This is a genomic window from Pseudoalteromonas sp. Ld19 (assembly GCF_045064135.1).
Taxonomy (GTDB): domain Bacteria; phylum Pseudomonadota; class Gammaproteobacteria; order Enterobacterales; family Alteromonadaceae; genus Pseudoalteromonas; species Pseudoalteromonas aliena.
The window spans coordinates 922744-1038086 of record NZ_JBISHA010000021.1 but is presented as its reverse complement, the minus strand read 5'-3'; the positions used below and the strand labels follow the sequence as shown (position 1 = coordinate 1038086).

Below are 115343 nucleotides of genomic sequence, written 5' to 3'. Positions count from 1 at the left end.
CCGTACCTTCTTGAGGTTGATGCATCGGCTTGATGAAATTCTTGAAACAAATTACGCTGTGCGGTTTTGCTAATGCCAATTCCTGTATCAATAACTTCAAATAAAATATCTTGTGTATTTATTGAGTTTTTTTTCACACAAACTTTTAAATTTACCAAACCTTGTTTGGTAAATTTAATTGCATTTGAGCATAGATTATTTAAAATTTGAGAGATCCGAATAGGATCACCTTTTAAGGTAACAGCGACATTTTCATCTACAGTTAAAACAAACTTAATACCTTTATCACTTGCTTGTTTTTTCAGAGGTTGAACCGCATCGTTAATAATTTCATGGAGGTTAAAATTAATATTTTCAATATCTAATTTGCCAGCTTCAATTTTTGAAAAGTCTAAAATATCATTAACAATGCTTGATAATAAATTTGCAGAATTTAATATACTTTTTAAAGCGTTGTCTTTCTCTATGTTGGTTAGCTCAGTTAGTCCAAATTCAGCTAAATTCAAAATTCCATGTAGGGGAGTTCTGAGCTCGTGTGACATATTAGCCAAAAATTGGCCTTTTAAAGTATTCGCTATATCGGCTTCTTTTTTTAGTTCTTCTAGCTTTTTATTATATAATTTTTGTTTTTCAAGTGAGGCAGTAAGTTTTTTATTGTTTGCTCTTAGTTCAAGTTGTGCAATTACTTCTTTGCCAAGTATAGTTAAGGCATTAACTTGTCTGGCGTTTAGTTTTTTTGGCTTGTCACTGATAACACACAAGGTCCCAATTGTGCTGCCTTTTGGAGTAACCAGTGGCGTTCCTGCATAAAATCGTATGTTTGGCTCACCCATAACGAGAGGATTATCGTGAAAACGCTCGTCAAGTAGTGCGTCTTGAATTTCGAATACTTGATCTTGAAGTATTGTATGAGAGCAAAATGCAATATCCCTCTCAGTCTCATCTACCTCTATGCCATATTTTGATTTAAACCACTGCCTTTCTGGATCGACTAAACTAATAAGCGATATGGGCGTTTCACAAATATCAGAAGCAAGTTGAGTTAAATCATCAAATACTTTTTCGGCTTCAGTATCTAATATCTCATACTCATACAAGTCTCGTAGTCTTGATTCTTCATTTTGAGGGATTTGTGCCTTTATCATCGTTTCTTCCCATGTTTATACATCTAATATAGGAGTTATTACATAAGAATAGCAACTTTGTTACTTAAATTAGGCTAAAAGTTATAGGTATTAAATTGCTCACTTTATACTTTTATAATCACTTATTTTTGCTTCTTTTCTCATTAATTTTTTCTTAAATTAATTGTGCGTAATTTAGTTATAGAACGTAGTAAGAAATGTTTATTAATGGGTATCGTATTGTTCGAGGAAGAGTTCAAAAATATATCTACAGATAAGTTTATTAATACGTTGGACAGTCATTATTATTTGCAGCAGTAGGATTTAAACAGGTTCGTGGATATTAGCTTTTTATTACTTACGCGGTTTTTACATGTTTGAAGGGCTGAAATGAAGTTAATTTACGTTGATGATAACTTGCCGGGAATAACCCGAAAGCGAGATGATAAAAGCTGGATTTATTATGATCCAGCAGGTAAAAAAATAACGATAAAACAAGAAATCACTAGGTTAAATACCTTGGCATTTCCACCTGCTTATAAAAATGTATGGCTTTGCCCTGAGGAAAATGGGCATATTCTAGCAACAGGGTACGACACAAAAGGAAGAAAACAGTACCTATACCATCCCGAGTTTAGGGAGCAACAAGAGCTTAAAAAGTTTGAAGCATGCGCATTATTTGGTAATAAGCTTACGTTATTAAGAGCAAAGCTGGCGGAGTGCCTACAGGGAAATGAACTCGATTACGAACGTACTTTAGCCGCTGTTATTAGATTAATGGATCTAGGGGCTCTGCGCATTGGTTCGAAAAAAAATGCCAACAAGAATAATAGCTTTGGTGCAACAACATTACGTAATCGACATGTAAAGCTAACGGGAAAAAGCATTCGCTTAAAGTATAAAGCGAAGTCAGGAAAGGTCAGAGAGGTAAATATAACCGACAAAATATTAAGTTCTATTATCGAAGATCTACAAGATTTACCTGGACAGATCTTATTTCAGTATGTTGATGGCTCTCAACGCACGGATGTGACATCACGAGAGGTAAATAATTTTATTCAGCGTGTTATGGGGGAGCAATTTAGTGCAAAGCACTTTAGAACTTGGCGAGCCAGTGTATTAGCGTTTGAGACGCTGTACAAAGCAAATGATAAGGTTGCTCTTAAAGAGTTGCTAGATGTTGTTTCGAGTAATTTAGGAAATACCCCAGCAATTGCGCGTAATTCATATATTCATCCAAACCTCATTGAGTTATGTAAAGAAGATAACGAAACTCAGCAGCAGTTTAGAGAAAGCTTAAAATTACCGCGAAAAACAAAGTACTTGAGCCGCTATGAACGAGGCTTTTTAGCTTTTCTTAAATAAATATTTTAATTTTTAAAAATATTGTAGAGCTGTAATAGCCATTAAGGCTAGTTACAGCTTATAAAGCAGCATGTCTTAAATCACTCTTTCATTGAACGCCATGCAAATGTGGAGGCTGCAATAACAATTGCAATAGCTGCACCTAAATAAAGGGTTTCTATTGTACCGCCAAATTCAACCGCGTGTTCTAAGAATAGTATTACTAATACAACAGAAGTGACTTGTACTAAGGTTATTTTTAAGTCATGGAAATCTTTAATATTAAAAGCTGCTAAAAACTTACTTTCGTGAGAATTAGATGGCGTTATAAACAATCGATATAAGCTAATAGCAATCACCTGCAAGGTAATCCCAATTAGCAGTAAATCAAGAATTTTAAGCAATTCTACAATCAGCGCTTTACCTCCTTTTGCTGAATCAGGCAGATTTAATAGCGTTGCCTTTACTGTGTAAAACACAATATTAATACACGAAACATAAACTAATAAAGAGGATACTGCGGCAGTTATAACGGCTATTACGACTAAAAAACGACTTGTTTGAAATATATTTTCCATTTTACTCAAATTTATAAGGTTATATCGACTACGAGTAGCATAGTTTAAATTAGATTTTCTTTATAGAGTTTTAATTTTAGATTTTAATAAGTAACCTGAACTCTGGATAATAAATCTATCTCGAGCAGCTATTTTCAGCGCTAACTGCGTTGAATTTACTTGCAATAGATCCGCTATTGACGCGTAAATTCGCCTTGTTTTCACTAAAAATCTCTGGCTAGAGAAAATAAATTTAAATATCACCATGATTCAACACGTTAATAAATCTCTTAACCAGAGTTCAGGTTAAGTAAGCTTATTATTCGGTAATTTCATGAGTTGAGAGTAAAGTGAATTTTTTACAAAACTATAGCAATATTTACTTATACAAATCTTACAGCTCTATATTTTTTGTTTTAAGGTTTTGTTTTATAAGGGTTTTGTTTTTGGTTTGTAATTTGCTTATATTCCTATGTAATCAATTAAATTAATAAAGGAGTTATTATGAGTACTGTTATTACTGGGTTATTTGAAAATGCATCTCAAGCAACATTAGCTATTTATAGATTAGAAGCATTAGGGATAAATGAAGCGGATATTAGTATCGTGGCTAACAACTCGTATGCTAAGGACGATTTTGCAGTAGATGAAGGTACTAAAGCTGCTGAAGGTGGTTTGATTGGCTCTGCATCCGGCGGTGTTTTGGCTGCAATAATTGGTGGTTTCACTGCTGTTGGCTCTGTAGCTACAGGCGGTGCAGGATTGTTAGTAGCAGGACCATTAGTTGCCGCATTTGCAGCCGGTGGCGCAGGGGCTGCTATCGGTGGTACATTCGGTGCCGCAATTGGTGCTCTTATCCCTGAACATGAAATCAAATTCTATGAGGATGCAATTGAAAAAGGCTCTATACTAATTGGTGTCAAATACAACAGCGATAACAAAAACAGTATTGAAGAAGTGCTTGAAAGCGCAGGTGCTAGTAATGTCTCTAAAGCGTAATTTTTAGCCTTATAAACACTTGCTAAATAAAAGGTGAACAGCATACACCAGAGTTCAAAGCGATTAACTCAAACGCTAAAGACTTACTATTGTTGATGGGGAAAATCGTGTGTTCGATTCGAATGCGATGTTAATGTGCCTTTCTGAAAACTATGCAAAGCTAAAATGTAAGGCAGAAGGGCGCATTGAAATGCTGTCATAGTTAATGTTTACGCATCAGGTTTAGGTCAATATTCTGGTCGTTATTTTCGTCTGATTCGAACAAACTAACTTCTTGTGTATGCTGGTTTACGCTATTTCTTTTTAGGGCGATATATAAGTCTGAATGAATATAGATGCCTGCTGTTCCCGATGTCATTCCTGCAATTTCAAACCATGAAAGTAATTGACGTTTCCTGCCTGCAAGTTCAAGCCTTATATCGCGCTTTTTAAATATAACGTCTAGGTCGGCAAGCATAGCCATTACACTTAAATCTAAGTGAGTAAAGCAGGGCACGGCATCAATTATTACACATTGAATGTCGTCTTTTTGTCTTGCGTATTGCTCTAGTAACCTGCGTTTAAAGTAGTTGGCATTAAAATAAGTTAAAGGCGAATTAAAGCGATAGATAAATACGCCTTGCACCGATTTTGCTTTATCTGTGGCGTCTAAGCTTCTTACTACGCCGTTAATATCTACGCCGAGTATGTTGTCGGTTGGGCGCATTACGGTGCGAATAAACTGAAATAACCCCAATAATACAGCGAGTGTGATCCCTGGTATCACGCCAATAAATAACACGGCAAGCAATGTAGCTGAGGCGAGATAAAATGCTTGCTTGTCTTTGCGTTTTAGTTGCCAAACGGCTTTTAAATCGAGTAAGTGAACTGAAGCAATAATGAGCACAACGCCCAGTGCAGCACTGGGAATAAACTCAAGTGGGGCTGTTAAAAATATCGCTATTATAGCAATAATAGCGGCTGCGATTATTGATACTAACTGCGTTTTACCACCTGTTGCATCGTTAACTGCTGTACGTGAATCGGCACCACTTACAGCAAATCCTTGCGAAAGAGCTGAGGCTATATTGGCAATGCCTAACGCTCTAAATTCTTTATCTGCGTCTATGTCGTAGCCGTTTTTAGCTGCAAAGCTGCGCGCAGTTAGCATCATACTTACAAAACTAACGATAGCTAAGTTAAGTGCGGGTACAACTAATTCACGAATAATTCCTAAATCGAATGCTGGCGTGTTAAAAACCGGTAGCCCGCCTGTAACTGTACCAATGGTTTTTATATCAAGCTGTTTTAAATTAAAAACCCACACGAGTAGTGCGCCAAAAGCGATAGCAAACATAGAAGAAGGCCATGTTGGTTTTAGTCGCTTCATAGCAAAATAAACGCCGAAGGTGATAAGTGCCATTAATAATGTTGGAACATGTGTTTGCGATAAATAAGTTGGCACACCACCTAGGCGCTCAAGTAAGTAGCGTTCATCAAACGTAAAGCCAAATACTTTTGAGAATTGACCGACAATAATAGTGATGGCCACACCGTTTAATAAGCCGATTAAGATAGGTTTAGATAAAAAGTCGGCGAGTACGCCGAGCTTAAATTTACTGGCTATAAAACACCAAAAACCGGTCATAGCGGTCATGGTTACTACAAGTTGCCAATGTTTAAAGCTGTCGCCCGCAGCAAGTGGTGTCACTACGGCCGCTATAACGGCACAGGTTGCAGCATCAGGGCCTACTATTAATTGTTTTGAGGTGCCGAAAAGGGCATAGAACATCATAGGTAATATGCAAGAATATAATCCGACAGCAGCGTTAACACCGGTTAGTTGTGCGTAAGCAATTGCAACAGGTAAAGCGACTGCAGCTACCGATAGCGCAGCTCTTACATCATCAGCAAACCATTGACGTTCGTAGTTAAGTAATGTGTTTAAACCGGGCATGAAATTATATAAACGCGACAGCACTTCAGTTTTTCCTACTAATAGTCATAAGGTTTTGATAGTAAATTTAATATTAAAATAAGTATAGTTAGAAAAAAGAAAATTTTACGCAATATAAATTCACTTTTTGGCATTTAAAGTGGGCGTAGTTCAAAGAAGTAGTCGTGAATCAAAATCACATCCATTGTTGAATAACAATTACTTTGTGAATAGGTTATTTTATAGCAGAAAAAGCCCAACATATTAGATATTGGGCTTAGAGTTTATTGTTTATAGAGGTTAATTTGCTTTGGAGTGTCTAGATTAGCTATTTAGCTCACCGGTTGATGACTCTAAATGTGCACGTATAAACCATTGAAACTGCTCTAATTCAGCAAGTTGGCTGGTGATCATGTCTTCTGAAACAGGATCTAACTCAGAAAGCGTCTCAATGGCTTTTCTGTGATCGGCGTTAATGCCATTATAGACTTCATTGAGTGCACCTAAATGTTCTGTCACTAAGCCTTTACCCATTGAGTATTCATTCCATGTGCGACGATCGACAATTGATTTTGGGGTGCCTACTGGTACGCCGCCAAGTGTTGCGATGCGCTCTGCTATGGTATCAGTCATTTCGCGCACAACATCCACCTGAGGGTCTAGCATTTCGTGTACGCCAATAAAGTTGGGACCAACTACATTCCAGTGAATATGCTTTAAAGTAAGTTGTAAATCTATTAATGCGACCATGCGGTTATCGAGAGTCGCTATTGTTTTTTCAGCTGATTCATTACTCATACCCGGTGCGGTAAATTTAGCTATTTTGCTTGATTCGTTACTGTTACTCATAATTCCTCCTGCTTAAATATTTAATATTACTATGTGTATTCGCTACATAATAAATATCACTAGTCTTAGTAATGCAAAGACTACGCCGAAACATCAAATCTTTAAAAGTTATTTATATTCAATGTCTTATTTTTTCTTTGCGGGAGTTTGGTTGGTATGAATGGCTTTTATTTTTGAAAAGTCTGCATACATTTGTAAAACTTGCAGACTTTATTTTGATTACGCTTTAGGTGTATTTTAAATTTGAGTTATATATTCATGTGCTTTTAAAACATCGAGTGAGATTATTTCTAATGCTTTTTTATTTGTTGCTTCAAGCACCACAGGCGGTGCAACATTAGCAGCAATAGCATGGAGCCATCGCACCGCACATAGACACCATTTATCACCCGCTTTTAAGCCATCAAAATCGTAAAGAGGGTTAGGGCTAACCAAATCATTACCTTGCGATTTAGAGAACTGCAAAAATTCGTCGGTCATAATTGCGCATACACTGTGATTGCCAAAATCTGAATCAGGTACATAGCAAAAGCCTTCGCGCGTGTAACCGCCATTTCCGCAACATAACTTTAAACGAGTACCGAGTACATTAAATTGATTCGCCATAAGGACGCCTTAGTTTGTTGTATTTTAATAAATTTAAACCCGTATATTCTACGGGCTTAGCGCCTAATTATTTGATACGCAGTGCCATACAGTCGCTATGACCGTTGATGATCATACTTTTATCAACGCGCACGCCACCGCCTGAGTATTTACCTGCAGCTGTGAAGCTACATATTTGTACAAAGTAGTCATCAACTTTAGGCAGTGCAAATAGCTGTTGGTATATTTGATCTTGCGATGCAAAGTGCCCAACCGTTTTTTCTATAATTTGCTGCTGTTCGTCAACAAGCTGAATATTAGCACCGCATCGGCCAACAATAGGTTTAACTACGTAACCGGATTGTAGTAGCTCTTCGTTAAGTTCAAACGCGGTATTTAGTAAATACTTATGATTTGGAAATAGACTCCACAGTATTGGCAAAATTGCTTTATTACTGGGTATCAATGTCCACAGTGGTTCAAACACCATAACATTTTTACGCAGTAATACATCGGCTAAACGCGGAGTTTCACCTGCTTGAAGTTGTGGTTCAAAATTATCAGCTAATGACTGGTCGGCCTCGCACTCCTCACGAATTTGATCAAGCGCGGTTTCCCACGACCACGTTTTCCACACATAACTCAATTGTGCACCATCGGCATCTACTATGTTTCCTGATTCATTCCAGCGAAGTGTGCTTAAGCCAATAACTAATTTGCATTCAAAGCCAGCGGCTTCAATGGCTTCTTTCATAAATAATGCATGGTAATGCTCTTCTGGCTCGTCGTCTTGTAGGATATGAACAAGGCCTTTTACCTCACTTTTACGCCATGCTTTTACTAAGTCTTTAAATAAACTTTGGCCTGCATCTACACCGGTTTTAACACCAAAATGTTTTCCCCATTTGCCCTGAATTTTACCACTTTCCATATAGCATGATGCCGAATCACAATTGTATTCGTAAACTTTTAAACCCGCAGTGGTCAAAGCAAAGTCAAATCGACTGGTAATTAACTGATTTAAGCGGTTATCCCACGATTGGCGAATTTTACTAAGCACTACATCGGGTAAATTAAACTTTTTTAATAGTTCAGGGTGCTGCAATACATAATCAGTAGCGTGCATAAACAAGCCGTGGAGTTCATTTGTTGCATGCTCTATGGTTTGTTGGGCCGTTTGTGATATTGCAAAGTAATTATGTTGCTCCTCATCTACCGAGGTTAATTTATGACCTTGCATCATGTCTACATAAGCGGCTTCATCGTCATTCGCAATATTTAACCATGACTTGTTTGCTTGCCCTATATCGGCTGCTTTATGAGCTTCTATTGTAAATAAATCTTTGTTTAGCTCAGATGTCGGTTCAGCGTATTCTGTTTTATCCGTTTGTGTCATCCAACCTAAAATAGTGGCATCGCTGTACGAGCATTCAATCCAGTAGTCGCCATCTTTGGTTACTTTTGCTTTTAGCTCGCGGCACCAGCTTTGATCTTTTGGCCATATTTGATGTCCGACATTTTGCTCAGCAAGACGTATTTTATCTTCATGAACTTCAACAACGACTGCCACATGGCCTGTTTCTTCAAACTCACCGCCTTCTTCCCAAATCAGTAAACTACCTATTTGAGGATGATATTTAGCACCATTTTTAAATGCGTTTAGCGGTAGCCTATTTTGGCTACTTACATCGCGCACAGAACGAAGCTCAAAAATATCGTAAGCCATGGCAATATCGTCAAAAATATAACCGTGATTGAGATACATCCAGCGGCGTGCAAACTCAACACATTGCCATTTATAGCCCATGTAAATACCATCAAGATAACTGCGATAGGCACTACGGTTAGGGTAAGTGCTTTCGTCAGCGGTATCGTAATCAGATGAGTAAACAGCCACGTTACCGGGCGCATAACCGAGCAAAGTGCCAAAAACGCTAGCAGGGGCAGAAGTTTTCATAGATAAATGGGTTCAAAATAAGGGAGTGATAATTTGCTGACTATAGGAGCGAAGCTGGTTTTTAGCAAGATATAAAATATGCATTATTATTTGCTAGTTTATAAATTTTGGCATGGTCAAATTAGGCGTTTTAACTAGCATCGACTCTAAAAGCCAGTAGCACTGAATAAATTGAAGATAGCTAACGATTTAATTTAGTTATCTTTTTCCAGTTTCAGTTTTTCTTCCATTAATATGAGTAATTGGCCATTTAGTTCAACGAGTTGATTTTGAAGTGCCTTTTTCTGTTCAGCAACTTGTTCAGAACCATCATCAACTAGCTCATCTAATTGGAGTTCTAAGGCTTCTATTTCCTTTTTCTTTTGTTCAATAAGCTCATCAATAGGTGTTTTTGGCTCAGTGCTTTCACCTTCGCTCACAGCTTCTGCGTCTTTGTCGTTAAGTTGCTTAATTATATTTCCACCTAACTTATCTTTATCATTTTCAATTGATTCTTGAGCACTTAACGAACTTACCTGTTTTTCATCAGCCGACGTTTCTTGTCTGAGCTTATCTTGCCCCTCTGCTGATATATTAACTTGGGAACTTGCGGTTACTGATTTTTGTGCCAGTAATTGCTGGGGTGACTTGTTCGATGATGCGAGCCCTTTAGTGTATAAATCGATATTAGGCGCTGTATTTGAAATCCGCATATTTTCCATAATATTTACCATGTTAAAAAATAAAATAAGTGTCGATAGATGCTTGTTATGTTTCGTGCATCTATTTTTACATAATTGTACCTTTATTATCGGCAAACCTTATTTATTCTTTAGCTGCTATTTATTTTATAGGCTAAATACAAGGAGCGATAAATTAATATCGTAACAAAAGGCTACTGGTTTTTATTAGGGTCTGTTGACCTTTTAAGGTTGAATTTGCAGCAGTCTGTTTGGTTTTTAGGCAAGGTAGAGCCTATGGTGTGTGGTTATTCCCCATAAATAGGCGATAAGGCAACATTAATGCCATACAGACGCTTCTCCTAGGAAGAACAAATTTTAATCCACAAAGGTCAACACGCTCTAGGGCGTGTTGACCTTTCGTGATTGATTTTGCAGCAGTACGTTTGATATTTAGGCAAGACAGAGCCTGTGATGTGTGGTTGTTCCCCATAAATAGGCGATAACGCAGCATAAATGCCAAACATGCGCTGCCCTTTGGGTTCTTTCTAGGGGCTATTAACTCTTTGTTGCTCGGTTTTTACTTAGCCCACTAGGTTACAAACCTCGCGCCGCGATTAAATCGCCCCTAGATTGAACAAATTTCAATCCACAAAGGTCAACACGCCCTAGTTAAAGTAAATATGATTTATTTGAAAAATAAGTCATATTTAGTGCGCCATTTTCTGTAAATGTTTACTAGCGCACATTGAGTATGGTTTCGTTAAGATAATAGGGCTGCTGCAAGTCTTACAAAATCTGATGATGTTAAGATGCCGACTAATTTATTTTGTTCATCAATTACCGGCATGCAGCCGTGTCTATTTTCAACAAAAAAAGTGACAACATCACGCAGTGGTTGCGTAGGTGTTACGCTTACAAAGTCGGTAACCATGATATCTTCTACTTTTGTTTGCTTTTCTTTGCGCTTAAGCGCATTTTCGCCGTAGGTTGTTAAAATACCCATTACTTTGGCTATCATGATTTTTTGGGTCAGCATACCAACTAGTTCACCATTTTCATTAATTACAGGAATATGGCGAATATTTTTTTCTTTCATCAGGTTATGTGCATCATGCAAGGTGTGATCTGCACTTACTGCCAATGGATCTGACGTCATTAGATCTGAAACTATTTGGTTCATTTTTATACCTTTTAGTCATTATTTAGTCAGTATTATTTTAGTTCCATTTACTTTCATTGCACTTTATCTAGATCAAGTTTTAGTCTTATTTGAGTAATTAACCTGAACGCTGGATAATAAATCTATCTCAAGCCGCTATTTTCAGCGCTAACTGCGTTGAATTTATTTGCAATAGGCCCGCTGTTGACGCGTAAATTCGCCTTGTTTTCACAGAAAATCTCTGGCTAGAGAAAATAAATTTAAATATCCTCATAATTCAATGCGTTAGTAAATCTCTTAACCAGAGTTCAGGTTAATTAGTGATAATTATCATTTTTGCCAAATTTAAATTTTAAATACCAACAATCAACAATTGAAAACCGCTGTATCACTACAGCGGCTTTTTTCTCGTTAATAAGAGTTAAATTTGTTGATCTACTAAGCTTCTTATTTCGCTTAGTGTGGTTTCTTTCACTATTTTGCCGTTTTCAAAAACGACCTCTAATAAACCTTGCGCTTCTTCTTGCTCGCTTACGTCATCAAACAAAGTGAGTTCGCCGTTTACTCTGTCGATTTTTAAAAGCCCTTTAGCTGACTTTTTCTTTGAATCAGTTTTTGGATCTTTAAAAATAGCCAAACGTTCACCAGCTTTAACTACGCTCGTTGCTTTTACAGCAGAGCCATGCGTATCACGTGTTACATATTGGTAGCTGTAAGAGCCAATACCAAGCACTACTTTTGATGCAAACCCTTTATCCATGAGGCGTTGTAAAATTTGGCGTTGGCGGGTTAGTGTTATAGCGTCGCCGTAAATAGCGCCAATATGATCATCAAGCAGTTTATAACCTTTTGATGTTGTTGTGCCGCTAAATATATCCCATAGGCATTCTATAAGTCCTTTAACTTCACATTCCATCAGTTCAATCGTGTTGTTATCTTCAAATCCAAAGTATTGGCCATTAAAGCGATATGCCTCAAAGCCATTTTGAATAGTCTCTTTTTCAGCTTCTTTTTGTGTTTCAAATAACTCACTGTAATCAGAGACAGGTGAAACCTTGTAACCCGTTAATACTTTAACAGGGTCGCCCGAGTCGGGACGTATAACTAAGGTGCCATCGCGCGCCATAATTTCGCTTTTTAACTGAGGTAGATAATCAGTTACTAACGTCCAAAAATCCCATGTGTCAGATACAACACTTAAAATCCCTTTTGGTGATTGCTCTTTCATTAAGTACTTAAAAAACTCTATTTCACCTTCCATAATCCATGAGCAGGTAACCGAGTGTTCAGTTGCATCAACAGAGCAGCCAACTAGCTCGTTATCTACATTTGCTCCGTAATATTTTTCTGCAAATAAAACAGCGGGAATGGTATCTGTACCTACCAGTCCTGATGCTAAATGGCCAAAGCCACTCATTGCCGCAGCGTGTTTGCCAAACATACCTCTAAAGCTAAAGTCATGGCCTTGAAACGGCACAAATTCCATAGGCATTCCTGTTTGTTGTGCAAATTCTTTGAATACTTTTAAATATGCGACAGAAGTTGTCGTACTGGTTTGTATTGGCCAGTTTTCGCAGCTCAATACTGTTTCAATCATATTTGTTAACCATTGAAAGCCAGCTTTAGTATTTACTATCGTCATAGGAGGTACTAAATAAGGGACTAGCGTTCCCTCCGGTAATGCTTTAATTTTTAGTGGCAAGTAACCTAAATCGTGTAAGTCTTCTAAATACTTTACATCAACTGTATAGCCAAGCATTGAGCTCATAATACGCTTGTGATTAGCAACTGCGGTTGCTTTATCAGCGTTAAAAAACTCACTCCATTCTTCTAAAAGATAACTTTTAATAAAGTATTGAAGGCCAACAAACGCAACTTTATCGTTATTTTCTATGTTACTAAGTTTTCCGCTTCTTGATGTGAAGTTTGCATATACCTCACTTACGTCAGGGTGATAAGCGCGGCTATGGAATTCTTTGTAAACGTCTTTTTGCATACTTGCAGCTATTATAGTCATGGTGTTTTCCTTACATCTCAATTATTTGTAAACTAATGGTGTTACTATTTTTAAACTCATTAGCCGGTTTAAATGAATCTGTTGTATAAATACGCTCTATCAGGCCCTCAAAAACATCAAGCCCCTTTGAAAAAATACCGTGAGTAATAAAAAGAGAAACTTCAACAGCGCCATTACTTTTTAGTACTTTGGCCAGTTCGATAAAGGTTCTGCCGCCGTCACAAATATCATCGGCAATAAGCACGCTTTTACCTTTAACATCGCCAATAATTTCGGTTTTGATTATTTCGCCTGTTTTTAAGTTTCTCACTTTTTGAGCTTGAATAACCTCAGGTACGCCATTGAATTTTTCTGAAATTTTAATGGTTTTTTTACTTGCTCCTGCATCTGGAGAGATGAGTGTTAATTCGCCTTGCAAGAGTCTTTGGCTTAGCTCTTCAGAGCGCTCAAGTAACAAAATTTGTTCAACATTGGTTACTTTATTAATTAAAGCTGGGGATACATCGCTATGGGCATCCCAAATAGTAACCTTTGAAAAATTTAAGCTATTAATAAAGTTAGCCATAACAGCAGCGCCTAAAGCTTCTCCTTCAACGCATACACGGTCTTGGCGTGCATAAGGAAAGTAGGGAATAACAAGTTCGATAGGCGTACTGTCATTTGTTAATCTTTTTAACGCATCGACAGCAATCATTAATCTAACCATTTTTGAAGAATTGGTTAGTCGTTCAAAAATCTCTATTTTTATAGAGTCTGAAAAATTAGCGGCGTTAAATCTGACATGCTCTTCACCACCAGAAAAAGTGAAATTATCATAATCAACTAACGATTTACTTCCTGTTGAGTCATAGCTAAATACTTTCATTTTTTGTCCTTTTAATGTTTGTGTCCTAGCGACACAATTAAATTATCAAATGTACCTATAGTAATCAAGCTATTTTTTAAACTAAATCACTGAACATATAGTATGTCTGTAATTGTACTGTAGGTTGAAATTGAGATATGTTTGATTTATTGTGTCATTAAGACATTAACTTTGCATGGGCATGCAATGACTAATCATTACGATATTACTGAATACAAAAACCCATTATTTACAGTTGATAGTGTGCTGTTTACTGTTAAAAACGGTGCTCTAAAAGTGCTCATGGTTAAGCGTGCGAGCGAGCCTTTTGCTGGTCGATGGGGACTTCCTGGCGGGTTTGTTGATATAGACATTGACGATAGCGTGAGTATGACGGCGCTTAGAAAGCTTAAAGAAAAAACCAGTGTGGCGCCTCAATATTTAGAGCAATTACAAACATACTCAGGCATTAATCGTGATCCTAGAGGATTTAGTGTCACTTTAGTTTATTTTGCTTTAATTGCAGAGGCGCAAGTATCAACCCACATAGAAACAGTTGATGATGCAAAGTGGATTGATGTTGAAAAAGTTAGTGATTTACCAGTGGCTTTTGATCATAAGTATATTATTGAGCAAGCTAAAGATCGTTTAAAGCAAAAAGCATTGTATTCAATGGCACCTGTTTATTGTTTGCCAGAGCATTTTACCGTAGGGCAATTGAAGTCAGTAATTGAAACTATTATAGGTAAACCTGTTCAGCGTAAAAGTATAATTAGACGTATTGAGGCTGCTGATATGTTTGAAACACTAGATGAAAAAGTTAAATCTGGCGGGCGCTTAGCGCAGTTATATAAAGTAAAAGCCGGCGTTGATATTGTAAATTTTGAACGTAATTTAAGTGTCTAACTTTAAATGGAATTAAATTTTGAGTAGTAAAAACGTCCTGTCGTATTATCGCGATTGCTATAAAGAAGATAGCGCGGATTTAAATTTATGGAATCTAAATAAATTAAAAAAAGAGGATCGCCTTGTTCTTGAAGGCCGAGATGATTTAGGTTCAGGGTTTTTACCACGTCTTCCAATTCCTGCAGAATTTGCTGAGCAAATGATGAAGCGTGTAGAAGTCTATCAGCGAGAACGGGTATTACTTTATGCTCGCTTTATATTAGTTGGTAATCTTGAGGTTAGGGGGGAGTTAAAACACGTTGTTACGCCTATTTTATTTAATGAGGCGATTATTGAAAAAGATCAGGATGACTATTATTTTTCTCTTAATGATGCTCAACCGGATATAAATGAATCATTAACTCAACTATTAATACCACAGGTTAACAAGCTTACAAGTATTGATGAAACGGCTGATATTCAGTCAGCTTATTTTTGGACTTCATTATTAAAAGAAAGCCCGATAGCGCTAAACCTATTTGAGCTTTTAAACTATCCTGAGCTTGCTGATTCTGACGAAATCAAAAAAGCCTTAAAAAGTAAAATCCCAACACTTTTACCCGCTTCTATGCTGGTTTTTGTCGAGCGCTCAAATAGTAGCCGGGGTGTGCTGCATGAGCTAGAAGAAATCATTGAATCAGATAAACTATCACTGCCTATTAACGGTTTAATTGACACTGTAAAGCCTTCAATTAAAAATAAAAACCTAAAGTACGATTATTTGCCTGGGCTATTATCAGCTGCGCAAAAGAAAGTTATCTCAATTGCTGCAAATATTAATTTAGGCTGTGTTTCTGGGCCGCCAGGTACGGGGAAAAGCTACACCATTGCAGCGATTGCAGCCGAACATATGGCTCGAGGAGAGTCGGTGCTTATTGTAGCAAACAATAATCCCGCACTGGATGTAATAGCCGATAAGCTTGATGAAAACTTTGGGCTAAGCGACGTATCTATACGCGCCGGGCAAAAAGAATTCTTAAAAAAGTTAAAAGATTATATTGCTGATTTATTAGCAGGATATTTAGCTGACGAACACGGCAACTCTGTGTTTATTGAGTCTGAACTAAACAAGCTAAATACCTCATTAAATGAATTAGAGTTACGTTTTAGCCAATTCTGTCAACGAGCAATAATCAGAGGGAAAAGGCTCAAAAATCTCGAAGAAAAAGAGATTAAATGGCTTACAGATTTATATATTCGGTTTGCGCGACGCGGTATTCAAAAATTAGCAAAGCAATGGTCTTCGTTAGAGCAAATAAATACGCAGCAAATTAAAAGAGAAAAGCTGACGAGTAGTTATTTAAGCGCGTTAAAAAATAAAAACCTTAAAGCGCTAATTGATACTCAGCGTAAATCGTTAAACGCATTTAACCAAGCTATTCGTAGTCGCACATCTAAAAGACAGTTTGAGCTTTTTGATAATATAGAATACGAGGCTTTATTATCGGCTTTTCCGGTGTGGCTCGTAAGTTTAAATACCTTGTATAGAGTACTACCGTTAAAAGCCGAAATGTTCGACTTAGTTATTATTGACGAAGCGACACAATGTAATATCAGTAGTTGTTTACCTGCACTTTATCGCGCAAAAAGAGCGATTATTGTCGGTGATACTAAGCAGTTAAGACATTACTCTTTTTTGGCAAAAAACAAAGAAGCCCAGCTTATGTCTAAGAATAATGTGAGCTTTAGCGATAAAGGCGTTATGAGCTATCGTGATAACTCTATTTTAGATCTAACCTTAAATGCATTAAACGATAATAAACAACTGGCATTTTTAGATGAACACTTTAGAAGCAAGCCTGAATTAATTAATTTTAGTAACGAGCATTTTTATCAATCAAAGTTAAAAATAATGCAGCACAGACCCTGTACAAGTACGGGTAACTTACTGGTACAACGCGTTAATGGAACTCGAGATAGTTCAGGTATTAATCATCTTGAGGCGAGCAGTATTATAAACACGATTAAGCAACAAATTACTGATGATAAAAGCGCAGGGATCAGCCATAGCATTGGGGTTGTTTCGCCTTTTAGAAGCCAAGCTGATTATATTACCAAAGAGATAGAAACTCACTTTAATGAAGCTGAGATAATAAAGCATAAACTGAGATCTGCCACTCCATTTGGTTTTCAAGGCGAGGAGCGAGACATTATGCTTATCTCTTTTGCGCTAGATAATAACGCTAAAAGAGCTGCGGCTTATATTAATAAAGCAGATGTATTTAATGTGTGTATTACACGAGCGAGGCAAAAACAATGTGTATTTTTATCAATAGATGAAACGCAATTGCCAGAGCATTATTTACTAAGACGCTATATAAGTTCAATAACGCAGTTTGAAGCAACTCACAATGTAACCTCCGATATTGATAAGTTTCAGCGAAGTGTTATCTGCGAATTAACTAGTTTAAAAATAGAAACGTGGGCTGGTTACACGATAGCCGGAACGGATGTTGATATTCTTTGCCGTTATAATGGTCGATATCTTGCGATTAATTTAATTGGTTTTCCAGGGCCATGGGCTGATTTTTTTGAGCTCGATACCTATAAATTATTTAGCCGCGCTAACATTGAGATACTGCCGATTAGTTACGGATTATGGGTTGTAGATAAAAGTACATGCGTACAACACATTATTAGTAAGCTTAAAGTAATACAGTAAGTTATAAAAAGGAATTTAAATGTTGTTATCATTACTAAAGCCTGAGTATGGCTACTATGCATTATTTTTGATGAGTATTATAACTTTTTCTACTTTACTTTTTTGGGCGTATTCCATACGAAAAGAACGCGAAAAGGTCAAAGAGTATGATATTGAAATTGAAGCAAAAAATCACAATATGTCGGTACGTGAGTTGCTTAATAAAAGGTTGAATGAAGACGTTAAACCTATTGGTAATTTAAAAAAGTTCGTGAATAATATTTATGAAAAGTTATACCTGACTTTTATGATTTTGTTTTTTTGCATGCCTGTCATTATGGCAGTCTATAGTTCTTCTATATTGATATTTGCAGATAGTTATTTTATTCATTTTATTACCTATGCAACTATTTGGTTTGTGTATGGGTATTTTTTAATACCTTTTATTGAAGACGCTGGTGAGGGGGGTATGATATTTATGCTTCATTATCTTGCTTTCATAATTGTTTTTATTTTTAGTATATTAATCGTCATTATTAGATGGTTAATAGAAGTGATTTGGTAATGGTTAAAGCACATTGATCGGGTTGATATTTATCGCTTTTATTTTTACAACTATTGATGTTTCTATAGCTAAATAGCTATTTAACCTGAACTCTGGATAATAAATCTATCGCGAGCAGCTATTTTCAGCGCTAACTACGTTGAATTTACTTGCAATAGGCTAGCTATTGACGCGTAAATTCGCCTTGCTTTCACTGAAAATCTCTGGCTAGAGAAAATAAATTTAAATATCAAAATAATTCAATACGTTAGTAAATCTCTTAACCAGAGTTCAGGTTAATTAAATTAACTATTTTTCGTAGAACGGATAATCGCTATACCCAAGCTCGGTGCCACCATACATAGTGGCCGCATCGGCTTCGTTAAGAGGCCAATTATTAGCGATACGCTCTGGTAAATCAGGGTTAGCTATAAATGGGCGGCCAAATGCAAATAAATCACCGTAGCCTTCGCCTAAAATACGAATTGCTTTTTCGACGGTGTATTTACCAGCATAAATAATTCGCCCAGAAAACTCAGCTCTAACGGCTTTATAAAATTGATCTGGCAAATCGGGGGCGTTATCCCAATCAGCTTCAGCAATTGATAAGTAAGCAATACCAGCTTGTTCAAGCACTTTTACGGCTTCTACGTAGGTGTGATGAGGGTCTGATTCTACAAGTCCTAAATACACACGGTCTTCATCTGTACTTGCAAATAATGGGGCAAAACGCACACCCAAACGATCAGCGCCAACTACGTCACTAACTGCTGCAACAATCTCTTTTAAAAAGCGTAAACGGTTAGTAAGCGTTCCACCATATTGATCATCACGGTTGTTGGTGTGTTCAGAAATAAATTGGTTAACTAAATACCCGTTAGCGCAATGTAGTTCAACACCATCAAAACCGGCTTCAAGCGCATTACGTGCTGCTTGAGCGTACATATTTACAAGCTCACCTACCTCAGCAGTACTTAATGCGCGAGGTTCACTTGGATCGGCTAATGCGCCCTCACCAGGTGCCGTTTCAATAAATACTTTTACGTTGTCTGCAGTAATATTTGAAGGACCCACAGGTTTATCTGCATTAGGTTGCAACGTGGTATGTGAAACGCGGCCTACATGCCAAAGCTGAGCAAAAATAATGCCGCCTTTTGCATGTACGGCTTGCGTTACTTTTTTCCAGCCTTCAATTTGTGCTTGTGAATGTATGCCTGGCGTCCATGCATAACCTTGACCTCTTGGTTCTATTTGGGTGCCTTCAGTAACCATAAAGCCTGCTGAAGTACGTTGTGCATAATAGCTGGCCATTAAATCGTTAGGAATATTACCTGGCTGAGTACTTCGAGAACGTGTCAGTGGAGGCATTACAATACGGTTTTTAAGCGTGAAAGGGCCAAGTTCTACTGATGAAAATAACGTACTGGTATCTGAAATAGGGTTGTTCATTAAAACTCTCTCTTAAAGCAAACTTAGTGGCTTACTGTAATTTGTAAGGCAAAATATTTTGATGCTTAGCTGTTTAAGCAATGTTGGTAAGTTTAGAGTTTTAAAGATACAATTTGAAACAACACCTTTTTGTTTTAGATACAATTATGAATGGTATTAGTCGGCTCGATATTAAACAGCTCAGAGTGCTTAACGCATTACTGGATTTAAAAAACCTTTCGCAAGTAGCACGTAAAATGGGCTTAACTCAGCAAGCTATAAGTGAGCAGTTGCGTAAATTACGAGACTTATTTGATGATCGCTTGTTTATACGCCAAGGCAATAGCATGGTGCCGACGCCTAAAGCACTCTCTATGCAGCAACCTATCATTCATATACTAAAACAGTTAGAAACCCTATTGGAGCCTGAATTATTTACACCACAAACGTACAAAGGTGTGTTTACTATCAGTGCTACCGATTATGCCACTCAAGCACTGCTTCCTCAGCTTTTTAATATAACAAGACGTGAGGCACCTGGTTTAAAGCTTATTGTTCGAGATTTTGCGTCTGATAATGTTAATCAGCTAATAACAGCAGGCGAGCTTGATTTGCTCATCAGTTTTCCTGAATTTATTCCAGATAATTTAGCGTATGTAACTTTACTTGAAGAGCAGCACTTGTGTATTACTGGTTGTAAAAATGATCTAGGGGAAGATCAACTAACACTTGCGAAAATTGCAGCGCATCCACAGCTGGTGGTATCGCCTTCGCGCGCTAACTTACGAGGTTCGCACGATCAATGGTTTGCTAATAAAGGGTTAAAGCGAAACATAGTTATGTCGGTACCGAGTTTTTCAGCGGTTCCCGACATTCTTCACACTACTGATATGTTGGCATTTTATCCATCGAGGCTGTTGCCAAATAGTAAGGTTAAACAGTTAGATATTGAGGCGCTACCACCTACTTTTAAAGTAATAGCAGCGTGGCATCCTCGAACTAACAACAGCCCAATACACCGTTGGTTAATAGAGCAGTTGCAAAGTTTTTAATAAAAAGCTAGCCAATTTCATCAAGTAAATGCATTACACGCTCACTGGCGGCTTCCATTTTATGTATGTGTTTAATAGCAGTCGCTTTATCGCCATTTTTAATCAGTCGTAATGCTTCAACTCCATTTTTATGCACTTCGCTATGTGGGGATTCTAACTGCTTAAATGCATTTGAATTTTTAAATCCAGCTGATTGTTCTGAGTTATACCATTTACCAAGTCGACACATTTTATGATCGCTAAAGTCATCAACAGACTTATTACTTTGCCCATTTGCAACGGCATAAACGTCACCTTTCCAAACAATATGATCAAGTTTAACCGTTTGTATGAACGATAGCGTGGCAGCTTGAGAAATTGTATTTTTCATATTGTTACAAAATTCGATAATCGCTGAGTAATCATTGTTCAGAGATCCAAAGTTAGTGCTTAAATGTGAGCTGTTTTCTTTTATGCCTTCTACAGATACAACCGTTTCATTGGTTTTATTAATAATTTCGTTCACTAAATCAGCAACTTCTTGCGCTGATTTATTGGTATTTGTAGCCAACACCCTTACTTCGTCTGCAACCACGCTGAATCCTCTACCGGCTTCGCCAGCACGAGCAGCCTCAATTGCGGCATTAAGTGCAAGTAAGTTTGTTTGATCTGAAATTTTACTGATTGTCGAAACAAACGTACTAATTGTTCCGGCCATACTTGCTAAGCCAGAAATATTCTCAGTCATACTGCCCATTTTATTGGTCATCAAATCCATTTCTTTGACAATATGGTTTAGTGAGCCATTAGATTTTTCAAGGAGGGAGTTAATCTTATCACTTACTTTATTTTCTTCATCTATTTTAGAATAAGAGCCAAGAACAGTTTGTCTTATATCTTCAATCTGGCTCACACCATTGATTGAACTGCAAAGTAAAGAGTGCGTGAACTCTTGTTCTGGAGTATTGATAGGGCTGTTTAGCTCTTTCTTTAATAAATTATTTTCATTCATTAAAGAGGTGTTTTTGGTACGTAAAGACTCAATTTCTTCTTTTAATTCGTCATTTTTATTTTTAACTGATGAATACGTTTTACTTAAAACAAACATTTTTAAACCCTAATTTTAATTAAATATTTACTTATCCTTTTCATTATAGAGGTTAATTTTTAATGAGCATATATTTTTACTATTTAACCTGAACTCAGGTTAAGAGATTTCCTAACGTATTGAATTATTGTGATATTTAAATTTATTTTCTCTAACCAGAGATTCTCAATGAAAACAAGGCAAATTTACGCGTCAATAGCGGGCCTATTGCAAGTAAATTTAACGCAGTTAGCGCTGAAAATAGCTGCTCGCGATGGATTTATTATCCAGAGTTCAGGTTATTTAGATATAAAAAGCGTGACTGGTGTTAGTTGGTAGCGGGAAAGTTAACCAGAGTTCAGGTTAAATTAAAGCGAATTATTTAAAATTCGATTTATAAATAATTGTTGTTTGCAGTAATAAATTGACATATTTGTACTAAGATATGGCGCTCTTGACGTGGTACTCGCCATAATCGTTTTTGAGGTGATAGGACTATGGCACATGCAAATAAAGGCAATCAGGACGCTAATCGGCCGCATTAACCCAACAGCGAAAGCCATGTGGGTTAAAAAAACGCAAAAAAAACGATAAAAAGGTTACTCAGTGGGTAACTGACACGTTTAATGCTAACGTTACACAGCCTCTCTAGTCTTATTTATTAGGTATTCCGTGGAAGTCCCCCCCTTGTTTCTTTTGTAGGCGAATAATAAAGATTAGAGTTTTTTTGCATGGCCTATTTAACGGCCATGTAAGAAGAGTAAGCTAACAATCAAAAATAGACAGCTTTGAGCGATAATCGGTCAGTCAGGTAAGTCGTCATTAACTTAGTAAAAATAAGTGAACACTTTCCTCTTTTATAAATGTTTAAATAAGCTACAGTAAGCATAATATTTATAGTTGGCAGTGGCTTACACTATTCGCTAAGAATATAAGTCCATAAATTATGGACGTTTTCGCGTTAAAATAAGAAAAATGTTCTCTTATAAAGTTGTTCAAGTGATTATGCAACACAAACTGCGTGCTGCATAAATACTAAAGTGTTAGGCATCAATCGAGGAATCAACATGTTATGAAATGGAAATGTCTTGGTTCACTTAAAGAAGCGAAAAGCTCTGGCTGTAGTGGAATTTATTTGATAGTCCATAAAGGTGCATTAAACCGAATAGTTTATGTTGGTGTTAGTGTAAATGTTGGTATAAGAATGAGTGAACACTACGAAGGTTATCTTCGAGGTAACAGAACGATCTACAACGTAGATGAGTCAGAAGATGTGTATAGCTTGATGTCTTCATATCTTGTTCATAACCATATTAAAGAATACAAAAATTTAGCAAATATTAAAAAAATTTGGGCATCAACAACTATCACATCAATTGAACCAAAAAATTTACTGTCATCAAATCAAAAGTTTTCGAATGAATGGGAACAAATATTACATAATAAATACCTTCCAAACTTATGTGTCTGGGCACTTCCTCTTTCAAACTACACATACGAAAAAGCAACTATAATAGAAAGTTTAATTCAGAGTAGAATAATAAAAACTTTCGACTTGAGAGGTTTTTTTAATCTAAATGATATTAGTATTTTGGGTAAGATTGAAAATACCAAAGTCAGAAAAATAAATATTGATTTTGATTGTTTGCCTGATCTTGATGATGCTTCTAAAATTGTAATCAAAAATATTAATAAGTCTACAACTCCGCCAACCGCTTTTTCTTTAGCTAAGATTCAACTCCAAGATGTTCTTACTGTCAGGGAAATTTCTAGGAAGCAAAGAGTAGAAGTCAGAGAGAAAGCTGCTCTAAAATATAGAAATAACGGTAAACCTTGGAGTACTATCGACTTGGAAAAGCTAAGAGTGATGGTTGTTGAATTTGAGATGACAGCAAGTGAGATTTCTCAGTATTTAGGCCGAAGCCCTAGAGCAGTAGCTAAACGAATTGAATATAATGATAGGTTTTCCTTCAAAAAATGGAGAGAAAGTGTAGAGTCGCTATAAATTCCTTACAAATAAATGCAGATCACCTTCGGCAGCGCATAATTTGGGTGTGAGGCTTTAGAATTACTCCTTTTAAAGAAAATAAGCCCGTTTATGGGTTTCAAATGTATTTCCTAATGCCGAAAAAGTGCTGAGGAACGATTACAGGAGCTCGTTTTTACCCATTTTGGCTGTTAAACTTATCCTCCAGCCTCGTTATACGCACAGGAGTTGCGCTTGATTTTTCGATTAACATTTTTTTTATTTGTCTTATATGCCAGTCCAGTCATTGCGGGAACTCAGGAACCAAGAGTCTTAGTTATTGATGGCATTCAAATGGAATACATCGATATCGGTGCTGGAAGCAAAACTTTGGTGATTGAATCAGGTATCGGAATGGGCTTAGCTTACTGGCACCCGTTATTAACAGACCTTTCAAAATTAAATATCAGAGCAGTTATATATTCTCGTGCTGGGAATGGAAAATCTCAGGTTGTCAAAGACGTTAGTTTAGCCAGTTCAAATCAACGACTCGAAAAACTGCTTTCGACTATTAACGCAAAAGAAAATCTAATTTTAATTGGTCACTCCTTTGGTGGCTTGCATGTCAGAGCATTTGCTGCTGCTTATCCCGAGCGGGTAAAAGGGTTACTGTTGATCGATCCAAGTCATGAGTTGTTTAATAGTGAATTAAATAAATACGACGCAACGTGGGCGAAACGCGATACTACTAAATTAAACGGAATGATGAATAACCAGCCTGAATGGGATCTCCTACAGGAAATTTATCATCAGAAAATGATTGCTGATGACGATATTGCCAATAAAATTCCTGTAGTTATAGTCACTTCATCAAAATTAAATGAAAGTGACTGGTGGATTGGGCATAGTGTGCAGGGTAAAAAGATCTGGCGGGATTTGCACCAGTCAATGATCATCAATAATGCAAATTCTATCCATATGGTTACTAATAAAACGGGCCATAACGTACCACATGATAACAAGCCTCTGTTTTTTAGCTCTATTAGTGCATTATTAGGCTTTATTGATGGCGTATAACAAACAAATTTTATCACCAGCAATAAGTCTGGGCTGCGACGTCAAGCCGCTGCGCTGCTTTCCGCGCTAAATTTGGGCGTTAGCACTGTCTGCAATTGGCACTTTCCTGAAGCCTGCTGTGAGCGATTACCTGTCGTTGGAATTGACTCAATATAATACTTAATTGATTGGTCAAACTGTGTCGTTTGAATATATATTCAAACAAACGACGCGTGCATAGTGTCTCATTTCGCTTTACTTAAAGGCTTTAGAAAACTTAGTGATAGTAATACCTTAGGTTATTTGTTAAAAGTAGATAAATGAGCATTAAGTCGGTAGAAATATGCGCTATGAGCGCACTATTAATTTATTAGGCATTTTATTGAGGAACAAGGCATCTTATGGATATTCACGATATTGATTATTGGGTGAAACATATCAAAGAATTTGGAATGTTTTATTTAACCGCTATATTGGTTGTCTTGACTGCTATTTACGCTTATTTAACCTACAAAATGGTCAAAGTAAGTGAAGAGTCAGTAAAAGAAACTCGAATTCAAACAGAGGCATTAACACGTCCTTACATTACAATTCAGCCAAAATTAAAAAAGCATTCTCCAGTTGTATATTTAAGTATAAAAAATACAGGATTGATCGGCGCAAGCAATTTACGTTTATCTATAGACCGTGATTTTTTTCAATTTAATCAATCGAATAATTCACAAAAAAACGTACGTGACTTTAAAGTTTTTAATACACCATTTAAGAATTTCGCTCCTAATTATGAATTGACTTTCCCGTTAGCCCAAAGCTTTGTTATTTTAGATGGCAGTGCACTAGAAAGTTGCCCATCTCAATTTATAATCACAGCGGAGTATGAATTTTCTGGGAAAACTGTAGAGGAAGTAAGCCATATTGATATTGCATTTTTCACCGGGGGGGAGGTAGATACAGATCCCCTTGTTTCTGAACTTGAAAAAATACGTAAGCACATCGTTGAAAATGCCTAACAAGTGACTAAGGTTATGACCGTCCGTTCATGGCACATAGCAGTCAACTAAACTTGGCTGTATTTTCATGAAATTGGCTTTTTAAAGTCTGTATTTAATAATTTTATACCATTATAAGCTTCAATATTATGCCAAGTTACACTTGACTTGTGTCGTTGTAGCTCAGTGAAATCGAATGTGGCTTTGCCAACTTATACTTCAAACAACAATAATGGTTCAAGAGGGGGATGTACTAGAAAACTGATTAATTTAGAATAAAAGCCATTTTTAAAAATGGCTTTTATTGGTTGGGGGTTATCGTTGTGTAAGTTGTTGGCTTATTTCTTCAAATATACTGGCATCGTCTATGGTTGAAGGTATTTGTAATTCTTCGCCATCGACTAGTTGACGTAGGTTTTTACGTAAAATTTTACCTGAACGAGTTTTTGGCAACCTATCGACACTAACGATATTTTTTAAGCATGCAATAGCGCCTATTTGATTGCGAACGGCAGCCACAAGCGCTTGTTCTACTTCTTTGGTTGAACCTACAAAATCATCTTTAAGCACAATCATACCCATAGGCAGTTGGCCTTTTAGGGGATCGTTTATACCAAAAACAGCACATTCTGCAACGGCTGGGTGTGCGGCGACTATTTCTTCCATTTCGCCAGTTGAGAGTCTATGCCCTGCTACCCGAATTCAGGTTCCAAGTGCACCAAACCTTAAATCACTAATTAATAAAGACTTCTTCAGCTGTCTGATAATTTAGTATTTTCCTTGGGCGAGTATTAATTTTCATTACAACCTCTTGGAGTTGTTCATTAGTTATAGTTGAAAAATCAGTTTTCTTTGGGAAATAAAATAAACCGGACACCCAATCTAAATTTTGCACTTCCAATTAGAATCTAGGCACAGTTTTATTTGTTTAATTAGAATGGCTGTCAAGTTTAGGGCTTGATGCATTAAAGAGAAGCAATCCCTTTTAAGCCAAAATAAAGCCACTGAAACACCCGTAACTCCTTCCAAAACGCGAATAAAACCCATACTAAACACTTTTTAATATTCTGCGTAAAAACACAGTAATCAATTGAACCAAAATAGGAACTCAGCTATGGTTAAACCATCAATAAAAATAAATAAAAAAACGAGTTAATCTACAGGCTCGTTAGGCAAATAGACAAGGATGGGCACTTTGAATAGTAGATATTTACTTCTAGCTTTACCGGTATTTAGCTTTCTTTGGTTTACAGGTACTATTTTTATAGCTGGTCACTTTTATCCTGATTACAGCCATATTGCTCAATTTATAAGTGAATTGGGTGCAACAGGGTCACCATACGGAGTTTATGTAAACTATTTAGGGTTTATCCCCACTGAACTATTCATACTTGGTTTTGTATTTATTAGTTATTCTGTATTACCCCGAACAAAGCCGAATACAATTGGACTTATATTTATTGGCATCTACGGAATTACCCTTGGGATCGCAGCTTTTTTCCCATGTGACTTTGAGTGTAAACCCGATGTGCCAACAATATCTCACAATATTCATATGGCTTCGGCTTTTCCTGGCTACTTATGCGGGATTATCGCAATATTCTTTATCTCTTCAGGCTCTATGTCATGGTCAAAATCAAAGGTATTTAAATTTACTGGTTATGTAGCAGCGATATTAGCTTTGTTCGCATTTTTAAAATTAGACCCGAGTTCAAAGACTGTAGGCTTAAATCAGCGTATTTTAGAGCTTACAATATATTCATGGCTTATTTTCCTTGGATACAGTTTGAGTAAATATTTGCCTAACAAGCAAATTAACAAGGACTAAAAACAGCGGGCTGTTCGCTTCGTTCAAAATAAACAAGACACCCACTCTAAATTTTTTTCCCGAATTCACCCGAATTCATTATGCAAATGCACAACCGGCGTATTTTTATTACTCAATGGATTAACAACAATAAGGAAAAATTATGAGTCAATGTTATAGCTCCGGTGATTTTAATAAATACTTCAATGAAAATATGAAACAACTAGGTCTCCCTGTGCCCTCCACTCTATTTGATACTTATCAAACAGCGGTAGCTACCGCTGCAACAATGACTGGAACGCTAGCGTCTTTAGGAAGCGGTGCTACAGTTGCAGAAATGATTGGCGTGACAGTAGCTTTAGAAAAGCTAGCGGTAGCCGCCACTTTAAGCGCTTCATTCTATACGGGTGCAATCATAGGAAGTATAGCAGTTGCCAGCGGGCGCTCGGATGTGGTTCGCGTATATCTGACTTATTTGTTTTTATGCGCCAAAATAATTTAGATTTTGAGGGCGCACCTATTTTTTATGCTAAAAACCCTCAAATACTGGATAGTAAGAATTTTTCAAAAGGTGGCTTTGGTGCGCGAGCAAAGATCTCACCCTCAAACTTTGGGTATGTTTAATATGCTTAAGAATCTTGTGTTTTTAATCGCGTGCATAGCGATAGCTGTATTGTCATTAGTGATATTTCAAAATTTAGGTAAATATACCTTTTTGGTTATGCTAGTAATTATAGTCGCGCTTCTCATATCAAAAATAAAGAAACCAAAGTTTTCTAATAAAAAGTGAATGATATAGATAAAGCCGCGTAATCGCGGCTTTTATTATATGCCGTATTGTTCAGCATACTTAGTAACAATCCCTTTGTTTTCATCAAGCGGTAAGCCTTCTTCATTTGCTTGCAATACCAGTTCTTTAAATGCTAGTGGTGCAAGCGTGAAAAACTTACCCGACCTGTATTCCCGAATTCAGGTTCCAAGTGCACCAAACCTTAAATCACTAATTAATAAAGACTTCTTCAGCTGTCTGATAATTTAGTATTTTCCTTGGGCGAGTATTAATTTTCATTACAACCTCTTGGAGTTGTTCATTAGTTATAGTTGAAAAATCAGTTTTCTTTGGGAAATAAAATAAACCGGACACCAAATCTAAATTTTGCACTTCCAATTATAATCTAGGCACAGTTTTATTTGTTTAATTAGAATGGCTGTCAAGTTTAGGGCTTGTTATCGATTGAACCAAAATAGGAACTCAGTTATGGTTTGTTTATTAATAAAAACAAATAAAAAAACGAGTTAATCTAAAGGCTCGTTATACGCTAGGAGTTTAAATGGAACTTAACCAGGTTACTTTACCAGTAAAAGATATGGATGTTGCTGCTAACTTTTATCTAAAACTCGGCTTCACTCAAATTGTCGATACGCCTCATTACGCAAGGTTTTCTTGCCCAGATGGGAATTCTACTTTTTCCTTATCACTCGAATCTGGTGAATTTGAAAACAATTCTGTGATTTACTTCGAGCATGAAAAACTTGATGAGCTGTGTGCTGAGTTGACTAAGAAAGGTTTTCAGTTTGAACAACAACCGACAGAGCAGCGGTACTTGTGGAAAGAAGCAATACTTAAAGATCCGTCTGGTAACAAAATCAAACTTTACTGGGCAGGTGAAAACCGCTTAAATCCTCCTTGGAAAGTTGAGAAACGCGTATAACAACTGAGTAAGGTTACAACCGTCCGCTCACAGCACATAGTAGTCAACTAAACTTGGCTGTATTTTCATGAAATTGGCTTTTTTAAAGTCTGTATTTAATAACTTTATACCATTATAAGCTTCAATATTATGCCAAGTTACACTTGACTTGTGTCGTTGTAGCTCAGTGAAATCGAATGTGGCTTTGCCAACTTATACTTCAAACAACAATAATGGTTCAAGAGGGGGGTGTACCAGAAAACTGATTAATTTAGAATAAAAGCCATTTTTAAAAATGGCTTTTATTGGTTGGAGGTTATCGTTGTGTAAGTTGTTGGTTTATTTCTTCAAATATACTGGCATCGTCTATGGTTGAAGGTATTTGTAATTCTTCGCCATCGACTAGTTGACGTAGGTTTTTACGTAAAATTTTACCTGAACGAGTTTTTGGCAACCTATCGACACTAACGATATTTTTTAAGCATGCAATAGCGCCTATTTGATTGCGAACGGCAGCCACAAGCGCTTGTTCTACTTCTTTGGTTGAACCTACAAAATCATTTTTAAGTACAATCATACCCATAGGCAGTTGGCCTTTTAGGGGATCGTTTATACCAAAAACAGCACATTCTGCAACGGCGGGGTGTGCGGCGACTATTTCTTCCATTTCGCCAGTTGAGAGTCTATGCCCTGCTACATTTATGACGTCATCGGTGCGGCCCATGATAAATAAGTAGCCGTCGTCATCAATATAACCGCCATCACCAGATAAATAATAACCCTCGTATTCACTTAGGTAGCTTGCTTTAAAGCGGGGTGTATCTTGCCAAATTGTTGGAAGACAACCTGGTGGAAGTGGTAGCTTAATTACTACAGCGCCTTGTTCGTTGGCAGCACATTCGTTGCCATCCATATCTAATATACGAACATCAAATCCAGGCGTAGGAACGGTTGAGCTGCCCGATTTAGTTGTTAGGTATTCAATACCAACTGGGTTACAAGCTATAGCCCAACCGGTTTCTGTTTGCCACCAATGATCGAGCACCGGCAGTTTGGTTTTTTCTTTAAGCCATTCGTAGGTGGGCGGATCGAGTCGCTCGCCAGCTAAAAAAAAACGCTTTAAGCTAGAAGTATTATATTGTTTAAAACCATCAGCATTGGGATCTTCTTTTTTGATTGCTCTAAATGCGGTGGGCGCGCTAAATAATGCACTGACTTTATACTCTTCAACCACGCGCCAAAAAGCGCTGGCATCAGGTGTACGTACAGGCTTTCCTTCATACAATACAGTCGCGCAGCGGTACATTAATGGGGCGTATACAATATAAGAATGCCCAACGACCCAGCCAATATCAGATGCAGCCCAAAATACGTCGCCAGGCTCCATATCGTATACGGTTTTCATGCTGTAGTTCATTGCAACGGCATGGCCGCCATTTTCTCGTACAACGCCTTTTGGTGTGCCCGTCGTACCTGATGTGTATAAAATGTAAAGTGGATCATTGCCATTTACCGGTACGGGATCGGTGGCAACAGCCGTTTGCATTGCGGTGTTCCAATCAATATCGCGATCATTTATGAGTGTTGCTATTGCTTGTTTACGCTGATAAATAATGCAGTGTTCTACTTTGTGTGTGGCGAGTTCTATTGCGTTATCTATTAGTGGCTTGTATTCAATAACGCTGCATACTTCAACACCACAAGAAGCGCTCAGTATAAGCTTGGGTTTTGCATCATCAATGCGTACAGCCAACTCGTGCGCAGCAAACCCACCAAATACGACAGAGTGAATGGCCCCTAAGCGCGCGCACGCCAACATGCCAATAACGGCTTGTGGGATCATAGGCATATAAATAACGACTCGATCGCCTTTTGTTACGCCTAGTGATTGCATTACGCCTGCAAATTTAGCCACTTCTTGTTGTAATTGTGAGTAGCTAAAAGTTTGCTTAGTATGGGTTACAGGGGAGTCGTAAATCAGTGCGGTTTGATCGCCAAATCCTGCGACAACATGTTGATCAAGAGCTAAAAAGCAGGTATTTAGTTGGCCGTCACTAAACCAATGATAAAGTCCATCTTCATCTTGTGTGTACGCTTTTTTTGGTATTTTATACCAAGGTATTTTTTTACTTTGTTCAAGCCAAAATTGCGCCGGATTTTGTTTAAATGCATTATATTGCTGTTGATATTCGCCTGACATAGTAGGCTCCTAAACTAAATGTGTGAGAGACCTTATAAAAGGTAGGCCCTTTTATGTGTGTATGCTATTCGACCTTGGTAGGCCAAGCGTTAAACAGTATGAGTAATACCAAACGGCATAAATCTTTGATCAATTTAACGAATTAAATTGCACTATAACGTCGTTAAAAAATTTTTATTTAGAACAACTAGATACAAAAGTTTTTGCCTAGTTCTAGCGTAATTTTCTTAACGTTAAATAGACCCCACATATAAGCAGATTGGTATAACAATAATTTATCTGGTTAATTTGACAAAATTAGACGCTCAGCTCAGCATAGACTCATATTAAAAATTGAATAAGATGTACATATGACTAATACAGTAAGAGTAGGTGTGGCGGTTATAATAAAGCGCCAAAACACAATTTTATTAGGTGAGCGTATTGGCGCGCATGGTGCAAATACATGGGCGACCCCTGGCGGGCATTTAGAGTTTGGCGAAAGCGTTGAGCAATGCGCAATACGTGAAGTGCTTGAAGAAACAGGCTTGAATGTAAGTAAAATTACCAAGCTTGATTTTACTAACGATATTTTTAGCACTGAGAATAAACATTATATTACGCTCTATGTAAAAGCTGACTATGAAGGCGGTGAGGCTTTGCTCAAAGAGCCTAGTAAATGTTTGCAATGGCGTTGGTGCGATATTAATAATTTACCAACGCCACTGTTTACCTCACTCGAGAATTACTTAACTTGCACTCTGAGCAACAAATTTACGCGTCAATAGCGGGCCTATTACATGTGAATTTAACGCAGTTAGCGTTAAAAATAGCGCTTCGAGATAGATTTATTATCCAAAGCTCAAATTACTTAGGGCGCATCACTTACTGCTTAGTTGCTTAGCTAAATTTCACTCTTGTAACGCCATTTTGATTTTCTTATTACGTATTTTTTTTAAGTGCTTTCGTTGAGATTTTTTTATATGCTTGGTGATCCATTTTGTAATTTTTGGCATGAGTTCTGGTACAAAATTATGGCCCATACCACGGACAATTTTTAGTTTTGATTTTTTAATGAGCTTAGCCATTTTCCTTGCTTCTGCTGCGGGGAAAACGATATCGGCGCTACCGTGAATAATTAGCGTAGGCGCTTTTATTTTTCTTATTAAATGATCTCGGTTTTTACTTGCAGTGATAGCTATAAGTTGGCGTTTATAGCCACTTTGATTATAAGAACGATCAACTGTTTTAATTGCATGCTCTCGTAGTAATTTTTCACTTTGAGGGTAGGCTGGACTACCAATAAGTTGATTCAGTTTTATATTGTAGTTAATAGCGGTATCACGACAGGGGACTTTGGTTTTAAATTTAGAAAGCTTTAAAAATACATTTAAACTTTTCGCTGTAGGTCTTGGGCTTGAGCTACACGACATAATTAAGGTTAAACTAAGTACTCTTTTTTTATTTTTTACCGCCATAAGTTGAGCGATCATCCCGCCCATTGATGCCCCAACTAAGTGTGCTTTTTTGATTTTTAGTTCAGCCATTAATGACAGTACATCTTCAGCCATATCATCAAGTAAATAAGGTACGTTTGAGCGTATTGGTAAATGTTTGCTTAACCATGTTTTAAACAGGCTAGGGGCTGGGTGCTGATCTAAATGAGTCGATAAACCGGTATCGCGATTATCAAACCTAATAACTCTAAACCCATTGTTGACTAAACCATAGTACAGAGCGTCGGGCCAAGTGATCATTTGTGCCCCTAACCCCATGATTAAAATAATTGGAGGTGCCGATTTATCACCTTCATCTTGGTAGTTTAGTACGACCCCTGTTTTAACTTTAATCGTGCGCATAGTAAAAAGAGCATTGTTAAATGTTAACTTTAGTATAAGTAAGGTTTGTTACGGTTAAATATAGAGAAATAATTACTGTTCACTTAATCATTCATACCATTTCTGTATTTTTAGCAATCCTAAAGTATTTAATTTTGTTGTATGTTTGATATAAAAGTAGATAAAAATATTCATATCAATACAATAATGTTTTTATGTTTAGTCGATGTTATTGGGGTATCAGTTGTTGAAATTAAAAGGGATTAAATCTACTTTTATTAGTTCTATGGCCGTGATGGGATTGTTTTCTGTACTAATTTATTTTCAAGCTCAATGGCAAGATAAGCTAACAATAGTAAATTATCTTGTGTACCCGCTACTAATTATAACGGCTATTTTTGCTACTCAATTTAACCGCAGCAGGGTTGCATTATTATGTTTGTTCTGGGGATTATTTTTACTAACAGAAAATTACCCATTAGTTTGGTCAAAGTGGGTATCAACTAATCCCCAATGGCTGCTTTTATGCGGCACTAGTTTATTACTATTATTGGCGCTAATGAAAGATAGAGCTATTTTTTCAGTACATAGCATAACGCGTATTCTACTTGTTATTGGATGCGCACTTATAACGTTTGGATGGTTAAAGCTTAGTGAAAATGTAGAAAGTTTTTTTCCTAAAACAGCACTATGGAATCAAATTATCCCCTATATTCCTGTCGCATTCCCATTAACCATAATCGGGGCTTTACTGTTTTGGCGAAGCCTAAGTGTAAATAATTTAACGTTAACAGCGTTACTAGTGACATTTGCTATTTGGTGTTTAAATCAATTGGATTTAATAACATTACCTTGGTCGCTAGTCATTGTGGCACTGTCTTCGCTTTATTTACTTGCGGTGAGTACTGATTCTTATTACTTAGCTTATAGAGATGATTTAACTAGCTTGCCTACACGTCGTGCCTTAAATCAACTTGCTTTATCGTTAGGTCGAAATTACACCGTTGCAATGCTAGATATTGATCACTTTAAAAAATTCAATGACACGTATGGACATGACATTGGCGATCAAGTGTTGAAACTTGTTGCAGCTAAGATGACGGGCGTAAAGGGAGGCGGAAAAGTTTATCGTTATGGCGGCGAAGAGTTTACCGTGGTATTTCCAAGAAAAACGGCTGAACACTCAATCCCTGAATTAGAAGTACTGCGCGAAAGCATAGCAACATATGGCATGGTGATTCGAAACCCAAAAAGAACAGATAAAAACTCTAGAAAAGCAAAAAAATCGAATGATTATAAAACCGTACATGTAACGGTTTCGATTGGTGTAGCGCAAAGAGAGCCAAAACAAAGTTTTGATCAAGCGTTAAAAAATGCCGATTTAGCTTTATACCGCGCCAAGAAAAAAGGGCGTAATAACGTGAGTAAATAAGCCTTATTTTTTGTTTATTGAGGGCTTTCGCTACTGTTTTTAAAATAGCTTTTGGGGCTGCAATTAAACCAGCGTTTAAATGCGCGGTTAAACGAACTCTGATCTTTAAAACCTAATGTGAGAGCTAGATCTGTTAACGATAATTTACCTATCCACAGTGTTACACGTCTTTTTCGTTCTTGCTCAAGTAAGATTAAAAATGAGGTGTGCTCTTGCTTTAACTTTCGCTGTAATGTTCTGGGCGTAATATTAAGTGCATTTGCAGTACGTATTAATGTGCACTCTTGTAAATCGATTTTGGCCATAAGTAAATGGATAATTTTTTCGCTTAAATGTTGCTGGCTTTTAAAGCTCGAAAGTTGCTGTTCTGAAACCTGTTTAAGTGCAAAATTGATAGATGCGTTATCGGTTTTAAATGGCAGTGCTAAATAACTACTCGGAAAGGTGATTTGGTTGTATTTAGTACCTGTTTGTATTGTACAGCCAAACCATTTTATTAATGTTGCTTTTTGTTCCTGCGGCCAGTTGAAGGTAAAGCTTACGGAGCTTGGCGATAATCCTGAGTTTATTAATTGACGTATAACACTTACCCATGCTGTCATATTTCGTAAAACGACATGAGTGTTGCAGTTAGAATGAGGTAACCAGCGGATCACAGCCGTGCCATCTTGTTGTTTAAATTGTGCTTTGCCTATATCAGCCACTAAACTGTCGTAGTTTAAAAGAGCTTGAATTGCGCTTGCTAAGTTATCACTCGATTCTATTAAATAGCCTAAAATACCAAAATCAGCAGTTCGAATATGCTGTCCGAGTTTAAAGCCAAATAAAGGTTCATTAAGCGTTTGTTGTGCGTAATCAAGTAGCGTGTTGTAACTGACTAAAGTTATGCGTGAAGCGAGTTGATGAGCATTTTTATTGCTGTATTCGTTAAAGTTTATGGCATCTAAAACTGTCTGGCTATCCAGCCCTTGATTCTGTAAATAATCAAGAACACTTGAAAAATAATGATCGGCAAGAGTGTTCATTTGTCGCCTAAAGCTAAAAAATAGTCGCGTATTAGCAAGTTTGCCATGTAATATTTTTATATGCTAGAGCAATTCTTAAATAGTCACTGTGGTAAAAATGATATTTATAAATATAAGACAAAAAATTGCAGCCACACCAGAGATGGTAAAAAGTACCTTACTTGATCACGCGCAGTTACATCGTTTTTTTAATGCTAAATTTTTACTTATTAAGTCGCAAAATAGTGGGGAAGTGGCTGGGGGTAAAGGCGCTATAAGGCAAATACAGATGTCTGGCCTTGAGTTTAAAGAGCAAATTATAAGTGCAGATGATAACCACATAAGCTATCAAATAATAGGTAATAAGCCGGTAGCAAAGCATCAAGGTGATATCTATTTTTCTGCAGCTGAGGATGAAGTAACCCCCGTTACAGCCATTACTTATTGCATACAATGCGCTGCACCTTGGTGGCTACCTAGTTTTATACTTAAGTTTTTTATTGAAAAAGACATAGTCAGTGCACTTAAAAAGTTAAATAGCCACTTTAAGGAGCAAACTATATGAGCATTGAAATCATTTTATTGGCTTTAAGCCCCATCTTTTTGGCGTTTGTTTGTTATGAATTTATTAAATTTAGACGCTACTATAATATCAAAGACAGTTTAGCTAATGCGGTACTAGCATTAATGCATCAAGGCGCTGATGCTATTGCACTACTTATACTAATGCCTTTTTTTTACTGGCTTTACGAGTATCGTTTATTTGATATAGAGCTTTCTGTAGTCAATGTATTATTTGCTTTTTTACTGCAAGATTTTTTGTATTACTGGTTCCACAAAGCATCTCATCACATTCATTGGCTTTGGGCCGCGCACGTTGTACATCATAGCTCCACTAAAATGAATTTTTCTACCGCATTTAGGCAAAGTTTAATGTACCCAATTGCAGGAATGTGGGTATTTTGGTTACCCATGATATTACTTGGCTATGATCCCATTACCGTGTTTACCGTGGTAGCGCTTAATTTGGCATATCAGTTTTTTGTGCACACCCAAGTTGTAGGTAAGCTTGGCTGGTTTGAAAAAGTATTTAACACGCCTTCACATCATCGAGTTCATCATTCTATTAACGCAGGCTATTTAGATAAAAACTTTGCAGGGGTGCTAATCATCTGGGATAAGTTGTTTGGCACTTATGCGGTTGAAGAGCCAAGTAAACCTTGTAAGTACGGTATTGTAGGGCAGCTAAACAGCGACAATCCATTTAAAATAACGTTTCACCAATGGGCATACTTAATTAAAAGTACCTACAGAGCAAAAGGTGTGAAAGCAAAGTTAAATGTATTGTTTGGCTATCCAACAAGCGCCATAAAACATAAGTGAGTTATTGTGTTTTTTTGCTTCGGGGCGCGCCAAGTGTAATGCAAATATGGCAAATACATACCGACAAAAAAGCACTTATACCTAGCGCACCGCCGTATCCATCTAGCCGTGGAATTAGGTATTCAAACAATATTGAAAAAATAATGGCAGAGCTGGTTATTGTATATATTCCAAAGCGATGGGGGGCGCTCATACCTATAAACGTCCCGCCAAAAAATATAATACTATAAAGTGCAGGATTGAAGTTAAATGCGCTAAAAATTAGGTAGGCAATAATAGACAGTGAAGCGGAAGCTCTTATTGCATCAAAGCGATTATGTTTAGCTAAAAAAAATGTTAAAAATGCGCCTAGTAATGTTATTAATGGGTATTCAAGGCTCATAGCGCAATTCCTCTAGCTAACACAAATATTGCAACACTTGCAAAAGCAACACTGCCGAGCTTACCGCCAAAACCAGTAAATAAGTTCATAGTAAGTACGTACAAGCTCGCGCCTATAATCGAAATAATGGTAATTTCCCAATAGCTGGTAATTAAATTAGTCGAGCACATTCCTGCAAAGCTACCCGCATAAATAGCGGCATACGGATGATTTTTAACGCTTTTAGGAAAAGGTATAAAGGAGCCAATAAGCCCTGTTAACGCCGCCGATATAACTAATGGCACATTAAACGTTGTATGCATCACAAAGCAAGATACAAAGCCCATAAAAAAAGTGATGAATTTTAAAGATAAGAATTTAATCATAGTGTACGTATTTTAAAGTAAGTCTTTTAGGTTTAACAGCACTGCCTGCAAATAGCATAGTATAAGCAAGGTAATAAAGGGGTTTATTAAAGTATTAAATATGCTCAATTGTTTCGCTGTTAATGTTCTATAAATTACAATTTATGTATAATGCGCGAAATTTAGTATATTAAAAGAGTTAACCAAGGGTAATTTATGTCTAACTGCTTACATCTAGCTATCCCAGCTGGCGATTTAAAAGTGACTACAGCGTTTTATTGTGACGTACTTGGTTGTAAAACCGGTAATAGTGAAGAGGGTCGATGGGTTGATATTGACTTTTGGGGTAATGAATTAACACTACATCAAAGTGTTGAACGCCTACCAACAGTTCGTCACGATGTAGATATGGGCGCTGTGGCGGTTCCTCATTTTGGTATTCATTTATCTGAAAGCGACTTTAACGATTTAAAAGCACGAATTGATCACGCTGGAGTTGAGTATTTAGATAAACCTTATCGTCGTTTTATTGGTGATGAGTTTGAGCAAGAAACATTTTTTATTGAAGATCCAAATGGTAACGTACTTGAAATGAAAACCATGGTAAATCCAGAGGTTTTATTTAAAAAAATATAGTTTGCACTCGTGCTATTGAACGCCACTTTTGTGGTGGCTTTTTTATGGGCTAGCTATATAGCTGGGAGACTACCTCACTAGGGGTTTTATTAAAATGGCGTTTAAATTCGCGGCTAAATTGCGATGCACTGGTGTAGCCTACTTTTAACGCGGCTTCATTGGCTTTGCTGCCGTTGGTTATAATGAGTTCCTTTGCTTTAGCTAAACGTACTTTTTTTAAATACTGCAATGGTGACTCAAAAGTGACTTGTTTAAAGGCGCGATGAAACGACGACACACTCATGTTTACATCTTCAGCTAAACCCTCAACAGTTATCTGGTTGGCATAACTGCTGTGCATGGTCGAAAGTGTTCGAGCGATACGAGCATAATGCCCATCATGCATCGCAAGGCCTATTAAAGTATGTCCTTGCGGGCCGCAAAGTACCCGATATACCAATTCTTTTACGATATCTTCGCCAAAAACTTCGGCCTCAAGCGGATTATTTAAAACCGTTAACAGCCTATGAGTTACGAGTTCCATTGTGGTATCTAAGGTGGCTGACTGCACGGCCCCAGTTTGTATCGACGCTGAAGATGTAGCAAGCGGTTTGTGTTGCATCATTTGATTGACGAGTTTGTGTAGCATTGCTGGGTTTATATCTATAGCAATGCCCATAACGGGCAGATCGTTATCTGTAAACGCTTCACACTCTAATGGCACCGGTACACCAAGCACTAAATAATCGCCTTCGCCGTATCGTATTTGATGATCAGGAAAGTGAATCACTTTATGACCTTGCCCAACAATAATAATGCCTGAGTTATATATAAGCGGCTGACGCGGTGAACTTTTAGTTGCTCGATGAAAATATACCCCAGGAATAATAGTTTCCATAGTGCCTTCAAAGCCGAGTAAAAGATTATGCTCGGCGTATTGTTGCAACATGTTGGCTATCGTGGGCATTTAAAGCATCTTTATTTATGTGTATTTTGCGTAAAATAACAATTTTGATAGTTTTAGGCAAGCTTTAGCGAGTTACTGGGCTTTTTTTATGTGTTTTTTGCCATTAATATGCACTCATCGATACTTTGTTAGGTAACTAAGTAAAGTACTCAGCAATAAACCGTCACTAGGAGCAAATAATGAAATTTAGCTACGTAAACCCAACACTAATTCAGTTTGGCCAACAACAAATTGCCGCACTAACAGACTTGATCGCAAAAGATCAAAAAGTACTTGTAGTATACGGAGGCGGTTCGATTAAAAAGAACGGCGTGTACGACCAAGTTGCTGCAGCACTCAACGATTTTGATTGGGTAGAGTTTTCGGGCGTTGGTGCTAACCCAACAATTGAAGTACTAGACCAAGCGGTTAAAATCTGTAAAGAGCAAGACATCGACTTTGTACTTGGTGTAGGCGGCGGTTCAGTAATTGACGGCGTTAAATACATTGCAGCCTCTGCAGTTTACGATGGCGAAGGTTGGGATATTCCGACAGGTAAACACACTATTACCAGCGCATTACCAATTGGCGCAGTATTAACATTGCCTGCAACAGGTTCAGAATCTAACCAAAACTCAGTTGTGAGCAAAGAAGCAACGAAGCAAAAACTACCGTTTGCTTCACCAGAGGTGCTTCCTAAATTTGCGATTATGGACCCTGATGTAATGAAAACATTACCACAGCGTCAATTGGTTAATGGTTTGGTTGATGCGTGGGTTCATACCTGTGAGCAATACTTAACGTTCCCACAAAATGCATTAGTTCAGGAAGGTTACGCCGAAGCACTTTTAAGAACGCTTAAAACACTGGGCGATAATTTTGAAAACCAAGACGATGCATGGCGTGCCAACCTTATGTGGGCGGCAAATCAAGCACTTAATGGCTTAATTGGTTCTGGCGTATCGCAAGATTGGGCAACGCACATGATTGGCCACGAGCTTACCGCAGCATATGGCGTTGACCATGCGCGTTCTCTTGCTATTGTTCAACCTTCTTTGCTACGCAACCAATTTGCAGTTAAAAAAGCAAAGCTTGAGCAAATGGGTAAAAACGTATTTGGTCTTGCGCAATCTGACGACTTAGCAGAGCAAACAATTGCAGCAATTGAAGCGTTTTACCACAGCCTTAATGTAGCTACTGAACTTACTGAACATGGCGATGATAAAGCCGCTGCTATTGACAATATTATTGGCAAACTTGAATCCCACGGCATGATTGCCCTTGGTGAAAACCAAGCTATTACGCTAAAAGAAAGCCGTGAAATTTTAGAGCAAGCAGTTGTTTAACATTTAAATTATTAAAACCACCGACGTTTTATTGTCGGTGGTTTTTGTAGTTCACAAAATGTTATTTATCTATTGTATATACCTAAACACCTCAAGGTGTAAGTTTCAGTTGGTGTAAAAGCGATGTAGGCAAGGCATTGATTGCAAATAATAGCTGTTCTATTTTTAAAATCAATAACGCAGTATATATCGCTTTAAACCAACCATTTGGGCGCTCCACAGGCATTCACTCTCTGCGTTGCGACTGCTTAAAAGAAGTTGCCATTGTTACAAAATATCGCCTTGATATTAAGCGCCTGTGAAACGCTGAATTTTGCATCTTGAGGTGGTTTGGGTATAGATAATATAAGAGATCATTTTAATTTGTTAAAAGCGCTTTATTGTAGTTTGTGAGTAATATACTATGTGGCTTCAATTGGTTAGATATTTTACAGTAACCCTTAGTGGCAGGAACAGCATAAAGCATGCGCTCAAACCGTTTTTTAATAGTGATATTATTAGTGCTTGTACACAGCTTTATTAGCTGTGATGGCGCTGCGTATCATTTGCAAGAAGACGTTGATCATGTAACCAGTTCATTATCGCAAGACGGCTCTTCAGCCGATGATAACCAAAGCGATAAAACATCAACTACCGAAATTCATGCCCACCAACATTGCCATTGTGGCTACAACAGCACCTCTAACCATTCAATAAGCCCAGAGCAAAGTAAAGCAACTTCGCCTGCGTGCTATAACGGGTTAAATTACCCGCCAGACGTACCGCCACCTAATTTTTATAGCTAGTTTTTAATTTTAAATACTTTGTATATACGGCCTGCGCTTATGCGTTTTTTAGGTTCTGTTATATGCATATTTAGGTTACTTGATACACGTTTGGTTTTTATTTTTTAATACCAATACCGTGATCAAGTTAACTCTGTTTGTTAAAAAACGGACACGCTATATGAATAAAAAACCAATTATGCTGGTGGCGCTAATGTGCGCGCTACCTGCTTTTAGTACTTTGGCGAATGTTAAAACATTAACCCTTAAGCAGGCGCTGAGTAATACCGAACAACAAAATCCGGTATTAAAACGCTACCCTTATCATCAAAAAATATTGAGTGCGCTTAAATCTCAAGCTGCACTTTCGCCTAATCCTGTATTAAATGTTGAAGCCGAAAATTTACTGGGCACTAACGATGCGCGTGGTATTCAAGGCGCTGAAATAACGCTCGGGCTTAGCCAACTAATAGAGCTAGGCGATAAACGCCAAAGCCGTATTAATTACGCAACCGCCAATATTAAAGTCCAAGCAATACAGTATCAAAATACCCGTTTAGCCTTATTAGCAACCACTGCTGAGCGATACTACCAAGGGCTTAAATTTCAAACCTTATTAAGTTTAAATAACGAGCGTAAACAGGTAGTAACCCAAGCACTTAAAGCGATTGAGCAAAGAGCTAATGCGGGGGCAGCGTCGCAAGCTGATGTAACACGTATGCGCTATGCACTTAGCCAAGTAGAGCTTGATAAAACGGTGCTTAACAGTGAGTTTGAGCGAGCAAGTTTATCGCTTAACGAGCTATGGAGTGAGGAGCAATCCTACGATACTTTTACTGGCAATATTAATGTAATTACTGCGCTTAAATCAGCACAAGCACTTTTAGATGCGGTTAACCAAGCTCCTGAATTTGCATTATTACAGCAGCAATATTTACAGCAAACAGCTAACTTAACACTGCAAAAAGCAAACGGACAAACCGATATTAATATAGGGGGAGGTGTGCGCTATAACCAGCAAAGCGACTCCAGCTCATTCGTGTTTTCGTTTTCTATGCCACTGCAATTAAGTAACTCTAATAGCGGCAATATTACAGCTGCTAATAACCAGCTTACACTTTTAAATGAGCAGCAAGGGCAATTGCGCATCCAGCTACGCCAGCAAGTGCGTACCTTGTACGCTTATTATCAAGGTCTAGCTAATCAGGCAAAGCTATTATCTGATCAAATTATTCCTCAGGCACAAACATTGATTGAGCAAAGCCTAAAAAGTTATCAACGCGGACAAATCTCGGTGTTACAACTACTTGATGCTCAACAAGCACTTTTTGATTCTAAACGCACACTTATTACCACTCACGCAGAGCTGTACCAAGTGCTACTTACTCTTGAGCGTTTAACTGGCCAATCTTTAATTGAGACTCATCAATCATGAATAAAAATATAATCGCATTACTAGTATCACTTTCGTTTGCCAGCAGCTTTGTAAGTACAGATGTATTTGCCTCTGCCGAGCATGGCGAGTCAGGTCATAAAGAAGCTGATCAACACGAGCAAAAGCAAGGCCCGCACGGCGGTTTTTTATTAACTGATCCTAAGTTAACTCTTGAACTTAAACTGCAAGAATTTGCAGGTAATGTTGAGCTGCGCATATACGGCTATAAGCAAAACAAGCCGATTAATATGAGCGACTTAAATATAACAATGAGTTTAAAACGCTTAGTTGAAGCGCCGCAAAACATACAGTTTACAGCTGAAGGCGACTACCTTGTAAGCACGCAATCAATTAACGAACCACATTCGTTTGCACTTGCCGTTACTGCTAATTATAAAGGCGAGAGTGTTAGCTATGAATACGACCAACACGAAGGCCGTACCACGCTAACAGAGCGAGCTATTGAGCGCGCAGGTATTAAAACTGAGGTGGCGCAAAGTGGTGACGTTGATATTACCGATACGCTTTTTGGTGTTATTGCGCCAACGCAGCACGGCACGGTAGAAGTAATGGCGCCGTATATCGGATTGATCAGTGATATTTTTGTAAGCATTGGTCAAAGCGTTAAAAAAGGCGACGTACTTGCCAACGTAACTAACCGCGAAACACTGCAAAATTACGCCATTAAAAGCCCAATTAGTGGCGTTGTAACCGAGCAATATTTAAAGCGTGGCGAGCTTGCAAGCACCAGTGCACTTATGCAGGTAGTTAACCTCGATATAGTATGGGTTGAGCTGTCAGCGTTTCCTGAAAATATTGAAAAACTAGCCATTGGGCAAAGCGCTAAGGTGTACGACTTGCATCACCATTTAAATACGCAAGGCAAAGTGTTTTTTATAGCTCCAATGATGACTGGCGGGCACATAGCGCGTGCCCGTATAGAGCTTAATAACCCTGACGGGCATTGGCGCCCAGGCATGCATGTAAATAGCGATGTAAGTGTGGCTAAAATTAATGCCAGTGTGCGGGTAAAGCCACAAGCTATTCAAGAGTTTAACGGTCAACCAAGTGTGTTTGTCCGTAAAAACAATGTGTTTGAAGTGCGCCCCATTACCCTTGGTGCAAAAAATAGCGAGTGGGTTGAAGTACTGACTGGTTTAAACGCGGGTAGCGAATACGTAACAGACAATAGTTATGTCATTAAAGCTGATATTTTAAAAAGCGGCGCAAGCCACGCTCACTAGGAGGCACCATGATTAATTGGATAGTTTCTTTTGCGGTTAAACGCCGCATGTTGGTGCTTGCGCTTACGTTTTTATTTGCTGGATTTGGTGTATACAACATTCAAAATTTAGCGGTAGACGCAGTACCCGATATAACCAACGTACAAGTGCAAATTAATACCAAAGCGCAGGGTTTTACGCCATTAGAGGTAGAGCAACGCATTACTTATTTGGTAGAAACCGCCATGGCGGGCATACCTAAGCTTGATTACACCCGTTCGCTTTCGCGTTATGGGCTTTCTCAAGTAACAGTTATTTTTGATGAAGGCACCGATATTTATTGGGCGCGTCAGCAAATTGGTGAGCGTATTCAAAGTATTCGTTCCGACTTACCTAATAACGTAGAACCAAACCTGGGTCCTATTGCCAGTGGTTTAGGCGAAATATTTACTTATAGTGTGCATGCACAGCCCAATGCGTTAAAAGGTGATGGCACTGCTTACAACGCCGAAGACTTACGGACTTTGCAAGATTGGGTTATTCGTCCGCAGCTTTTAAAAGTAAAAGGCGTAACCGAAATAAACAGTCAAGGTGGTTTTGAGCGTCAATATCAAGTAGCGCCAGTGCCCGAAAAACTCATTGCCTATAAGCTTACTATTAGTGATGTAATTAGTGCACTTGAGGTTAATAACAGTAACCGAGGCGCAGGTTATATTGAGCGCTTTGACGGGCAATATTTAGTACGCTCGCCTGGGCAGTTAAAAACCATTGATGACATAGCTAATACCGTTATAGCTAAGCGCGACGATGCACCTGTACGCATTAAAGATGTGGCTAACGTGCTTTTAGGCAAAGAGCTTAGAACTGGCGCGGCCACTTACAACGGCGAAGAAACCGTGCTCGGCACCGCCATGATGCTAATTGGCGAAAATAGCCGCGTAGTAGCAAAAGCGATGGCTGATAAGTTAATTGATGTACAAAAAAGCTTACCCGCTGGCGTTATTGTAGAAGCGGTTTACGACCGTACTAATCTTGTCGACAAAACCATAGCCACGGTGCAAACCAACTTATTTGAAGGCGCTGTTTTAGTGATAGTGATTTTGCTATTACTGCTGGGCAATGTAACGGGGGCGCTTATTACGGCAATGGTTATTCCGTTAAGTATGTTGTTTGCCATTACCGGTATGGTGGGCAATCGCGTATCGGGTAATCTAATGAGCCTAGGTGCAATCGACTTTGGCTTAATTGTTGATGGCGCTGTAATTGTAGTAGAAAACTGCCTGCGTCAACTCGGCGTAGCTCAGCACAAACATGGCAGGCTACTTACTTTAAACGAGCGTTTAAATGTAGTGACTGCAGCTACCAAAGAAGTATTTACACCGGCTGTATTTGGCATTGTTATTATTATGCTGGTTTACTTACCTTTATTTGCACTAAGCGGCGTTGAAGGCAAAATGTTTCAACCAATGGCGTTTACTGTCGTTGCGGCGTTAATTGGCGCGCTTATATTTGGCGTTACCTTTGTGCCCGCTGCTATTGCTGTATTTGTTCGCGGTAAGGTTGATGAAACCGAAAACGCAGTCATGCGCGGCGTTAAAAAAGTGTATAAACCATTACTTGGTATATCGCTTAAATTACCGTGGCTGATGGTGGGTATTGCCACTGCATTAGTATTGGTGCTTGGTTTTAAAGTTAAAAATATGGGGGCAGAATTCTTACCGCAACTTGATGAAGGCGATCTTGCTATGCATGCGCTGCGCATTACTGGCACCGGTATTGAGCAATCAGTGCAAATGCAAAAAGAGCTTGAGCAAGCCATACTAGATCAACCTGAGATTGCTAACGTATTTTCAAAAATTGGTACTGCCGATGTAGCAAGCGATCCTATGCCGCCCAATGTTGCCGATACTTTTTTAATACTGAAACCGCAAGAAGAGTGGCCTAATCCAGCACTCACCAAAGCAGAATTGGTGCAACAAATTCGTAGCCGTGTTAACGATGTACCTGGTAACAATTACGAATTTACACAACCAATAGAAATGCGCTTTAACGAGTTAATTGCTGGTGTGCGCGCCGATGTTGCATTGCGTATTTATGGTGATGACTTAAGCGTACTTAAAGAGTTTGGCGAAAAAGCCACAGAGCTAATGCGCAATATTGCAGGCGCTAGCGATGTACGTTTGGAGCAAATGGAAGGATTGCCAACACTTTCGGTAACACCAATGCGTGACCACATGGCGTTATTAGGTTTAAGCGTAAACGATATTCAGCAAACACTTGCCGCCGCTGTTGGTGGCGTGCAAACTGGGCTAATTTACGAGGGTGATAAACGCTTTTCGTTATTAGTGCGCCTTGATAAACGTTGGTCTAGTGATGTATCAGCACTTGCTCGTTTGCCAGTTGCTTTACCTAAAGATAGTAACCCAGAACTTGCGTTTGTACCGCTTGGCGAAGTCGCGACAATCAGCATCGAAAAAGGGCCTAACCAAATAAACCGCGAAAGCGGCAAGCGCAACGTCGTGGTAACTGCCAATGTAGAGGGGCGCGATTTAGCCAGCTTTGTAAGTGATGCACAAGCGAGCATGAATGAATCACTTAATTTACCAAGTGGCTATTGGCTTGAGTACGGCGGCACGTTTGAGCAGTTACAATCGGCAAGTAAGCGATTATCGTTGGTTGTGCCTGTTACTTTACTGCTTATATTTGGTCTACTGTATAGCGCCTTTGGATCGCTTCGCGACTCATTGATTATATTTAGTGGTGTGCCACTGGCATTAACGGGGGGTGTGCTTGCGTTATTGCTGCGCGATATGCCGCTTTCAATATCAGCGGGTGTGGGGTTTATTGCCCTAAGTGGTGTCGCGGTATTAAACGGTGTGGTTATGCTGTCGTTTATTAAGCAGTTACGAAGCGACGGCTTAAGTTTGTTTGAAGCAATTCACAGCGGTGCATTACAACGCCTGCGCCCAGTACTGATGACGGCGCTGGTGGCAAGTTTAGGCTTTATACCTATGGCGCTTAATTCGGGAACGGGTTCTGAAATGCAAAAACCTCTCGCGACAGTAGTGGTTGGCGGGATTATTTCATCAACTCTACTAACACTGTTAATTTTGCCCGCGCTTTATAAGTTAGTACATTCTAAATTTACTAAAAAAGCAGAAGCTGAATTAGTTTAAATACTAGCTATTGATAATGTAATAAAAAAAGCAGCTGTACTTACAGCTGCTTTTTTATTTGGGTAATTAATTAGCAAAAATACTACATTAATTATATTGAAACAGATTATCCCAACGTTCATCTAAAATAGCTTTTGCATGGTCTAAATTTAGCGCGCTATACACTTCATTACCTTCTATTTCGTTACTACACGTTACTAAACGCATGCGAACGAGCTTTTCAAGTGCATCGCTAATTTCAAAATCAAGATCGCACTGATATTTGCTTTTAAACCAATGCTCTATTTGTTCATCAAGCGTTTGTGCGGTTAAGCCACTTTCTGATTTTAATAAAAAAGTATAAGCAAGCAGGGCTTCTTTTATGTCTTCTTCTTCGGCGGCGTCAATAAGCGTGTGAAAAACACCCGCGTTATTATCGAGGTTTTTAAAGTAGAGATTATCGCTCAGCGCTTTCATAAATTTTATTTTACGGTTTTTAAACTTACTCCATTCTTTAAAAATAAAGCTGCCAAAAACCCCCATACCAATAGCAAAGGTAATAAAATGTTGCTGGGTCATTGCTACAGCTTCATTTCTAAACCCACCCCAAAAAGCAAGTAAGGCAAACAGCAATACTATTGATGCACCAAGTTTAGTTATAAGTACCACTGCGCCGCCAACTAAAGCTGATGAGCCAATAATGATTTTATCGATAGGGCGCATGCGTACTTCGCTATTAGGAAATAGCATTTCGAGATCAGCCTTTGGCACATTTTGAAATAGCTTTACTATGGTTGAACTGGGCTCAAACCCCATTGGCATTTTATTTTTAGCTGCAAAATACGCGCTGTCTTTAAAACGAATAAACACCGCTACGCGGTCGTAATTAGTAAAGTGCAGCGGCTTTTTACGCAAGCCCCAAAAACTGGTAATAGTTTCAGTGAGTTGTGACTCGCCACGGCGATAAAATACCACTTCTTCAAAGTCATCAAACTCAACCTCAAGGCGCACTTTAAATAGTGACTCTTCGTTTAATGCCTCTTGTAAATCTTCATTGGTGATCACTTCAAAATTAGCGGCATTAAGCACCTTAGCAAAATCTTTAGCAAACTCACGTTGGCACTGCGCTTTTTGATCAGCCGATACTGGCGCTAACGATCGCGTGTCACTGTTGGGATCAAACGGTGCGTAGTTGTTTTTAAGTGATTCAAGTGCTGAGTGGTAATCGTAATGAATAAGGCTCGCTAGTAAATCACAAAATTGTTTAAACGATGTTTGTTGTGTGTTGTTATTGAGCTCTTGGCTACACATATCAACAATATCTTGCTTTCTAAAGGGAATAAAACGCGCACTTTGCATAAATTAATAACTACTGTGATAGGGAATCTAACTGCATGGGCACATAATAAAATATTCTTATGAATATTACTAATTTGTTAATGCATTAGGGCGTGTTGAACATTGGTGGTTGAATTTGCAGCAGTGTGTTTGGTTTTTAGGCAAGGCAGAGCTTATGTAGTGTGGTTATTCCCCATAAATAGTTGATAACGCAGCATAAATACCAAACATACACTGCCCTTTGGGTTCTTTCTAGGGACGATTAACCCTTTGTTGCTCGGTTTTTACTTAGCCCACTAGGTTACAAACCTCGCGCCGCGATTTAATCGCCCCTAGATTGAACAAATTTCAATCCACAAAGGTCAATACGCCCTAGGGCGTGTTGACCTTTCGTGATTGATTTTGCAGCAGACTGTTTGGTATTTAGGCAAGGCAGAGTCTATGTAGTGTGGTTATTCCCCATAAATAGGCGATAACGCAGCATAAATGCCAAACATGCGCTGCCCTGTGGGTTCTTTCTAGGGACGATTAACCCTTTGTTGCTCGGTTTTTACTTAGCCCACTAGGTTACAAACCTCGCGCCGCGATTAAATCGTCCCTAGATTGAACAAATTTCAATCCACAAAGGTCAATACGCCCTAAGACCTGATAAATTTAGTGCATTGTTTTCAGCGTGTATTAACCTAAGTATGTAATTATTAGTTTGTTAAACAATCTAGTTTTATTTACAAGTGAAAAGGGAATGACTATGGCTATTCAAAAAAAACTCAAACAAAAAACACGCCAATTTATAGACTCAAAGCATATGCTTAGCGGTATTACGTTAGCGTCGTTTTTAGAGTCGACCATAGTGCCTATTCCACTTGAAGCTGTGTTAGTGCCAATGATGCAAGCGCGTCGTGAGAAATTATGGCTCATTGCACTAATGGCTACGTTAGGATGCATTGTTGGTGCGTTATTTGGTTATGCTTTAGGTTATTACTTATTTGATGCGGTTGGAGATTGGGTTATTAATACGTTTTCGAGTCCCGAGCAATTTGAAAACGTTAAACAGCAGATGCAAGACCAAGGGTTTTGGTTTGTAATAACACTGGGTATTGTGCCTATTCCGTTTCAAATAGCGATGCTTGCAGCAGGGGCTACTAAGTATTCTATCTGGTTATTTTTATTAGCAAGCGCAATAGCACGTTCAATTCGTTATTTTGGCTTGGCGATAGTGGTATATTACGCGGGTAATCAAGCTGAGCGTATTATTAGCAAACATAAAACTAAAGCAATGATAGGCTTAACTATTTTAATACTTGGGTTATGGGGAATTAATACCGTACTGTAAATGAGCAGTACATGCTCCACTACTTATGGTTTTATTTACAATGGCGTTATTATACTATGATTTTTCTGCAGTATTTTGAGCCAAACGCAAGTAATGATAAAAACAATTAAACAGATACTTAACCCTTTTAATTTTGTTAAAATGGGTTGGCTAAATAAAATATTTACACTAATTTTACTCGTGTACACCATTGCCTTTTCAACTTATAGCCTTATTTATTTCCCGCCTTTACAAGTACAAAGTAACTTATATGGATTTACTACCGACTTTATTAACTTAATGGTAATAGTATTTCTTTTTTTGATGGTGCAGTGTTCTGGGCTTTCTAAATTAGCCTATTTATTTTCAAGTGCTGGATTACTTTTTTGGGCTATGGGGAATATAGCCGATGTGATTGATGAATTAGTCGTTCAGCCTTATTGGGTGAGTGTTTATTTTGAGGACTTATTTCGTACGTCAGGAATGCTATTAACATCCTATGGTTTGTTTAAAACCATGCGTTTTATGCAAAGTATTCACAACAAATTATTTTTAGAACTAACCATTGATGATTTAACAAAAGTCTCTAATCGGCGCTATTTTTATCAGCACGCTAAAAATATTAGCGTATCGCCTTATACAATTTTAATTATTGATATAGACCATTTTAAATCAATAAATGATGATTTTGGGCACGATATGGGCGATAAAATACTTAAGGAACTAGCCGGTAAGTTTAATAGTTTATTTTTAGATCAAAATGTTTTTTCGCGTTTAGGTGGTGAGGAGTTTGGGGGGTACTTACCCACTAGTAATATGGCTGAAGTAGCTAATTTTACCCAGCAGTTAATTAGCCTTGCCCAAACTATTCATATTAAAAATAATCGTTTTTTGACTGTGAGTATTGGCGTGGCTTTACAAAAAAATGATGAGCTACTTGACCAAGTTATGAAGCGAGCCGATTTAGCGTTATATGCAGCAAAAAAGAATGGTCGAAACCGTGTAGAAATACATAGTTAAAATAAGGTTATACACATGTAGGGAAACATAGGTACACTAACAAAGTAAAAATAACAACAGAGTGTGCCATGGATGATTTAGTTGGTTTAGCCGTAATACTTATATTAATCGTTGTAGTCGGGGCTATTTGTGGCCTAATTGCGTTAGTGCAGCTTAATACCTTGAAGCAAAGTGTCGCGCTTTTAAAGGCAAAAGTGGCTGAGCTACAATCAAGTAATGCAGCGCAAAAACAAACGCCATCATCCAATGCAGACACTCCACAACACCAGATACCAATAGTAACCGCTAAAACATACAAACCTGAATCCATAAACTCTAGTCCAGCAATTCAACCTCAAGTTATAACTAAATCCAGCGTTAACGCGGTTAAGATAAAGCGCGAAAAAACATCTTCTATCGAATTATTATTTAATAAATTCCGCACAGGCTTTGAACAAAACTGGATGACGTGGATTGGTGCTATAGCGCTTGCGTTTGGTGGACTATTTTTAGCTAAATATAGTTTAGAGGCTGGATTATTATCGCCAGTAATGAGGCTGAGTTTGGGTGGTTTATTTGGCCTTGGCTTAATTGCAGCTGCAGCATATTTACATCATAAACGCATTGTATTTGAAGGCTTTAATAATTACATACCCGCAGCACTTGCCAGTGGTGGGTTTATTACCTGTTTTTCGTTAATTCTTTTAGCCTATAGTAACTACGCTATGCTTAGCCCCACCGTGGCATTTTTTGCACTGGCAGTTATTGCGATTAGTGCAAGTGCGATGGCACTCAGGCTAGGCCCATTATTGGCGGTATTAGGTATTATTGGCGCTTACAGCGTACCAATATGGGTTAGTACTGGCAGTGGTAACTTGTTTGCATTATTTATGTATGTTGGCTTTGTAAGTTTGTCAGCCGCGTTAGTTGCACATAAAGTACAGCGAGCTTGGTTGTGGTATTTATTATGGGCAGGGCACATTGGTTGGTATTTAGTTGGTTTTACATTACTTAAAATTAATACCGTTTGGTTAATGGGGGCGTTTGCTTTACTTAGTATTGTAGGGTTAATTGCTATACCGCGCTTAGGTCGAAAACTGAATATTATTGAACATCGCCCGCACAGTTTAAAACGCTTAATTAACGTGCTTCCAGATCACCTCTTATTACTCGCTTTTATAGCGCCCTTAATATTTACCATGTTGATCAGTCACTTTGATATGCAGTGGCAAACAATCGGCGTGTTGAGCATTGTATTAGTATTGTTTTTAGTCCTTAAAAATAGCCGCTGGGATATTTGGCAGGGCGTAGCGTTAGTTATTTCAACGCTATTAGTGATAGGCGCTGAACGTACGCATCTTTCGCCAAACCTATTTGATGATGCACTCTTTATATTCAAAAATGAGTATGGTTTGGGTTTATTACTCGGATTGTTACTTACGGCATACGGGCTTTATTACGGTAAAAAACAGAGTAAGCGTTTGGCATTTCATGTAACGGCTGCGTTTAGTGTATTTGTAATGATAGCTACTTTATATACGCTTATTCCTAATTCTGCGTTAAGTACTGCATATCCACTTTGGGCCGTTGTATTGTTTGTAGTGGCGGCTATTTTAATAAAGCTCGCGCAGCATAATACAACGCTATTTCAGCGTTTTACTTATTGGGTAGGCGCTAATGCCAATATTACGTTAGCAATTACCATGCTACTAAGTGACAGCGGTTTAACTATTGCACTTGCTGTACAAGTATTACTTATAAGCGTACTTATTAAACGCTATAGCGTGCCTATGCCGCATTGGCCTATAAAAGCCTTGGTTGCTGCGTTATTACTGCGCCTTACGCTTTCACCTTGGACGCCAAGCTACGATGCGCTAACAGTATTTGGTTTGCATTGGAGTATTGTGGTTTATCCGTTATGTATTGCGTTATTTTTTGCCGCTGCTAGGTGCTTTAAAGTATCTCAATTAAAAGTATGGTTAGAAGGTGCGGCGCTTCATTGTTTAGCGCTTTTTATTACCACCGAAACAAGTTATCAGTTAGTAGGGCATTATCCGCAATTTGATTCACTTAACTTTTACGAACAAATACTCCTTACCTGTAACTGGCTGGCATTAGGGGGCGTGTACTTACACAGGGCAAAACTTGCTGGTACTTTAGCTAAGTTATACCAAGTGGCGGGTTTTGCGCTTGCAGGGTTAGCAGGGCTTTTTGCTATTAAAACACTGCTTGACGACAACCCATTATTTGAATCACTTTACATAGGTGAGCTGCCAATACTTAACTGGTTATTACTATTGTGGTTAGTACCTGCAGGATTAACGCTTTGGCTAGCCAAGCTTGTAAAACCAATAAATGCTAAAGCTACGCCATTTATATTGGCCGTTGCGGGTGGATTTATATTATTGGCAATAAACAGCTTTATTCGTCAATACTGGCAAGGTCCTTACATTTACTTATCAAAAGGCGCAAGTAATGCAGAGCTTTATAGCTACTCTGTTATTTGGTTAGTATTGGGTGCGGGTACTGTTATTTTTGGTCATTTAAAAAACCAGTTATTAATACAAAAAGTAGGCTTAGGCATACTAGCTGCCGTTATTGTTAAAGTGTTTTTAATTGATATGGCTAACTTGGAGGGCTTACTTAAAGCGCTTTCGTTTATTGGTTTAGGGCTTTCGTTGGTGGGGTTAAGTTGGTTGTTCCAAAAGCTTAGAAGCCGAGTAAATCCAGTTTAATTTTATGAACACTTTATAAAGCAAAGCCCAGTGAAGATACTAGGCTTTTTGTTTTACGCGATTACTTGATAGTTTTTAACTAGAACACTTGTTACTCGCTTATTATGTGCTGTGGTTAAGCAAGGCTTTTAGTTTGCCTGGTTTAATTGGCTTACTCAAATAATGAATATTGGCCGCTTTAGTTTCTTGTTTCAGCTCGGTGTCGCGCACGGCGGTAATTAAAATAGCGGGTATTTGGCTTTGCCAAATTTCACGCAGAGTTTTTATGAGAGTTATGCCGTCGCAATCACTACCTAATTGATAATCCATTAAAATAACATCGGGTGCCCCGTTTTGTTTCGCGTAAGCTAATGCATTATCCACGTTATCAAATAGTGTGTAATTGGCCTGCCATTTTTGGAGTAAGCTTGCCATGGCTGCTAGGTTTTCAGGGTCGTCATCCACGGCAACTATATTAATTGCTGCACGATTTTCTATTAAGCTACTTGTGGTATTTTTTTGTTGTACAAACTGAATATCGCCGTAAGGCACTTCAATACTAAAACGACTGCCTTTATTGGGTTTTGAATGAAGATGTAGTGGTAAGCTAAGTAAATCAGCCATTCTTTTAACTACGCCTAATCCTAAGCCAACTCCTTTGTTATCGCGTGATTCAACGCGGTAAAAGTCATTAAAGATTTTGGCTTGCTCAACTTCACTAATACCTGGGCCGGTATCCCACACTTCTATCAGTAAATTATGTTTACGGTTTCTACAGGCAATTAATACGCGGCCTTTATCGGTGTATTTAACGGCATTAGACACCAAATTTTGAATAATTCGGCGCAAATAAGTTATATCGCTGTGCACTACTTGCTGATTTGAACGCACACTCAGTTTTAGCCCTTTATCGCTCGACATAATAGCGTACTCACTTTGCAGTGGCGTTAAAATATCTTCAATATAAAAGTGGCGTGGAGTGGGGGTCATCGCTCCTTGTTCTAGTTTGGCTATTTCAAGCAAGGCTGACATTAAATGCACGGTTGAGTCGAGACTATCACCTAGTTTGTCAAAGTTATTTCGGTTGGAGCTATCGAGTTGTTTTTCGTTTATGGCTGCAAGGTATAAGCGTGCTGCATTTAATGGTTGCAAAATATCGTGACTAGCAAGAGCTAAAAAGCGTGTTTTACTGTCGTTAGCTTGCTCTGCTTCTCGTTTGGCTAAAGTAAGTGCTTGCTCTGTTTGCACGCGGCTATCTATTTGTGCTTGCAAGTCTTTATTAACTGTTTGCACTTCTTGAGTACGCGCTTCAATGCGGTTTTCAAGATCCATGTTTACTTCTTCAAGCGCATTTTGTGTACTTATGTGGGTTGTAATATCCGAAAAGCTGGTAACAAAACCGCCATCGGGCAGTGGATTACCAATCATCTCAAATACTTGGCCATTTCGGCGGTGACGAATAAAGTGATGGGAGCTGCCGTATCTCAAATGCTGTACACGTTTTTCTACTTGGCGTTCTATTTCACCAGGGCCACATTCACCGCGCTCTGCGTTATATCTAATAATATTTTCTATGGGTTGGCCTACTTCCAAAAAACCTTCTGGGTAGCCAAACATTTCGCTGTAACGCTTATTCCAAGCTACAAGATTTAAGTCTTTATCAACAACCGAAATACCATGACTTAAGTTTTCAAGTGAAGTAAATAACAGATTTTGGTTAAATTGCAGAGCTTGTGTGGTTTCGTCAAAAAAGTTTACAACCTCTTCAAATGCCATGCGTTTACCGGAGGAAACCGTGTGTATTAACGCTTGCGCCGACGATGCGCCCAGCACACCCGTCAATGCGCGTTCGCAGTAGGCAATAAACTCAGGCTCTGGGTGAGCGTTGTTATCACTTAGGTGATGAGCAAGTGCGTAATGCGCTAATATTTGCTGGCTACGTTGGATCCCTAAAAAGGTTTGCAGTAATATTTTAAAGTCGTAAACCGTGGCTTTTACGTCTTTATTTAGTCGTCTTGATAAAATTGCCTGATCTTTTGGATTAACAAAGGCAGCCGCCTGAATCTTATCAATTAAGCGCTCCTCTGCGCCTAATGAAAAGCTAATGTAACAGCCTATGTTAGCAAAAAGCGCGATGAGCGTACCTCGTGTAATAAGTGTTTGCTGAAGCTCACTGGTAAGTGTGTTACCGGCATCTAAAATTGGCAGCATTAAAAATAGTATCCAGCAAATAAAGCCTGCAACTAAACCTGCATAAACGCCATAGGCATGACCTTTTCGCCAATATAAACCGCCTACAATTGAAGGTAGTAATTGTGTAACAAGTGAAAATGCCACTAACCCCATACTCGCTAATGCACTGCTGTGGCCAAACCATTGTTGGTAAAAGTAGGCCAAGATTAAAATGCCAGCAATAGCGAAGCGTCTTACGAGTAAAATTTGCGATTTGTAGCTGGTGGTAATTAAATTACGTTTAAATTTTCGACGTAGTATTAGCGGCAGTACTACATCGTTTGAGATCATGGTGCTTAGCGTTAGTGTTGCGACCACTATCATTGCAGTGGCGGCCGACAATCCGCCTATAAATACAAAAGTGGTTAAAAAGGCATTGTCGTTAATTAATGGTAGGGCAAGTACAAAGCTGTCGGGGGAATAACCACTGCCAATTTCGGGATGGATAGCGGCAGTGGCAATAGGTAAAATCATTGCTGCCGTTAATAGCAAATACAGCGGAAAAGCCCAGCGAGCAGTCAGTAAATGACGCTTGTTTTGATTGTCGACAACGGTTACATGAAATTGGCGAGGCAAACATATAATAGCTGCCGCAGCCATGAGTGACTGGCCTATAAAGTTAAAACTAAAAAAGTTAAAATCGGCCCAATGATCCCAAATAGAATTTGTTACTTTATTTGTAGTTGCTTCAGGCAAATTAAATAAAGTAAATACTGCAAGCCCTGCAACAGCCATGAGTGCAATAAGCTTTATCATCGATTCAAACGCAACAGCAAGCATTAATCCCGAACGATATTCTGTTACATCAACCTTGCGGGTGCCAAAAAATATTGCAAATAAGGCCATGATTAATGTAGCCGATAGAGCAAGCATATCGCCCGATATTTTAGTGCTACTTTGCAGCAATAAAAAACTACTGCTGAGCGCTTTTAATTGCAGTGCAATATAAGGAATTGTAGCCAGTAGTGCGATAACAGTAACCATAATGGCAGTGGTTTGACGCTTGCCATAACGGGCTGAAATAAAGTCAGCAATAGTGGTTATATTTTGCTTTTTACTTACTAATACCAGTTTGCGTAAAAAACCTTGTCCGAAAAAAAATAATAATGCGGGACCAAGTAAAATGGGTAAATAACTCCAACTGCTTGTAGCCGCTGTGCCTACCGACCCATAGTAAGTCCATGAGGTACAATAAATCCCTAATGAAAAAGAATAGACAAAGGGGTGGTGACTGATGCGTTTTGCTAAAGGCGTTGTTTTATCGCCCCAGTTAGCCAGCCAAAACAGCACCCCTATATATCCTAAAGCAACAATAATGAGTACGGCAGTCATGTTGTTATTAAACCTTATTATTTTAAATAGTCCCTCAACCCTATGAGGGATTAACACAATACCAGAACTGAGGTTAAGTGTAAGGCTTGAATTTAAAATAAAACTTTCACTTTATTTCTATATTATTGAATATTAACAATAAAAATAAAATCATCTCACGCATTAGACTAATGTCGCATTAATAACCAACTTACCAATTTAATAGTAAAGCCAATTAAAAAAATTAAGCTAACCAATTGAAATAATATAAAAATATATAAAACACGTTTGAATGATAAATGCAGCTTACGTAAACGTTAATAAGCTGTTACGACTATGGTCTCAATTCAATATGTAACCAGCGTTGCTAAATTGATAGGTGAAGATAAAAAACCACTCATCGCGATATTGCGGTGCTTAAAGGGGAAAATAAAAATGGCTTTTAAAGATGAAGAACAAGCAAAAGCTTATTGGGCAGAAAACATTTCGCTGTTATTTAAACTATTAGCAGTGTGGTTTATTGTGTCTTTTGGCTTTGGCATATTATTGGTTGATGTACTTAATGAAGTGCATTTTTTTGGGTTTAAACTTGGCTTCTGGTTCGCCCAGCAAGGCGCGATTTATACCTTTGTTGCTTTGATTTTTGTGTACGTTTTCAAAATGAATACGTTAGATAAAAAATACGGCGTAGACGAATAGGAGCTAAGCAATGGATGTTCAAACACTCACGTTTTTAATTGTTGGTTTAAGCTTTGCACTTTATATCGGCATAGCAATTTGGGCCCGTGCGGGTTCAACTAAAGAATTTTATGTCGCGGGCGGCGGCGTACCTCCTCTTGCTAACGGTATGGCAACAGCAGCTGATTGGATGAGCGCCGCGTCGTTTATTTCAATGGCAGGTATTATTTCGTTTGCAGGTTATGATGGCAGCGTTTACTTAATGGGGTGGACCGGTGGTTATGTATTATTAGCCATGTGCTTAGCGCCTTACTTACGTAAATTTGGCAAGTTTACAGTGCCTGACTTTATTGGCGACCGTTACTATTCACGTACCGCACGTTTAGTGGCTATTTTTTGTGCCATATTCATTTGTTTTACCTATATTGCAGGGCAAATGCGTGGCGTAGGCGTGGTGTTTTCACGCTTTTTAGAAGTAGAAATTGAAACCGGTGTTTACATTGGTATGGTGATTGTATTTTTCTACGCCGTACTTGGCGGTATGAAAGGCATTACCTACACGCAAGTAGCGCAGTACTGTGTACTTGTATTTGCCTACCTTGTACCAGCCATTTTTATCTCGATGATGATGACAGGTCACTTCTTCCCACAAACTGGTTTTGGTGCCACATTAATAGGCAGCGATGGCGTGTACGTACTTGATAAACTAGACGGCTTAAGCGCTGAGCTTGGTTTTGCACAGTACACCGAAGGCTCTAAGAGCATGATTGACGTGTTTGCCATCACAGGTGCGTTAATGGTAGGTACTGCGGGTTTACCTCATGTAATTGTTCGCTTTTTCACTGTACCTCGCGTAAAAGACACGCGTATTTCTGCCGCATGGACCCTTGTGTTCATAGCGATTGTTTATACTACAGCACCTGCGGTTGCAGCCTTTGCGCGAGTAAACATGGTTGACACTATTAATGGTAAAGACGGTAGTGGGACAGCTTACGCAGAAGCACCTGCATGGATTAAAAACTGGGAACGTACGGGCTTAATCACGTTTGATGATAAAAATGGTGATGGCAAAATGTTCTACACGGCGGGTAAAATCACCGATCCGAACAGTGCTAACGAAGTAAACGTAGACCGCGACATTATGGTATTAGCTAATCCAGAGATTGCTAACTTACCAGCGTGGGTAATCGCACTTGTCGCCGCAGGTGGTATTGCCGCTGCACTGTCTACAACAGCAGGTTTACTACTGGTTATTTCGACCTCCGTTTCGCACGATTTACTCAAGCGAACCCTCAAGCCCGATATCACTGATAAGCAAGAGTTACTTGCAGCGAGGTTGGCAGCCATGGTTGCTATTGTTATCTCCGCGTACTTTGGTATTAACCCGCCTGGATTTGTGGCATCGGTAGTGGCATTTGCCTTTGGTTTGGCGGCAGCGAGTTTCTTTCCTGCAATTATTATGGGTATATTCTCTAAAACAATGAACCGAGAAGGCGCAATTGCAGGCATGGTAACAGGTATAGGCTTTACCGCTGCTTATATTATTTTCTTCAAGTTTGTTAGCCCTGAGCTTAACAATCCTGAACATTGGTTTTTAGGTATTTCGCCTGAAGGTATTGGCTTAATTGGTATGATTATTAACTTTGTAGTTGCTGCACTTGTTCTTAAATTTACTCAACCAACACCTGTTGAAATTCAAGAAATGGTAGAAAGTATTCGCAATCCTAAAGGATCTGCAGAAGCACACGATCACTAAGCTCACTTAAAAAATCATAAAAGCCCGACTTAAGTCGGGCTTTTTATTTGTACAAAAAATGAGTACATTGGTGTTGTGTATACTTTTTTATGAGTACAAAAATGAGCGTAGAACAACAAGAAATAGCCCAGTACGTGTGCTTGCAAGCGCCATTTAGCCTAATTGATAGCAGTGCATGTGAGTACTTTGTAAGTCATCTCGATATTATTTACCTCACTCGCGAAAACCAAGCGCAATGGCTACAAAGTGAAAGCCCACGGTTATTTTTAATTCGCTCAGGTTTATACGATCTAGTTGATGCTAAGGGCGATGTTGTAACGCGTTTAGCACAAGGAGATTATTTTGGTTTTCCATCGTTATTAACAGGTGAAGCGATTCAAAATAGGCTCGAAGTACAAAAAGAAGGCATAGTGTATATGCTCTCCCAAGTGCATTTCGATTTTTTGCGTCGAGAATACAAATCTTTTGAGCAATATTTTGTGCGTGCTCACGCCAATCGGTTATTGTCATCCCACTATAAAAGTAAAAACGATAGCTGGTCTGAGCGTAAAATATCGGAGTTGATGACGCGCACAGCCATTACACTTACGCCCGATGCTAGCATTAGACAAAGTGCTAAAAAAATGAAACAGCATGGCGTATCGTCAATTATGATAACGGATCACTTACATTTAGTTGGCGTGGTGACCGACCGCGATTTGCGTAATCGCGTACTCGCTGATGAGGTCGATCCGCAAGATGCAGTCAGCAGTATTATGACCGCCAAACCCAAATTTATATTTGAAAATAATCGGGTATTTTCGGCGCTACATTTAATGCTTAAATACAATATTCATCATTTACCCGTACTTGATGAAAACCATAATCCTATTGGTATGCTTACAAGTACCGACTTATTGCGCCAGCAAAAAAGCGACCCTGTACAACTTATAGGGCGTATCTATAAAGCGCACACAATTACCGATCTAAAACGCTATGCAAAAGAAATTCCCGAACTACTTCGCAGTTTTTCATACAATATTGACGACATATCGCTAATTGGTAAATTATTGAGCGGCTTAACCGATGCGCTTACATCTCGTCTGATTCATTTATTTCAAGAAGATCATGGCGCAGCGCCAACCAGCTTTAGTTTTATTTGTTTTGGCTCACAAGCACGCGAAGAGCAAACTCTACATTCAGATCAAGATAACGGCTTATTACTCCCTAACGACTTAACGAGCGAGCAGCAAGCTTACTTTAAAAGCATGGGAGAGTTTGTCTGCGAGCAACTTGTTGAATGCGGTATTAGACGTTGCCCTGGCAATATTATGGCAAGTAGCGATTTGTGCAGAATGAGTGTGAACGACTGGAGTGAGCGTTTTTTTAAATGGATAAAAAGCCCCACGCCTGATGCGATGCTTAACTGTAAGATATTTTTTGACTTACGATTTATTGAAGGTTCAAACGCCTTATATACCGCTTTTTGCGAGCAGCTAATTCGTATATCGCGTAACGACTTATTTTATGCTGCTATGGCAACTGACATTAGTAGTAACAGCGTACCTATTGGTTTATTTAATAAATTTAAAACCGAAAAAACCGATAAAAATAATAAATACATAGATTTAAAAAAACGCGGTGTCGTGATCATAAACGACATAGTGCGGTTATACGCTTTAAAAGCCGGTATTAGGCGTGCTAACACGCAAGAGCGGTTGGACGCGCTGTTAAAACATAAACTGATCAGCAAAGAAGATATATACAATCTAAAAGATTGCTGGCGATTTTTAACGCAGCTTCGCTTAAGTACGCAAATAAACGAAGAGGGCTTGCCGAGTAATTGCATTAATCCTAATAAATTAAACTCACTAGAGCGTCATCAGCTAAAAGAAGCGTTTTACCTTGTTAAACAAGTGCAGCAAGCTGCTGCGTTTAAGTTTGCTCGGGGCAGTTTATAATGATGGATTACTAACATGGTAAAAAAGCTGCTCACTCGGTACTTAAAGCGCCGTAAATTACTAGGCAAAAATGCCTTGCAACAGCGTTACTTAGTGATTGACTTAGAGCTCACTGGCCTTGATGCAAAACAGCACGAAATTGTATCACTAGCGTGGGTGGAAATAGATAACCAATGCATAAAAATGAGTGAGTCGCAGCATATTATCAATAAAGACGTTATAAGCCTCGAACAAAGCCCTGTTTATCACGGTATAAATGACGATGCGGTAGCAAAAGGGCAAAGTTTGCACAGTATACTAACGCAACTAAGCAGCCACTTTAGTGATTGTATTTTAGTGTTTCATAATGCCATGCTCGATTGGGGCTTTTTAAAAATAGCCTTAAAAAATGCTAATATAACAACGCGGCCTAAACTAATACTCGACACCCTCCACATCGAGAAAAAGCGCTTACTCAACCAATCAACTGAAATAAAACAAGATGATTTAACCCTTAATGCCTGTCGTATACGTTATAAGTTACCAAGTTATCATTGTCATCATGCGTTAACCGATGCACAAGCGACCGCCGAGTTACTGCTAGCCCAGTGCCATCAAATAAGTCGTGGTAAAGAGCTAAAAGTAGGTGAACTATTAACTTAAACGTATTTATTTATAATCTGGCGATATTTTATCAACAAATTTATAAAAATTGGTTCTTATGTCGTCTGAACTTTCATCAAACAAAAACCAGCTTTTTATTTCTTTTTTAGTTGTAAGTTTTTTATCTAGTAGAATTTTGAGTAACCCATAAAGAGTGCCTTTTATATTTAATTCTACAAAACGTATCTCCTTGCTAAGGTAAGTTTGATCATGGCCAAAATTAACAAACTTTCCTTGTGAAGTGTTTCCATCATATCTGAGTAAATTAGTTAATTTATGTGGGATAACAACAAATTGTTCTAATTGACACATCAATACAAGTAATCTTCGACAGTCTCTTAAATTATTAAATATGGCTCCACTTAGATTAGAACTGCTTATATCGACATTTTTAAACTTGCAATATGAAAAATTACACTTATAAAAATTACTGTATCTCATACTTAAACCTTCAAATTCCGAATAAGAGAAATCAATACCGCTGTAGTTTATATATGAACAGTTGAATCTATCGAAATCACTATTGTTAAATAATGTACCTATCAAATGTTCTTTTGCCCAATTTGGCGCTGCTATATTGTATGTTGAGTTATGATTTCTCATCATTTCGAATAGGTGAGTTTGATTTTTTATTTTTCCGTTAAAAAAGAGTTCTTTTTCTTGATCCGTAAATAGTAAGTTACCTACCAGCAGTGCAATCCATTTATCGTGATCAGCTGGTATGTTACGTGTTTTGCTATTGTTAAATACAGATAGCTCATTATTGAAAAGAGCTGTAACTGCTGTGAATTTAGCTAATAATATCTGATTTTTATTCTCAATTACCTTTATTGAAAAATCTATTATTTTATTTAGCTTTTCATTGTTTATAGGCCAATTATCTAATAAATATTTATTTATATCTCCGTCTACACTATTTGCAAACCAAGAGTAAAATAAATCATTAGAGTAAAGCGGGTTATTTTCTTCCTGAGCTAATGATGCTAAAAGTGGAAGTAATAGCTTTCTTTTTTCTTTCACTTTTTCTGAATTATTATCATTATTTACTGTTTCTTTGAGTAAAACGATAAGATCTTTTAGAAAATAAATAGATTGTTCTGTTGGATAACCAATGCTAAGTTTGCTTCGTGCTATATCAAGATCTGTGTTTTTGTCTAATGAGTATTTTATAAATACCTTTAAATAGTATTCAGCGAGTAATATTTCAGCAAATGATTGATGATGAAAGTGGAGTAAATTATCTTTTTCTCCAAAGTAAGAATGTGATAAGAACTTTATTTCTGTTACATTTTTGCTTTTATATCTATCTAATATATCAGTATCACTTTCAGTAGAGTATTTCCCTTCAATAACTCTGCAAATATCAGCCTTTTTCAATATACCTTGTTTACCATCTTGTCTCTGAAATCCCCATAGGGCTGCAATTGAATGCAAAATGTTTCTATACCTAATTTCATCCAAAAAGTTAACTTCGATGTCTGAATCTTCTATATGCTTCGCGTCTTTTGTCAGTAAATTTATAAAAGAGAGGTATATACCTATTTTACCAATATCTTCAAAGTTAATATCGTTTATCATTAATTGATAAATCATATAAGAAAATATAGGCCTTTTTAACTCTTCGATAGATAATGTGCCCTCATCAAATAGTTTCTTATGCATATCATCTGATATTAGTGGCGAAGTTTTACTTAATGAGTGCTTTAGCCAATGATTAAATTGTTTAGCTGTAAAGCCGTATAAATTAATATAGTGGGGGAGATCTTTGTTTAGCTTTTTTACTTTTCTTGTAAAAGGTTCATGTTTTTTAAGTTGCTCCTCTAAACCATCAGGGAAAGGTCTAGAGCTTATTATTATTTTATTTTTTCTACATATAGACTTATCTAAGTTTTGTATTGACTTTATTGAAGAAATAACTTTATCTATAGCTGTTTTTGTTAATTCCCCACTTTCGTCTAAAGAATCAATTAGGAATAGATACTTTTTACTTTTAAAGTATTTATCTTCAATTTTAATACCATAATCGGTTTGTAAAAAGTCATCAATTACTCCCAATTTACCTTCTGATTGGTAGTTTGAAAAGTTTCTGAGGTTAAAATATATGGGAAAGTAACCATCTTTAGTTTCTGAATATTTTTTTGCTAATTCAGCCGCGTGATATTTTAGAAATACTGACTTCCCTTTTCCAAAATCAGCTACTATAAAAGTTATTTTATTTATATCATTCGTTTCACAATCATAATTTTGATTAATAAGTTCAGTTATTGGTTTAAGTCTTTGTTCTTTTTTAATAGTTTCTTTATAACCTACATCACTGATTTTTGTGGAATTGTTTAGTTCTGTGATTGGCTGCCAATAAGCAAAAGTTTCTTCGTAAAGTAAGTCTTCATTATCTTGAAACCCAATGTCTTTTAATTTAAATGTGTCATATAAAATTTTAGCTTCATTTTCATGAACGCGAAGAACATTAATCTCCTCAATATGTTTTTCATATACATCACCGAATTCAAGTTCAACAGTTTTTTCTATATTATTATTAAAGTGGTGAATTACTTTATTTATAACCCTTGTTTCTTCCCCTAAATGACTTAATAGTACTTTTGTTTTTATTTTAGTTGCATCAATAGCTGGGTGATATTTTGGAGAAAATAAATTAATTAGGTTTTCAGTTTTGACATCACTATTATCGAATTCAAAAATACTATATAAGTTAGTTTCTTTAGTGATCGAATCATTTGTTAAATCACCTTGAAGCTCTTGCAAAGACTGGCTTAGTTGGTTCAAAGAGGCTTTTATATAAGTATTTATTCCAAAGTTGTTAAGTTTGTTGTCATCTAGCTTTTCGAAATAAAGGTCTATTTTTTCTTTAGCTAATAGCTTTATCACTACTGCGATTGTGCCATTTGCATTATTTATTATCTCTTGTCCTGATTCATCAAAATTATTTTTGAAATAACCTGTAATATTTTTAAGTGCCAGAGGAATACAACTAAATATCCTTTCAACTTTTTGTTTATCCATGTTTCTATCCATTGGTAATTAAGGTTTAATTGACTAAGTTACATATAATAACAGGTTATGTAATGACTATATCTTTAGCTTTTTAATATTAAAAGCGTTAATTTTACATTGTACTAGGGAGTAATATGAAACTCATTACCGCTATTTTTTTGATATTATTCCCACTCATCACTTTTGGTAATTCAAGCTTACCTGCCAATCGTCATATTGCAGTGCAAGGTACTGCTGAGATATTGGCAGTGCCTGATATGGCTAACATTTCTTTTGAAGTAATTAGCACTAAAGATACGTTGCTTGAGGCGAAACGTGATGTTGATAACCGAGTTAACTTGCTAACCAAAGGAGCAGGTAGATATGGTATTGAGCAAGGCGATATTTTTATCTCTGGTTTAACAAGTCATGTAAATAATATGATTGATACAGAAACAGGTACTTTTTCAGGCGATAAGTACCTAGCGCGAAAAAAAATTAAAGTAACGTTAAAAGATATTGAAAGAATAGATGATTTTATTGAATTTGCACAAAGCGTAAAAATAAATAATGTGATGGAAATTGAAAGCTTATCTTCAAAAGGATTTAAATTAGAGGCAAAAGCAACACAAGCAGCAATAGATAACGCCAAAGCTAAGGGAAGCATACTTGCTGAAGCATTTGGCGCTGAACTTGGAAAAGTTTATAGTATTAATTCAACTGCTAATCATCAAAGATACCCTACAAATAACGTTAAGAGTTTAATTTTTTCAGGTTCGGGTGCTAACTCAAATCCATTCGAACAGGTGCGGTATGTGGATGAAACAATAATTTTTACATCATCAATAAGTGTAGTGTTTGACCTAGAAATAAAATAACAATGAGGACACACAATGGAATTAAACTATTTATATATTGGATTTGGTGTTATTGCGTTACTGAATGTAATAGTGAGTGTGTTTTTGGTAAAGCGAGATGACTTAGAAGTGTTTCAAAAAGCCGCTCAAATACTATTAGTATGGTTAATTCCGTTGTTTGCAGCAATTGGTCTGTGGCTATTTTATCGTACGCAAGATAGGAGTGTAAACGTGCCTAAAAGCTTTGGTGGAGGTGCAGGAGATAGCACAAATATTGGCGGTGGCTTTTGAACAAGCGTTAATATGTTGCTTAAACAAAGGATTCTAATGGGCACTTTTTAAATGTTAATTCAAAGTTTCTAATGCTTCCCTCTTATAATCAGACCCAAGGTCGATTACAATACGGCCATCTAAAAGGTGTACTGCCTTTATCTGCACGTAACTAGAGTGGATTTTATATTTCATGGCAATCAAACTTGCAATTAATGGTTTTGGTCGTATTGGTCGAAATATTGTCCGCGCGTTATACGAGTCTGGTTTGAGCGACGCTATAAAAATTGTTGCGATTAACGAACTTGCTGATCCTGAAGCTATTGCTCATTTATTAAAATACGACACATCTCACGGTCGTTTCTCTTTCCCTGTAAAACTTGGTGAAGACACCATTAGTGTGGCAGGCGATACCATTGCACTTTTTTGTGAAGAAAACCCTATTGAATTGCCTTGGCAAACGCTCGATGTAGATATTGTACTTGAATGTACAGGGGTTTATCACTCGCGTGAACACGCGCAGTTACATATTACCGCAGGCGCTAAAAAGGTATTGTTTTCGCATCCGGCCGATAACGATGTTGATGCCACGATTGTGTACGGTATCAACGACGATGAGCTTAAAAACGAGCATACTATTGTGTCTAACGGCTCGTGCACAACTAACTGTGTTGTACCGGTTATTAAAGTATTAGATGATGCATTTGGTATTGAGTCGGGCGCTATTACAACCATTCATGCATCGATGAACGATCAACAAGTGATTGATGGTTATCATCATGATTTACGCCGTACACGCGCTGCAAGTCAGTCTATTATTCCAGTAGATACAAAGCTTGCCCGTGGTATAGACCGCATATTACCTAAATTTAAAGGTCGCTTTGAAGCCATTGCTGTACGTGTGCCAACGATAAATGTAACAGCCATGGATTTGAGTGTAACGGTTAATGCTGATGTGGATTTAAATGCGGTAAATAACGCACTTAAAGCACAAGCGAAAGACCGCCTTGAAGGTATTTTAAGTTACACCGAAGAGCCACTTGTATCAGTTGATTTTAATCACGATCCACATTCTTGTATTATTGATGGCACGCAAACACGTGTTAGTCATAAACGACTGATAAAATTATTGGTGTGGTGTGATAATGAGTGGGGCTTTGCTAATCGTATGCTCGATACCGCGCGTGCGATGATGGCAGTAAATAAGTAATTTGATGTATTAACATAATAACTTTAAACGTATTTTTCAGGTTCAGTATCGTTAACTAAGGAGATGTTCATGTCGGTCATAAAAATGGCAGATTTAGATTTAAACGGCAAACGCGTATTAATTCGTGAAGATTTAAATGTACCAGTTAAAGCAGGTAAAGTGACGTCAGATGCGCGTATTCGTGCAGCACTACCTACTATTAAATTAGCGCTTGAGAAAGGTGCTAAAGTAATGGTTATGTCACACCTTGGCCGTCCTACGGAAGGGGAATATGATGAAGCGTTTTCGCTAGCACCTGTAGCTGATTACTTAAACGATGCCCTTGAGCAAACTGTACGCTTAGAAAAAGATTACCTAAACGGCGTTGATGTTGCTGATAACGAAGTCGTTGTGTTTGAAAACGTGCGCTTTAATAAAGGCGAGAAGAAAAATGACGAAGCGTTATCAAAACAACTTGCAGCATTATGTGATGTATACGTAATGGATGCCTTTGGTACGGCTCATCGTGCACAAGCGTCTACTCATGGTGTTGGTTTATTTGCTGATGTTGCCTGTGCAGGTCCGTTATTATCAGCTGAGCTTGAAGCATTAGGCAAAGCACTTGATAATCCAGCTCGCCCGTTAGTAGCGATTGTAGGTGGCTCAAAGGTATCAACTAAGTTAACTGTTTTAGATTCTCTTTCTAAAATTGTTGATCAGCTTGTAACCGGTGGTGGTATTGCTAATACTTTTATTGCAGCCGCAGGTCATCCTGTTGGTAAATCGCTTTACGAACCTGATTTAATGGATGAAGCAAACCGTTTATGTGCAGCAGCTAAAGTAAACAATGGCGAAATTCCAGTACCTACAGATGTAGTGGTAGGTAATGAATTTTCTGACTCTGCAGTGGCTACGCTTAAAGATGTAAGCGAAGTAACAAACGACGATATGATTTTTGATATTGGTCCTGATACAGCCAGCAAACTTGCAAAAATTATTGCAAATGCGGGCACGGTTGTATGGAATGGCCCTGTTGGTGTGTTTGAGTTTGATCAGTTTGGTAATGGAACACGTGCTATTGCACAAGCGATTGCTAACTCAAATGCATTTTCAATTGCTGGTGGTGGTGATACCTTAGCTGCGATTGATAAATACGGCATTAGCGACAAAATATCTTATATTTCTACCGGTGGTGGTGCGTTCTTAGAGTTTTTAGAAGGCAAAAAGCTGCCAGCAGTTGAAATGCTAGAATCTCGCGCTAAGTAATTTTAGTTGCGTAAGGTGAGGGGATAACCCTCGCCGACAATTAATTATTAAATACCTCTCACCCTAATTTAATAGTTAATTTATACGGAATATTACTGCAAAGCAGTGGTTTTTCGTGGCGTTGTAATAACGCCAAACTAACAAATCCGTTCAAACTAGATAGTAGGGAACTACTATCGATAAATTGGAGAATACCCAATGGCTTTAATCAGTATGCGACAACTTTTAGATCATGCAGCAGAGCATGGTTACGGCGTACCTGCTTTTAACGTTAACAATCAAGAGCAAATGCGCGCAATAATGGAAGCGGCTGACAAAACAAACAGTCCAGTAATCGTGCAGGGATCAGCGGGCGCACGTGCTTATGCTGGTGCTCCATTTATTCGTCATATGATTTTAGCAGCCGTTGAAGAATGGCCACATATCCCAGTTGTTATGCACCAAGATCACGGCACATCGCCAGGTGTATGTCAGCGTTCAATTCAGCTTGGTTTTTCATCAGTAATGATGGATGGCTCGTTAATGAGCGACGGTAAAACCCCTTCAAGCTACGAATACAATGTAGAAGTAACGCGCGAAACTGTTGCTATGGCGCATGCCTGTGGTGTATCGGTTGAAGGCGAGCTAGGTGTGCTCGGTTCACTTGAAACGGGTGAAGCAGGCGAAGAAGATGGCGTTGGCGCAGAAGGTATTTTAACGACTGAGCAAATGCTAACAGATCCTGAAGAAGCGGCTGATTTTGTAAATAAAACACACGTTGATGCACTTGCAATTGCTTGTGGTACATCGCATGGTGCTTATAAATTTACGCGTCCACCAACCGATGATATTTTAGCAATTGATCGTATTAAAGCGATTCATGCACGTATTCCTAACACGCATTTAGTGATGCATGGTTCATCTTCTGTTCCACAAGAGTGGTTAGAAATTATTAATCAGTATGGTGGCGAAATTCCAGAAACGTATGGTGTGCCGGTTGAACAGATTGTTGAAGGTATTAAATTTGGTGTGCGTAAGGTCAATATTGATACCGACTTGCGTTTAGCATCTACCGGTGCAATCCGACGTCACCTAGCGTTAAACCCATCTAACTTTGATCCACGTAAATACCTAGCAGAAGCAACTAAAGCAATGACAGAGATTTGTATTGCACGCTATAACTCGTTTGGTACCTCTGGTCAGGCAAGTAAAATTAAACCAATTTCACTCGATGAGATGCATCTTAAATACTTAAGCGGCGAGCTAGATCCTAAGATTAGATAATCGATCCTTGTTTATAACCGTTTAATTAAAAAGCCAGTAACCTTGTTACTGGCTTTTTTAATATGTGATGATTACGGTGAATAGATCACAGTATTACTAATACCAATCTGCATAAATCTTTGATCAATTTAACGAATTAAATTGCACTATAACGTTGTTAAAATTTTTTATTTAGAACAACTAGATACAAAAATTTTTGCCTAGTTCTAGCGTAATTTTCTTAACGTTAAATAGACCCCATATATAAGCAGATTGGTATAACGTATTTATTTGGGATCACCGGTTTACTAACAAAGCTATTTTTGGATCATTGCTTTACTAAGCCAATAGCACTTTGATGGGGTTTTAGACTCAAAAATAATCTGATTGTTATTTATTTGTACAAACAATCAACAACTTATAAGTTTGACTAGGTACAACTCTGATCTGGAGGTGGATCTGCTTGGTAAAAATTTGATCCTTTACCTTTTACTTAGTAAAAATTAGATCTATTAATGTACATTGTGGTTGTTATATCGTCATGTTTATAGATTTTTAAATGACTATTTAACCTGAACTCTGGTTAAGAGGTTTACTAACGTATTGAATCATGGTTATATTTAAATTTATTTTCTCTAGTCAGAGATTTTCAGTGAAAGCAAGGCGAATTTACGCGTCAATAGCGGGCCTATTGCAAGTAAATTCAACGCAGTTAGCGCTGAAAATAGCTGCTTGAGATAGATTTATTATCCAGAGTTCAGGTTATTTAGCTATTTAAATACATCGATCTATAAAAACAGCTTTGTTAGTAAAACAATGATCCCAATAAATTGACTACCCAGATCAATAAATAAAATGATCTAAAAGTCTAAAACTACATTTTGTAAATTTATCGTAAATCACTTTTTTACTGACTCAAATATTAAAAAGATTTTAAGAATATGACGTTAATGAGTTTTTTTGTCACTATTTTGTGTTTTTTTTACCATCATTTTAATTTACACGTTACACTTTCATAAAAATGTCATACTTAGTCATAATAATGAAAACTAATTCGATAGCCTAAGAGATAAATTGGAATGTCACGTAAAGTACTAGTCGTAGATGACGAAGCTCCTATCAGGGAGATGTTAGTTTTTGTTTTAGAGCAAAATGGATTTCAAGCAATTGAAGCAGAAGATTACGACTCTGCTATTGCAGCCATGGTAGAGCCGTATCCAGATATGGTTTTACTTGATTGGATGCTACCTGGTGGTAGCGGTATTCAAATTGCTAAAAAGTTTAAGCAAAACGAACATACCCGCCAAATCCCAATTATTATGCTTACAGCCCGTGGCGAAGAAGAAGATAAAGTACGTGGCCTTGAAGTAGGTGCAGATGATTACGTTACCAAGCCGTTTTCGCCGAAAGAATTAATGGCGCGTATTAAAGCGGTTATCCGTCGTGTGTCACCAACCTCGCTAGAGGAAGCTATAGAAGTGCATGGCTTACGTTTAGACCCTATTTCGCATCGAGTTACCTCACAAGGGAATGAACTTGATATGGGGCCAACTGAGTTTAGATTACTGCACTTTTTTATGACTCACCCAGAGCGTGTTTATAGCCGTGAACAACTACTTGATCATGTATGGGGCACTAATGTTTATGTAGAAGATCGAACGGTTGATGTGCATATTCGTCGCCTGCGTAAAGCAATTGGCCCGTTAGGGCATGATCGCTTGGTGCAAACTGTACGTGGCGCGGGTTATCGTTTTTCGAGTAAACTATAATATATTGAAAAAAGAAACTTATTTGTAACGTACGTGTGTATTACTACTCTAAGGTAAAGTGAGTGTATGTATCGAGTTGTTAATAAGCAGGCGTTAGTAAAGCGTCTGTTTATCTATTTTTTACCCTTACTGTTAATTGGTGTGCTAGTTGGCGCACCATTTTTGCTTTTATTTTTAGGATCTTTTTCCCTCCTTATTTGGCATTACCATCAACTATACCGTTTGAGTGATTGGCTTTTAAATCAGCGCAGTTTTAATCCGCCTGAAGGTGAAGGTGCGTGGGAGCAAGTATTTGAAGGCATTTACCACCTGCAACATCGCAACCGTAAAAAACGTAATGAACTTGCCGATTTAATTCGTCGTTTTCGCGATGGAGCAGAAGCCGTACCCGATGCCGTTATCGTGTTACAAAATGATTTAAGTATTGTCTGGTGCAACCAATTAGCGCTTAAAGTACTTGGTCTGCAGTGGCCAACCGATCATGGTCAACGGCTTGATAATTTAATTCGTGAGCCTAAGTTTGCTAAATACATGCACAAAGGTGAGTTTGACGATGCTCTCGAACTTGATAACGGACATGCTGTAGAACAAATACTTGAGTTTAGGGTTATGCCGTACGCAAGCACACAGCTTATGGTTGTGGTGCGTGATGTAACGCGGTTGAAGCAGCTAGAACAAATGCGTAAAGACTTTGTTGCCAATGTATCACATGAGCTACGTACACCGCTTACAGTCGTTACAGGCTATCTTGAGATGATGGATAGCGACATGATGCCGCCACCGGCTATGTGGGGTAAAGCGCAAAAAACCATGCTTGAGCAATGTAAACGCATGGACAGTTTAGTGAGTCAGTTATTATCGCTTTCGCGTATTGAGGGCGCACGCCGTCAAGATAACGACAAAGCGATTAATGTCCCTCTGCTACTTAGTTATATTAAAACCGAAGCGCAATCAATCAATCAGGATAAAGGACACGAACTGATTTTTGATATAGATGACAGTTTAGATATTAAAGGTTCTGAGGATGAGCTGCGTAGTGCGTTTTCTAATTTAGTATTTAATGCAATTCATTACACAAAGCCTGGCGGTAAAGTAAACGTGTGCTGGAAACGTAAAAATGATCTGGCGTGTTTTACAGTAACCGATAATGGTGATGGCATTGCACCTGAGCATATTAACCGTTTAACTGAACGTTTTTATCGAGTAGATAAAGCACGCAGTAGAACAACGGGAGGGTCAGGCTTAGGCCTTGCAATTACAAAACACGTACTAACCCGCCACGATAGCCAGTTAAATATTACTAGCGAATTAGCTAAAGGATCGTGTTTTTCTTTTTGTTTTTCAATAGATAAGATAGTTCCATTAGCTAAAGAAATAGCTTGATAAGTAAAGTCATAAAAGTGTCACTTAAGAGTAATCTAACTGTCATGTACTCACTTTAGAGTGGGCAACAGTTAGAAAATGGAACGAACAAACCGGAGAATCCACCATGAGATTTAAAAACTTAGTTGCCGCAATGGGTGTGGCTGTTACAACTTTCGTATCTGCACAAGCAGTCGCACTAGACAAAGATATCCCTGAGTACCAAAAAATTAGTGGTGTTTCAGGTAACTTTTCATCGGTAGGCTCTGACACTTTAGCCAATATGATGACGTTTTGGGCTGAAGAATATAAACGTATTTACCCAAATGTAAATATTCAAATTCAAGCTGCAGGTTCATCTACTGCACCACCGGCACTGACCGAAGGTACTGCTAACCTCGGTCCTATGAGCCGTGCAATGAAATCAAAAGAAATCGAAGCGTTTGAAAAACGTTACGGTTACAAACCAACAGCAGTTCGCGTAGCTATTGATGCACTTGCTGTTTACGTACACAAAGATAATCCAATTGAAGGTCTTCGTATTGACCAAGTAGATGCTATTTTCTCATCTACTCGTAAGTGTGGTGCTTCTGAGCAAGTAAATCGTTGGAGTGAAGTTGGTTTAACAGGTAACTGGGCAGCACGCGATATTCAACTTTATGGACGTAACTCGGTATCAGGTACATACGGTTACTTTAAGAAAAAAGCATTGTGTAAAGGTGATTTCCGTAACAATGTAAATGAGCAACCAGGTTCTGCATCAGTAGTACAATCAATTTCATCGTCACTAAATGCAATTGGTTACTCTGGTATTGGCTATAAAACATCGGGCGTACGTACAGTGCCACTTGCTAAAAAAGGCGATAACTTTGTTGATGCAACACTAGATAACGTTGCTCAAGGTAAGTATCCACTGTCTCGCTTTTTATATGTTTACGTGAACAAACACCCAAATAAACCGCTATCACCTATGGAAGAACAATTCTTAAGAATGGTACTTTCAAAAGATGGTCAGCAAATTGTAGAAAAAGATGGGTATGTACCACTATCTGCAAAGTTAGTTAAAGTAGAACTTAAAAAGCTTGGTTTAAACTAATACCAATTGCATTAAATTAGTGAGCCATTATAGCGATAAGAAAATAGCGCAATAACAAGGCTAAAATTATGATACATAGTTGTTCTATGTATCATAATTTTTAACGTAGTGAGTGAGTTATTTAATACGCTAGAATGATCATGTTTTTAATAAAATTGGTATAATAAACCATAAGCAATAAAAAACCGCTCATTAAGCGGTTTTTTTGTGCCTAAAACTAAAAACTTTAGAGAATTAAATACTACCTAATTTTTCTGCCTGAGCTTTGCATTGGTTATAGCTTTCAACACATTTTCCTGAGCATACTTGCAGTTTTAAACCTTCGCCACTTGATTGCTGCTCGCAGGTGCTTTCGCACTGGTAGTTTTGTTGAGCACATTGATTAAGTTCTGGATTTTCTATCTTATTTTGGCAACCGGCTAAAAATACAAAAGTTAGGGCGACTGCGCTTGTTTTTATTAAAGTGTGCATGTTAATCCTTAAAAAGTGAGTCGCAATAATATTAAATTTCGACCTGTATGTTGTCGATCAATCTAACATTACCAAAATAGGCTGCGGCTAAAATAATAAACTTGGTATCTTTGAGTTTAGCAGTTTTTAATGTATCTCGTTGAGCTATCTCAAAATAATCTGGTTTTAAGCCAGCCTGTTCTAAGCTTTGTTTTGCTGCGTCTTCAAGCTGTGCAAAGTCTTTTTTGCCGTTTTTTAACTGCTCAGCGCAATGTTTTAATGTGTTAAATAAAACCGTTGCAGTTTGTTTTTGCTCATCTGATAAATAACCATTACGCGAACTCATGGCAAGGCCAGAAACTTCACGCATTGTAGGTACACCAATAATTTCTACCGGAATAGACAAGTCATGCGCCATCGTTTTAATTACTTGCAGTTGTTGAAAATCTTTTTCGCCAAAGCAGGCGTAATCAGGTTGAACTAAATTAAATAACTTAGTAACAACCGTTGCAACACCTCTAAAGTGGCCTGGGCGTGAGCCACCGCAATAACCTAATGAAATACCCGGCACATCTACAAAGCTTTGCGCACCCAATCCATTTGGGTAGATTGTGTTTACACTTGGGGTAAATACAATATCAGTGCCTAGCTCTGCAAGGCCATGTTTATCTTCGTTGAGCGTTCGAGGGTAGTTGTCTAAATCTTCATTCGCGCCAAACTGCATTGGATTTACAAAAATACTAACAACCACTTTATCGGCCAATGTTTTTGCTTTCTCTACTAGAGAATAATGCCCACGGTGCAAGTTACCCATAGTTGGCACAAGTGCCACGCTAAGACCAGCTTGGCGCCATGCCTTAATTTGACTACGTAACGATTTTATTTCAGTGATTGACTGCATTATTTAAACTCATGTTCAGCGCTAGGAAATGCGCCACTTTTAACGTCGGTACAATATTTTTGAACAGCTTGAGGCATATTGCCTGTTTCCAATAAAAAGTTTTTAGAAAATTTAGGAATATAGCCCGCTGAAATACCAACGAGATCATGCATTACCAATATTTGGCCATCAGTTAAGCTGCCTGCACCAATGCCAATAGTTGGGATGCTTAGTGCGTCTGTAATACGCTTTGCAAGGGCGCTTGGAATGCATTCAAGTACTAATAATTGTGCGCCTGCGGCTTCGAGTGCTTTTGCATCATCAATTATTTTTTGTGCTTGAGCTTCTTCACGACCTTGTATTTTAAAGCCACCAAATACATGAACAGACTGCGGTGTAAGGCCTAAATGGCCACACACAGGAATGCCTTGTTGCGTAAGCGTTTTAATACTCTCGTAAAGCCATTCTCCGCCTTCGAGCTTTATCATATTCGCGCCAGCACGCATTAGCTCAGCGGCATTTTTACACGTATCACTAACGCTTGAGTAGGTCATAAATGGCAAGTCTGCAATCACAAATAATTCACGACTACCCGCACGTACACAACGGGTGTGGTATGCAATATCTTGGTTGGTTACACCCAGGGTGTCATCGCCACCTTGCAGCACCATGCCTAGAGAGTCGCCTACTAAAATAACTTCAACGCCGTTATCATGAAATAACTTTGCAAAACTGGCGTCGTATGCCGTTAACGCAGTAATTTTGTTATTTTCTGCTTTCATTTTATTTAAAGTAGAAACAGTGATTTTAGACATAATATTCCTCGCAGGCATCAGCCTAAGTTAATTACAGAGGTAATTGCTGTAAGTCGTTGAGCGGTAAGTTATCTGCAATAGCTTGTAATGCAACACCGCTAGGTAAAATAAGTTCAGGTGCCAGCTCTAATAGTGGATACACTACAAACTCACGAACGTTTAAACCGTAATGTGGAACGGTTAAACGTTCGGTATTTATTACTCGATCGCCAAATAATAAGGTGTCTATATCAAGTGTGCGAGGGCCCCAACGCTCGGCTTTTCTAACACGGCCGTGCTCAAGTTCTATGCGTTGTGTTAAATCAAGGAGCTGTTCTGGTTCAAGGCTTGTTTTAATACACGCAACGGCATTTATGTAGTCGGGTTGATCTTGCGGGCCCATAGGTTTACTCGCATAGTAATGCGATACGCTCACAAACTCACAAAAAGACAATTGCTTGATTGCGGTTATCGCATTATCAAGTTGCTCTTTTGGTGAGTTTAAATTAGCACCTAAACCTAAATAAACACAGTGCATATTATTGCTCTGTTGGCTTTTTAGGTGCGCGGCGGCGAGGTCGTTTACGTGGTTTTGGACCCCCTTGATGACCTAGATTTTTAACCATGTCTTTTTGGCCATTTATATCTTGGCCCAGGTATTGTGTCCACCACTGTGCAAGCTCTGTATGCTGTGTTTCGCCTGCACTTACGCGTAATAATAAAAAGTCGTAAGCGGCTTTAAAGCGAGGTTGTTGCGTTAATCTGTAAGCACGTTGACCAGCTCGCTTATCTAAACGATGCTGAATGTGCCAAATATCGCGCGCACCAAGTGTAAAGCGCTTTGGTACTGCAATATGTTGCGCACTTTCGCTTAGTACTTTGTTCATTGCCTGTGCAAAAGCATCGTACTCAAGTACCTGCTCTCGTTCTTGAATTTGTTTAGTGTGTTTTAATAACGGGAACCAAAGTAATGCAGCAAAGATAAATGCAGGCGTTACTTTTTTATCAGCAATGATACGTTTGTCGGTATTTTGGAACATTTGCTGAACTAACATATGTTCAAGACCATTAGGGTTCTGGTCTAAAATTTGATCAAGTTCCGGAAATAACGCTTTGAACAAGCCATATTTACGTAGCATTAAAAAGTTTGCTTCAGCTTTGCCGTTTAAAAACAGTTTTAGTACTTCTTCAAACAAACGCGCTGGCGGAATATTATCAAGTAAACTTGCTAATTCAGCGATAGGCTTTTCACTTTTTGGCGCGATACTCATGTCAAGTTTGGTCGCAAAGCGAACCGCACGTAACATGCGTACAGGGTCTTCACGGTAACGTGTTTCAGGATCGCCAATCAGTTCAATTTGTTTTGCTTTAATTGCAGCTAAACCGTTAGCGTAATCGTGAATACTAAAATCGTTAATAGAGTAATAAAGGGCATTGATGGAAAAATCACGACGCTCGGCGTCTTCTTCAATACTGCCAAATACGTTATCACGTAGTAATTGACCTTGATCGCTTGACTGGCTTATTTGGTTTTTATCTTCTGGCGCTTCGTGGTGTCCACGCATTGTCGCCACTTCAATAATTTCACGGCCAAATACAATATGTGCTAAACGAAAACGGCGGCCTATTAAGCGACAATTTCTAAATAGTTTTTTTACTTGATCTGGGGTGGCATTGGTAACAACATCAAAATCTTTTGGCTGCTGGCCTAACAATATATCGCGAATACAACCACCAACTAAGTAGGCATCGTAACCACCGTCTTTTAAACGATAAAGTACTTTGATTGCATTTGGGCTAAATTGTTTGCGAGAAATACCATGCTCACCACGAGTGATCACTAAAGGTTCGCTGCTTACAGAGGCGTTTTCGGCACTGGTATTTGGGCCGATTATTTGTCTGCAAAATTGAAAAAGCTTGGAAATAATAATCTGTCTCCTAGAAGGTGTTGATTGGCTCGCCATCGCAATCAAAATTACAGCAAGTAGTTGGTGTTATAACGCATCACTTGCTGTTTAACGTAAATAGCATATATTTAGGCGGCTATCATATACCAGCAGGGTTTAAAAATTAAGTTGATGTGTTGAAATTAAGCTGTTTTTAGCAATTTTTATTTACTTAATAGAGTAAATTGGATGACTTGGCTAGTTGGATGTTGAGAAATTTGTATTTCAGGCACGCGTGGAACCTGTTTTAAGTTAAATGTATCGACTCCCCAAGCCATGAGTTGCTCAATAGATAAATCCATTAAATTGGCATGAGTGGGCAGCCCTAAAAACTCAAATGCACTTATTAAAGCTGGTTTTGGGTTGCTTTTACTGATAGCAGGGGCGAAGTTTTGTTTAGATAGTTTAAATCCAGGCTCTGCCACAGCTAATGGTAAATGGGCAAATTCAGGTATCGCTGCATTTAGCTGTTTAAACAAACTAATTTGCCGTGCTGTTGGCTCAATTAAATCGGCGCCTCTAACAATACGATTAATACCTTGCTCAATATCATCAACAACCACAACAAGTTGATATGCAAATAAGCCATCGCTACGTTTAATTAAATAATCCTCATGGGCGAGGGCGGTATTAACGGTTATATCGCCTTGAATTAAATCATTAAATTGAGTCGTTGCATGACACTGGGTTAAACGTGATGCGCTCGAATCAATAGTGTTATTGAGCGATTTGCAATGACCTTGGTAAATTCCCCCAAGTGCTTTTATTTGTTTGCGGGTACAGTTGCAGCCGTAAACAAGTTGCTGCTTTAGGAGAGAGTCAATAATTTCTTGATAGAGAGTAAGGCGCTGCGTTTGATACACAACGGGTTCATCCCAGTACAGGGCATAGGCTTGTAAAGTATTAAGGATGTCGGTATCCGCGTTTTTTATAACGCGGGTGGTGTCTATATCTTCGATACGGACCAACCACTTACCTTTGTTTGCTTTAGCATCAAGGTAACTACCCACAGCCGCTACAAGTGAGCCAAAATGTAATGGCCCAGAAGGAGACGGTGCAAAACGACCGCGATATTTACGCATAGGCGCAGTAACGGCTGTAGGAGACATAACTAATTAATAGAGGTTAATTAGCTGCGTCCAGATTGCTTTTCTTTGATTTCAGCAAGCGTTTTACAGTCTACGCATAAATCGGCAGTTGGGCGCGCTTCTAAGCGGCGAATGCCAATTTCAATACCACAAGACTCACAAAAGCCAAAATCATCTTCTTTAATCAAATTAATTGTTTTTTCAATTTTTTTGATTAATTTACGTTCGCGGTCACGCGTTCTAAGTTCTAAAGAGAACTCTTCTTCTTGCGCTGCGCGGTCAACTGGGTCAGGAAAGTTGGCTGCTTCATCTTGCATGTGCGACTTAGTGCGATCAACTTCATTGCGAAGATCGTTACGCCAAGTTTCTAAAATCGTTCTAAAATGAGCACGTTGTGCATCATTCATGTACTCTTCACCTGGTTTTTCTTGGTATGGTTCTAAACCGGCTTGAGCCAATAAACCATGTTTCTTTTGGTCTGGCATAATTCTCTCCTAAATCCTTAATTTAATGCCTCAGCATTAGCCGGCGGTATAAATAACAGAATCTTATACCCTAGGCAAATTTATTTTTAATTAATCGAATTAGCTTCAACCATGTTTACTGATCAAAAAGTGTATTAATCGTTTATTTACACTTTTATTCATTCATGTATTCGCTTTTTAAAACTTGCCTAGTTATGTGGGCAAAAACTTTAAAAACAAGTTAATTATTATAATTACTATGTTTAATCTTATCGATTATTCTACAAATGCGATTTTTTTATGAAGTAAAACATCATGAGCTGAAATTGCTGCTTTGTATGCTAGTACTTCAACACCAGCCGTTATTGCTTGGCTTAATAGCTTGGCATACTTTTCATCAATATGTGCGGCCGCACTTACTGTATTTATTCCTTCATGCAAAACGGCAAACAGTAATACGGCGCGATGACCTTGTTCGACCACCTCTATGAGCTCACGTAGGTGTTTTTGTCCGCGCAGTGTTTGTGCATCGGGAAAATAACCTTGCCCGCTGTTTGGGTTGTTTTGGCTCAGCAAGGTGACAGACTTCACTTCTACATAGCAGTTAGGTTTATTGTTGCTTGTAAGCAAAAAGTCGATACGGCTGTTTTCATTGCCATATTTTACTTCACTTTGTAATTGTTCGTAGTCGGTGAGCTCACTTATCACGTTATTGTTTATTGCTTCTTCGACTACTTTATTAGCCATTGCTGTGTTTACACAAATAAGTTGCGTTAAATTATTTTGCGTAAGCTCTAATGAATGTGGGTATTTTCGTTTAGCGTTGTCGCTTGTTGAATAAAAAGCCGTAAAACCTGGATCTGCACATCCGGTCATTTTACCTGTATTAGCGCAATGGGCGGTAAATTCTGAGCCGTCACTTAGTTGTAAATCAGCTAAAAAACGTTTGTAGCGCTTTAACAAGGTGGCAGGTTGCAGAGTTGGCGTGTACTTCATAATAATACCAATTTTATTAAAAACATGATCATTCTAGCGTATTAAATAACTCACTAACTACGTTAAAAATTATTTATATAGAGCAACTATATATCATAATTTTAGCCTTGTTATTGAACTATTTTCTTATCGCTATTATAGATCACTAATTTAATGCAATTGGTATAACTTCCAAAGTGTAAATACTGCACAGCAGTGTGGTTTATGTTATTTATCTCAAGCTGTTGGGAACTTAAGCGCTCTATAGTAAACTCGGTGGCACATTTAAGTGCAAAGGTATTCTAACATGAGTGAAAAATTTGTTGTTCAACTAAGCGAGCAGTCTGCACCAAGCCAATGGGGCGATAATGCATCGTTATCTTTTAACGAGCGCGGTGCAACGGTGCATTTGTCTGAACAAGAAACATTAAAAAATGTTCAAAAAGCAGGTCGTACTATTGCAAGCCAAGGCGTTAAAAACGTGGAATTAGCAGGCGATACTTGGTGTACAGAGAGCCAATGGGCTTTTTATCAAGGTTTTGTAACACCAAAATCATTAAACGGTGTTGAGTTTGTTGATAACACACAATCAGATATTAAAGAACTTGCTCATTTAAAAACGTCAGCAATTTGGGCGCGTGAAATGGTTAACGGCACTGCCGATGACATTTATCCAGAAAGCCTTGCAGAAAAAGCGGCTGAGTTTATTCAATCATTAGCGCCTGAACATGTAAGTTACCAAATTATTAAAGGCGATGCCTTACTAGAGCAACAATGGATTGGTATTCATGCTGTTGGCCGTGGCAGTGTACGCCCACCAGTATTGCTTGAGCTTGATTACAACCCAACAGGCGACGAAAATGCACCAGTAAGTGCAGCACTTGTTGGTAAAGGTATTACGTTTGACTCAGGTGGTTACTCAATTAAATCAAGCGAAGGTATGCTTGGTATGAAATGCGACATGGGCGGCGCAGCAACAGTAACTGCAGGTTTAGCATTGGCTATTAACCGTGGTATAGAAAAGCGTATTAAACTGTTTTTATGTTGTGCTGAGAACTTAATTTCAGGTAATGCATACAAATTAGGTGACATTCTTACTTATAAAAATGGCACGACTGTTGAAATTGTAAACACTGATGCAGAAGGGCGTTTAGTACTTGCTGATGGTCTAATGGCTGCTGGTGAGACTGGCGCTCCACTTATTATTGATGCAGCAACACTGACTGGTGCAGCGCTGGTTGCTGTTGGTCAAGAGTACAATGCATTATTTGCACTTGATAAAGAACTTGCACGCGAAGTTGAAGGTTTTGCATCTCAAGAAATGGAAGCGGCTTGGCCACTACCTCTTGAAAAGTGGCATCAACAAAACTGTCCATCTCCTTATGCTGACACGGCGAATAGCCGTGCACAAAAAGGTGGCGGTTACGGCGGCGCTTCAAATGCGGCAGGCTTTTTGTCACGCTTTGTGCCAAACGACGGCAAAGGCTGGGTACATATAGATTTAGCCGCTGCATTTAACATGGGCAGCACAAGTCAATGGGCAGCAGGGGCAACAACTCAAGGTATGCGTACGGTTGCGCGAACTTTACTAGAAAAAGCATAGTATTTATTAAATTATGCATTTTATACCTCAAATAGGCACTAACAGGTGCCTATTTTTTTGTGTGTGGAGCAAGCAATTTTATTTCATTTGCGGTAAAATCCGTCGCCAACACCTGTTTGAGTTTAATTTTTGCTTAACTCTAAGCTGCGCTCAAGCGTTATATCCACCACTGGGGTTTCTAATTATGTCAGATAAGTGCTACATCACAGCTCAACAGCTGCTTGAAGATTCGTTCCGCGTAGCGGCACAAGTATACCAAGATGGCTTTCGTCCTGATTTTATTATTGGTATTTGGCGAGGTGGTGCACCAATCGGTATTGCTGTTCAAGAATATTACGATTACAAAGGTATTGAGACTGACCATATTGCGGTACGTACATCGTCTTATTACGGTATTGGTAAGCAATCAAAAGAAATTAAAGTACACGGCTTACATTATATTGTAGAAAACGCGAATGCTGGCGATTCACTTTTAATTGTTGATGATGTATTTGATTCAGGTCGAAGTATTGTTGCATTAAAAGAAAAGCTTTCAGAACTTATGCGCTTGAACTTACCACGCGACATTCGTATTGCGTGCCCATACTACAAGCCAAAAAATTCAAAAGTAGACACTGTTCCAGATTATTATATTCATGAGTCTGAAGAGTGGTTAGTGTTTCCGCATGAGTTATCGGGTTTAACACCGGATGAAATTATTGAAGGTAAATCTGATCTTGCGAAAATTCATGACATTTTGCTAGAAAAGTAATTAGCAATTTGTATAAATAAAAAAAGGCCGTCAAGGCCTTTTTTTATGCATGAAATTTAGTTTATACCAACCTGCATAAATCTTTGGACAATTTAACGAATTAAATTGCACTATAACGTCGTTAAAAATTTTATATTTAGAACAACTAGATACAAAAATTTTTGCCTAATTCTAGCGTAATTTTCTTGACGTTAAATAGACCCCATATATAAGCAGATTGGTATTAAAGTTGAGCAAAACTGTCTACGTATTTACTGAGCCTAGGTATATCGACTGCTTGTAGTCCATCGGTACTTCTTAGCACGAGATCTTTTTCTACCAGTTCTGTTACAACGCGCCTGTAAGCTCGCTCCGTGGTGGCAAAGCGCTCAGCTTCAGCGTTTACAGTAGGGTAGGCTCTAAGTAGCGTAGGGTTATTGTTCTCGGCTCTTAATAAACAATCTTTTGCTATGTTGTAGCTCAGTGGTAGCAATAGCTTATCTAAATTGATTTTTTGATTCTCTTGAAATTTAGCCGCTATAGTTTGTGCTGTGTATAAGCTTAGTTCTGGTTTTTCAAGTAATAAAGCACGCCAATGCCTTAACTCAATAAGGTTATAAGTTACATCACTAAAACAGGTCACCGTATAAATACACGGATTATTGTTCAGCGCTTCTATTTCACCAATAAGTGTATTGTTACAATCCAATTGTCCTAATAGTAGGCGTCGTCCATTACCTACGTCGTAACTAAACGACACAGTGCCACTGCGTACAAGCACAAGCTTGCTTAAAGGCTGATCTTGGTGGATCAGGACTTCTTTTTTTGATTGTTGATAGCTACTACCTGCAAAGGTTAATAGCTGTTCAACAAGATAACTAGAAAAATGGTATTGAAACATCAATGCGCTCTTCGGACAAATGTCCTATTTATTACACCTTAATGACGTTAGCATTACGGCTCTAAGAATTTATGCTAACTTGCTACTATTATTAGTTTTGCTAATAATATTATTTACCTTCATTTCCCGTGTAATGATTTAGGAAGTTGTTGGCAGTTGCCGACAGTTTTTTTAAGGTTTTTTGAGCAAGTTGGCTTTTTTATTTCGTTGTAATTTTGCAATACTTATAAGTGCCATAAGTTAGCAGTAATGTAATGCTAACCTAAAGCCTAGGAGAGAACAATTGAGTTGGGAATATTTAGGTTATATTGCATCAGCTTTATTGGTTGCATCATTAACAATGACCGATGTAGTAAAGCTACGTTGGTACAACATGTTTGGTTGTATGGTATTTACGGCATATGGTGTTGCCATAGATGCAGCGCCAGTGATTTTTACTAATGGCTTGTTGTCGCTCGTAAATATTTATCACATCATAAAAATATATCGCCAGCCTAAAGTTGAAGCGCCTAAAAGCTAATACCAATTGCGAGGCTGCCCTTTGGGTTCTTTCTAGGGACGATTAACTCTTTGTTGCTCGATTTTTACTTAGCCCACTAGGTTACAAACCTCGCGCCGCGATTAAATCGTCCCTAGATTGAACAAATTTCAATCCACAAAGGTCAACACGCCCTAGCCCTTTTTAAGTTTTTATTTATCGATAGTCTGTTCGGTTGTATCTTTTTTATAACGAAGAGTACCTGCAATCCATGTTTGCAATACGTTTGTTTTATAAATTTCACTAACGGGTACTTTAAAGTAGTCTTTATCTATCAAAATAAAATCAGCCCATTTACTTTGCTCTAAGCTACCAATCTTGAATTCTTGATGTGCCGCATATGCGCCCCCTAAAGTAAATGCACGTAGCGCATCTTCCCTGCTTAGTATTTCGCTTGCACGCCAACCGCTGTCAGGAAGCTGGCTATGATCCATGCGCGTTATAGCAGAATAGAGCCCATCAAAAGGGTTTGCCAACTCGACGGGGTAATCAGATCCTGCTGCGACAACCGATCCTTGCTGTAAAAATGTTTGCCAAGCGTAAGCGCCGCTTAATTGTTTGTCGGTTAAGCGTTGCTCCGCCATGTGCATATCAGATGTTGCATGTACGGGTTGCATGGATGGAATTATTTTTAAAGCCTTAAAGCGAGGTATATCATCGGGTGTCACTATTTGTGCATGCTCTATTCGGTTTCGTAGCAATATACCCCCTGTTTTTTTGAATACATTTTGATAAGCATCAAGTACGATTTGGTTTGCCTTATCGCCGATTGCATGGGTATTTGCACTAAAACCTCGCTTAAAGCTTAGCGTAAATAATTCTTCAAGCTTTTCTTGAGTTTCGAGCATTAGGCCATGATGCCCGGCTCTGTCTGCATATTCTTCAATAAGTGCTGCACCACGAGAGCCAAGTGCGCCATCGGCATATACTTTCACACTGCGGATTGACATAAAGTCGTTCGCATCTTTGTATCTGCCAGCTTTTAACATTGCTTTTAGATCAGGGCTCGCGCCACTTAACATAGCAACAATACGCAGAGGTAAATTACCTAGTTCGCTGCGTTCTTTGTAAACCTCCCAAGTGGCTTTATCAATTCCAGCGTCATGGGTCGATGTAATTCCTAAACTGAGTAAATGCTCGCCTGCTGCATCAAGTGAATCGCTAATATTTTGTTTTGAAGGCGCAGGCATATGTTGAGTTATTAATGATTCCGCTTTATCGATAAATATGCCAGTGGGGTTTCCAAATTCATCTTTAATTATTTCGCCGCCATTTGGCGCAATGGTTTGCGCGGTAATACCGGCAAGTTCAAGTGCTTTTGAGTTAACCCATATTGCATGGCCATCCACTCTAGAAAGTACAACGGGTTGGTTATTTACTACATTATCTAAATCGGCAGCAGTAGGAAAACCAGTGTTGTGCCAAAGCTCTTGGTTCCAGCCCCGGCCAATGACCCAGCCTTGTTTATTGGCTGCAAACTTTTTTAATTTGTTGGTAATTTCATTAACAGACTTTGCGCCACGTAGATCTAGTTGCGATAAATTATTACCCAAGCCAATAACATGGCCATGTGCGTCAACTAAGCCAGGTAATAGTGTATTACCTTTTGCATCAATGAGTTCTGCATTGGGGAAGCTGCTTTTTAGTTTGTCGCCGCCTATTTTTACCACTTTGCCATCTTTAATAACTAAGGTCGAAAACTGCTGTATTTCACCTTTTTGCATTTTACTTTTATACAAAGGTGTATAGCCATTAGCGTTATAGATAACTTTTGTTTGTGCGATAGCATAATGTGAGCTTGCACAAAGGCTGGCGAGTATGAGTGGTTTGATTATTTTTATGAGTGGCATAGCTGCTTAATTTTTATTGTTAATTAACCTACATTAACAAACTCACTTTTGGAATACCAATGAATTGACTAGGCGTGCTTTTAAGGCTTATTTCTTTGTGTAACTTGTTTGTGTCATTATAAATATTCAGTAAAGATTATTGGTTAAGTAATTTTTGAATTCGATTAATGAAATTTGTCTATTTTGATCTTTATCCCAGATCACAAACATACTCAGTAGATGTGGTTGAGGCTCAAGTTCGTCATAAGTTAAGTAACCGCTTTTATTAATGTCGAGGTGATCAAAACGTTGTTTTACATCAAGTGCGGAGGCATTAAAGCTCAACAGTATTAAAATGCTCGTAATAAAGGGGAGTATCTTCATGGTATTCCTTCCAAAAGATTATTAGTAATTTAAAAAAGTAGGTAAAGCATTTGCCATAATTTAACTCCCAACAATAAATCCTTTTACACATTCCCTCAGGGATTATGGCAAATGCTTTAATTCACTTTACTTGATAAAACCTTAAGTAAAACTTAACCTGTTAAGGTTTAAAGCTTCCAAACTCACTTTTAGAGATCATGTCATCATCATTTTTGTCTAAATCAGCAAATTGTTTCATCACTACTTTATCTTGCGTTGCTTCACTAATTGATATTTTACCATCCATATTTTTATCTAAATGGGCAAAACGTACATTCGTTGGTGATGCCAAAGCAGTGGCACTCATTGCTAAAAAAATTAATGAAAAAGCAGCTATAAATTGTTTCATAATCACATTCCTTATTAAATGAGCTTATTGGATAAATTGTTTAAATTCGTTTAGTGACAATTGACCATCTTGATTTGTGTCTATTTGCGAAAAATTTTCATGCAATACGGCATCTTCACCTGCTTCAGCTTCGCTCAATGTACCGTTACTATCTTTATCAAGTTCGTTAAAAGTCGCGTGAACATCCATAGCGTACGCGTTAGCAGCCAATAGACTTAATGCTAGTAATGATGAAGTTACTAAAATACGGTTGTTCATAATTATTTCCTTATTGCATATAGTAATTACCCTTAATACAAAAAGGGTGCCAGTAATTATTTTAGCTAATTTTCAATTGGTTAGGTTTTAAAGGCACAATAGATAAGAAAAAATTACTGACTCTAATGTAATTTTTGTGTGCTTGTTATTGTACAATTTTATGAGTTCTAGCGTGGTTTTATTAACGTTAAATAGACACATATATAAATAACCTGAACTCTGGATAATAAATCTATCTCTAGCGGCTATTTTCAGCGCTAACTGCGTTGAATTTACTTGCAATAGGCCCGCTATTGACGCGTAAATTAGTCTTGTTTCCACTGAAAATCTCTAGCTAGAGAAAATAAATTTAAATATCACCATGATTTAATACGTTAAGTAAATCTCTTAACCAGACTTCAGGTTAAGCCGATTGGTATAACTCAGTAGATTACATTGCTGCTATTTGGCGATAAGCGGCTTTATTTTACGATTAGTCGCATTAAATTCAGCGAGTGTATAAGGTAGACGCTTAATAATACCCATTGCTTTAAATTAGTACGCTATTATAGCGATAAGAAAGCAGCTCAATAGCAAAGCTATCGTTATGATATCTTAAATAAAATTGGTAAAATCAGCAGCTTCACTCTAAAAGGGCTAGATGCAATGTCTGCAACCATATCTAAAAAATACCAAGCAATGCTTAACTGGCGACCTAATTTAATAGGGCAGTTTGCAATAAGTATGCTGCTTTCGTTACTCCCGCTTTCTATTGTGGTAATTGTTTTTTTAAATGCGCTTAACAAACAGTTGGCTGCTACTCAAAGTATTGTCAGTAATAACTACCAAGTAACCAAATCGTTCAATATTTTAAAACAAGAGCTCAATAGCCTTGAGCGTGCCACTAGGCAAAATTGGGTGTTAAAAAGTGAATCGCTCGATAAACTCATTGTCGATAAATGGCAATCATCCCTGCAAAGTATTGATGAACTGAAGCTGATTAATTCCGATCGTGATTACACTCAGCAGTGGCAGCACTTATTTACCGTTTTAAAAGCCGCACATGTTGAACTTATTGATGAAAAACAACAGCAAGCAGAATTGTTTTTGCCAGTAAGTGATCTTGTCGCCGAGCTGACCTTATGGCTGCGAGATAAAAACGAAGCGCAAATTACCAATAACCAAAACGAACTAACAAGCTTGCAAACGTCATTTATCAATTGGCTGGTGGCACTTATTCCACTGACTTTAATTGTTGGCGGAGGTTTTTTGTGGCGCATAAGTGGGCGGCTAAAAGGGTTAACTACGGTTATTGATAAGCTGGGGCAGGGACATTGGCAGCAAAAAATATCTGTTAAAGGTTCTGCTGAGCTAATTGAGCTAGGAGAAAAACTCCAGTGGGTGCAAGCGCAATTACACATGCTTGAGCAGCAAAAAGATACTTTTTTACGCCATGTAACTCATGAGCTAAAAACGCCGCTTGCTTCAATGGTCGAAGGCACTGATTTACTAACTGATGAAATAGTAGGCCCTGTTACCGATGAGCAAAAAGCGGTGCTTGAGCTCATTAGCCAATCTATGGTGCGCCTTCGCACAATGATTGATAGCTTGCTAAGTTATAATGCCATTCGCACCAGTAAAGATAGTCTAAGCGAGGTTGAATTTAGCCTCCTTATTAATAAAATTAGCAACCATTTTGAACATCGCTTGACTGCGCGTGAGCAGGCTCTGCAGTGGCAAAATACTCTACCTAATAAGCCACTTGCTTTGCCTAGTGAACTTATTGAGATGATTTTAATTCAGCTTATTTCAAATGGCTTAAAATTTTCACAAGATAAGCAAAGCGTCACTATTAATTTAGCGCTTGAGCAAAACCAACTTTGTATTACTGTGCTTGATAAAGGCTGCGGTATAAAGGAGCAAGAAAAAACTCATATTTTCAGTGCTTTTTATCAAGGCAAACACAGTAAAAGTGTTACGTTACAAGGCAGTGGATTGGGGTTAACTATTGTAAAAGAGTCAGTTGAACAATTAAGAGGAACACTCACCGTTGAACATAATGAGCCTCATGGTTGTCGGTTTTTAATTCAAATTCCCATTACAAAAAATCCAGGAGTTAGTTAACATGCGCTTGCGTTACATTGCTATTTTTTGTGTGCTCAGTGTCAGTATGGTTATATCGGGTTGTAAAATTAATAACGGGCAAAAAGATCGCGTGTTAATAACATCAGAGCCTGTAGTTGCCACTAACATAAAAAACGATAAAAAAAACAAACCAAATCCAAAGCCTAAGGCAAAAATTGAACCCGGTTATCCAACCACAGATCAAGTTATTGCATGGCATGCTAATCAATGTGGCGGATTTAAATTAGTGCCTAGCAAACATATTTTTACTGGCGAGAGCGAGCTTAAACGCTTTTTTAAGTTTATGTGTTTAAATATAAGTAACGACCCAAATACAGTGATGACTAAGTTGCTTAAGCTCGATCTTGCTTATTTTTGGCCTGATGATATAAAGCAATATTTATGGCTTCAAAAACAGCACATTACTATGCAAATAAATGCTAAAAAAGAGCAGCAAGCACTGAATAATAAAATGCAAGAAACCCTCTCATCGTTAGCAACTATCGAACAGCAGCTTTTACTACGTGAAGAAATTAAGGAGCAGTAATTATGGCCGCAACCAAACCGCAAGGTGCAAAAGTACTATTAGTTGACGACGACGCTAGCTTATTAAAACTGCTCGCTATTCGTATCGAATCAAAAGGATACGAAGTAACTACCTGTGAAAGTGGTTTAACCGCACTGCAAATACTAAAAGGCCAAGTATTTGATGCAGTAATAACCGACCTACGTATGGATGAAATGGACGGTATGGCTCTACATCGTCAGCTGCAAAGTCGCTATCCTGCATTGCCTGTAATTATGATGACAGCGCATGGTTCAATTCCTGATGCCATAGAGGCAACTAAACAGGGCATTTTTGCATTTATAACCAAACCAGTAGATAAAGACGAGTTATTCGACAGTCTCGCCAAAGCTATAGAGATTCATGGTGTTAACGCCGATGAAGCCGCGCCTAAAAGTAATATTGTAACGCGCAGTGGCGCTATGCTGCATTTACTAGAGCAAGTAAAGCTACTTGGTCCAACACAGGTTAATGTACTTATTTCGGGGGCCAGTGGTACAGGTAAAGAATTGCTCGCCCAAGCTATTCATCAACATAGTCATGTAAGCGATGGGCCCTTTGTCGCTATAAACTGTGGCGCGGTACCGAGTGAACTTTTAGAATCAGAATTATTTGGTCATAAAAAAGGCGCATTTACGGGGGCGATTAAAGATCACCAAGGTTTGTTTCAACAAGCGCAAGGTGGCACGTTATTTTTAGATGAAATCGGCGATATGCCACTTAACCTACAAGTTAAGTTACTGCGTGTATTACAAGAAAAAACTATTCGTCCAGTGGGCTTTCAAGAAGAAATAGCAATAGATGTGCGTATTGTATCGGCAACACACAAAAACCTCCCAGAAGCTATTTTAAACCAGCAATTTAGAGAAGATTTATACTATCGCTTAAACGTTGTTAATTTAAAACTACCGCCTCTTTGCGAGCGCCGTGAAGATGTAAGCCTGCTAGCCCAGTATTTTAGCGCCAGCATTGCTAAACGTATGAACCAAAGTGAAAAGCATTTTGCTAACGATGCTATGCACGCATTAGTACGTTACGATTGGCCTGGTAATATTCGCCAACTACAAAATGTAGTTGAACAGGTTGTTGCGCTGACCCCAAGTGAGGTAATATCAGAACAATTGGTGTTAGCTGCTCTAAATAGTAATGAAAAAAACCTAGCCCCGCTCTCGTTAAACGATGCTAAAAAAGAATTTGAGCGTGATTACGTGATTAACACTCTTAAAATGGCGGCAGGAAATGTAGCTGAAGGCGCTAAGCTTGCTAAGCGTAACCGTTCTGACTTTTATAAGTTAATTAAAAAGCATAACATTGACGTTGATAATTTAAATTGAATTTTTAAAGGAAGTAAACATGCAGTTATTTATGGTGTACTTAGGGGGGCGAATTCAGGGTTGCCATATAGAAATGCACGATATTCGATTTGTAGTGGGGCAAAACATTGAACAAACGTATTCAAAATTAAAAAGCCAATGGGTGGGCGACAAAAACAGCGTTCATATGGACAGTTACATGGCGATTAATCATATTGATGGCTTTAAAGTTGAGGTTGTTGATACGTACGTTGAGCAAAACAAGCAACTCTATTTTGTAAACTTAGGTGCTTACCGAAGCGATTCACTTGCTGAGCAGCACGATTTTGCACTATATGTTGCAAGCAGTGCAGATGAAGCCAAGCAGCGCGCAAAAGACGATTTACTTGCAGGGCTTAGTCATATTCATAAAGATGATTTACACGACGTAGATGACTGTTTTGCTATCGATTTACTCGACAGCCAATTGAATATAAAGTTAACCCCCAGTGGTGAAGCACAAGCTATAAAGCCAGATTGGTTTGGCTATCATATATTGTAATAATAATTTTACTTGGTTCAATAGGGATATTTGTGAAAAAGTATGGTTTCTTAGTGTTTATTCTATTATTGACCGGTTGCGAGTCAATATCGCACCTAGCGCCAGTAAGGGATCTCAATAAACTTGCGAAACAAGTAAAAAACAACCCCACCGATGTTAAAGCAATTGAAAAGCAAGTAAAAAAAACGCAGCGCTCAATTAAGCAGCAAGTGGGGAGCGTTAGTCAGCTATTAGCAACGTTAGAAAGTGTAGTTAGTCGTAAATGGGGTAAAAAAAATACTCAGCAACCAACACGCAGAAAGTATGTAAAATACAGCAATGATTACCAAGCACGCGCTGTTATTGATTTTGACCGTAATATGGTACAGGTCGAAACCATAGCCACTAAAAATACCAATTCGCTTCTAACTCAAGCAATTGTAATGACATTATTGACCTCAAGTGATCCACATAAAACAGACATTTTTACCAGTGAATCGCCTATTTTAGGGGATGAACCTTTTTTGTATCAACAAGTCCTTGATGAAGACGGGCTCCCCATAAAATATGAATGGCGGGCGAATCGTTTTGCTCATTACTTAGTAGACACTAAGGTACAAAAAAAACGTAGTGATGGTCATTCAATTACATCGGTATCTTTTCCTCTGGTAGAACAAAACGCTCACTTACGAAAGCAAAAATACAGTGATTATGTATTGGCTGCGGCAAAAAAATATCAGCTTCCCGCATCGCTTATCTACGGTATTATTGAAACAGAGAGTCACTTTAACCCTTACGCAGTAAGCTCTTCAAACGCGTATGGATTAATGCAAATAATTCCATCGCGCGCAGGAAGAGACGTTTATCAAAAAATAAAGAAAATACCAGGGGAGCCGAGTAAAGAAGTATTGTTTGATCCTAAAAGAAATATAGATATTGGCAGCGCGTATTTAAGTGTACTAAAAAATAGCTATTTAAATAAAATACAAACCAAACAAAACCAACATTACGCCATGATTTCTTCATATAACGGTGGCGCAGGCAATGTACTAAAAATATTTAATTCAAATAGAACAATCGCATTTTCAAAAATTAACCAACTAACGTCGAGCCAGTTTTATAAAATACTCACAACTAAGCACTCTAGAGCTGAATCGAGACATTACTTAGAAAAAGTGACCGTAGCAGAAAAAGCATATCAATAAGTTAGATGGGCCCTTACTTAACTAGTTACTTTTTATGATCGAGTTTGTAGTTTTTTAGGGCCAAAAGTAGATACTGGAAAGCTTATTCACTTGTTGTGCTAGGATGCTAAATAATGCGCTCACAACTATCTAGCATTTTTACTGGTAATTGATTTTTAACTAAAAAATTGTAAAAACGTAGATCTTCAATTAAGTCAGGTGAAGCTAATTCAAAGTCTTGATAGGTCTGATTTTTGAAACGAAACCTTACAGTATGTTCAAATCTTTTCGTTTGCGCGTACAGAATCTCGTTAATATCAGAGGTGTTTATGCTTGTGCCTAAAAACTGTAGGGTATTAGCGTTAAGAACGACTTCTAGTGACTGTTTCGGTTTGGATAATAAATATTCAGTAGCCATAGACGCCGCACAAAAAAATGCAATATATCCTAATTGTGTTAAAAATGGGGCTTTTGACACCTCTACTAAATAGTAAGCAAACATCCCACAAAATAATACTCGGGTCACAAAAATGTACATTAATTTAAAGTTAAGCAACTTATTTTGCTTCAATAAACTTTTCATAATTTCCTTCTCAACATAACGAGCCGATAGATTAACTCGTTTCAAATTTATTTGTTATTGATAAACAAACCATAGCTGAGTTCCTGTTTTGGTTCAATCGGCTACTTCAATTTCAGATGAAATATTAAAAGGAGTTTTGGTGCTGTTTTAATTGGCATTTTGGACTATATTACAGGTGTGTGAGTGGTTTGTGAGATTACTGAACCTCAGATTGTGGATTACCATATATTTTAAAGTATTGGGAAAAGATGTTTTTTCGAGAAACGCCTTTGGGTTGTGAAATAAATGGAAATAAAAACGCTTTTTTATCCAATATTTCTACTTTCCATTGAGTTTCACCAATAAAATAGAAGGTTAACGTATTGGGTTCTTGAATATTATAATCTCTAAAAAATCCTGTTGAATACATACTTCCAATTGTAGCTGAATCAATAATATCTAAATTTTCATCCAAAAGATGAATGTGAAGCATATCTTCATGAGGGGTGTCGTCCGTCATAAATACAAGGTACTTACAACCTGTTTTAATACAAAGTTCCAAATAACTCCCGTCAATACTTTTACCTGTATTCGTGTTGCCTAAAAATATACAGCTTTGCTGTGAGGAAGTAGGCTGTGTATTAAATTCTTGACTGTCGAGTGTAATCATATTTTTCACCAAGTCATACTCACGCCAAAAGCGGCTAATGTACCTCATCAGGTTTTACAATTTCAGAATAAACGATATTTTGCTTCGTTTTAGATAGCTCATCAAATATTTTTTAATCTTTTTGTAATTCATTTTGTATGCTATTTTCCCTTTCTTGATAATAATTAACTCTTATAAATCAGTTATTTCTCTTGCTCTTCTTTTTCACTTTTGGCGGCCATTTTAAATGCCACAATAACTAGCCCAAACATAGCAAACGGTAGTGCTGCTAACATGTATTCAACCACATTACTGTCTTGAAAGTTTGCTTGTAGTAAAAAGTGACCTGCTACGCACATTAAAATAACGACCAATAAAATAGGCAGTAACATAAGTTCTTTTTTTGATGAATGATTTTTCATTGAATACGAGGCTGTAGCTAAAAATAATGCGCCATTGTAATGAGCTTGTTTAGGCTTGGCAAACTCCGCAGAATTTATTAATTAATGATATGATTAACATCAAACAATTTTATTAATGTTTATGGGAATAAAGTGAAAAGTAACTTAAAACAAGTTTATCTCGTTGGTGGTGCAGTGCGCGATAAACTGCTAAATATAAAATCAAAAGATAACGACTATGTAGTGATTGGTGAAACACCAAAAACGATGGAGTCGCTTGGTTTTGTGCCAATAGGTAGCGACTTTCCAGTTTATTTGCACCCAAAAACAAAAGAAGAATATGCACTAGGGCGCACAGAGCGCAAAAGCGGCAAAGGCTATACCGGTTTTGTGGTTGATGCCAGCCCAACAGTAACGCTCGAAGAAGATTTAGCAAGGCGCGATTTAACCATAAATTCAATGGCGCTTGACGAAGACGGCAATATTATTGACCCGTTTAATGGTCAAACTGACTTACAAAATAAAACACTGCGCCACACCACAGCTGCATTTGTAGAAGACCCTGTACGAGTACTGCGTATTGCTCGCTTTTTAGCGCGCTATGGCAGCCAGTGGAGCATTCATCCAAGTACTACTGCATTAATGCGCGAGCTTAAAAATAAAGGTGAGTTAACACATTTAGTACCTGAGAGAGTATGGCTTGAAACAGAAAAAGCACTGGGTGAAAAACACCCTGAGCTTTATTTTGAAGCATTGCAAGGTTTGGGTATTTTTCCAGAGCTTGAGCGCATGGTTAATGTACCGCAACCAGCAAACCATCACCCTGAAGGGGATGTATTTGTACATACCATGTTAGTACTTAAACGCGCCGCCGGTTTAAATTTTAATTTGGAAACGCGTTTTGCTGCATTAACTCACGACTTTGGAAAAGCATTGAGTTTTAAAAAACACGGAAATTTACGAGGGCACGAACGCGAAGGCGTTGCTGTAGTCGAGGCATTTTGTGAGCGTTTAAAAGTGCCTAATCGCTTTCGAGACATTGGTGTACTCACCAGCGATAATCACACTCTTTGCCATACAATTGATCAGTTAAGGCCGCAAACCGTCCACAAGCTAATAGTGACTAACTTAAATGCGTTGGTACACCCAGAGCGTTTTATTGCTTTTACTCAAGCATGCCAATGTGATGCGCAGGGGCGAGGCGAAACCTTGGTTGATAAGCCATATCCGCAAGCAGCTAAACTGCGAGCAATTTTTAGTGAGTTACAAAAAATGGATAAAAAACAGGTAGTTCAAAATGCGCTTAAAAATGGCAAAAAAGGCCCCGAAATAGGCGAAGAAGTAAAACTTGCAGAAATAAGCTGCATTAAAACATTTTTACAAAATGAGAAGCTGTAAGGCCAATAACTTACAATTAAATTAAACTAGATAATGCGATACGCCTTGGTTTTTAGTCGTGTCGTGTTTTCTAAGTTCTTTGTAGTTTGCGCTTTTTGGTTTTACGTTTTCAGGTTTAGGCTTTTTAGAGGGCCTGTATAAATCAAAAATAAAATCCAGTTCTTCACGCTCAAGTGATGGCTTCATGGGTATTCCTTCAATCTGATACTTTAATATGGCTTTAGGGTATGGTTGTTCGACTGAATAAAAAGTGAATAGTTACATTTGCAGTGGTACTAAATTGTAATCGGCAGGTTTGAAGGGGTAAGCGGCGTGTTAAACCGCTCTATTAACTATTTTAGTTATGTAAAGGCAAGCTTACAGCAAACACTACACCATCGCCTTGCTCATTATTTTTCGCGGTTACACTGCCTTTATGGTAGTCGCATACCAGCCTTACAATATAAAGCCCTAAGCCTAAATGTGGTTGTTGCTGCATTTGCTGGCTACGCACCGACACCATAGAGTCAAAAATATGCTCAGTGAGTCCTTCGGGTAACGCTGGGCCTGTATTACTCACTGTTAATGTTGCTTTATTTTCAGTTTGCATAAGGCTCACATTAATCGCCGTATTGGCTTCACTAAACTCCATCGCATTATTAATAAGCTTATCAAGCAGCTGAGCTATAAACTCGGGTGCACCTTGCATAGGTAATTTGCTTTGGCATACATCAAGCGCAAATAAATGGTTTGGGTAAGTAAGCTGATAGCCTTGCATGCAGCCATTTATTACTTTTTGTAAATCAAAAGGCTCAGGCTCGTTACTTTGAATACTTTGTTCAAGGCGGGTGGCTTCGCTCATGGTGGTTATTATTTTACCTAAGCGTTTAACACCTTCACTGGCGCGATCGAGATATTTTTGGCTCAGCTCGTTTTGTGGCAAGCTTTGTAAGTTTTCGAGAGATGAGCGCACTACGGCAACCGGCGTGCGCAGCTCGTGGGATAACCGTGACGACATATTTTCTAAGTAATCGGTATAGCCACCAAGTCGACTAACAATATTTGAAAAACTACGAGACAGATCGCCAATTTCATCGTTAGCATCACTGTAATTAATACTGCCGGTAACACGCCCTTGTGCATCAATTGCTTGCTCAGCGGTATCGCGCAGACGCCTAATACGGCTTGATATACGTGAGGCAAAAAAGAACAGTGTGACAGTACCAATTAGCATCACAGCTAAAATAACGTTAAACAGTTTTTCGAGCGATTTATTACGTAGCGTACGTACGCCGTTAGTGGTTTCCTCTGCTATTACTGCACCAATTACTTGGTCTTGGATCCAAATAGGGTAAGCGGCCGATAAAATAACGGCTTTGCTGTCGGGTGTTAATCGCCAAGACGATGCTGGTTGTCCTTTTAATGCTTTCGCTAAATGTGTGCCTTGCATAGAAGCTACATCGTGCAGGGTATCTAAAAACTCATTTTCGGGGCGCGTTAATATTTTATAGTAAATTGGGTGCAAGTAATTTTGCTCAAAGCGCTGCCACCACGTTTCAGGTGCTTGGTTAGCAAGCCCATCAGCCCAAACGCCATCTGCATTTTGAATAGTACCCGATTGTGCAAGTACACGATGATGGTTATCAACCACCCAAATACGGCTACCACTGTGGCCCATGCCTTTTAAAATACGGCTAATTTCTGGGGAAGGTACGAGTACCGAGCCTAAATCGTTTGGGTTATTTAAGTTTGAGGTCGACATTATTTTAGGCTCTAACAACGCCTCTTTATTATCAACATCAACAATGGCAAAGCCAAGTTTGTTGCCCAGCATGTTAATAGGAAAACGCAGCTCTACGTTATAACCCGATTCGGTACTTTCAAAATAGCCCTGAATTTTTGTAAAAGGGGTTTTGGTATTTGCATCAAACGCATTAATCCAGCCATCTTGGCGTGGCGCAATAATGTAAGTATTAAACTGGCCGTCTGGCGTTTTTAGGCCAATTTGTAAATAATCGTTATTGGTAATGCTTAAGCTATTTTTAGCGCGATAAATAAGGGTATTGTCGGTTACTTTAAATACGGCGTATAAGTAGTTATCAAATTTTCCCACCATATGATCAAACGATAAGTCACTGGCTTGATGTTTGTTGTCTGTTTTTTGTAAGTAGCGTTTGTCGTAGTGCCAAAATAGTGGTTGGTAGCTATCCCAATCGTTAAGTTTACCGTCAAGCTGAATAGGATTTTTAAGATTGTAAGCGTATAAATCGCGACCTTTTACTACTTGGTCTAAAAAGTTAGTTTGCTTGTCAAATAATGCAGGTCGCTCATGTAATGCAGTAGCAAGTGCGCGAGTGGTGCCTACGAGGGTTTTTTCTTGGCCTTGGCGTAAAAACTTTTCCATTTCCCATACGTACTCGTAGCCAAGCCACGGCAGCAAAAACAAAAAACATGAAAGTAATATAAATTTACTGCGTAGACCAAATCGTAGCATTAGTGTTGTTCCCACCTGTAGCCCATGCCATACACGGTATCTATGCAATCAAAGGTGCTATCGAGTGCTATAAACTTTTTACGAATACGTTTTACGTGTGAAGTAATAGTGCTGTCGTCTACATAAATTTTTGCATCGCTCATTAAATCGTTACGGCTTTTAACATGGCCTGGCCGCTGGGCGAGTGAATGCAGCATCCAAAATTCGGTTACGGTTAAATCAACTAATTGTTGTTGCCAAAACACCTGCATTCGTTGCGTGTCAAGCGTTAACTGCCCGCGTGTTATGAGGGCATTTGCATCAGCAGGTTGTGCAAGTGCTTCCATGCGGCGAAACAGCGCACCAATACGTGCAGCCAAGTGAGCCAAGCTTATGTCTTTTGTTAGGTAGTCGTCGGCGCCCATGCGCAGGCCGCATACGGTATCTATTTCGCTATCGCGGGCGGTTAAAAAAATAATAGGCAGTGTTTTAGAAAGCGATCGCAATGTTTGGCACAGTAAAAAACCACCATCTATTTCATGACCTAAGCCAATATCAACAATGGCTAAATCGGGCAGGGCATTTTTAAATGCAACTTCTGCGCTGGCGCGATCTGCAAAGCCACTTACTTGGTAGCCCTGTAAGCTCAGCATTTCTATGTAGTTTTCGCGGATTGCGGGTTCATCTTCAATGATGGCTATTTTTTTCATCTTAATCATTATCCTATCGGCTCTGCTGTGCACTATAACTTAGGTTTTTAACCTAAGTAAGGTTAAAAAGGTAATTGCCATTTTTTTGCCACAATTGCTCAGCAGTTTGCCATTTTTGCTCCCCTTTGTTGCCACTTGAACTTGTTTTAATACACCCATCAAAACAAAACATCACAAATTAAAAAGTAATTTAAAGGATCACACCATGAAAAAGACATTAATTGCGTTAACACTGGTTGCTAGTTTTTGCACTCCAGTAATTGCCTCAACATCTAACACGCCATCAAAAGAAGCTCATAAAGAAACGGCTATTGGTTTAGGTGCAGGCGCTATTATTGGCGGTGTAGTGGGTGGGCCAATAGGTGCATTTATTGGGGCATTTGCCGGTGGCTTAATAGGCGATTCAAAAGTAGCTGATAACAAAATTGCAGAGCAAGAGCGCGCTATTACGGTCATGAAAGAAAAAACCAGCGATTACCAACATGTGCTTAACCACAACAATATGTTAGAGCAGCAGTTAGAAGTACTTGCCAATCAAAATGAACAATTAACTCAAGTTCAAATTAATAACTTATTAGCCATGACGGTGCAATTTAAAACAGGCTCAAGCGTTATTGCCCCGCATTTTGCACTGCAGCTAGACCAACTAGTTACCTTGTTAAACAACCAACCACAACTCGCGCTGGATTTAAGCGGCTTTGCCGATCAGCGCGGCGATGATCAAGCCAACCTTTTACTCTCTAAAGCACGTGTAAATGCCGTGCAAAGCTATTTAATAAAACACGGTGTGAGCCATAAGCGCTTAAGCACGCAGGCATTTGGCGAGCAGCAAACGTTGGCTAACAGCAACACGGTGGAAGATAACTTTTTTGATAGACGCGTAACGCTTACCACTCGCTCAATGAATAGTGTAAATGGCCAAACGGCGAGTAACTAAACCTAACTGAATCTAAGTAAAGCTAAGCGTTCGATGGAGTGATTTTATGTTGAGTAAACCAACCAAAATGCTTACTAAAGTAAGCATTTTTATATTCATAGCGATTGTGCTGTTAGCGAGCTTCAAAAGCCAAGCGCAATCACCCAAGTTAGAGCTTTTTGATAGCAATGGTGCGCCAGCAGGCCCAGCAATAATATTAAAAAGCGACGCCAATATGACCTTAACCGGCCTGATTAATCATGTTGTCGTAACGCAAACCTATCAAAACGAAAATCCGTTTGCAGTTAATGCGCGCTACGTTTTTCCATTGCCAGATGAAAGCGCCGTACATGCCATGACGATGCGTATAGGTGAGCGAGTTATTAAAGGCCAAATTGATAAAAAAGTGGAGGCTGAAAAAAAATACGAAGAGGCTAAAAAATCAGGCAAGCAAGCGGCACTCGTACGCCAGCAACGCGCCAATATGTTTATTACGAATGTGGCGAATATTGGCCCTGGTGAGCAGGTAATTATTGAGCTTGAGTATCAAGAAATAATTGATTACAACAGCGGTACATTCGCTATTAGATTTCCTACTACCATTACACCGCGTTATCACGCGATTAGTGGTGAGGTTGAGGTTAATACTCAACATCAAGCGCATACAAATCCACTCCCAACTGGGTGGTTAAGCCCTGTTTACAGCACTCAAAACATCACTCAAAATAGTACTCAAACTGATAACGCACCAAGTAGCCAATTTAGCTTAAACATTGATATAGACGTGGGCTTAGAACTGGTGGATATCAATTCTAAATTTCATAATGTTGATGTACAAAACACCGCATTTGGGCAATATAAAATAGCGTTAAATGAGAAGCATGCAGTTAATCGCGACTTTGTACTTGAGTTTAAACCGCTGCAAAAAGAGCAGGCCCAAGCTGCATTTTTTACTCAGCAGTTTGAAAATGGCGATCGATACGGGCTTGCTATGCTAATGCCACCGGGGGATCACTTTACACAAACTCAGCGATTACCTCGCGAAATGGTATTTGTAGTTGATACGTCGGGCTCTATGCACGGGCAATCTATGGAGCAAGCTAAAAAAGCGTTGTTTTATGCGCTTTCATTACTTGATAGCGACGACAGCTTTAATATTATTGGTTTTGATAACATAGTGACTCCAATGAGCGATAAACCACTTATAGCCAGCGATTTTAACTTACGCCGTGCAGAGCGATTTATTTATAGCCTAGAAGCCGACGGCGGCACAGAAATACAAGGTGCGCTTGATGCCGTACTTGATGGCAGCGAGTTTGATGGTTTTGTACGCCAAGTTGTATTTTTAACTGATGGCAGCGTAAGCAACGAAGACGTATTGTTTAAAAACATTCAAAGTAAATTAGGCGATAGCCGCTTATTTACAGTGGGTATTGGCAGTGCACCCAACAGCTTTTTTATGCGCCGAGCGGCAGATATAGGCAAAGGCTCATTTACGTTTATAGGTAGCACAAGCGAGGTGCAACCTAAAATGCAGCAGTTGTTTGATAAGCTTGCACATCCTGCGATTACTAATTTGGCGCTAAGCGATGAAAGCGGTAACAGCTTATATTTTTGGCCGTCACCACTACCTGATTTATATTTTGGCGAGCCTATCATGGTCGCTATAAAGCTTAATAATGCCAAAAGTGTGATACTTGCTGGGCAAACAGCACAAGGGCCTTTAAGTATTAAATTAAGCACAAAAAATAGCTCAAGCGCTCAAGGTATTGCAAAGCTATGGGCGCGCCAAAAAATTAAGTCATTACTTTTATACAACGAGCAAAGTACCGTTAAAGATGAAGTACAGGAGCTTGCACTTACTCATCAATTACTTAGCCCCTTTACTGCTTTTATAGCGATTGAACAAACTCAAACAAAAGAAGTGGCAGAGCAAACGGCGCAAGCTACTAATGCAGTACCGCAAGGTATGGCAATGCGTTTACCACAAACCGATGGGCAAAGTAGGCTCCACATATTGTTAGGCTGTATTTTATTATTGGGATTTGGCGCGCTTAAAATAAACCGAGGGCCTAAATTAAGTAGGGAACATAAATGAAAAAGTGGCTAAGCGCGGGCTTACTAATCGCTGGGCTTGGATTATTTGGGCACGGCGCTTATATGCAGGCAAAAGCGTGGCTTGCTCAAGTATTAATTGAGCAAGCATGGCAAGAGGCGCTTAAATCACCAGGCACCAAAGTAAAACCCTGGTATTACGCCGACAGCTACGTGACTGCAAAGCTTAATTGGTCAAGCCACAATACAACGTTGAGTGTGCTTGCTGGAGCGAGTGGTCGTAATTTAGCATTTGCGCCTAGCCAATTTTTACCCGCAGGGGAGCTTGGCGGAAAAGAATTTGGAAACGAAAAAGGGGCGCTAATAGCTGGGCATAACGACACCCACTTTGCATTTTTACAAAACGCAAAAGTGGGGGAAGCGTTTACTTTGCAACTGCAAAATGGGGTGATACAAAATTATAAGGTAACGGGAATTGAGGTTATTCATCAATCTCAATATGACTTTTTACAAACACCTGGGTTGTATTTACTTACCTGTTACCCTTTTGATTCGCTTGCCTCAGGTACTGATTTGAGATTGCTTGTATCTGCGCAAATGTCTTCGCCCGATTCACTAAGCGGTATATCAACCACAAGTTCTTGATGGCGCTGGCTTACCATTACACCAATAAATACCACAAATATGCTCAACCATTGCCAAACGTTGAGTACTTCGCCCAAAATAATCGCTGACAAAATAAGTGTAAAAATAGGAATTAAATTAGAGTATGCCGCAGCGGTTAATACCGATACCTTGCTAATAGCATAGTTGTACATGCCATAGCCGCCAAGGGTTACACACGAGCCCAAATATAAAATGCTCATTAGCGCGGTTAAGTCGTGTTGGTTTTCGCTTGGCAGGTCGATAAAAAATAAAAACGGCGCAAAAAATAAGCTTCCGCTAATACCTTGCAGTGCAATTAAAGTCAGGGGAGAATAGCGATTAGCTAAATGCTTAATACTTACGGTATAAAATGCCGCACACACCATAGCCATCAACTCTAAAAAGTTACCCAGTAACGGATTTGGTGCTTGCTCAGAATTTGGGGATAGAAGAGTAAGTAAAATACTGCCGCCAATACACAGCGTAAAACCGACCACAATGGATTTACTTATGTATTCTTTAAGTAATACAAAGGCAAGTAGGGCAATAATTATAGGTAAGCACGACACAATAACACCCGCCTGCGAGGCTGACGTGTATTCCATTGCATGACCTTCAAATAAAAAGTACAAGCAAGGCTCAGCAAGCGACATACCCACTAAATACTTCCAGTCACCTTTTAAATACTCAAACCGAATAACGTAGCGCCATAAACAAAGCGATAAAACTAATGTGGTGAGCATGCGTAAAAATATCACCAATGCAGGGTCGTAAATGGCAATGGCGTATTTGAGCGCAATAAAAGAGCTGCCCCATAAAAAGGTGGCAATAATTAAACATAAACTGGCAGGCATAAAGAGTAATTTACATAATTTAATAAAATCAGATCCTAGCATGAATATTTTTAACTTGTTCAAAAATACCGAGCTGGTATAAATTAATTCATCTTTAATTAATCAGTAGTAAAAAGCACATGCAAAGGGAACAGGTAATAGTTGTAAAGCTTGGTACAAGCGTACTTACCGGCGGCACTGATAAACTAGATAAAGCACACATGGTTGAATTAGTACGCCAATGCTGCGAGCTTAAAAAGCAGGGTCATCACGTTATTTTGGTATCGAGCGGCGCGGTAGCCGCTGGGCGCGAGCAACTATTAAAACCCTGTGGCAGAAGCTTAATTGATAAACAAATGCTTGCTGCAATTGGACAAGGTCAACTTATTCATATTTGGCAGAGCTTGTTTGCTTTATATGGTGTAAATGTAGGGCAAATGCTGCTTACGCGTGCTGATGTAGACGACAGAGAGCGCTACCTTAATGCCCGCGATACACTCACCGCACTGCTCAATTACGACGTTGTGCCCATCATTAACGAAAATGACGCAGTCGCTACCAGTGAAATAAAAGTTGGCGATAACGATAACTTATCGGCACTTGTCGCTATTTTGGCTAATGCTAATAAGTTACTGCTACTTACCGATCAAGAAGGCTTATTTACCAGCGATCCGCGCACAAACGCCGATGCAACCCTCATTGGTGAAGTAACACATATAAACGATGAACTGCGCCAACTTGCTGGTGGCAGTGGCACAAGTTTAGGCACTGGCGGCATGGCAACCAAATTACAAGCAGCCGATATTGCAAGGCGTGCAGGCGTTGAAGTTATTATTGCTAAAGGCGCAGGTAAAAACGTTATTTTAAGATGTATGAGTGACGAGTTACCAGGCACGCGTTTTATAAAGCTTGCCGCCCCAAAAGATGGTCGTAAAAAATGGCTACTAGCGGGGCCTAAAAGTACAGGGCAAATTGTTATTGATTCAGGTGCTATTACAGCGCTGCAAAATAAAGGCGCAAGCTTACTCGCAAAAGGTGTTACTAATGTATTTGGTCGCTTTGAGCGCGGTGATTTAATCGATTTAATTGATACAAAAAATCAAGTGATTGCAAGAGGCCTAACACGCTTTAGTAGTATTGAGGTCACAAAAATAAAAGGGGCGCACTCTAATCAAATAGGCCAGTTACTTGATTACGACAGCGGTGCAGAAGTATTACATCGCGATGACTTAGTGCTACTTTAGATATTAACCAAAAAAGATTAGCCTACAAGTATTGCCTCATAATTTAGTAAAATCGTAAATGTTGACTAAACTGGTTGCAGATTAACCAGTTTAGGCATGGAAATGCAAGCAAATAAATGTGGTCATGAGTGGATTATTTCACTTACCCAACAAGAGGAAGAAGGAGATTTAGACGCTGCACTTATCCAAGTAATTAGCGATTTACTGGAAGTCGATAATTTTGCTATTTATATAAATAAGTACTTTTGTGTGCCGGTCCCTCCTAAATTAATTAACACCCCAAGCGATATTGAGCATGTAAAACCGGCTAAAATACAGCAGTTACTAAGTAAAGCTACGCCAAATAAAGTTAGAGTCAGCCATGCAGGTGGGCGCACAATAAGCTATGTACCTGTTTATCATTTAGAAGATGTGATTGGTGTGTTGATCATAGAAACACCACAAAAATTACCAGAGCGCATCGGTGTTATGGCTCTACATATTTTAAATATTTATGCCAATCAGCTATGGCTTTTACACAAGTCTCGATTAGATCCGCTAACCGAGCTACTAAACAGGCAAACATTTGATAAAAAAGTAATGGAAATAGTGTCTGGCAATGGTTTTTTATTACCAAGGCAGAACGTTAACAAAGATCGAAGTTGGTATTTAGCGATTGCTGATATCGACTTATTTAAAAATGTGAATGATAATTTTGGCCATGTAGTGGGCGACGGTGTTATTGCCCAAGTGGCTAAATTATTAAAATATAATTTTAGAGTTGAGGACTATGTATTTAGGTATGGAGGAGAAGAGTTTGCTATTTTATTTCAATCAAGAAGCCAAGCAGCAGCTTACACTGCATTAAATAGACTTAGAGTTAATGTGGCCGATCATTCTTTTGCGCAAATTGAGCGGCTAACAATCAGCATTGGTTTTTTAGCATTACAAAGCATTGATACCGTATCGAGTATTGTTAATCAGGCTGATTTAGCGCTTTACCATTCTAAAAAAACAGGCCGAAACAAAGTAACAGCGTGCAGTGAATTAGCGCTTTATGACGAAGTGGCAACAACTCAATAGTATTGAGCTTTTTTGATTGTAAATTTGTGCTAAAATCTGGCTCCTTAAATTGTTGTAAACAGAGCGCAGAACATGAAATTAGTTCGTTGGTTTTTAGGTTGTATAATTTTATTCTTTAATTTTGTATTTACTCCCCGCAGTAAAAAGCGTGCAAGCGACGAGCAAGCAAAGCTTGATCAGCAAACCTCACAATTTAAACTATATCAATTTAAAGCATGCCCGTTTTGTGTAAAAGTACGTCGCGCTATTAAACGCGAAGGCTTAAACATAGAAACGCGTGATGCAAAAAATAATGAACAATATCGTCAAGAGCTACTAGAGCAAGGCGGCAAAGTTAAAGTGCCTTGCCTGCGTATAGAACAAAACGGCCAAGTACAATGGTTGTATGAATCAAACGATATTATTGCTTACTTAAACAAAGTAGCTGCATAAACCACTTTTACTATCTCACTTATTTAAAGAGAATATACCATGACAATTCGCACCCGTGTTGCCCCGTCGCCAACTGGTGACCCGCATCTTGGCACCGCTTATATCGCCTTATTTAACTACTGTTTTGCTAAACAACAAGGCGGTGAATTTGTACTTCGTATTGAAGATACAGACCAAGTACGTAGCACGCCAGAATCTGAACTTGCGATTATGGATAGCCTACGCTGGTTAGGGCTTGAGTGGGATCATGGTCCTGATGTGGGTGGCGAATTTGGTCCTTATCGTCAGTCTGAGCGAAGCGATTTATATAAGAAATACGCGCATCAGTTAGTTGACGATGGCAAAGCGTTTTACTGTTTTGCAACAAGCGAAGAGCTTGATAAAATGCGTGAAGAGCAAATGGCAGAAGGTTTGCGCCCTAAATACGACGGTCGTGGTTTAAACCACACAGATGAAGAAATTAAAGCAAACCTAGCTGAGGGTAAACCTTACGTTATACGTATGAAAATCCCAAGCGAAGGCACATTTAAGTTTAACGATTACCTACGTGACGAAATTGAGATCCCGTGGGAAAACGTAGACATGCAAGTGTTATTAAAAGCAGATGGTTTCCCAACATACTTTTTAGCAAACGTAGTTGACGACCACCACATGCAAATTAGCCATATTTTCCGTGGTGAAGAATGGATTAACTCAGCACCTAAGTTATTAAAACTGTATGAAGACTTTGGTTGGGAAGCGCCAGTGCTTGGTCACTTACCATTATTGCGTAACCCAGATAAATCAAAGCTGTCTAAGCGTAAAAACCCAACCTCTATTAATTACTATAAAGAAATGGGTTACCTGCCAGAAGCCGTGCTTAACTACTTAGGCCGCATGGGCTGGTCAATGCCAGATGAGCGCGAAAAGTTCACACTTAATGAAATGATTGAAAATTTTGACATGAAGCGCGTATCGCTTGGTGGCCCAGTATTCGACGTAGATAAATTAAGCTGGTTAAACGGTACTTGGATCCGTGAAAACCTAACCGATGAAGAGCTAATGCAGCGCTTCGTTGATTGGAAATTTAACGGTAAAATGCTTGCTAAAGTATTGCCAGAAGCTAAAGCTCGCATCAACACGCTTTCTGATATGGTTGAGCTAGCAGGGCATTTTGTAGGGGGCATTCCAACTTACGATCCAGCGTTACTAACTGCCGGTAAAGCAGACGAAAACGTGATTCGCCAAGCACTACAATTTTTTGTATGGCAGCTTGAAGGCTTACGTAGCTTTGACAAACCCGCTATTTTTGCAATAGCAAAAGAAGTTGCAACATTCCACGAGCTTAAGATTAAAGATTTTTTAGAGCCAATATTTGTCGCCATTACTGGCAAAACGTCAAGTACGTCAGTGCTTGATGCAATGGAAATATTAGGGTCTGACCTATCACGTGCTCGTTTACGTGTAGCACTTGCTCATTTAGGTATTTCTAAAAAGCAGGCTAAAAATATAGAGCGCGCGTACCGCGAATACCCAAGTGCATAATTGCTAAATAATGTATTTTTAAAAGCCGAGCTTAGTAAAATAAGTTCGGCTTTTTTAATCGGGTCACTTATAATTTTGAAAAAGGGCTAATAACACCATTAGCACCTTGTTGTAGTACGTGGGTATATATTTGTGTAGTTTTAACGTCAGAATGGCCAAGCTGAGCTTGAACGGTTCTTATATCGACGCCATTTTGCAGTAAATGAGTAGCAAAAGAGTGCCTTAATGTATGGGGTGTTATTATTTTTGTTAACCCTGATTTTTGAACGGCTTTTTTCACTTCTTTTCTAATGCAAGAGTGATGAAAATGATGTCGCCTTATTTCACCACTTTGAGGATCTGAACTTAATATATGAGAGGGAAATAATACCAATTGCATTAAATTAGTGAGCTATTATAGCGATAAGAAAATAGCTAAATAACAAGGCTAAAATTATGATACATAGTTGTTCTATATAAATAATTTTTAACGTAGTTAGTGAGTTATTTAATACGCTAGAATGATCATGTTTTTAATAAAGTTGGTATGAATACTGCCATGCTAGTGTTTTTGCGGCTGAAGGATATTTTTTAGTTAAGGCATATGGCATCCATACGCCAGAATATTCCGTATTATTTAAATCAAGTTTTAAATAGTCATCAACATTCAAAATTTGATTTCTCAGCATAGGAATTAGCTCGATGGCCAGCGTTACAATGCGGTGTTTATTACCTTTTCCATTCCATACTTGAATACATTTATAATCAAAATCAAAATCAATATCTTTCACCCTTAATTGCGCCGCTTCCATCACTCTTAAACCACTTACATACATAAGAGCTGCAATTAAATAATAGCGCTTATTTAAATGAGCCATCAACATTTTAACTTTCTCAGGGGTCATCACGACAGGGAGCTTTGCTTGTTTTTTACTACGGGCAAAATTTAAATTTAATGAAAGTTCGTTTTTTATTATGTGCTTGTATAAAAATGACAATGAATTGAGTGCAGTCGCTTGCGTACGTGGTGCAACGTTTTGCTTTAACACTAAATGTTCTAAGTAGCGCTCGACTTCATTGTCTCCCATTGAGGCGGGATGGCGTTTATTATGAAAATGGATATAAGATGCAATCCATCTTAGGTAAGTATCTACGGTGCGTAATGAATACTGACGTACCAACATATAATCGGCTATATAATTTAAAAATGGAGAACGTGTTTTCATATTATCACCAATAATAGTGCTGTTTTTATATACAGTATATTTGTACTGCTCCCATATTCAAGAAAATGAGCGACGAGCGCATTTTCTCTTTTATTAATAGTTTGAGTGCTAATAAAAAATTATATATAGCAATGTATTAAGTTATTTGTTAAAAAAGAATTATTGAATACATGAGCGTGACATTGGCAGATATATGCGCGATGAGCGCACTATAAAATTGTTAGGCTACATATTTCGACCACCGCACTCCGAGGATAAACATGACTGAAAAGCAGTTCGAAAAATTAAAATACTACGTGATTTCAATTACCATATTATTCGTCGTTGGACATCTGTTGTGGGAACATTTGAATGGTGGAATATTGAGCCACCACTTGATGCACCATCCTGATTATCCTTCAATATCAAACTGGTGGGGATTATTAATCCTCCCATTTTTGGCTTGGCTTTCTACAGTACGGATAGAGAAGCGTGTAACTCTCCAACCTAATGACGCGCCAGTAAGGGCAAAGACTTTACGAGTCGTGCGCGTTGGTTTTTTTGGCATGCTGATTTTAAGTTTTGTGCAGTCATTCAGCTTTAGTGTCGGCTACGAAAACGTTGCAATTTACTTGTCTTTAGGTTTGGTAGTAGTCGGTTTATTCCTGCCTATATACAGAGCAGAGTGTATTTTTGGTTATGTGTTTGGCTCAATAGTTTTTACTGGAGCAATAATACCGCTCATAGGTATATTGGTAATGACGGGGATTTCATGGTTTTCTCACGTATGTATAAAGCCATTAGTTTTTCGAGTTGTTAGGGCGCAACCGCAGTAGTCTAGCCTAACAATCCGCGTCATTCGGGGCCTTCGGCCCCTGCGACGCTCACAAGTTCGCGCGCATGCGCGGGGCGTTAGTTTCCTGTCGAGGTTTCGTGAAAAAATTTGCTCTTGCTATATCAATTTTGGCCTTAGTTGTTTTCTATTTTATTCCAAAAGAACATAGTGAAATTGAAAAGTTTAGCGATAAAAATGATAGAACACCAAGTCCTCTTTTTATATTTTTACGTGAAAGTCAGTTGACGATTGAATCAAAATAGGAACTCGGCTATGGTTAATGCATCAATAAAAATAAATTTAAAACGAGTTAATCTACAGGCTCGTTATATTTCATGGAGGATTTAGGTGGATTTCCCAGAGTTAGAAACATCTCGTTTAATGCTTACCAAGCTATCAGTGGATGATAGCCCTGCATTATTAAATATTTTTTCAGATAAAGACGTTATCAAATTTTATGATATAGACGTTTATGATTCTGAAGAGCAATCGTTAAAATTAATTGAATTCTTCAATTCTCGCTTCACTGAGGCTATTGGCATTCGGTGGGCTATTCGTATAAAAGACACTGGTCAGTTAATTGGCACCTGCGGCTTTAATTCATGGAACCAAAAGATGAAGAATGCTGGTATAGGTTACGAGTTATCTTCTAAGTATTGGGGGTACGGCTATGCCACAGAAGCTTTATACAAAATCATTGATTCAGCCTTTTTAAATCAACAAATAAACTAGACACCCACCCTAATTTTTGCTGTTTGGTGAACTAAGTACTAGGCTTTGTTTAGTGCAAAAAAAAGCAGGGTGTCTTATGGCAATCGCAAGAAAACGTCAAATAAGTTTGGTTGATACAAAGTACTACCACTGTATATCACGGTGCGTTCGGCGTGCTTTTTTGTGCGGTGAAGACCATTTTACTGGTCAATCTTACGAGCACCGCAGAGGCTGGGTTGAAGACAAACTGCTTGAGTTAGCCAAGGTGTTTTGTATTGACGTCTGTGCTTATGCTGTTATGAGCAATCATACGCACTTAGTACTGTACGTTGATGATAAAAAAGCGAATAGGCTGAATGATAAAGCGATTATTATTCGCTGGCATAAACTCTGCAAAGGCACTGTACTTACGCAAAAATACATACAAGGTGAAAAGCTAAGTAAAGTTGAACTTATCTTTTTTAATCAAACAGTAAAGAAATATCGAGAGCGTCTATCAAGTATTAGTTGGTTTATGCGGTTGTTAAATGAAGACATTGCGCGCAGGGCAAATAAAGAAGATAACTGCACTGGCAGGTTTTGGGAGGGACGTTTTAGTTCACAAGCATTATTGGATGAAGCTGCATTGGCGGCCTGCATGGCGTATGTAGATTTAAACCCCATCAGAGCCAAAATGGCAAAAACACCTGAAGAATCAGACCATACCAGTGCTCAAGTACGGCTAATATGCGCAAAAGAAGGCAAGCAACCAAAACAACTCCAGCGCTTTGCAGGCATGCCACGTCAAATCATGCCAAAAGGGCTACCGTTTGAGCTTAAATCGTACCTTGAACTTGTTGAGTTAACAGGGCGTTGTATACGAGAGGACAAACGAGGGTATATTGAAAGTACACACTTACCCTTACTCGAAAGAGTCAATATTTCCTCTGAAAACTGGTTAAAACTCACCACACAATTTACACGCGTATTTCACGGCGCAGTAGGCAGGCCGACCTCACAAGCAAGTTATTGTGAAAACTTAAGCAGAAAACGGCGAGCTAATATAAGTAATTGTGAAAAGCTATTAGCATAAACCTTAAATTACTCAGTAGAAAAGTTAAAACTGCATCATGCAGCGTATTTTCATGCGCCTAATTTAGGCTTAAGAGTACAAATAGCTTATTTACTGGATGAAATGAAAGTAACGCATTAGTAAAAGATAAATTTTTAGCTGAAAAAGTAAATTTAATAGCACAGTTTTATTTGTTTAATTAGAGTGGCTGTCTAGTTTAGTCGTCAGTCGCCCGACGTTCGCAAGCTCTCGCGGTTTATGTGAGCGTTAGTTTTCTTATGATGATTCGTTTTATATTTTTAAGTTTGTTTATGATTGCAGGGACAACTATGGCTTCTAATGAAATAGGAGCACCTGAAGGAGTTTCGGCTGAAGATTGGGAAGCCATGCTTCAGCAAAGGTTTGAAAGTGAACTCAAAGCGAATCCTCCTTTACCTCCTTGGGAAAAATTCCCTGAATATGAACCTAGCAATATATTTTGGCGAATGGGAGCAGGTGAAGAGTATCTAATCGATTATTTTGGCGTTTATTTAAAGTACGCAAGTAAAGACGATATTCAAGCATATAAATTGAAATACCCCGCTCCTAAAATTTGGGAAAATTGGTATAACGAAAACTAACAAGTTAATTAAACAGTGGACGCAAAACAGCAGGCTTGCGCTCATGCTTCGCTTAGTTTAGCCTGCTATTTTTCGCCGTTTATTAAGGCGTTATGTGTTTCAGGAGTATGGTGTTTTCAATGGATAATGGTGACGTAAAAATGGTAGAAGCTAAAATAGAGTTAGAACGTATTTCTGAGCTTCAAAAATATAAAGAAGAATTTGATAAGCTTGGTTCAAATGATTGGGGGCTTAAAGATTTTCTTTCTATTATTGCGCCATTTGGCTTGCTTCTACTTGCAAATAGTTTCTTTACAATCGAGAGTGAGTTATTTCAAATAATGTGCGTTATTTTCATTGCCTCATCTTTTGTTCAAGGCATGGTTACCGCTGAAAGTAAAAAGACAAACCGCAGAATTGATTTACTGCTTAAAATCATCAAACAAGAACAGAGTAAAAAAACATAACAAGCTAATTAATAAGGACAAAAAACAGTTGGCTGTTTTCGTTCCTCAACATTTTAGCCAACAATTTTTTGCCCATTATTAGGGCGTTATATGCCTAGGAGTTACATTGTCAGTTATCGCAGATACACCAAAACCTCCATACTTTGCTGTAATTTTCACTTCCACACGCACTGAAGGTGATAATGGGTACGGGAAGATGGCAAATAGAATGGTTGAATTAGCAGAACAACAGCCAGGTTTTTTGGGAGTGGAATCAGCAAGAGAAGATGTTGGTATAACAGTTTCTTATTGGGCAGATCTCGATTCAATTAAAAATTGGAAAGCTAACTCAGAGCACTTAGAAGCTCAAAAAACTGGACGTAAATTTTGGTACGAATCTTTCAAAGTTCGTATTTCAAAAGTAGAACGAGATTACGGCATATAACAACACGCCCTGAGGTGGACAGCAAGCGCTAAAGCTCACTTTCCACCGCAAATTTTAACAGCGGTGATCCCTTACTTTTCAAGAATTAGAATGACACCCATCCTAATTGTTACGAAAAAAGTCAACAAAAACAGTATGAAGAGTGCGTTGTTATAAATAATGCATCACGTAAAAAGCTGAGTAATGTAGACAAGATGGAAATTAAAATAGACGTCCAAATAGGACGACAACAGCTGTTTATTAAAGAATGGCAAACAACTTGGCTGTATAGAGCTTGCTTTCCTTTAAATAAAAAGCGCAATATTACCGGCAACAAGGGCATGAATAAATTGACCTTACGAGGTCAAACGAAAGTGAATACGCAATGGCAACTGTATTGCGTAGTTCATAATATAGAAAAACTGTAAAACGCGATGCATTAAAGAGAAGCAATCCCTTTTAAGCCAAAATAAAGCCACTGAAACACCCGTAACTCCTTCCAAAACGCGACTAAAACCCACACTAAACACTTTTTAATATTCTGCGTAAAAACACAGTAATCAATTGAACCAAAATAGGAACTTAGCTATGGTTTGTTTATCGATAAAAACAAATAAAAAAACGAGTTAATCTACAGGCTCGTTATATCAAAAAAAGGGTTTAGGTAATTTTAATCACTGTAAAAAAGGAAAGATAGGATGTCAAAACAACAAATGGAAAAAACTATATTAGGTATTCATAGTAATATAGCAGGAGATAATGAGGGATTTACTGGAGGTCATGCATGGATTTCAGTTACTAGAAGTGGAACCACTACTGTTTATGGACTGTAGCCTGATGAACACCCTAGGACTCTAGATAATGGCGATGGAACTGATATCAGAGTTGGATTGGAAGGAACTAAATTCCCAAGAGCCAGTAGATTTTATACTCTAAATATGGCTCAGAAGATTAAGCTTGATAAAGGCTTGAAGGCTATTGTTGTCTGGAGGTACACAAACACCTGTGCCTCATGGGCATCTGAACTATTAGATGATGTAACTGGTGTTGCCATTGATGCTGATGATTGGAGTGGATTTGAAACACCAAGGGAGTTAGGAAAACATATTCTAGAACTTGAAAAACGAAAAGGTCCATCTTCAAGAGTTTCTCCAGCTACACCAGAAATGAGAGGAACAAGTTGGTGAATAAATTTATACAAATTTTAATCGTATGTATTATATTTTCAATTTCAGGCTGTACAGAGGGAAAAACTAAAATGGATTATAAAATTTCTGATATTTCTGATATCACTTATAAGATTACTGATAAAGAAGTTGAGTTGAGCTACACACCTTTAATGGAAAGCTTATATTACTCTCCTGGTGTTGATCTTTTAGAAGATAATGGCGAAATAGTTATTCATATTAGAAGATGTAACATTAACTCTAAGTGTGAAGTTGATGCTCAGGCAGAGCAAGGAAGCTCTAACAAAGTTAAATTCGAGTTAAAGCAAAACTATTTAGCCTCACAAATATATTTAAATGAAAAAAACAATACTAACAGTTTAGCTGCATTAGCTCGGAATTAAGCTGTTTTGATATAATCGGGTAGCCGGAGGTCTCTAACCTCCAGCCCCCACACCACCCATCATGCGCTTTCTATTAGTAGTAAGTGCAATGGGCGGTTCATCTCCCGTAATGAATATTGATCCAAATATCTCTCAATGATACTAAACCTTGTGAAGCTAAATAGTCATTGCCTAGCGCAATGTTAATTCCTTTTGTTTTTGAGCTTCTACAAGGGCCTTTACAGTGGAATTAAATTAGACACCCACTCTAACTCGTTTACGTGTAGCACTTGCTCATTTAGGTCTTTCTAAAAAACAGGATAAAAATATAGAGCGCGCATACTGCGAATACCCAAGTGTAAAATATTTAATAATAACGGCTCAATAGTCAGTTTTTAAAGGTATTAAAAGCCGAGCTTAGTAAAATAAGCTCGGCTTTTTTGTGTCAGGTTGTTTGTGATTAGGGTGTGTTTATCTATATTTTTTCTATTTTTATCAGTGTTTAGGTTTTTCATAAGATTTATTTTACTTATTTTTTCAT

General features: G+C 38.3%; 107 protein-coding genes and 2 pseudogenes (1 of these 109 running past the window's edge). 65 read left to right on the top strand and 44 right to left on the bottom strand.

Features of this window, described 5'->3' with window-relative positions:
• Window positions 1–1145: the 5' portion of a response regulator gene (locus ACJJVZ_RS16780; protein WP_405602102.1), read on the bottom strand. 1036 nt of this gene lie to the left of the window's left edge; only the first 1145 of its 2181 coding nucleotides appear in the window; the start codon lies at window positions 1143–1145; its stop codon lies beyond the left edge, outside the window.
• Between the two features lie 369 nt (window positions 1146–1514).
• Here ACJJVZ_RS16780 and ACJJVZ_RS16775 point away from each other — a divergent pair, with 369 nt between their 5' ends.
• Window positions 1515–2489, top strand: coding sequence for a DNA topoisomerase IB (locus ACJJVZ_RS16775; RefSeq protein WP_405602100.1), 975 nt, complete (start codon window positions 1515–1517; stop codon window positions 2487–2489).
• Window positions 2490–2569: 80 nt separating this feature from the next.
• On the opposite strand, the gene ACJJVZ_RS16770 is transcribed toward ACJJVZ_RS16775, so the two are convergent.
• Window positions 2570–3046 carry a YqhA family protein gene (locus tag ACJJVZ_RS16770; RefSeq protein ID WP_077535876.1) on the bottom strand — a complete coding sequence of 159 codons (477 nt, stop codon included), beginning with the start codon at window positions 3044–3046 and terminating at the stop codon, window positions 2570–2572.
• A gap of 483 nt (window positions 3047–3529) precedes the next feature.
• On the opposite strand from ACJJVZ_RS16770, the gene ACJJVZ_RS16765 reads away from it, so the two are divergent.
• Window positions 3530–4024, top strand: a complete 495-nt coding sequence (locus ACJJVZ_RS16765) for a hypothetical protein (protein ID WP_405602097.1) — start codon at window positions 3530–3532, stop codon at window positions 4022–4024.
• Between the two features lie 202 nt (window positions 4025–4226).
• On the opposite strand, the gene ACJJVZ_RS16760 is transcribed toward ACJJVZ_RS16765, so the two are convergent.
• From ACJJVZ_RS16760 to prs, 8 genes are all read right to left on the bottom strand, one after another.
• Window positions 4227–5984: a SulP family inorganic anion transporter gene (locus ACJJVZ_RS16760; protein WP_405602095.1), complete on the bottom strand. Its 1758-nt coding sequence runs from the start codon at window positions 5982–5984 to the stop codon at window positions 4227–4229.
• A gap of 279 nt (window positions 5985–6263) precedes the next feature.
• Window positions 6264–6788, bottom strand: a complete 525-nt coding sequence (dps, locus tag ACJJVZ_RS16755; RefSeq protein WP_077535873.1) for a DNA starvation/stationary phase protection protein Dps — start codon at window positions 6786–6788, stop codon at window positions 6264–6266.
• Window positions 6789–7025: 237 nt separating this feature from the next.
• On the bottom strand, window positions 7026–7394 hold the full coding sequence (locus ACJJVZ_RS16750) for a DUF2237 family protein (RefSeq protein ID WP_182702954.1): 369 nt from the start codon (window positions 7392–7394) through the stop codon (window positions 7026–7028).
• A 67-nt stretch (window positions 7395–7461) separates the two neighbouring features.
• Complete coding sequence (gene gss, locus ACJJVZ_RS16745; protein WP_405602093.1) at window positions 7462–9330, bottom strand: bifunctional glutathionylspermidine amidase/synthase; 1869 nt, start codon at window positions 9328–9330, stop codon at window positions 7462–7464.
• A gap of 194 nt (window positions 9331–9524) precedes the next feature.
• Entirely contained in the window at window positions 9525–10031 is a 507-nt protein-coding gene (locus tag ACJJVZ_RS16740) for a hypothetical protein (RefSeq protein ID WP_273047647.1), read from the bottom strand.
• 721 nt (window positions 10032–10752) lie between these two features.
• A complete protein-coding gene (locus ACJJVZ_RS16735) occupies window positions 10753–11172 on the bottom strand; it encodes an HPP family protein (RefSeq protein ID WP_077535868.1) in 420 nt (139 codons plus the stop codon).
• A gap of 400 nt (window positions 11173–11572) precedes the next feature.
• Window positions 11573–13168: a nicotinate phosphoribosyltransferase gene (locus tag ACJJVZ_RS16730; protein ID WP_405602089.1), complete on the bottom strand. Its 1596-nt coding sequence runs from the start codon at window positions 13166–13168 to the stop codon at window positions 11573–11575.
• 10 nt (window positions 13169–13178) lie between these two features.
• On the bottom strand, window positions 13179–14033 hold the full coding sequence (gene prs, locus ACJJVZ_RS16725) for a ribose-phosphate diphosphokinase (RefSeq protein ID WP_405602087.1): 855 nt from the start codon (window positions 14031–14033) through the stop codon (window positions 13179–13181).
• Between the two features lie 186 nt (window positions 14034–14219).
• Here prs and ACJJVZ_RS16720 point away from each other — a divergent pair, with 186 nt between their 5' ends.
• Genes ACJJVZ_RS16720 through ACJJVZ_RS16710 form a run of 3 tightly spaced genes read left to right on the top strand, consistent with a single transcriptional unit; the run spans window position 14220 to window position 18163 of the window.
• Window positions 14220–14918 (top strand): NUDIX hydrolase, encoded by a 699-nt coding sequence (locus ACJJVZ_RS16720; RefSeq protein ID WP_405602085.1) that lies wholly within the window; start codon window positions 14220–14222, stop codon window positions 14916–14918.
• 19 nt (window positions 14919–14937) lie between these two features.
• On the top strand, window positions 14938–17619 hold the full coding sequence (locus tag ACJJVZ_RS16715; RefSeq protein WP_405602083.1) for a DEAD/DEAH box helicase: 2682 nt from the start codon (window positions 14938–14940) through the stop codon (window positions 17617–17619).
• Between the two features lie 19 nt (window positions 17620–17638).
• Window positions 17639–18163 (top strand): hypothetical protein, encoded by a 525-nt coding sequence (locus ACJJVZ_RS16710; RefSeq protein ID WP_138586504.1) that lies wholly within the window; start codon window positions 17639–17641, stop codon window positions 18161–18163.
• 288 nt (window positions 18164–18451) lie between these two features.
• On the opposite strand, the gene ACJJVZ_RS16705 is transcribed toward ACJJVZ_RS16710, so the two are convergent.
• Window positions 18452–19591, bottom strand: a complete 1140-nt coding sequence (locus tag ACJJVZ_RS16705) for an alkene reductase (protein WP_182703433.1) — start codon at window positions 19589–19591, stop codon at window positions 18452–18454.
• Window positions 19592–19704: 113 nt separating this feature from the next.
• Between ACJJVZ_RS16705 and ACJJVZ_RS16700 the strand changes: the two genes are divergently transcribed.
• A complete protein-coding gene (locus ACJJVZ_RS16700; protein ID WP_405602080.1) occupies window positions 19705–20622 on the top strand; it encodes a LysR family transcriptional regulator in 918 nt (305 codons plus the stop codon).
• A 7-nt stretch (window positions 20623–20629) separates the two neighbouring features.
• On the opposite strand, the gene ACJJVZ_RS16695 is transcribed toward ACJJVZ_RS16700, so the two are convergent.
• Window positions 20630–21709, bottom strand: coding sequence for a methyl-accepting chemotaxis protein (locus ACJJVZ_RS16695; RefSeq protein WP_138586111.1), 1080 nt, complete (start codon window positions 21707–21709; stop codon window positions 20630–20632).
• A 168-nt stretch (window positions 21710–21877) separates the two neighbouring features.
• Between ACJJVZ_RS16695 and ACJJVZ_RS16690 the strand changes: the two genes are divergently transcribed.
• The 4 genes from ACJJVZ_RS16690 to ACJJVZ_RS16675 all read left to right on the top strand — a co-directional run bounded on the left by ACJJVZ_RS16690 (window position 21878) and on the right by ACJJVZ_RS16675 (window position 25720).
• Window positions 21878–22027 carry a hypothetical protein gene (locus tag ACJJVZ_RS16690; RefSeq protein WP_193155191.1) on the top strand — a complete coding sequence of 50 codons (150 nt, stop codon included), beginning with the start codon at window positions 21878–21880 and terminating at the stop codon, window positions 22025–22027.
• A 733-nt stretch (window positions 22028–22760) separates the two neighbouring features.
• A complete protein-coding gene (locus ACJJVZ_RS16685) occupies window positions 22761–23693 on the top strand; it encodes a hypothetical protein (protein WP_054981797.1) in 933 nt (310 codons plus the stop codon).
• Window positions 23694–23909: 216 nt separating this feature from the next.
• Window positions 23910–24731: an alpha/beta fold hydrolase gene (locus ACJJVZ_RS16680; RefSeq protein ID WP_405602077.1), complete on the top strand. Its 822-nt coding sequence runs from the start codon at window positions 23910–23912 to the stop codon at window positions 24729–24731.
• 380 nt (window positions 24732–25111) lie between these two features.
• Window positions 25112–25720: a hypothetical protein gene (locus ACJJVZ_RS16675; RefSeq protein ID WP_405602075.1), complete on the top strand. Its 609-nt coding sequence runs from the start codon at window positions 25112–25114 to the stop codon at window positions 25718–25720.
• Window positions 25721–26014: 294 nt separating this feature from the next.
• Here ACJJVZ_RS16675 and ACJJVZ_RS16670 read toward each other — a convergent pair.
• Window positions 26015–26401, bottom strand: a pseudogene (locus ACJJVZ_RS16670) (AMP-binding enzyme); the annotation flags it as partial.
• A gap of 493 nt (window positions 26402–26894) precedes the next feature.
• Between ACJJVZ_RS16670 and ACJJVZ_RS16665 the strand changes: the two are divergent.
• From ACJJVZ_RS16665 to ACJJVZ_RS16655, 3 genes are all read left to right on the top strand, one after another.
• Window positions 26895–27527, top strand: coding sequence for a DUF998 domain-containing protein (locus tag ACJJVZ_RS16665; protein WP_405602065.1), 633 nt, complete (start codon window positions 26895–26897; stop codon window positions 27525–27527).
• Between the two features lie 142 nt (window positions 27528–27669).
• Complete coding sequence (locus ACJJVZ_RS16660; RefSeq protein ID WP_405602063.1) at window positions 27670–28008, top strand: hypothetical protein; 339 nt, start codon at window positions 27670–27672, stop codon at window positions 28006–28008.
• Window positions 28009–28837: 829 nt separating this feature from the next.
• Window positions 28838–29218, top strand: coding sequence for a VOC family protein (locus ACJJVZ_RS16655; protein WP_182703465.1), 381 nt, complete (start codon window positions 28838–28840; stop codon window positions 29216–29218).
• Window positions 29219–29513: 295 nt separating this feature from the next.
• Here ACJJVZ_RS16655 and ACJJVZ_RS16650 read toward each other — a convergent pair whose 3' ends face one another.
• A complete protein-coding gene (locus ACJJVZ_RS16650; RefSeq protein WP_405602060.1) occupies window positions 29514–31397 on the bottom strand; it encodes a propionyl-CoA synthetase in 1884 nt (627 codons plus the stop codon).
• 350 nt (window positions 31398–31747) lie between these two features.
• On the opposite strand from ACJJVZ_RS16650, the gene ACJJVZ_RS16645 reads away from it, so the two are divergent.
• Window positions 31748–32164 carry an NUDIX hydrolase gene (locus ACJJVZ_RS16645; protein WP_193155125.1) on the top strand — a complete coding sequence of 139 codons (417 nt, stop codon included), beginning with the start codon at window positions 31748–31750 and terminating at the stop codon, window positions 32162–32164.
• Between the two features lie 123 nt (window positions 32165–32287).
• Here ACJJVZ_RS16645 and ACJJVZ_RS16640 read toward each other — a convergent pair whose 3' ends face one another.
• Entirely contained in the window at window positions 32288–33235 is a 948-nt protein-coding gene (locus ACJJVZ_RS16640; RefSeq protein WP_405602057.1) for an alpha/beta fold hydrolase, read from the bottom strand.
• Between the two features lie 223 nt (window positions 33236–33458).
• Between ACJJVZ_RS16640 and ACJJVZ_RS16635 the strand changes: the two genes are divergently transcribed.
• Complete coding sequence (locus ACJJVZ_RS16635) at window positions 33459–34646, top strand: GGDEF domain-containing protein (protein WP_226894495.1); 1188 nt, start codon at window positions 33459–33461, stop codon at window positions 34644–34646.
• A gap of 14 nt (window positions 34647–34660) precedes the next feature.
• Here the strand turns inward: ACJJVZ_RS16635 and ACJJVZ_RS16630 are convergent, their stop codons facing one another.
• Window positions 34661–35671: an AraC family transcriptional regulator gene (locus ACJJVZ_RS16630; RefSeq protein ID WP_077535857.1), complete on the bottom strand. Its 1011-nt coding sequence runs from the start codon at window positions 35669–35671 to the stop codon at window positions 34661–34663.
• A gap of 97 nt (window positions 35672–35768) precedes the next feature.
• On the opposite strand from ACJJVZ_RS16630, the gene ACJJVZ_RS16625 reads away from it, so the two are divergent.
• Complete coding sequence (locus tag ACJJVZ_RS16625; protein ID WP_182701756.1) at window positions 35769–36215, top strand: SRPBCC family protein; 447 nt, start codon at window positions 35769–35771, stop codon at window positions 36213–36215.
• On the top strand, window positions 36212–37033 hold the full coding sequence (locus ACJJVZ_RS16620; RefSeq protein WP_077535855.1) for a sterol desaturase family protein: 822 nt from the start codon (window positions 36212–36214) through the stop codon (window positions 37031–37033). The genes ACJJVZ_RS16625 and ACJJVZ_RS16620 overlap by 4 nt, the downstream gene beginning before the upstream one ends.
• Before the next feature lies 1 nt (window position 37034).
• On the opposite strand, the gene ACJJVZ_RS16615 is transcribed toward ACJJVZ_RS16620, so the two are convergent.
• Together ACJJVZ_RS16615 and ACJJVZ_RS16610 are read right to left on the bottom strand one after the other, a co-directional pair.
• A complete protein-coding gene (locus ACJJVZ_RS16615; RefSeq protein ID WP_077535854.1) occupies window positions 37035–37415 on the bottom strand; it encodes a hypothetical protein in 381 nt (126 codons plus the stop codon).
• On the bottom strand, window positions 37412–37780 hold the full coding sequence (locus ACJJVZ_RS16610) for a hypothetical protein (RefSeq protein ID WP_226894496.1): 369 nt from the start codon (window positions 37778–37780) through the stop codon (window positions 37412–37414). Before ACJJVZ_RS16610 ends, ACJJVZ_RS16615 begins: the two co-directional genes overlap by 4 nt.
• A 195-nt stretch (window positions 37781–37975) precedes the next feature.
• Between ACJJVZ_RS16610 and ACJJVZ_RS16605 the strand changes: the two genes are divergently transcribed.
• The gene (locus tag ACJJVZ_RS16605; RefSeq protein ID WP_405602052.1) at window positions 37976–38395 is read left to right on the top strand and encodes a VOC family protein; all 420 of its coding nucleotides are present in this window, start codon (window positions 37976–37978) and stop codon (window positions 38393–38395) included.
• A gap of 49 nt (window positions 38396–38444) precedes the next feature.
• Here ACJJVZ_RS16605 and ACJJVZ_RS16600 read toward each other — a convergent pair whose 3' ends face one another.
• On the bottom strand, window positions 38445–39341 hold the full coding sequence (locus tag ACJJVZ_RS16600) for an AraC family transcriptional regulator N-terminal domain-containing protein (RefSeq protein WP_405602049.1): 897 nt from the start codon (window positions 39339–39341) through the stop codon (window positions 38445–38447).
• Between the two features lie 179 nt (window positions 39342–39520).
• Between ACJJVZ_RS16600 and ACJJVZ_RS16595 the strand changes: the two genes are divergently transcribed.
• The 5 genes from ACJJVZ_RS16595 to ACJJVZ_RS16575 all read left to right on the top strand — a co-directional run bounded on the left by ACJJVZ_RS16595 (window position 39521) and on the right by ACJJVZ_RS16575 (window position 47264).
• Entirely contained in the window at window positions 39521–40666 is a 1146-nt protein-coding gene (locus ACJJVZ_RS16595) for an iron-containing alcohol dehydrogenase (RefSeq protein WP_405602046.1), read from the top strand.
• Between the two features lie 464 nt (window positions 40667–41130).
• Entirely contained in the window at window positions 41131–41451 is a 321-nt protein-coding gene (locus ACJJVZ_RS16590; RefSeq protein ID WP_405602044.1) for a hypothetical protein, read from the top strand.
• A gap of 160 nt (window positions 41452–41611) precedes the next feature.
• Window positions 41612–42865 carry a TolC family protein gene (locus ACJJVZ_RS16585; RefSeq protein WP_405602041.1) on the top strand — a complete coding sequence of 418 codons (1254 nt, stop codon included), beginning with the start codon at window positions 41612–41614 and terminating at the stop codon, window positions 42863–42865.
• Window positions 42862–44109: an efflux RND transporter periplasmic adaptor subunit gene (locus ACJJVZ_RS16580; RefSeq protein WP_405602038.1), complete on the top strand. Its 1248-nt coding sequence runs from the start codon at window positions 42862–42864 to the stop codon at window positions 44107–44109. Before ACJJVZ_RS16585 ends, ACJJVZ_RS16580 begins: the two co-directional genes overlap by 4 nt.
• Before the next feature lie 8 nt (window positions 44110–44117).
• On the top strand, window positions 44118–47264 hold the full coding sequence (locus ACJJVZ_RS16575; RefSeq protein WP_405602035.1) for an efflux RND transporter permease subunit: 3147 nt from the start codon (window positions 44118–44120) through the stop codon (window positions 47262–47264).
• An 87-nt stretch (window positions 47265–47351) separates the two neighbouring features.
• On the opposite strand, the gene ACJJVZ_RS16570 is transcribed toward ACJJVZ_RS16575, so the two are convergent.
• Window positions 47352–48602, bottom strand: a complete 1251-nt coding sequence (locus ACJJVZ_RS16570) for a TMEM143 family protein (RefSeq protein ID WP_405602033.1) — start codon at window positions 48600–48602, stop codon at window positions 47352–47354.
• A gap of 727 nt (window positions 48603–49329) precedes the next feature.
• On the opposite strand from ACJJVZ_RS16570, the gene ACJJVZ_RS16565 reads away from it, so the two are divergent.
• The 3 genes from ACJJVZ_RS16565 to ACJJVZ_RS16555 all read left to right on the top strand — a co-directional run bounded on the left by ACJJVZ_RS16565 (window position 49330) and on the right by ACJJVZ_RS16555 (window position 53627).
• Window positions 49330–49914, top strand: coding sequence for a YqaA family protein (locus tag ACJJVZ_RS16565; protein ID WP_405602030.1), 585 nt, complete (start codon window positions 49330–49332; stop codon window positions 49912–49914).
• Window positions 49915–50007: 93 nt separating this feature from the next.
• Window positions 50008–50913: a GGDEF domain-containing protein gene (locus ACJJVZ_RS16560; protein WP_405602028.1), complete on the top strand. Its 906-nt coding sequence runs from the start codon at window positions 50008–50010 to the stop codon at window positions 50911–50913.
• 68 nt (window positions 50914–50981) lie between these two features.
• Window positions 50982–53627: a DUF2339 domain-containing protein gene (locus ACJJVZ_RS16555; RefSeq protein ID WP_405602026.1), complete on the top strand. Its 2646-nt coding sequence runs from the start codon at window positions 50982–50984 to the stop codon at window positions 53625–53627.
• Window positions 53628–53729: 102 nt separating this feature from the next.
• Here the strand turns inward: ACJJVZ_RS16555 and ACJJVZ_RS16550 are convergent, their stop codons facing one another.
• Window positions 53730–57170 carry a PAS-domain containing protein gene (locus tag ACJJVZ_RS16550; RefSeq protein ID WP_405602024.1) on the bottom strand — a complete coding sequence of 1147 codons (3441 nt, stop codon included), beginning with the start codon at window positions 57168–57170 and terminating at the stop codon, window positions 53730–53732.
• A gap of 414 nt (window positions 57171–57584) precedes the next feature.
• On the opposite strand from ACJJVZ_RS16550, the gene ACJJVZ_RS16545 reads away from it, so the two are divergent.
• The 4 genes from ACJJVZ_RS16545 (at window position 57585) to ACJJVZ_RS16530 (ending at window position 62165) form a co-directional block, all read left to right on the top strand.
• On the top strand, window positions 57585–57848 hold the full coding sequence (locus ACJJVZ_RS16545; RefSeq protein ID WP_077538816.1) for a DUF4212 domain-containing protein: 264 nt from the start codon (window positions 57585–57587) through the stop codon (window positions 57846–57848).
• Window positions 57849–57858: 10 nt separating this feature from the next.
• Complete coding sequence (locus ACJJVZ_RS16540) at window positions 57859–59583, top strand: sodium:solute symporter family protein (protein ID WP_405602022.1); 1725 nt, start codon at window positions 57859–57861, stop codon at window positions 59581–59583.
• A 101-nt stretch (window positions 59584–59684) separates the two neighbouring features.
• Window positions 59685–61523, top strand: coding sequence for a DUF294 nucleotidyltransferase-like domain-containing protein (locus ACJJVZ_RS16535; RefSeq protein ID WP_405602019.1), 1839 nt, complete (start codon window positions 59685–59687; stop codon window positions 61521–61523).
• A 15-nt stretch (window positions 61524–61538) separates the two neighbouring features.
• On the top strand, window positions 61539–62165 hold the full coding sequence (locus ACJJVZ_RS16530) for a 3'-5' exonuclease (protein ID WP_405602016.1): 627 nt from the start codon (window positions 61539–61541) through the stop codon (window positions 62163–62165).
• 6 nt (window positions 62166–62171) lie between these two features.
• Here ACJJVZ_RS16530 and ACJJVZ_RS16525 read toward each other — a convergent pair whose 3' ends face one another.
• Window positions 62172–65186, bottom strand: a complete 3015-nt coding sequence (locus ACJJVZ_RS16525; RefSeq protein WP_405602014.1) for a pentapeptide repeat-containing protein — start codon at window positions 65184–65186, stop codon at window positions 62172–62174.
• Window positions 65187–65311: 125 nt separating this feature from the next.
• On the opposite strand from ACJJVZ_RS16525, the gene ACJJVZ_RS16520 reads away from it, so the two are divergent.
• The 8 genes from ACJJVZ_RS16520 to ACJJVZ_RS16485 all read left to right on the top strand — a co-directional run bounded on the left by ACJJVZ_RS16520 (window position 65312) and on the right by ACJJVZ_RS16485 (window position 74207).
• Window positions 65312–66034: an SIMPL domain-containing protein gene (locus tag ACJJVZ_RS16520; RefSeq protein WP_405602012.1), complete on the top strand. Its 723-nt coding sequence runs from the start codon at window positions 65312–65314 to the stop codon at window positions 66032–66034.
• A gap of 15 nt (window positions 66035–66049) precedes the next feature.
• The gene (locus tag ACJJVZ_RS16515; protein WP_405602010.1) at window positions 66050–66304 is read left to right on the top strand and encodes a hypothetical protein; all 255 of its coding nucleotides are present in this window, start codon (window positions 66050–66052) and stop codon (window positions 66302–66304) included.
• A 172-nt stretch (window positions 66305–66476) separates the two neighbouring features.
• Window positions 66477–67493 (top strand): erythrose-4-phosphate dehydrogenase, encoded by a 1017-nt coding sequence (epd, locus tag ACJJVZ_RS16510; protein ID WP_405602008.1) that lies wholly within the window; start codon window positions 66477–66479, stop codon window positions 67491–67493.
• Window positions 67494–67562: 69 nt separating this feature from the next.
• Window positions 67563–68738, top strand: a complete 1176-nt coding sequence (locus ACJJVZ_RS16505; RefSeq protein WP_405602006.1) for a phosphoglycerate kinase — start codon at window positions 67563–67565, stop codon at window positions 68736–68738.
• Between the two features lie 198 nt (window positions 68739–68936).
• Window positions 68937–70001 (top strand): class II fructose-bisphosphate aldolase, encoded by a 1065-nt coding sequence (fba, locus tag ACJJVZ_RS16500; protein ID WP_405602003.1) that lies wholly within the window; start codon window positions 68937–68939, stop codon window positions 69999–70001.
• A 1058-nt stretch (window positions 70002–71059) separates the two neighbouring features.
• Entirely contained in the window at window positions 71060–71749 is a 690-nt protein-coding gene (phoB, locus tag ACJJVZ_RS16495; RefSeq protein WP_182701778.1) for a phosphate regulon transcriptional regulator PhoB, read from the top strand.
• Window positions 71750–71815: 66 nt separating this feature from the next.
• Window positions 71816–73132 carry a phosphate regulon sensor histidine kinase PhoR gene (gene phoR, locus ACJJVZ_RS16490; protein ID WP_405601999.1) on the top strand — a complete coding sequence of 439 codons (1317 nt, stop codon included), beginning with the start codon at window positions 71816–71818 and terminating at the stop codon, window positions 73130–73132.
• A gap of 106 nt (window positions 73133–73238) precedes the next feature.
• Complete coding sequence (locus ACJJVZ_RS16485) at window positions 73239–74207, top strand: PstS family phosphate ABC transporter substrate-binding protein (protein ID WP_138584298.1); 969 nt, start codon at window positions 73239–73241, stop codon at window positions 74205–74207.
• A 234-nt stretch (window positions 74208–74441) separates the two neighbouring features.
• On the opposite strand, the gene ACJJVZ_RS16480 is transcribed toward ACJJVZ_RS16485, so the two are convergent.
• The 8 genes from ACJJVZ_RS16480 to sfsA all read right to left on the bottom strand — a co-directional run bounded on the left by ACJJVZ_RS16480 (window position 74442) and on the right by sfsA (window position 80825).
• Window positions 74442–74678: a hypothetical protein gene (locus ACJJVZ_RS16480; RefSeq protein ID WP_405601994.1), complete on the bottom strand. Its 237-nt coding sequence runs from the start codon at window positions 74676–74678 to the stop codon at window positions 74442–74444.
• A gap of 31 nt (window positions 74679–74709) precedes the next feature.
• Window positions 74710–75558: a pantoate--beta-alanine ligase gene (gene panC, locus ACJJVZ_RS16475; RefSeq protein ID WP_405601991.1), complete on the bottom strand. Its 849-nt coding sequence runs from the start codon at window positions 75556–75558 to the stop codon at window positions 74710–74712.
• On the bottom strand, window positions 75558–76352 hold the full coding sequence (gene panB / locus ACJJVZ_RS16470) for a 3-methyl-2-oxobutanoate hydroxymethyltransferase (protein WP_405601988.1): 795 nt from the start codon (window positions 76350–76352) through the stop codon (window positions 75558–75560). The genes panC and panB overlap by 1 nt, the downstream gene beginning before the upstream one ends.
• A 31-nt stretch (window positions 76353–76383) precedes the next feature.
• A complete protein-coding gene (gene folK / locus ACJJVZ_RS16465; protein ID WP_077535824.1) occupies window positions 76384–76869 on the bottom strand; it encodes a 2-amino-4-hydroxy-6-hydroxymethyldihydropteridine diphosphokinase in 486 nt (161 codons plus the stop codon).
• A gap of 1 nt (window position 76870) precedes the next feature.
• Window positions 76871–78295, bottom strand: coding sequence for a polynucleotide adenylyltransferase PcnB (pcnB, locus tag ACJJVZ_RS16460; RefSeq protein WP_182701779.1), 1425 nt, complete (start codon window positions 78293–78295; stop codon window positions 76871–76873).
• Between the two features lie 146 nt (window positions 78296–78441).
• On the bottom strand, window positions 78442–79386 hold the full coding sequence (gluQRS, locus tag ACJJVZ_RS16455) for a tRNA glutamyl-Q(34) synthetase GluQRS (protein ID WP_405601985.1): 945 nt from the start codon (window positions 79384–79386) through the stop codon (window positions 78442–78444).
• A 20-nt stretch (window positions 79387–79406) separates the two neighbouring features.
• The gene (gene dksA / locus ACJJVZ_RS16450) at window positions 79407–79850 is read right to left on the bottom strand and encodes an RNA polymerase-binding protein DksA (protein ID WP_077535821.1); all 444 of its coding nucleotides are present in this window, start codon (window positions 79848–79850) and stop codon (window positions 79407–79409) included.
• A 255-nt stretch (window positions 79851–80105) separates the two neighbouring features.
• The gene (gene sfsA / locus ACJJVZ_RS16445) at window positions 80106–80825 is read right to left on the bottom strand and encodes a DNA/RNA nuclease SfsA (protein ID WP_138584018.1); all 720 of its coding nucleotides are present in this window, start codon (window positions 80823–80825) and stop codon (window positions 80106–80108) included.
• A gap of 286 nt (window positions 80826–81111) precedes the next feature.
• Between sfsA and pepB the strand changes: the two genes are divergently transcribed.
• Together pepB and ACJJVZ_RS16435 are read left to right on the top strand one after the other, a co-directional pair.
• The gene (gene pepB, locus ACJJVZ_RS16440) at window positions 81112–82407 is read left to right on the top strand and encodes an aminopeptidase PepB (protein WP_405601982.1); all 1296 of its coding nucleotides are present in this window, start codon (window positions 81112–81114) and stop codon (window positions 82405–82407) included.
• Between the two features lie 184 nt (window positions 82408–82591).
• On the top strand, window positions 82592–83158 hold the full coding sequence (locus tag ACJJVZ_RS16435) for a phosphoribosyltransferase (protein ID WP_077535818.1): 567 nt from the start codon (window positions 82592–82594) through the stop codon (window positions 83156–83158).
• A gap of 223 nt (window positions 83159–83381) precedes the next feature.
• Here ACJJVZ_RS16435 and ACJJVZ_RS16430 read toward each other — a convergent pair whose 3' ends face one another.
• A complete protein-coding gene (locus tag ACJJVZ_RS16430; RefSeq protein WP_077535817.1) occupies window positions 83382–84038 on the bottom strand; it encodes a Crp/Fnr family transcriptional regulator in 657 nt (218 codons plus the stop codon).
• Window positions 84039–84321: 283 nt separating this feature from the next.
• Here ACJJVZ_RS16430 and ACJJVZ_RS16425 point away from each other — a divergent pair, with 283 nt between their 5' ends.
• Window positions 84322–84558, top strand: a complete 237-nt coding sequence (locus ACJJVZ_RS16425) for a uroporphyrinogen decarboxylase (protein WP_077535816.1) — start codon at window positions 84322–84324, stop codon at window positions 84556–84558.
• Between the two features lie 170 nt (window positions 84559–84728).
• On the opposite strand, the gene ACJJVZ_RS16420 is transcribed toward ACJJVZ_RS16425, so the two are convergent.
• From ACJJVZ_RS16420 to ACJJVZ_RS16405, 4 genes are all read right to left on the bottom strand, one after another.
• Complete coding sequence (locus tag ACJJVZ_RS16420; RefSeq protein WP_405601978.1) at window positions 84729–86426, bottom strand: amidohydrolase; 1698 nt, start codon at window positions 86424–86426, stop codon at window positions 84729–84731.
• Between the two features lie 126 nt (window positions 86427–86552).
• Complete coding sequence (locus ACJJVZ_RS16415) at window positions 86553–86789, bottom strand: calcium dependent protein (RefSeq protein ID WP_077535814.1); 237 nt, start codon at window positions 86787–86789, stop codon at window positions 86553–86555.
• 160 nt (window positions 86790–86949) lie between these two features.
• Window positions 86950–87177 carry a hypothetical protein gene (locus tag ACJJVZ_RS16410; protein WP_405601975.1) on the bottom strand — a complete coding sequence of 76 codons (228 nt, stop codon included), beginning with the start codon at window positions 87175–87177 and terminating at the stop codon, window positions 86950–86952.
• 24 nt (window positions 87178–87201) lie between these two features.
• Window positions 87202–87435: an EF-hand domain-containing protein gene (locus tag ACJJVZ_RS16405; RefSeq protein WP_138585754.1), complete on the bottom strand. Its 234-nt coding sequence runs from the start codon at window positions 87433–87435 to the stop codon at window positions 87202–87204.
• A 645-nt stretch (window positions 87436–88080) separates the two neighbouring features.
• Between ACJJVZ_RS16405 and ACJJVZ_RS16400 the strand changes: the two genes are divergently transcribed.
• The 5 genes from ACJJVZ_RS16400 to ACJJVZ_RS16380 are packed head-to-tail and all read left to right on the top strand — an operon-like array spanning window position 88081 to window position 93141.
• Entirely contained in the window at window positions 88081–89538 is a 1458-nt protein-coding gene (locus ACJJVZ_RS16400) for a sensor histidine kinase (protein WP_405601972.1), read from the top strand.
• Window position 89539: 1 nt separating this feature from the next.
• Window positions 89540–90085 carry a hypothetical protein gene (locus ACJJVZ_RS16395; RefSeq protein ID WP_405601970.1) on the top strand — a complete coding sequence of 182 codons (546 nt, stop codon included), beginning with the start codon at window positions 89540–89542 and terminating at the stop codon, window positions 90083–90085.
• Window positions 90086–90087: 2 nt separating this feature from the next.
• On the top strand, window positions 90088–91437 hold the full coding sequence (locus tag ACJJVZ_RS16390; RefSeq protein ID WP_138585864.1) for a sigma 54-interacting transcriptional regulator: 1350 nt from the start codon (window positions 90088–90090) through the stop codon (window positions 91435–91437).
• Window positions 91438–91456: 19 nt separating this feature from the next.
• The gene (locus ACJJVZ_RS16385; protein WP_405601968.1) at window positions 91457–91957 is read left to right on the top strand and encodes a DUF1543 domain-containing protein; all 501 of its coding nucleotides are present in this window, start codon (window positions 91457–91459) and stop codon (window positions 91955–91957) included.
• Window positions 91958–91989: 32 nt separating this feature from the next.
• Window positions 91990–93141 (top strand): murein transglycosylase domain-containing protein, encoded by a 1152-nt coding sequence (locus ACJJVZ_RS16380; protein WP_405601966.1) that lies wholly within the window; start codon window positions 91990–91992, stop codon window positions 93139–93141.
• A 106-nt stretch (window positions 93142–93247) separates the two neighbouring features.
• Here ACJJVZ_RS16380 and ACJJVZ_RS16375 read toward each other — a convergent pair whose 3' ends face one another.
• The 3 genes from ACJJVZ_RS16375 to ACJJVZ_RS16365 form a co-directional block, all read right to left on the bottom strand.
• The gene (locus ACJJVZ_RS16375; RefSeq protein ID WP_405601964.1) at window positions 93248–93703 is read right to left on the bottom strand and encodes a hypothetical protein; all 456 of its coding nucleotides are present in this window, start codon (window positions 93701–93703) and stop codon (window positions 93248–93250) included.
• Window positions 93704–93899: 196 nt separating this feature from the next.
• Complete coding sequence (locus ACJJVZ_RS16370; protein WP_405601962.1) at window positions 93900–94352, bottom strand: hypothetical protein; 453 nt, start codon at window positions 94350–94352, stop codon at window positions 93900–93902.
• A gap of 182 nt (window positions 94353–94534) precedes the next feature.
• Window positions 94535–94753, bottom strand: coding sequence for a hypothetical protein (locus tag ACJJVZ_RS16365; RefSeq protein ID WP_138585867.1), 219 nt, complete (start codon window positions 94751–94753; stop codon window positions 94535–94537).
• Window positions 94754–94885: 132 nt separating this feature from the next.
• Here ACJJVZ_RS16365 and ACJJVZ_RS16360 point away from each other — a divergent pair, with 132 nt between their 5' ends.
• Window positions 94886–96130: a multifunctional CCA addition/repair protein gene (locus tag ACJJVZ_RS16360; RefSeq protein WP_405601960.1), complete on the top strand. Its 1245-nt coding sequence runs from the start codon at window positions 94886–94888 to the stop codon at window positions 96128–96130.
• Between the two features lie 21 nt (window positions 96131–96151).
• On the opposite strand, the gene ACJJVZ_RS16355 is transcribed toward ACJJVZ_RS16360, so the two are convergent.
• The 3 genes from ACJJVZ_RS16355 to pdsR form a co-directional block, all read right to left on the bottom strand.
• Window positions 96152–96316, bottom strand: coding sequence for a hypothetical protein (locus tag ACJJVZ_RS16355; protein WP_167368304.1), 165 nt, complete (start codon window positions 96314–96316; stop codon window positions 96152–96154).
• Between the two features lie 151 nt (window positions 96317–96467).
• Complete coding sequence (pdsS, locus tag ACJJVZ_RS16350; RefSeq protein WP_405601958.1) at window positions 96468–98603, bottom strand: proteobacterial dedicated sortase system histidine kinase; 2136 nt, start codon at window positions 98601–98603, stop codon at window positions 96468–96470.
• The gene (gene pdsR, locus ACJJVZ_RS16345) at window positions 98603–99292 is read right to left on the bottom strand and encodes a proteobacterial dedicated sortase system response regulator (protein ID WP_405601955.1); all 690 of its coding nucleotides are present in this window, start codon (window positions 99290–99292) and stop codon (window positions 98603–98605) included. Before pdsR ends, pdsS begins: the two co-directional genes overlap by 1 nt.
• 205 nt (window positions 99293–99497) lie before the next feature.
• Between pdsR and pdsO the strand changes: the two genes are divergently transcribed.
• From pdsO to ACJJVZ_RS16330, 3 genes are read left to right on the top strand one after another with little or no spacing between them, the layout of a single operon-like run.
• Window positions 99498–100229: a sortase-associated OmpA-like protein PdsO gene (gene pdsO, locus ACJJVZ_RS16340; RefSeq protein ID WP_405601953.1), complete on the top strand. Its 732-nt coding sequence runs from the start codon at window positions 99498–99500 to the stop codon at window positions 100227–100229.
• Between the two features lie 46 nt (window positions 100230–100275).
• On the top strand, window positions 100276–102306 hold the full coding sequence (locus ACJJVZ_RS16335; protein WP_405601951.1) for a marine proteobacterial sortase target protein: 2031 nt from the start codon (window positions 100276–100278) through the stop codon (window positions 102304–102306).
• Entirely contained in the window at window positions 102303–102908 is a 606-nt protein-coding gene (locus tag ACJJVZ_RS16330) for a class GN sortase (protein WP_405601949.1), read from the top strand. The genes ACJJVZ_RS16335 and ACJJVZ_RS16330 overlap by 4 nt, the downstream gene beginning before the upstream one ends.
• Here the strand turns inward: ACJJVZ_RS16330 and ACJJVZ_RS16325 are convergent.
• Entirely contained in the window at window positions 102803–103762 is a 960-nt protein-coding gene (locus ACJJVZ_RS16325) for a DMT family transporter (RefSeq protein ID WP_024598646.1), read from the bottom strand. The two genes, ACJJVZ_RS16330 and ACJJVZ_RS16325, sit on opposite strands and share 106 nt — an antisense overlap.
• A 119-nt stretch (window positions 103763–103881) precedes the next feature.
• Between ACJJVZ_RS16325 and proB the strand changes: the two genes are divergently transcribed.
• The 4 genes from proB to gltX all read left to right on the top strand — a co-directional run bounded on the left by proB (window position 103882) and on the right by gltX (window position 108003).
• Entirely contained in the window at window positions 103882–104985 is a 1104-nt protein-coding gene (gene proB, locus ACJJVZ_RS16320) for a glutamate 5-kinase (protein ID WP_405601947.1), read from the top strand.
• 102 nt (window positions 104986–105087) lie between these two features.
• Window positions 105088–106047 (top strand): GGDEF domain-containing protein, encoded by a 960-nt coding sequence (locus ACJJVZ_RS16315; RefSeq protein ID WP_405601945.1) that lies wholly within the window; start codon window positions 105088–105090, stop codon window positions 106045–106047.
• Between the two features lie 72 nt (window positions 106048–106119).
• Window positions 106120–106479, top strand: a complete 360-nt coding sequence (locus tag ACJJVZ_RS16310) for a glutaredoxin domain-containing protein (protein ID WP_138585876.1) — start codon at window positions 106120–106122, stop codon at window positions 106477–106479.
• 39 nt (window positions 106480–106518) lie between these two features.
• Complete coding sequence (gene gltX / locus ACJJVZ_RS16305; protein WP_405601942.1) at window positions 106519–108003, top strand: glutamate--tRNA ligase; 1485 nt, start codon at window positions 106519–106521, stop codon at window positions 108001–108003.
• Window positions 108004–108070: 67 nt separating this feature from the next.
• Here the strand turns inward: gltX and ACJJVZ_RS16300 are convergent.
• Window positions 108071–108370: pseudogene (locus ACJJVZ_RS16300) on the bottom strand (tyrosine-type recombinase/integrase); the annotation flags it as partial.
• 145 nt (window positions 108371–108515) lie between these two features.
• A complete protein-coding gene (locus ACJJVZ_RS16295; RefSeq protein WP_405621681.1) occupies window positions 108516–109208 on the bottom strand; it encodes a phage integrase N-terminal SAM-like domain-containing protein in 693 nt (230 codons plus the stop codon).
• A 260-nt stretch (window positions 109209–109468) separates the two neighbouring features.
• Here ACJJVZ_RS16295 and ACJJVZ_RS16290 point away from each other — a divergent pair, with 260 nt between their 5' ends.
• The 11 genes from ACJJVZ_RS16290 to ACJJVZ_RS16240 all read left to right on the top strand — a co-directional run bounded on the left by ACJJVZ_RS16290 (window position 109469) and on the right by ACJJVZ_RS16240 (window position 114823).
• Window positions 109469–110023: a hypothetical protein gene (locus tag ACJJVZ_RS16290; protein ID WP_405601939.1), complete on the top strand. Its 555-nt coding sequence runs from the start codon at window positions 109469–109471 to the stop codon at window positions 110021–110023.
• Between the two features lie 97 nt (window positions 110024–110120).
• Window positions 110121–110285: a hypothetical protein gene (locus ACJJVZ_RS16285; protein WP_405621678.1), complete on the top strand. Its 165-nt coding sequence runs from the start codon at window positions 110121–110123 to the stop codon at window positions 110283–110285.
• Between the two features lie 85 nt (window positions 110286–110370).
• A complete protein-coding gene (locus ACJJVZ_RS16280) occupies window positions 110371–110754 on the top strand; it encodes a GNAT family N-acetyltransferase (RefSeq protein WP_405599351.1) in 384 nt (127 codons plus the stop codon).
• Between the two features lie 76 nt (window positions 110755–110830).
• Window positions 110831–111805 (top strand): transposase, encoded by a 975-nt coding sequence (locus ACJJVZ_RS16275; protein ID WP_405599353.1) that lies wholly within the window; start codon window positions 110831–110833, stop codon window positions 111803–111805.
• Window positions 111806–112062: 257 nt separating this feature from the next.
• On the top strand, window positions 112063–112404 hold the full coding sequence (locus ACJJVZ_RS16270; RefSeq protein ID WP_405599355.1) for a hypothetical protein: 342 nt from the start codon (window positions 112063–112065) through the stop codon (window positions 112402–112404).
• 119 nt (window positions 112405–112523) lie between these two features.
• Window positions 112524–112850, top strand: a complete 327-nt coding sequence (locus ACJJVZ_RS16265) for a hypothetical protein (protein WP_405599357.1) — start codon at window positions 112524–112526, stop codon at window positions 112848–112850.
• A gap of 106 nt (window positions 112851–112956) precedes the next feature.
• A complete protein-coding gene (locus ACJJVZ_RS16260; RefSeq protein ID WP_182701555.1) occupies window positions 112957–113274 on the top strand; it encodes an antibiotic biosynthesis monooxygenase in 318 nt (105 codons plus the stop codon).
• Between the two features lie 194 nt (window positions 113275–113468).
• A complete protein-coding gene (locus tag ACJJVZ_RS16255) occupies window positions 113469–113681 on the top strand; it encodes a transposase (protein ID WP_404936263.1) in 213 nt (70 codons plus the stop codon).
• 270 nt (window positions 113682–113951) lie between these two features.
• On the top strand, window positions 113952–114086 hold the full coding sequence (locus tag ACJJVZ_RS16250; protein ID WP_259365771.1) for a hypothetical protein: 135 nt from the start codon (window positions 113952–113954) through the stop codon (window positions 114084–114086).
• Between the two features lie 57 nt (window positions 114087–114143).
• The gene (locus ACJJVZ_RS16245; RefSeq protein WP_182197579.1) at window positions 114144–114440 is read left to right on the top strand and encodes a hypothetical protein; all 297 of its coding nucleotides are present in this window, start codon (window positions 114144–114146) and stop codon (window positions 114438–114440) included.
• Window positions 114437–114823, top strand: a complete 387-nt coding sequence (locus tag ACJJVZ_RS16240; RefSeq protein WP_138586803.1) for a hypothetical protein — start codon at window positions 114437–114439, stop codon at window positions 114821–114823. Before ACJJVZ_RS16245 ends, ACJJVZ_RS16240 begins: the two co-directional genes overlap by 4 nt.
• Window positions 114824–115343 lie beyond the last annotated feature (520 nt).

Bases quoted from the DNA above. Each gene is read 5' to 3' on its own strand.
- ACJJVZ_RS16775 (WP_405602100.1), top strand. From the start codon at position 1,515: ATGAAGTTAATTTACGTTGATGATAACTTGCCGGGAATAACCCGAAAG.
- ACJJVZ_RS16770 (WP_077535876.1), bottom strand. From the start codon at position 3,046: ATGGAAAATATATTTCAAACAAGTCGTTTTTTAGTCGTAATAGCCGTT.
- ACJJVZ_RS16765 (WP_405602097.1), top strand. From the start codon at position 3,530: ATGAGTACTGTTATTACTGGGTTATTTGAAAATGCATCTCAAGCAACA.
- dps (WP_077535873.1), bottom strand. From the start codon at position 6,788: ATGAGTAACAGTAACGAATCAAGCAAAATAGCTAAATTTACCGCACCG.
- ACJJVZ_RS16750 (WP_182702954.1), bottom strand. From the start codon at position 7,394: ATGGCGAATCAATTTAATGTACTCGGTACTCGTTTAAAGTTATGTTGC.
- gss (WP_405602093.1), bottom strand. From the start codon at position 9,330: ATGAAAACTTCTGCCCCTGCTAGCGTTTTTGGCACTTTGCTCGGTTAT.
- ACJJVZ_RS16740 (WP_273047647.1), bottom strand. From the start codon at position 10,031: ATGGAAAATATGCGGATTTCAAATACAGCGCCTAATATCGATTTATAC.
- ACJJVZ_RS16735 (WP_077535868.1), bottom strand. From the start codon at position 11,172: ATGAACCAAATAGTTTCAGATCTAATGACGTCAGATCCATTGGCAGTA.
- ACJJVZ_RS16730 (WP_405602089.1), bottom strand. From the start codon at position 13,168: ATGACTATAATAGCTGCAAGTATGCAAAAAGACGTTTACAAAGAATTC.
- prs (WP_405602087.1), bottom strand. From the start codon at position 14,033: ATGAAAGTATTTAGCTATGACTCAACAGGAAGTAAATCGTTAGTTGAT.
- ACJJVZ_RS16720 (WP_405602085.1), top strand. From the start codon at position 14,220: ATGACTAATCATTACGATATTACTGAATACAAAAACCCATTATTTACA.
- ACJJVZ_RS16710 (WP_138586504.1), top strand. From the start codon at position 17,639: ATGTTGTTATCATTACTAAAGCCTGAGTATGGCTACTATGCATTATTT.
- ACJJVZ_RS16705 (WP_182703433.1), bottom strand. From the start codon at position 19,591: ATGAACAACCCTATTTCAGATACCAGTACGTTATTTTCATCAGTAGAA.
- ACJJVZ_RS16695 (WP_138586111.1), bottom strand. From the start codon at position 21,709: ATGTTTGTTTTAAGTAAAACGTATTCATCAGTTAAAAATAAAAATGAC.
- ACJJVZ_RS16690 (WP_193155191.1), top strand. From the start codon at position 21,878: ATGAAAACAAGGCAAATTTACGCGTCAATAGCGGGCCTATTGCAAGTA.
- ACJJVZ_RS16685 (WP_054981797.1), top strand. From the start codon at position 22,761: ATGAAATGGAAATGTCTTGGTTCACTTAAAGAAGCGAAAAGCTCTGGC.
- ACJJVZ_RS16675 (WP_405602075.1), top strand. From the start codon at position 25,112: ATGGATATTCACGATATTGATTATTGGGTGAAACATATCAAAGAATTT.
- ACJJVZ_RS16660 (WP_405602063.1), top strand. From the start codon at position 27,670: ATGAGTCAATGTTATAGCTCCGGTGATTTTAATAAATACTTCAATGAA.
- ACJJVZ_RS16655 (WP_182703465.1), top strand. From the start codon at position 28,838: ATGGAACTTAACCAGGTTACTTTACCAGTAAAAGATATGGATGTTGCT.
- ACJJVZ_RS16650 (WP_405602060.1), bottom strand. From the start codon at position 31,397: ATGTCAGGCGAATATCAACAGCAATATAATGCATTTAAACAAAATCCG.
- ACJJVZ_RS16645 (WP_193155125.1), top strand. From the start codon at position 31,748: ATGACTAATACAGTAAGAGTAGGTGTGGCGGTTATAATAAAGCGCCAA.
- ACJJVZ_RS16640 (WP_405602057.1), bottom strand. From the start codon at position 33,235: ATGCGCACGATTAAAGTTAAAACAGGGGTCGTACTAAACTACCAAGAT.
- ACJJVZ_RS16630 (WP_077535857.1), bottom strand. From the start codon at position 35,671: ATGAACACTCTTGCCGATCATTATTTTTCAAGTGTTCTTGATTATTTA.
- ACJJVZ_RS16625 (WP_182701756.1), top strand. From the start codon at position 35,769: ATGATATTTATAAATATAAGACAAAAAATTGCAGCCACACCAGAGATG.
- ACJJVZ_RS16620 (WP_077535855.1), top strand. From the start codon at position 36,212: ATGAGCATTGAAATCATTTTATTGGCTTTAAGCCCCATCTTTTTGGCG.
- ACJJVZ_RS16615 (WP_077535854.1), bottom strand. From the start codon at position 37,415: ATGAGCCTTGAATACCCATTAATAACATTACTAGGCGCATTTTTAACA.
- ACJJVZ_RS16610 (WP_226894496.1), bottom strand. From the start codon at position 37,780: ATGATTAAATTCTTATCTTTAAAATTCATCACTTTTTTTATGGGCTTT.
- ACJJVZ_RS16605 (WP_405602052.1), top strand. From the start codon at position 37,976: ATGTCTAACTGCTTACATCTAGCTATCCCAGCTGGCGATTTAAAAGTG.
- ACJJVZ_RS16600 (WP_405602049.1), bottom strand. From the start codon at position 39,341: ATGCCCACGATAGCCAACATGTTGCAACAATACGCCGAGCATAATCTT.
- ACJJVZ_RS16595 (WP_405602046.1), top strand. From the start codon at position 39,521: ATGAAATTTAGCTACGTAAACCCAACACTAATTCAGTTTGGCCAACAA.
- ACJJVZ_RS16590 (WP_405602044.1), top strand. From the start codon at position 41,131: ATGCGCTCAAACCGTTTTTTAATAGTGATATTATTAGTGCTTGTACAC.
- ACJJVZ_RS16585 (WP_405602041.1), top strand. From the start codon at position 41,612: ATGAATAAAAAACCAATTATGCTGGTGGCGCTAATGTGCGCGCTACCT.
- ACJJVZ_RS16580 (WP_405602038.1), top strand. From the start codon at position 42,862: ATGAATAAAAATATAATCGCATTACTAGTATCACTTTCGTTTGCCAGC.
- ACJJVZ_RS16575 (WP_405602035.1), top strand. From the start codon at position 44,118: ATGATTAATTGGATAGTTTCTTTTGCGGTTAAACGCCGCATGTTGGTG.
- ACJJVZ_RS16570 (WP_405602033.1), bottom strand. From the start codon at position 48,602: ATGCAAAGTGCGCGTTTTATTCCCTTTAGAAAGCAAGATATTGTTGAT.
- ACJJVZ_RS16565 (WP_405602030.1), top strand. From the start codon at position 49,330: ATGGCTATTCAAAAAAAACTCAAACAAAAAACACGCCAATTTATAGAC.
- ACJJVZ_RS16560 (WP_405602028.1), top strand. From the start codon at position 50,008: ATGATAAAAACAATTAAACAGATACTTAACCCTTTTAATTTTGTTAAA.
- ACJJVZ_RS16555 (WP_405602026.1), top strand. From the start codon at position 50,982: ATGGATGATTTAGTTGGTTTAGCCGTAATACTTATATTAATCGTTGTA.
- ACJJVZ_RS16550 (WP_405602024.1), bottom strand. From the start codon at position 57,170: ATGACTGCCGTACTCATTATTGTTGCTTTAGGATATATAGGGGTGCTG.
- ACJJVZ_RS16545 (WP_077538816.1), top strand. From the start codon at position 57,585: ATGGCTTTTAAAGATGAAGAACAAGCAAAAGCTTATTGGGCAGAAAAC.
- ACJJVZ_RS16540 (WP_405602022.1), top strand. From the start codon at position 57,859: ATGGATGTTCAAACACTCACGTTTTTAATTGTTGGTTTAAGCTTTGCA.
- ACJJVZ_RS16535 (WP_405602019.1), top strand. From the start codon at position 59,685: ATGAGCGTAGAACAACAAGAAATAGCCCAGTACGTGTGCTTGCAAGCG.
- ACJJVZ_RS16530 (WP_405602016.1), top strand. From the start codon at position 61,539: ATGGTAAAAAAGCTGCTCACTCGGTACTTAAAGCGCCGTAAATTACTA.
- ACJJVZ_RS16525 (WP_405602014.1), bottom strand. From the start codon at position 65,186: ATGGATAAACAAAAAGTTGAAAGGATATTTAGTTGTATTCCTCTGGCA.
- ACJJVZ_RS16520 (WP_405602012.1), top strand. From the start codon at position 65,312: ATGAAACTCATTACCGCTATTTTTTTGATATTATTCCCACTCATCACT.
- ACJJVZ_RS16515 (WP_405602010.1), top strand. From the start codon at position 66,050: ATGGAATTAAACTATTTATATATTGGATTTGGTGTTATTGCGTTACTG.
- epd (WP_405602008.1), top strand. From the start codon at position 66,477: ATGGCAATCAAACTTGCAATTAATGGTTTTGGTCGTATTGGTCGAAAT.
- ACJJVZ_RS16505 (WP_405602006.1), top strand. From the start codon at position 67,563: ATGTCGGTCATAAAAATGGCAGATTTAGATTTAAACGGCAAACGCGTA.
- fba (WP_405602003.1), top strand. From the start codon at position 68,937: ATGGCTTTAATCAGTATGCGACAACTTTTAGATCATGCAGCAGAGCAT.
- phoB (WP_182701778.1), top strand. From the start codon at position 71,060: ATGTCACGTAAAGTACTAGTCGTAGATGACGAAGCTCCTATCAGGGAG.
- phoR (WP_405601999.1), top strand. From the start codon at position 71,816: ATGTATCGAGTTGTTAATAAGCAGGCGTTAGTAAAGCGTCTGTTTATC.
- ACJJVZ_RS16485 (WP_138584298.1), top strand. From the start codon at position 73,239: ATGAGATTTAAAAACTTAGTTGCCGCAATGGGTGTGGCTGTTACAACT.
- ACJJVZ_RS16480 (WP_405601994.1), bottom strand. From the start codon at position 74,678: ATGCACACTTTAATAAAAACAAGCGCAGTCGCCCTAACTTTTGTATTT.
- panC (WP_405601991.1), bottom strand. From the start codon at position 75,558: ATGCAGTCAATCACTGAAATAAAATCGTTACGTAGTCAAATTAAGGCA.
- panB (WP_405601988.1), bottom strand. From the start codon at position 76,352: ATGTCTAAAATCACTGTTTCTACTTTAAATAAAATGAAAGCAGAAAAT.
- folK (WP_077535824.1), bottom strand. From the start codon at position 76,869: ATGCACTGTGTTTATTTAGGTTTAGGTGCTAATTTAAACTCACCAAAA.
- pcnB (WP_182701779.1), bottom strand. From the start codon at position 78,295: ATGGCGAGCCAATCAACACCTTCTAGGAGACAGATTATTATTTCCAAG.
- gluQRS (WP_405601985.1), bottom strand. From the start codon at position 79,386: ATGTCTCCTACAGCCGTTACTGCGCCTATGCGTAAATATCGCGGTCGT.
- dksA (WP_077535821.1), bottom strand. From the start codon at position 79,850: ATGCCAGACCAAAAGAAACATGGTTTATTGGCTCAAGCCGGTTTAGAA.
- sfsA (WP_138584018.1), bottom strand. From the start codon at position 80,825: ATGAAGTACACGCCAACTCTGCAACCTGCCACCTTGTTAAAGCGCTAC.
- pepB (WP_405601982.1), top strand. From the start codon at position 81,112: ATGAGTGAAAAATTTGTTGTTCAACTAAGCGAGCAGTCTGCACCAAGC.
- ACJJVZ_RS16435 (WP_077535818.1), top strand. From the start codon at position 82,592: ATGTCAGATAAGTGCTACATCACAGCTCAACAGCTGCTTGAAGATTCG.
- ACJJVZ_RS16430 (WP_077535817.1), bottom strand. From the start codon at position 84,038: ATGTTTCAATACCATTTTTCTAGTTATCTTGTTGAACAGCTATTAACC.
- ACJJVZ_RS16420 (WP_405601978.1), bottom strand. From the start codon at position 86,426: ATGCCACTCATAAAAATAATCAAACCACTCATACTCGCCAGCCTTTGT.
- ACJJVZ_RS16415 (WP_077535814.1), bottom strand. From the start codon at position 86,789: ATGAAGATACTCCCCTTTATTACGAGCATTTTAATACTGTTGAGCTTT.
- ACJJVZ_RS16410 (WP_405601975.1), bottom strand. From the start codon at position 87,177: ATGAAACAATTTATAGCTGCTTTTTCATTAATTTTTTTAGCAATGAGT.
- ACJJVZ_RS16405 (WP_138585754.1), bottom strand. From the start codon at position 87,435: ATGAACAACCGTATTTTAGTAACTTCATCATTACTAGCATTAAGTCTA.
- ACJJVZ_RS16400 (WP_405601972.1), top strand. From the start codon at position 88,081: ATGTCTGCAACCATATCTAAAAAATACCAAGCAATGCTTAACTGGCGA.
- ACJJVZ_RS16395 (WP_405601970.1), top strand. From the start codon at position 89,540: ATGCGCTTGCGTTACATTGCTATTTTTTGTGTGCTCAGTGTCAGTATG.
- ACJJVZ_RS16390 (WP_138585864.1), top strand. From the start codon at position 90,088: ATGGCCGCAACCAAACCGCAAGGTGCAAAAGTACTATTAGTTGACGAC.
- ACJJVZ_RS16385 (WP_405601968.1), top strand. From the start codon at position 91,457: ATGCAGTTATTTATGGTGTACTTAGGGGGGCGAATTCAGGGTTGCCAT.
- ACJJVZ_RS16375 (WP_405601964.1), bottom strand. From the start codon at position 93,703: ATGAAAAGTTTATTGAAGCAAAATAAGTTGCTTAACTTTAAATTAATG.
- ACJJVZ_RS16370 (WP_405601962.1), bottom strand. From the start codon at position 94,352: ATGATTACACTCGACAGTCAAGAATTTAATACACAGCCTACTTCCTCA.
- ACJJVZ_RS16365 (WP_138585867.1), bottom strand. From the start codon at position 94,753: ATGAAAAATCATTCATCAAAAAAAGAACTTATGTTACTGCCTATTTTA.
- ACJJVZ_RS16355 (WP_167368304.1), bottom strand. From the start codon at position 96,316: ATGAAGCCATCACTTGAGCGTGAAGAACTGGATTTTATTTTTGATTTA.
- pdsS (WP_405601958.1), bottom strand. From the start codon at position 98,603: ATGCTACGATTTGGTCTACGCAGTAAATTTATATTACTTTCATGTTTT.
- pdsR (WP_405601955.1), bottom strand. From the start codon at position 99,292: ATGAAAAAAATAGCCATCATTGAAGATGAACCCGCAATCCGCGAAAAC.
- pdsO (WP_405601953.1), top strand. From the start codon at position 99,498: ATGAAAAAGACATTAATTGCGTTAACACTGGTTGCTAGTTTTTGCACT.
- ACJJVZ_RS16335 (WP_405601951.1), top strand. From the start codon at position 100,276: ATGTTGAGTAAACCAACCAAAATGCTTACTAAAGTAAGCATTTTTATA.
- ACJJVZ_RS16330 (WP_405601949.1), top strand. From the start codon at position 102,303: ATGAAAAAGTGGCTAAGCGCGGGCTTACTAATCGCTGGGCTTGGATTA.
- ACJJVZ_RS16325 (WP_024598646.1), bottom strand. From the start codon at position 103,762: ATGCCTGCCAGTTTATGTTTAATTATTGCCACCTTTTTATGGGGCAGC.
- proB (WP_405601947.1), top strand. From the start codon at position 103,882: ATGCAAAGGGAACAGGTAATAGTTGTAAAGCTTGGTACAAGCGTACTT.
- ACJJVZ_RS16315 (WP_405601945.1), top strand. From the start codon at position 105,088: ATGCAAGCAAATAAATGTGGTCATGAGTGGATTATTTCACTTACCCAA.
- ACJJVZ_RS16310 (WP_138585876.1), top strand. From the start codon at position 106,120: ATGAAATTAGTTCGTTGGTTTTTAGGTTGTATAATTTTATTCTTTAAT.
- gltX (WP_405601942.1), top strand. From the start codon at position 106,519: ATGACAATTCGCACCCGTGTTGCCCCGTCGCCAACTGGTGACCCGCAT.
- ACJJVZ_RS16295 (WP_405621681.1), bottom strand. From the start codon at position 109,208: ATGAAAACACGTTCTCCATTTTTAAATTATATAGCCGATTATATGTTG.
- ACJJVZ_RS16290 (WP_405601939.1), top strand. From the start codon at position 109,469: ATGACTGAAAAGCAGTTCGAAAAATTAAAATACTACGTGATTTCAATT.
- ACJJVZ_RS16275 (WP_405599353.1), top strand. From the start codon at position 110,831: ATGGCAATCGCAAGAAAACGTCAAATAAGTTTGGTTGATACAAAGTAC.
- ACJJVZ_RS16270 (WP_405599355.1), top strand. From the start codon at position 112,063: ATGATGATTCGTTTTATATTTTTAAGTTTGTTTATGATTGCAGGGACA.
- ACJJVZ_RS16265 (WP_405599357.1), top strand. From the start codon at position 112,524: ATGGATAATGGTGACGTAAAAATGGTAGAAGCTAAAATAGAGTTAGAA.
- ACJJVZ_RS16255 (WP_404936263.1), top strand. From the start codon at position 113,469: ATGGAAATTAAAATAGACGTCCAAATAGGACGACAACAGCTGTTTATT.
- ACJJVZ_RS16250 (WP_259365771.1), top strand. From the start codon at position 113,952: ATGTCAAAACAACAAATGGAAAAAACTATATTAGGTATTCATAGTAAT.